This is a genomic window from Pseudomonas sp. R3-18-08, assembly GCF_003852065.1.
Lineage (GTDB): Bacteria > Pseudomonadota > Gammaproteobacteria > Pseudomonadales > Pseudomonadaceae > Aquipseudomonas.
Map to the genome: position 1 here is coordinate 1,594,147 of NZ_CP027729.1, position 112,789 is coordinate 1,706,935.

General features: G+C 60.3%; 106 protein-coding genes and 1 pseudogene (2 of these 107 running past the window's edge). 56 read left to right on the forward strand and 51 right to left on the reverse strand.

The genetic code is table 11. The features are described from left to right. Together C4J92_RS07275 and C4J92_RS07280 are read right to left on the reverse strand one after the other, a co-directional pair. Positions 1–281, reverse strand: the 5' portion of a protein-coding gene (locus C4J92_RS07275; protein ID WP_124403383.1) for a type II toxin-antitoxin system RelE/ParE family toxin. Its footprint begins 37 nt before the window's first position; the window shows 281 of its 318 coding nt (coding positions 1–281); its start codon is at positions 279–281; the stop codon falls past the left edge of the window. Further along, entirely contained in the window at positions 278–559 is a 282-nt protein-coding gene (locus C4J92_RS07280) for a type II toxin-antitoxin system ParD family antitoxin (protein ID WP_177412808.1), read from the reverse strand. The genes C4J92_RS07275 and C4J92_RS07280 overlap by 4 nt, the downstream gene beginning before the upstream one ends. Before the next feature lie 333 nt (positions 560–892). On the opposite strand from C4J92_RS07280, the gene C4J92_RS07285 reads away from it, so the two are divergent. Continuing rightward, positions 893–1,795, forward strand: a complete 903-nt coding sequence (locus tag C4J92_RS07285) for a LysR family transcriptional regulator (RefSeq protein WP_065886461.1) — start codon at positions 893–895, stop codon at positions 1,793–1,795. Here C4J92_RS07285 and C4J92_RS07290 read toward each other — a convergent pair. Together C4J92_RS07290 and C4J92_RS07295 are read right to left on the reverse strand one after the other, a co-directional pair. Continuing rightward, complete coding sequence (locus tag C4J92_RS07290) at positions 1,787–2,545, reverse strand: substrate-binding domain-containing protein (RefSeq protein ID WP_124403384.1); 759 nt, start codon at positions 2,543–2,545, stop codon at positions 1,787–1,789. The genes C4J92_RS07285 and C4J92_RS07290 overlap by 9 nt on opposite strands. Then, complete coding sequence (locus C4J92_RS07295) at positions 2,542–3,849, reverse strand: MFS transporter (RefSeq protein WP_124403385.1); 1,308 nt, start codon at positions 3,847–3,849, stop codon at positions 2,542–2,544. Before C4J92_RS07295 ends, C4J92_RS07290 begins: the two co-directional genes overlap by 4 nt. 455 nt (positions 3,850–4,304) lie before the next feature. Between C4J92_RS07295 and C4J92_RS07300 the strand changes: the two genes are divergently transcribed. Further along, positions 4,305–5,228, forward strand: coding sequence for a LysR substrate-binding domain-containing protein (locus C4J92_RS07300; protein WP_124361748.1), 924 nt, complete (start codon positions 4,305–4,307; stop codon positions 5,226–5,228). Between the two features lie 81 nt (positions 5,229–5,309). Here the strand turns inward: C4J92_RS07300 and C4J92_RS07305 are convergent, their stop codons facing one another. From C4J92_RS07305 to C4J92_RS07325, 5 genes are all read right to left on the reverse strand, one after another. Beyond that, a complete protein-coding gene (locus C4J92_RS07305; RefSeq protein WP_124403386.1) occupies positions 5,310–6,251 on the reverse strand; it encodes a LysR family transcriptional regulator in 942 nt (313 codons plus the stop codon). A 138-nt stretch (positions 6,252–6,389) separates the two neighbouring features. Continuing rightward, entirely contained in the window at positions 6,390–7,577 is a 1,188-nt protein-coding gene (locus C4J92_RS07310; protein WP_124403387.1) for a cyanate transporter, read from the reverse strand. Positions 7,578–7,667: 90 nt separating this feature from the next. Next, a complete protein-coding gene (locus tag C4J92_RS07315) occupies positions 7,668–9,074 on the reverse strand; it encodes a saccharopine dehydrogenase NADP-binding domain-containing protein (protein ID WP_124403388.1) in 1,407 nt (468 codons plus the stop codon). Between the two features lie 241 nt (positions 9,075–9,315). Continuing rightward, positions 9,316–9,930, reverse strand: coding sequence for an NAD(P)-dependent oxidoreductase (locus tag C4J92_RS07320; RefSeq protein WP_124403389.1), 615 nt, complete (start codon positions 9,928–9,930; stop codon positions 9,316–9,318). A gap of 34 nt (positions 9,931–9,964) precedes the next feature. Next, entirely contained in the window at positions 9,965–10,831 is an 867-nt protein-coding gene (locus tag C4J92_RS07325; protein ID WP_124403390.1) for an MBL fold metallo-hydrolase, read from the reverse strand. A 105-nt stretch (positions 10,832–10,936) separates the two neighbouring features. Here C4J92_RS07325 and C4J92_RS07330 point away from each other — a divergent pair, with 105 nt between their 5' ends. Together C4J92_RS07330 and C4J92_RS26940 are read left to right on the forward strand one after the other, a co-directional pair. Beyond that, entirely contained in the window at positions 10,937–11,842 is a 906-nt protein-coding gene (locus C4J92_RS07330) for a LysR family transcriptional regulator (protein ID WP_124370005.1), read from the forward strand. A 98-nt stretch (positions 11,843–11,940) separates the two neighbouring features. Beyond that, positions 11,941–12,117: a hypothetical protein gene (locus C4J92_RS26940; protein ID WP_164484515.1), complete on the forward strand. Its 177-nt coding sequence runs from the start codon at positions 11,941–11,943 to the stop codon at positions 12,115–12,117. Between the two features lie 28 nt (positions 12,118–12,145). On the opposite strand, the gene C4J92_RS07335 is transcribed toward C4J92_RS26940, so the two are convergent. Then, the gene (locus C4J92_RS07335) at positions 12,146–13,024 is read right to left on the reverse strand and encodes a helix-turn-helix domain-containing protein (protein ID WP_124361755.1); all 879 of its coding nucleotides are present in this window, start codon (positions 13,022–13,024) and stop codon (positions 12,146–12,148) included. A gap of 187 nt (positions 13,025–13,211) precedes the next feature. Between C4J92_RS07335 and pobA the strand changes: the two genes are divergently transcribed. From pobA to C4J92_RS07350, 3 genes are all read left to right on the forward strand, one after another. After that, entirely contained in the window at positions 13,212–14,396 is a 1,185-nt protein-coding gene (pobA, locus tag C4J92_RS07340) for a 4-hydroxybenzoate 3-monooxygenase (protein WP_177413197.1), read from the forward strand. Between the two features lie 66 nt (positions 14,397–14,462). Beyond that, entirely contained in the window at positions 14,463–15,977 is a 1,515-nt protein-coding gene (locus tag C4J92_RS07345) for an MDR family MFS transporter (protein ID WP_124403392.1), read from the forward strand. Positions 15,978–16,190: 213 nt separating this feature from the next. Next, the gene (locus C4J92_RS07350) at positions 16,191–17,492 is read left to right on the forward strand and encodes an IS4 family transposase (protein WP_124404373.1); all 1,302 of its coding nucleotides are present in this window, start codon (positions 16,191–16,193) and stop codon (positions 17,490–17,492) included. 667 nt (positions 17,493–18,159) lie between these two features. On the opposite strand, the gene C4J92_RS07360 is transcribed toward C4J92_RS07350, so the two are convergent. Next, positions 18,160–18,999: a cache domain-containing protein gene (locus C4J92_RS07360; protein ID WP_124403393.1), complete on the reverse strand. Its 840-nt coding sequence runs from the start codon at positions 18,997–18,999 to the stop codon at positions 18,160–18,162. 71 nt (positions 19,000–19,070) lie between these two features. Further along, positions 19,071–19,844 (reverse strand): transporter substrate-binding domain-containing protein, encoded by a 774-nt coding sequence (locus tag C4J92_RS07365; RefSeq protein WP_124403394.1) that lies wholly within the window; start codon positions 19,842–19,844, stop codon positions 19,071–19,073. A 207-nt stretch (positions 19,845–20,051) separates the two neighbouring features. On the opposite strand from C4J92_RS07365, the gene C4J92_RS07370 reads away from it, so the two are divergent. The 4 genes from C4J92_RS07370 to C4J92_RS07385 all read left to right on the forward strand — a co-directional run bounded on the left by C4J92_RS07370 (position 20,052) and on the right by C4J92_RS07385 (position 23,238). Next, positions 20,052–20,651: a class I SAM-dependent methyltransferase gene (locus C4J92_RS07370; RefSeq protein WP_124361761.1), complete on the forward strand. Its 600-nt coding sequence runs from the start codon at positions 20,052–20,054 to the stop codon at positions 20,649–20,651. A 122-nt stretch (positions 20,652–20,773) separates the two neighbouring features. Next, positions 20,774–21,907, forward strand: coding sequence for a ribonuclease D (gene rnd / locus C4J92_RS07375; protein ID WP_124403395.1), 1,134 nt, complete (start codon positions 20,774–20,776; stop codon positions 21,905–21,907). Continuing rightward, the gene (locus C4J92_RS07380; protein WP_124361763.1) at positions 21,904–22,197 is read left to right on the forward strand and encodes a YcgL domain-containing protein; all 294 of its coding nucleotides are present in this window, start codon (positions 21,904–21,906) and stop codon (positions 22,195–22,197) included. The genes rnd and C4J92_RS07380 overlap by 4 nt, the downstream gene beginning before the upstream one ends. 108 nt (positions 22,198–22,305) lie before the next feature. Beyond that, a complete protein-coding gene (locus C4J92_RS07385; RefSeq protein WP_124403396.1) occupies positions 22,306–23,238 on the forward strand; it encodes a D-2-hydroxyacid dehydrogenase in 933 nt (310 codons plus the stop codon). Between the two features lie 123 nt (positions 23,239–23,361). Here the strand turns inward: C4J92_RS07385 and C4J92_RS07390 are convergent, their stop codons facing one another. Then, positions 23,362–23,946 carry a nitroreductase family protein gene (locus C4J92_RS07390; RefSeq protein ID WP_124403397.1) on the reverse strand — a complete coding sequence of 195 codons (585 nt, stop codon included), beginning with the start codon at positions 23,944–23,946 and terminating at the stop codon, positions 23,362–23,364. A gap of 153 nt (positions 23,947–24,099) precedes the next feature. Here C4J92_RS07390 and C4J92_RS07395 point away from each other — a divergent pair, with 153 nt between their 5' ends. Together C4J92_RS07395 and C4J92_RS07400 are read left to right on the forward strand one after the other, a co-directional pair. Further along, on the forward strand, positions 24,100–24,549 hold the full coding sequence (locus tag C4J92_RS07395) for a YcgN family cysteine cluster protein (RefSeq protein ID WP_003172524.1): 450 nt from the start codon (positions 24,100–24,102) through the stop codon (positions 24,547–24,549). Between the two features lie 13 nt (positions 24,550–24,562). Further along, positions 24,563–25,783 (forward strand): hypothetical protein, encoded by a 1,221-nt coding sequence (locus C4J92_RS07400; protein WP_124403398.1) that lies wholly within the window; start codon positions 24,563–24,565, stop codon positions 25,781–25,783. A gap of 143 nt (positions 25,784–25,926) precedes the next feature. Here the strand turns inward: C4J92_RS07400 and C4J92_RS07405 are convergent, their stop codons facing one another. The 4 genes from C4J92_RS07405 to C4J92_RS07420 form a co-directional block, all read right to left on the reverse strand. Further along, entirely contained in the window at positions 25,927–26,277 is a 351-nt protein-coding gene (locus C4J92_RS07405; protein WP_124403399.1) for a DUF2892 domain-containing protein, read from the reverse strand. Between the two features lie 67 nt (positions 26,278–26,344). Next, positions 26,345–26,812, reverse strand: a complete 468-nt coding sequence (locus C4J92_RS07410) for an RNA methyltransferase (protein ID WP_053136646.1) — start codon at positions 26,810–26,812, stop codon at positions 26,345–26,347. A gap of 167 nt (positions 26,813–26,979) precedes the next feature. Further along, on the reverse strand, positions 26,980–27,354 hold the full coding sequence (locus C4J92_RS07415) for a YajD family HNH nuclease (RefSeq protein WP_003210675.1): 375 nt from the start codon (positions 27,352–27,354) through the stop codon (positions 26,980–26,982). 59 nt (positions 27,355–27,413) lie between these two features. After that, positions 27,414–28,100, reverse strand: coding sequence for a spermidine synthase (locus C4J92_RS07420; RefSeq protein WP_124403400.1), 687 nt, complete (start codon positions 28,098–28,100; stop codon positions 27,414–27,416). A gap of 78 nt (positions 28,101–28,178) precedes the next feature. On the opposite strand from C4J92_RS07420, the gene C4J92_RS07425 reads away from it, so the two are divergent. Further along, complete coding sequence (locus tag C4J92_RS07425) at positions 28,179–28,457, forward strand: hypothetical protein (protein ID WP_124403401.1); 279 nt, start codon at positions 28,179–28,181, stop codon at positions 28,455–28,457. Here the strand turns inward: C4J92_RS07425 and C4J92_RS07430 are convergent. Then, entirely contained in the window at positions 28,454–28,927 is a 474-nt protein-coding gene (locus tag C4J92_RS07430; RefSeq protein WP_124361771.1) for a cyclic nucleotide-binding domain-containing protein, read from the reverse strand. The genes C4J92_RS07425 and C4J92_RS07430 overlap by 4 nt on opposite strands. A gap of 68 nt (positions 28,928–28,995) precedes the next feature. After that, complete coding sequence (locus tag C4J92_RS07435; RefSeq protein WP_124403402.1) at positions 28,996–31,038, reverse strand: S9 family peptidase; 2,043 nt, start codon at positions 31,036–31,038, stop codon at positions 28,996–28,998. A gap of 24 nt (positions 31,039–31,062) precedes the next feature. Here C4J92_RS07435 and C4J92_RS07440 point away from each other — a divergent pair, with 24 nt between their 5' ends. The 3 genes from C4J92_RS07440 to C4J92_RS07450 are packed head-to-tail and all read left to right on the forward strand — an operon-like array spanning position 31,063 to position 32,950. Continuing rightward, on the forward strand, positions 31,063–31,590 hold the full coding sequence (locus tag C4J92_RS07440; protein WP_124361773.1) for an MFS transporter: 528 nt from the start codon (positions 31,063–31,065) through the stop codon (positions 31,588–31,590). Positions 31,591–31,620: 30 nt separating this feature from the next. Then, complete coding sequence (locus tag C4J92_RS07445) at positions 31,621–32,397, forward strand: class II glutamine amidotransferase (protein WP_124361774.1); 777 nt, start codon at positions 31,621–31,623, stop codon at positions 32,395–32,397. Between the two features lie 10 nt (positions 32,398–32,407). Next, on the forward strand, positions 32,408–32,950 hold the full coding sequence (locus C4J92_RS07450) for a DUF2937 family protein (protein ID WP_005786113.1): 543 nt from the start codon (positions 32,408–32,410) through the stop codon (positions 32,948–32,950). Positions 32,951–33,073: 123 nt separating this feature from the next. Here C4J92_RS07450 and C4J92_RS07455 read toward each other — a convergent pair whose 3' ends face one another. Next, positions 33,074–33,988, reverse strand: coding sequence for a LysR family transcriptional regulator (locus C4J92_RS07455; RefSeq protein WP_124403403.1), 915 nt, complete (start codon positions 33,986–33,988; stop codon positions 33,074–33,076). Between the two features lie 177 nt (positions 33,989–34,165). Between C4J92_RS07455 and C4J92_RS07460 the strand changes: the two genes are divergently transcribed. Genes C4J92_RS07460 through C4J92_RS07470 form a run of 3 tightly spaced genes read left to right on the forward strand, consistent with a single transcriptional unit; the run spans position 34,166 to position 36,512 of the window. Then, complete coding sequence (locus C4J92_RS07460; RefSeq protein ID WP_124403404.1) at positions 34,166–34,906, forward strand: 5-oxoprolinase subunit PxpA; 741 nt, start codon at positions 34,166–34,168, stop codon at positions 34,904–34,906. Then, positions 34,903–35,607 (forward strand): 5-oxoprolinase subunit PxpB, encoded by a 705-nt coding sequence (pxpB, locus tag C4J92_RS07465; RefSeq protein WP_124403405.1) that lies wholly within the window; start codon positions 34,903–34,905, stop codon positions 35,605–35,607. Before C4J92_RS07460 ends, pxpB begins: the two co-directional genes overlap by 4 nt. Next, complete coding sequence (locus C4J92_RS07470; RefSeq protein ID WP_124403406.1) at positions 35,604–36,512, forward strand: biotin-dependent carboxyltransferase family protein; 909 nt, start codon at positions 35,604–35,606, stop codon at positions 36,510–36,512. Before pxpB ends, C4J92_RS07470 begins: the two co-directional genes overlap by 4 nt. Positions 36,513–36,638: 126 nt before the next feature. Here the strand turns inward: C4J92_RS07470 and C4J92_RS07475 are convergent, their stop codons facing one another. From C4J92_RS07475 to C4J92_RS07485, 3 genes are all read right to left on the reverse strand, one after another. After that, the gene (locus tag C4J92_RS07475; RefSeq protein ID WP_032892863.1) at positions 36,639–37,817 is read right to left on the reverse strand and encodes a VWA domain-containing protein; all 1,179 of its coding nucleotides are present in this window, start codon (positions 37,815–37,817) and stop codon (positions 36,639–36,641) included. Then, positions 37,817–38,662, reverse strand: a complete 846-nt coding sequence (locus C4J92_RS07480) for a MoxR family ATPase (protein ID WP_003189627.1) — start codon at positions 38,660–38,662, stop codon at positions 37,817–37,819. The genes C4J92_RS07475 and C4J92_RS07480 overlap by 1 nt, the downstream gene beginning before the upstream one ends. 211 nt (positions 38,663–38,873) lie before the next feature. Beyond that, the gene (locus C4J92_RS07485) at positions 38,874–39,950 is read right to left on the reverse strand and encodes a DUF748 domain-containing protein (protein WP_124403407.1); all 1,077 of its coding nucleotides are present in this window, start codon (positions 39,948–39,950) and stop codon (positions 38,874–38,876) included. Positions 39,951–40,076: 126 nt separating this feature from the next. Here C4J92_RS07485 and cysK point away from each other — a divergent pair, with 126 nt between their 5' ends. Both cysK and C4J92_RS07495 read left to right on the forward strand, forming a co-directional pair. Next, positions 40,077–41,051 carry a cysteine synthase A gene (gene cysK, locus C4J92_RS07490; protein ID WP_124403408.1) on the forward strand — a complete coding sequence of 325 codons (975 nt, stop codon included), beginning with the start codon at positions 40,077–40,079 and terminating at the stop codon, positions 41,049–41,051. Between the two features lie 139 nt (positions 41,052–41,190). Then, on the forward strand, positions 41,191–42,126 hold the full coding sequence (locus tag C4J92_RS07495; RefSeq protein ID WP_124370023.1) for an aspartyl/asparaginyl beta-hydroxylase domain-containing protein: 936 nt from the start codon (positions 41,191–41,193) through the stop codon (positions 42,124–42,126). A 124-nt stretch (positions 42,127–42,250) separates the two neighbouring features. Here the strand turns inward: C4J92_RS07495 and acnA are convergent, their stop codons facing one another. Next, complete coding sequence (acnA, locus tag C4J92_RS07500; RefSeq protein WP_124403409.1) at positions 42,251–44,992, reverse strand: aconitate hydratase AcnA; 2,742 nt, start codon at positions 44,990–44,992, stop codon at positions 42,251–42,253. A gap of 191 nt (positions 44,993–45,183) precedes the next feature. Between acnA and rlmM the strand changes: the two genes are divergently transcribed. Further along, the gene (rlmM, locus tag C4J92_RS07505) at positions 45,184–46,260 is read left to right on the forward strand and encodes a 23S rRNA (cytidine(2498)-2'-O)-methyltransferase RlmM (RefSeq protein WP_124403410.1); all 1,077 of its coding nucleotides are present in this window, start codon (positions 45,184–45,186) and stop codon (positions 46,258–46,260) included. Positions 46,261–46,281: 21 nt separating this feature from the next. Continuing rightward, the gene (gene tusA, locus C4J92_RS07510) at positions 46,282–46,527 is read left to right on the forward strand and encodes a sulfurtransferase TusA (protein ID WP_124370025.1); all 246 of its coding nucleotides are present in this window, start codon (positions 46,282–46,284) and stop codon (positions 46,525–46,527) included. 107 nt (positions 46,528–46,634) lie between these two features. Here the strand turns inward: tusA and C4J92_RS07515 are convergent, their stop codons facing one another. Beyond that, the gene (locus C4J92_RS07515) at positions 46,635–47,858 is read right to left on the reverse strand and encodes an MATE family efflux transporter (RefSeq protein WP_124403411.1); all 1,224 of its coding nucleotides are present in this window, start codon (positions 47,856–47,858) and stop codon (positions 46,635–46,637) included. Between the two features lie 196 nt (positions 47,859–48,054). Here C4J92_RS07515 and pdxB point away from each other — a divergent pair, with 196 nt between their 5' ends. Beyond that, a complete protein-coding gene (pdxB, locus tag C4J92_RS07520) occupies positions 48,055–49,197 on the forward strand; it encodes a 4-phosphoerythronate dehydrogenase PdxB (RefSeq protein WP_124403412.1) in 1,143 nt (380 codons plus the stop codon). Positions 49,198–49,251: 54 nt separating this feature from the next. Here pdxB and C4J92_RS26945 read toward each other — a convergent pair whose 3' ends face one another. After that, positions 49,252–49,425, reverse strand: a complete 174-nt coding sequence (locus tag C4J92_RS26945) for a PA1571 family protein (protein ID WP_164485237.1) — start codon at positions 49,423–49,425, stop codon at positions 49,252–49,254. Positions 49,426–49,670: 245 nt separating this feature from the next. On the opposite strand from C4J92_RS26945, the gene C4J92_RS07525 reads away from it, so the two are divergent. Next, positions 49,671–51,437 (forward strand): ABC transporter transmembrane domain-containing protein, encoded by a 1,767-nt coding sequence (locus C4J92_RS07525; protein WP_124403413.1) that lies wholly within the window; start codon positions 49,671–49,673, stop codon positions 51,435–51,437. A gap of 63 nt (positions 51,438–51,500) precedes the next feature. Continuing rightward, positions 51,501–52,256: pseudogene (locus tag C4J92_RS07530) on the forward strand (Fic family protein); the annotation flags it as partial. Positions 52,257–52,334: 78 nt separating this feature from the next. Here C4J92_RS07530 and C4J92_RS07535 read toward each other — a convergent pair. Then, the gene (locus C4J92_RS07535; protein WP_124366264.1) at positions 52,335–54,263 is read right to left on the reverse strand and encodes a transglycosylase SLT domain-containing protein; all 1,929 of its coding nucleotides are present in this window, start codon (positions 54,261–54,263) and stop codon (positions 52,335–52,337) included. A 213-nt stretch (positions 54,264–54,476) separates the two neighbouring features. On the opposite strand from C4J92_RS07535, the gene C4J92_RS07540 reads away from it, so the two are divergent. Then, the gene (locus tag C4J92_RS07540; protein WP_124403415.1) at positions 54,477–56,396 is read left to right on the forward strand and encodes an ATP-binding cassette domain-containing protein; all 1,920 of its coding nucleotides are present in this window, start codon (positions 54,477–54,479) and stop codon (positions 56,394–56,396) included. A 180-nt stretch (positions 56,397–56,576) separates the two neighbouring features. Here the strand turns inward: C4J92_RS07540 and C4J92_RS07545 are convergent, their stop codons facing one another. Further along, complete coding sequence (locus C4J92_RS07545; protein ID WP_104502144.1) at positions 56,577–57,017, reverse strand: universal stress protein; 441 nt, start codon at positions 57,015–57,017, stop codon at positions 56,577–56,579. A gap of 105 nt (positions 57,018–57,122) precedes the next feature. Between C4J92_RS07545 and C4J92_RS07550 the strand changes: the two genes are divergently transcribed. From C4J92_RS07550 to C4J92_RS07580, 7 genes are all read left to right on the forward strand, one after another. Next, positions 57,123–57,560: a hypothetical protein gene (locus tag C4J92_RS07550; protein WP_124403416.1), complete on the forward strand. Its 438-nt coding sequence runs from the start codon at positions 57,123–57,125 to the stop codon at positions 57,558–57,560. Between the two features lie 572 nt (positions 57,561–58,132). Continuing rightward, entirely contained in the window at positions 58,133–60,280 is a 2,148-nt protein-coding gene (fadB, locus tag C4J92_RS07555; protein ID WP_124403417.1) for a fatty acid oxidation complex subunit alpha FadB, read from the forward strand. Between the two features lie 29 nt (positions 60,281–60,309). After that, positions 60,310–61,485 (forward strand): acetyl-CoA C-acyltransferase FadA, encoded by a 1,176-nt coding sequence (gene fadA / locus C4J92_RS07560; RefSeq protein ID WP_124361793.1) that lies wholly within the window; start codon positions 60,310–60,312, stop codon positions 61,483–61,485. Between the two features lie 95 nt (positions 61,486–61,580). Beyond that, positions 61,581–61,817 carry a DUF1653 domain-containing protein gene (locus C4J92_RS07565; protein ID WP_124361794.1) on the forward strand — a complete coding sequence of 79 codons (237 nt, stop codon included), beginning with the start codon at positions 61,581–61,583 and terminating at the stop codon, positions 61,815–61,817. A gap of 114 nt (positions 61,818–61,931) precedes the next feature. Next, on the forward strand, positions 61,932–64,553 hold the full coding sequence (topA, locus tag C4J92_RS07570; RefSeq protein WP_124366269.1) for a type I DNA topoisomerase: 2,622 nt from the start codon (positions 61,932–61,934) through the stop codon (positions 64,551–64,553). Between the two features lie 236 nt (positions 64,554–64,789). After that, on the forward strand, positions 64,790–65,311 hold the full coding sequence (locus tag C4J92_RS07575) for a DUF6586 family protein (protein WP_124403418.1): 522 nt from the start codon (positions 64,790–64,792) through the stop codon (positions 65,309–65,311). Positions 65,312–65,374: 63 nt separating this feature from the next. Then, complete coding sequence (locus C4J92_RS07580; protein WP_124361797.1) at positions 65,375–65,608, forward strand: hypothetical protein; 234 nt, start codon at positions 65,375–65,377, stop codon at positions 65,606–65,608. Positions 65,609–65,631: 23 nt separating this feature from the next. Here the strand turns inward: C4J92_RS07580 and sulA are convergent, their stop codons facing one another. After that, on the reverse strand, positions 65,632–66,105 hold the full coding sequence (sulA, locus tag C4J92_RS07585; RefSeq protein ID WP_124366271.1) for an SOS-induced cell division inhibitor SulA: 474 nt from the start codon (positions 66,103–66,105) through the stop codon (positions 65,632–65,634). A 10-nt stretch (positions 66,106–66,115) separates the two neighbouring features. Then, a complete protein-coding gene (gene lexA, locus C4J92_RS07590) occupies positions 66,116–66,724 on the reverse strand; it encodes a transcriptional repressor LexA (protein ID WP_124403419.1) in 609 nt (202 codons plus the stop codon). Positions 66,725–66,987: 263 nt separating this feature from the next. Between lexA and C4J92_RS07595 the strand changes: the two genes are divergently transcribed. The 3 genes from C4J92_RS07595 (at position 66,988) to C4J92_RS07605 (ending at position 72,273) form a co-directional block, all read left to right on the forward strand. After that, positions 66,988–67,695: a TetR/AcrR family transcriptional regulator gene (locus tag C4J92_RS07595; protein WP_124370034.1), complete on the forward strand. Its 708-nt coding sequence runs from the start codon at positions 66,988–66,990 to the stop codon at positions 67,693–67,695. A gap of 135 nt (positions 67,696–67,830) precedes the next feature. After that, a complete protein-coding gene (nagZ, locus tag C4J92_RS07600; RefSeq protein ID WP_124403420.1) occupies positions 67,831–68,841 on the forward strand; it encodes a beta-N-acetylhexosaminidase in 1,011 nt (336 codons plus the stop codon). A 126-nt stretch (positions 68,842–68,967) separates the two neighbouring features. Then, complete coding sequence (locus tag C4J92_RS07605; protein ID WP_124403421.1) at positions 68,968–72,273, forward strand: DEAD/DEAH box helicase; 3,306 nt, start codon at positions 68,968–68,970, stop codon at positions 72,271–72,273. A 112-nt stretch (positions 72,274–72,385) separates the two neighbouring features. Here C4J92_RS07605 and C4J92_RS07610 read toward each other — a convergent pair whose 3' ends face one another. The 3 genes from C4J92_RS07610 to mfd are packed head-to-tail and all read right to left on the reverse strand — an operon-like array spanning position 72,386 to position 79,113. Beyond that, positions 72,386–75,076 (reverse strand): DEAD/DEAH box helicase, encoded by a 2,691-nt coding sequence (locus tag C4J92_RS07610; RefSeq protein ID WP_124403422.1) that lies wholly within the window; start codon positions 75,074–75,076, stop codon positions 72,386–72,388. A gap of 9 nt (positions 75,077–75,085) precedes the next feature. Beyond that, on the reverse strand, positions 75,086–75,652 hold the full coding sequence (locus tag C4J92_RS07615; protein ID WP_124403423.1) for a CsiV family protein: 567 nt from the start codon (positions 75,650–75,652) through the stop codon (positions 75,086–75,088). Between the two features lie 11 nt (positions 75,653–75,663). Beyond that, the gene (gene mfd, locus C4J92_RS07620; protein WP_124403424.1) at positions 75,664–79,113 is read right to left on the reverse strand and encodes a transcription-repair coupling factor; all 3,450 of its coding nucleotides are present in this window, start codon (positions 79,111–79,113) and stop codon (positions 75,664–75,666) included. 340 nt (positions 79,114–79,453) lie between these two features. Here mfd and C4J92_RS07625 point away from each other — a divergent pair, with 340 nt between their 5' ends. Continuing rightward, a complete protein-coding gene (locus C4J92_RS07625) occupies positions 79,454–80,917 on the forward strand; it encodes a glyceraldehyde-3-phosphate dehydrogenase (protein ID WP_124403425.1) in 1,464 nt (487 codons plus the stop codon). Positions 80,918–81,379: 462 nt separating this feature from the next. After that, positions 81,380–82,774 (forward strand): Si-specific NAD(P)(+) transhydrogenase, encoded by a 1,395-nt coding sequence (gene sthA, locus C4J92_RS07630; RefSeq protein ID WP_003189670.1) that lies wholly within the window; start codon positions 81,380–81,382, stop codon positions 82,772–82,774. 42 nt (positions 82,775–82,816) lie between these two features. Here the strand turns inward: sthA and C4J92_RS07635 are convergent, their stop codons facing one another. Next, positions 82,817–83,539, reverse strand: a complete 723-nt coding sequence (locus C4J92_RS07635; protein WP_124361806.1) for a glycerophosphodiester phosphodiesterase family protein — start codon at positions 83,537–83,539, stop codon at positions 82,817–82,819. 44 nt (positions 83,540–83,583) lie between these two features. Then, positions 83,584–84,162, reverse strand: coding sequence for a PilZ domain-containing protein (locus C4J92_RS07640; RefSeq protein WP_124403426.1), 579 nt, complete (start codon positions 84,160–84,162; stop codon positions 83,584–83,586). A 94-nt stretch (positions 84,163–84,256) separates the two neighbouring features. On the opposite strand from C4J92_RS07640, the gene C4J92_RS07645 reads away from it, so the two are divergent. Genes C4J92_RS07645 through C4J92_RS07655 form a run of 3 tightly spaced genes read left to right on the forward strand, consistent with a single transcriptional unit; the run spans position 84,257 to position 87,503 of the window. Beyond that, complete coding sequence (locus C4J92_RS07645; protein ID WP_124403427.1) at positions 84,257–85,507, forward strand: lipoprotein-releasing ABC transporter permease subunit; 1,251 nt, start codon at positions 84,257–84,259, stop codon at positions 85,505–85,507. Between the two features lie 7 nt (positions 85,508–85,514). After that, a complete protein-coding gene (gene lolD, locus C4J92_RS07650; RefSeq protein ID WP_164484517.1) occupies positions 85,515–86,198 on the forward strand; it encodes a lipoprotein-releasing ABC transporter ATP-binding protein LolD in 684 nt (227 codons plus the stop codon). A gap of 60 nt (positions 86,199–86,258) precedes the next feature. Then, on the forward strand, positions 86,259–87,503 hold the full coding sequence (locus C4J92_RS07655; protein WP_124403428.1) for a lipoprotein-releasing ABC transporter permease subunit: 1,245 nt from the start codon (positions 86,259–86,261) through the stop codon (positions 87,501–87,503). Positions 87,504–87,550: 47 nt separating this feature from the next. Here C4J92_RS07655 and C4J92_RS07660 read toward each other — a convergent pair whose 3' ends face one another. Together C4J92_RS07660 and C4J92_RS07665 are read right to left on the reverse strand one after the other, a co-directional pair. Further along, on the reverse strand, positions 87,551–88,966 hold the full coding sequence (locus C4J92_RS07660) for a heavy metal sensor histidine kinase (protein WP_305955735.1): 1,416 nt from the start codon (positions 88,964–88,966) through the stop codon (positions 87,551–87,553). Further along, complete coding sequence (locus C4J92_RS07665; protein ID WP_124403429.1) at positions 88,963–89,643, reverse strand: heavy metal response regulator transcription factor; 681 nt, start codon at positions 89,641–89,643, stop codon at positions 88,963–88,965. Before C4J92_RS07665 ends, C4J92_RS07660 begins: the two co-directional genes overlap by 4 nt. A 269-nt stretch (positions 89,644–89,912) precedes the next feature. Here C4J92_RS07665 and C4J92_RS07670 point away from each other — a divergent pair, with 269 nt between their 5' ends. After that, positions 89,913–90,425, forward strand: coding sequence for a plastocyanin/azurin family copper-binding protein (locus tag C4J92_RS07670; RefSeq protein WP_124403430.1), 513 nt, complete (start codon positions 89,913–89,915; stop codon positions 90,423–90,425). Between the two features lie 66 nt (positions 90,426–90,491). Continuing rightward, on the forward strand, positions 90,492–91,322 hold the full coding sequence (gene queF, locus C4J92_RS07675) for an NADPH-dependent 7-cyano-7-deazaguanine reductase QueF (RefSeq protein WP_124403431.1): 831 nt from the start codon (positions 90,492–90,494) through the stop codon (positions 91,320–91,322). 138 nt (positions 91,323–91,460) lie between these two features. On the opposite strand, the gene C4J92_RS07680 is transcribed toward queF, so the two are convergent. Together C4J92_RS07680 and C4J92_RS07685 are read right to left on the reverse strand one after the other, a co-directional pair. Then, entirely contained in the window at positions 91,461–91,727 is a 267-nt protein-coding gene (locus C4J92_RS07680) for a DUF4404 family protein (protein ID WP_124361814.1), read from the reverse strand. Positions 91,728–91,837: 110 nt separating this feature from the next. After that, on the reverse strand, positions 91,838–92,446 hold the full coding sequence (locus C4J92_RS07685; RefSeq protein WP_124366287.1) for an HAD family phosphatase: 609 nt from the start codon (positions 92,444–92,446) through the stop codon (positions 91,838–91,840). A 196-nt stretch (positions 92,447–92,642) separates the two neighbouring features. On the opposite strand from C4J92_RS07685, the gene C4J92_RS07690 reads away from it, so the two are divergent. Then, positions 92,643–93,332 (forward strand): VacJ family lipoprotein, encoded by a 690-nt coding sequence (locus C4J92_RS07690; RefSeq protein WP_057722960.1) that lies wholly within the window; start codon positions 92,643–92,645, stop codon positions 93,330–93,332. A gap of 62 nt (positions 93,333–93,394) precedes the next feature. On the opposite strand, the gene C4J92_RS07695 is transcribed toward C4J92_RS07690, so the two are convergent. Continuing rightward, entirely contained in the window at positions 93,395–93,691 is a 297-nt protein-coding gene (locus C4J92_RS07695) for a PilZ domain-containing protein (RefSeq protein WP_124403432.1), read from the reverse strand. A 276-nt stretch (positions 93,692–93,967) separates the two neighbouring features. Here C4J92_RS07695 and rssB point away from each other — a divergent pair, with 276 nt between their 5' ends. Both rssB and rssC read left to right on the forward strand, forming a co-directional pair. Then, positions 93,968–95,149 carry a two-component system response regulator RssB gene (gene rssB / locus C4J92_RS07705; protein WP_124403434.1) on the forward strand — a complete coding sequence of 394 codons (1,182 nt, stop codon included), beginning with the start codon at positions 93,968–93,970 and terminating at the stop codon, positions 95,147–95,149. Then, complete coding sequence (gene rssC / locus C4J92_RS07710; RefSeq protein ID WP_003172602.1) at positions 95,149–95,631, forward strand: anti-sigma factor antagonist RssC; 483 nt, start codon at positions 95,149–95,151, stop codon at positions 95,629–95,631. The genes rssB and rssC overlap by 1 nt, the downstream gene beginning before the upstream one ends. A 201-nt stretch (positions 95,632–95,832) precedes the next feature. Here the strand turns inward: rssC and tal are convergent, their stop codons facing one another. Both tal and dusA read right to left on the reverse strand, forming a co-directional pair. Beyond that, positions 95,833–96,759, reverse strand: coding sequence for a transaldolase (tal, locus tag C4J92_RS07715; RefSeq protein ID WP_124403435.1), 927 nt, complete (start codon positions 96,757–96,759; stop codon positions 95,833–95,835). A gap of 285 nt (positions 96,760–97,044) precedes the next feature. Beyond that, complete coding sequence (dusA, locus tag C4J92_RS07720) at positions 97,045–98,040, reverse strand: tRNA dihydrouridine(20/20a) synthase DusA (protein WP_124403436.1); 996 nt, start codon at positions 98,038–98,040, stop codon at positions 97,045–97,047. Positions 98,041–98,230: 190 nt separating this feature from the next. Between dusA and C4J92_RS07725 the strand changes: the two genes are divergently transcribed. Both C4J92_RS07725 and C4J92_RS07730 read left to right on the forward strand, forming a co-directional pair. Next, positions 98,231–99,160, forward strand: a complete 930-nt coding sequence (locus C4J92_RS07725) for a hypothetical protein (RefSeq protein ID WP_124403437.1) — start codon at positions 98,231–98,233, stop codon at positions 99,158–99,160. A gap of 1 nt (position 99,161) precedes the next feature. Beyond that, the gene (locus C4J92_RS07730) at positions 99,162–99,656 is read left to right on the forward strand and encodes a hypothetical protein (RefSeq protein ID WP_164487519.1); all 495 of its coding nucleotides are present in this window, start codon (positions 99,162–99,164) and stop codon (positions 99,654–99,656) included. Positions 99,657–100,063: 407 nt separating this feature from the next. On the opposite strand, the gene C4J92_RS07735 is transcribed toward C4J92_RS07730, so the two are convergent. Beyond that, positions 100,064–100,531: a hypothetical protein gene (locus tag C4J92_RS07735; RefSeq protein WP_124403438.1), complete on the reverse strand. Its 468-nt coding sequence runs from the start codon at positions 100,529–100,531 to the stop codon at positions 100,064–100,066. Positions 100,532–100,534: 3 nt separating this feature from the next. Continuing rightward, entirely contained in the window at positions 100,535–100,828 is a 294-nt protein-coding gene (locus tag C4J92_RS07740) for a hypothetical protein (RefSeq protein WP_124403439.1), read from the reverse strand. A gap of 510 nt (positions 100,829–101,338) precedes the next feature. Between C4J92_RS07740 and C4J92_RS07745 the strand changes: the two genes are divergently transcribed. Both C4J92_RS07745 and C4J92_RS27155 read left to right on the forward strand, forming a co-directional pair. Continuing rightward, entirely contained in the window at positions 101,339–101,629 is a 291-nt protein-coding gene (locus C4J92_RS07745) for a DUF6124 family protein (protein WP_124403440.1), read from the forward strand. 146 nt (positions 101,630–101,775) lie between these two features. Further along, positions 101,776–101,994: a hypothetical protein gene (locus C4J92_RS27155; protein WP_124403441.1), complete on the forward strand. Its 219-nt coding sequence runs from the start codon at positions 101,776–101,778 to the stop codon at positions 101,992–101,994. Between the two features lie 91 nt (positions 101,995–102,085). On the opposite strand, the gene C4J92_RS07755 is transcribed toward C4J92_RS27155, so the two are convergent. Then, entirely contained in the window at positions 102,086–103,273 is a 1,188-nt protein-coding gene (locus C4J92_RS07755) for an MFS transporter (RefSeq protein WP_124403442.1), read from the reverse strand. 425 nt (positions 103,274–103,698) lie between these two features. Here C4J92_RS07755 and mqo point away from each other — a divergent pair, with 425 nt between their 5' ends. Continuing rightward, a complete protein-coding gene (gene mqo, locus C4J92_RS07760; RefSeq protein ID WP_124403443.1) occupies positions 103,699–105,345 on the forward strand; it encodes a malate dehydrogenase (quinone) in 1,647 nt (548 codons plus the stop codon). Between the two features lie 63 nt (positions 105,346–105,408). Here mqo and C4J92_RS07765 read toward each other — a convergent pair whose 3' ends face one another. Next, on the reverse strand, positions 105,409–106,245 hold the full coding sequence (locus C4J92_RS07765) for a LysR family transcriptional regulator (RefSeq protein ID WP_124403444.1): 837 nt from the start codon (positions 106,243–106,245) through the stop codon (positions 105,409–105,411). A gap of 97 nt (positions 106,246–106,342) precedes the next feature. Between C4J92_RS07765 and C4J92_RS07770 the strand changes: the two genes are divergently transcribed. Then, a complete protein-coding gene (locus C4J92_RS07770) occupies positions 106,343–107,242 on the forward strand; it encodes a DMT family transporter (protein WP_124403445.1) in 900 nt (299 codons plus the stop codon). Positions 107,243–107,374: 132 nt separating this feature from the next. Next, positions 107,375–107,704 carry a YXWGXW repeat-containing protein gene (locus C4J92_RS07775; protein WP_124403446.1) on the forward strand — a complete coding sequence of 110 codons (330 nt, stop codon included), beginning with the start codon at positions 107,375–107,377 and terminating at the stop codon, positions 107,702–107,704. 18 nt (positions 107,705–107,722) lie between these two features. On the opposite strand, the gene C4J92_RS07780 is transcribed toward C4J92_RS07775, so the two are convergent. The 4 genes from C4J92_RS07780 to C4J92_RS07795 all read right to left on the reverse strand — a co-directional run bounded on the left by C4J92_RS07780 (position 107,723) and on the right by C4J92_RS07795 (position 110,890). Next, positions 107,723–108,118, reverse strand: coding sequence for a PIN domain-containing protein (locus tag C4J92_RS07780; protein ID WP_124403447.1), 396 nt, complete (start codon positions 108,116–108,118; stop codon positions 107,723–107,725). After that, entirely contained in the window at positions 108,115–108,372 is a 258-nt protein-coding gene (locus C4J92_RS07785) for an AbrB/MazE/SpoVT family DNA-binding domain-containing protein (RefSeq protein ID WP_124361831.1), read from the reverse strand. The genes C4J92_RS07780 and C4J92_RS07785 overlap by 4 nt, the downstream gene beginning before the upstream one ends. A gap of 170 nt (positions 108,373–108,542) precedes the next feature. Further along, positions 108,543–109,916 carry a nucleotide 5'-monophosphate nucleosidase PpnN gene (gene ppnN / locus C4J92_RS07790; protein ID WP_124403448.1) on the reverse strand — a complete coding sequence of 458 codons (1,374 nt, stop codon included), beginning with the start codon at positions 109,914–109,916 and terminating at the stop codon, positions 108,543–108,545. A gap of 149 nt (positions 109,917–110,065) precedes the next feature. Further along, on the reverse strand, positions 110,066–110,890 hold the full coding sequence (locus C4J92_RS07795; protein WP_124403449.1) for an aspartyl/asparaginyl beta-hydroxylase domain-containing protein: 825 nt from the start codon (positions 110,888–110,890) through the stop codon (positions 110,066–110,068). Positions 110,891–111,163: 273 nt separating this feature from the next. Between C4J92_RS07795 and fabV the strand changes: the two genes are divergently transcribed. Then, positions 111,164–112,357 carry an enoyl-ACP reductase FabV gene (gene fabV, locus C4J92_RS07800; RefSeq protein WP_124403450.1) on the forward strand — a complete coding sequence of 398 codons (1,194 nt, stop codon included), beginning with the start codon at positions 111,164–111,166 and terminating at the stop codon, positions 112,355–112,357. 60 nt (positions 112,358–112,417) lie between these two features. Here the strand turns inward: fabV and C4J92_RS07805 are convergent, their stop codons facing one another. Next, positions 112,418–112,789 carry the 3' portion of an anthrax toxin-like adenylyl cyclase domain-containing protein gene (locus C4J92_RS07805; RefSeq protein ID WP_124403451.1) on the reverse strand. It continues 831 nt past the right edge of the window, so the window shows 372 of its 1,203 coding nt (coding positions 832–1,203); the start codon falls outside the window, past its right edge; the stop codon is at positions 112,418–112,420.

A 112,789-nucleotide genomic window follows, 5' to 3' on the forward strand; every position in this document is an offset into this window, starting at 1 on the left:
TGCCCGCCGTAAAATATCCCCACTATCGATACCGTTTCGCAGCCAGCCCTCACCCTGAAAGCAATGAGGGTGGTGCGACGATAATTGGTGACGCGCAAGCCTGTCAGCAGGTCATCACGACGCAAGCCACGCAAGGGGAACAGGGCGAGGCTTTCACAGTAGCTGACGAGATTGTCGATAAAACGCGCAGCCACAGGCGGGGAGCCGACAGCATTGATGTAGTCTTCAAGGGCATCGAGTTGCGCCAGGGCTTCAGGCGAAAAGACTACCGAATAGCTCACGCTTTCCCTGTGCCTTTGCGCTGACGTTTGACTGCCATGTGTTCGCGGACCTGTTCAGCGGATAGCCCGAGCTCAGGCTCAGCCTCGAGAGCGGTCGCTGCCGGAATGACTTCATCCCTCAGCCAGTCGTCCATGGCGCGGTCACGTGCCAGCAGCACGCGCAGTCCGTCGCGAATCACTTCACTTTCGCTGGCATATTCGCCGGCAGCCACCTTGGCCTTGACCAGGGCAGCCATTTCAAGGGGCAACGTGATGCTCATTTGCTGGGTTGAGCGCATTTGGATGTCCGCCAGAGGTGAGTAGGATTCAATCCTACTTGACCATTGGCGCGATGCAAGAAGCAGCTGATCGATGCCGATATCCGGCGTCTCGTCGTCCATCCAGAAGTGATAGGTTTCCATGTGGTGTTGCCTCTCCCGTTGTGTAGGTCAGGCCGCAAGTATTGACCCGTTTTGGCGATTGCGCGGTCTGGAGACGCTGATAAGCTGCTGATATGTATGACTTCATATGTGTAACAGAGTTATCTCGGCCAGCCCGCCCGGCACGCATGGCATCCCACCGGCTCCCATACGATAATGCCCGCCACCCCCGACCACTTTGGCCTGCCTCCCGTGATCATCAACTTCGACCTCAATGACCTCCAAGCCTTCCGCGCCGTGGTAGACAAGGGCAGTTTTCGCGGCGCTGCCGAGGCCATCCGAATCTCCCAGCCGGCCCTCAGCCGGCGTATCGAAAAGCTGGAATCCGCGCTCGACGTCAAACTGTTCGAGCGCACCACGCGGCGGGTCAGCCTGACCATGGTCGGGCGGGCGTTCCTGCCCCAGGTCGAACGCATGCTCGACGACCTCGACATCGCCTTGATGGGCATCAGTAACGTCGCGTCCACGCGCATGGGCAACGTCACCATCGCCTGCGTGCCGTCCACCGCGTATTACTTCATGCCTCACGTCATCTCCGAATTCCACAAGCTGTATCCGAAAATTCGCCTGCGGGTGCTGGATGCCAGTGCCGGTGAAGTGTGCAATGCGGTGGAGAGTGGCGAGGCGGATTTTGGCGTGAGTTTCAGCGGCAGCCTGGCTGATGAAGTGGAGTTTGAGTTGTTGCTGCAGGAGCGCTATGTGCTGGCCTGTCGTCGTGACCATCCGTTGGCCGCGCGTGAGAGCGTGACGTGGACCGAAGCCTATGAGCATGACTACATCACGGTGGACAAAACCTCGGGCAACCGCTTCCTGCTGGACCAGGCCCTGCGCGGCGTGCGTGTGAAAAAGCCGAGTATCTGCGAGACCCACCACGTGACTACCATGATCGGATTGGTGGAGGCGGGGTTGGGCGTGGCGATGGTGCCGTCGATTGCGATGCCGGCGTGCGAACACCCGATCCTGGTGAGCGTGCCGCTGGTGGAACCGCAGGTGATGCGCAATGTGGGCTTGATCAAGCGCCGCGGGCGGACATTGCCGCCGGCGGCGCTGGAGCTGGAGCGGCTGGTGCGGGAGATGCCGTTTCGGTCAGCGTGACACCGAGTCCAGGCCGGTGGATTGCACCACCGGTTGAGCTTCGGGCGACGCCATGAACTGCAGCAACGCCTTGGCCTCTTGCGGATGTTCGGCGTTTACCGGAATGCCCGCTGCAAAACGCGTAACGGACTGCACGTCCTCCGGGATCTTACCTACAAACGTCACGCCCTTGACCGGCAGCAACTCCGCCACCTGTTGCAAGCCTACTTCGTAGTCACCCTTGGCCACCTGTTCGCCCACCGGCGCGCGTTCGATCATGGTGCCCTTGGCGGGCATGCCGAGCTTTTTGAACAGCTCTTTCTCGACATACACACCGCTGGCGCTGTCCGAATACGCCACTGACTTGGCCTTGCTCAGCACGGCCTTGAGTTCGGCATCGGTGCCGATCGACGGTTTGACCGCGCCTTCCTTGACCACCAAGCCAATCCGCGAATCCGCCAGTTCCACGCGGGAGGCGGGGTCGACCTTGCCTTGTTTGATCAGCTCATCCAGGGCGTAGCCGACCATGATCACCACATCGGCGTGTTCGCCACGGGCCAGGCGGTTGGGAATCGCTTCCGGCGCCTTGCCCATGGACGGGCCGAGGATAGTGTCGAGGGTGTCACCGCTGTGCTTGGCATATTGCGGGCCGAGCAATTTATACGCGGCAGTGAAGCCACCGGAGGTCATCACCTTGAGTTCCTCAGCCTGGGCTGACAGCGCCAGGGCGCCGAGGACTACGGCCGTGAGGGTTTTGAACAGCGGCTTCATTGTGCGGCCCCCTGCATGACCTGGTCACGGGCATTGGCGCGGCGATACAGCGCCAGGGTAGAACATAGGGCACACAGCGCAGCGAATATCATCCAGTAAGCCGGCGACGCTTTATCTCCGGTGAGGTGAATGAACCAGGTGGAGATCGCGGGCGTGAAGCCACCGAACACCGCAGTTGCCAGGCTGTAGGCCAGGGAGAAGCCTGCGACGCGCACTTCTACCGGCATGATTTCAGTCAGCGCCGGGATCATCGCGCCGTTGTACATGCCGTAGAGGAAGGAGAACCACAACAGGGTCTCCAACATATGCGCAAAGCTTGGCGCGTTGACTACGTAGGACAACGCAGGATAAGCCGTAAGAACGGTCAGCACCGTCATGGCCACCAGCACCGGCTTGCGGCCGAAGCGGTCGCTCAGGGTGCCGCCGATCGGCAGCCAGACAAAGTTCGACACCGCTACCAGCAACGTCACCAGCAGCGCGTCGGAGGTGCTCAGTTGCAGCACGGTCTTGCCGAAGGTCGGTGCGTACACGGTGATCAGGTAGAACGCGGTAGTGGTCATGGCCACCATCAGCATGCCGCCAATCACCACGGTCCAGTTTTTCACCAGGGTGGCCATCACTTCACGCATGGTCGGGCGGTGCTTGCGGTTGGCGAACTCTTCGGTTTCCTGCAGGTTGCGCCGCAGCACGAAGATAAACGGAATGATCACGCAACCAACGGCGAACGGAATGCGCCAGCCCCAGTCGGCGACCACGGCCGGCTCCATCCATACGTTCAAGCCATAGCCCAGTGCGGCGGCGACCACAATCGAGATCTGCTGGCTGCCCGACTGCCAGCTGGTATAGAAGCCCTTGCGGCCCGGCGTGGCCATCTCGGACAGGTACACCGATACACCGCCCAATTCCGCACCGGCCGAGAAGCCCTGCAGCAAACGCCCCAGCAGCACCAGCAAGGGTGCCCACAGGCCAATGGTCTGATAACCGGGCACCAGCACGATCAACAGCGTGCCGCTGGCCATGATCGACAGGGTCACGATCAAGCCTTTGCGCCGACCCACGTCGTCGATATAGGCACCCAGGATGATCGCGCCCAACGGCCGCATCAGGAAGCCTGCACCGAACACGGCGAAGGTCATCATTAATGATGCAAATTCATTGGCGGCGGGGAAGAAGGCAGCGGCGATGTAGGTGGCATAGAAGCCGAACAGAAAGAAATCGAACTGTTCGAGAAAGTTGCCCGAAGTAACGCGCAGTACGGCGCCTGCTTTCGAGGAAGCAGCCGCAGGCCGGGAAGGGCTAGTCATGGTTTTGTGTCTCCAGCGTTCTTTTTAAAGTGCTTGTTTCGCTTAAGACTTGGGATAGTGGCTGACACATTTAGAAATGATAAGTGACAAATTTGGATAGATTGATGCGTCTTGGCTATCAATCGAAAGAGCCGCCGGAATTGTCGGTCCTGTTCTACGCTTGAAGCTGGGTTCAATGCTTACGAATGGGAGGTGGCTATGGGTGAGGAACACAAACAGCACAATGAGCCGGAGCGTGAACAGCCTCGGCAACGACCTGAGGAAGAAAAACCGCAAACCTGGAAGCATCCCGACGATGGGACTGAGCTTTCAGAGCGGGATCAGGAATTCCCTTTGAAACCTTGATGTCAGGGACGACGCGAGCCAACTGTGCAAACCCGATGCGTCGACCGACATAGACGCCGCCCCGTTGCCTTTCTAAACTGCGGCTTGTCTTGGGGAAGGGGCGGGCGCCGATGAATCGCAATGAATTACGCAAGGCCGATATCAACCTGATGGTGGTCTTCGAAGCGCTGATGCTCGAGCGCAACGTGACCCGGGTGGCGGAGAAGCTGTTTCTCGGCCAGCCGACCATCAGCTCGGCCCTCAATCGTCTGCGCACTTTGTTCAATGACCCGTTGTTCATTCGCGTCGGCCACCGCATGGAGCCCACCGCACGCGCCGAAGAAATCATCCAGCACTTGTCGCCGGCCCTGGATTCATTGTCGTCGGCCCTGAGCCTGACCCATGATTTCGACCCGTCCATCAGCACCATGACCTTTCGTATCGGCCTGTCCGATGACGTTGAATTCGGCCTGCTGCCGCCGTTGCTGCGGGCTCTGCGTCAGGAGGCGCCGCAGGTGGTGTTCGTGGTGCAGCATGTGGATTACTGGCGCATTCCCGACCTGCTGGCCTCCGGCGATATCACCGTCGGCATCACCCAGACCCGCGGCCTGCCGGCGAATGCCAAGCGTAAACTGTTGCGGCATATCCGGCCTTGCCTGTTGCGCGCCGATGCGTCCGACACACCGCTGACCCTCGACGAATATTGCGCACGGCCCCATGTGCTGGTGTCCCACACCGCCAACGTGGCCGGGTTTGCCGATGAATGGCTGGCGGAGATCGGCCGCAAGCGGCACGTGGTGCTGTCGGTGCCGCAATACAGCTCGCTACCGGCGCTGCTCGCCGGCACCGACATGATCGCCAGCCTGCCGGACTACACGGCCCAGGCCATGGCCGCTGGCGGGAACCTGTTCTGCGAGGCGTTTCCATTTGAAACGCCGACCCTGGACTTGTCGATGGTCTGGCTCAGCCACGTCGACACCGACCCGGCAGAACGCTGGATGCGCTCGCGGCTGGAGGCGTTCATGAGTGATCGAGGGCTCGGCGTCCAAGTCTGATTCACCGTTTCGCAAAGCAGCCGCAGGGAGTGACAAGCTGCCAGCGCCAAGCTGACAGCCACCCCGGCATCGCTTGCCGCTTTAACTTGCCGCTTGCAACTGCTCCTCACACACCTTCACCACTTGCTCGCGAAACCAGGTATTGGCGTTGTCCTGTTCGCTGGTTTCATTCCACTGCATATCCAGGGTGAAGCCCGGCAGACCATTCGGCGCTTCGCAAAACCCGTACGCCGCAGTCGACGCCAGCAGCTTTTGCACGCGGCGGGGCAGGGTCACGATGAAGTCGGTGCCGCTGATCATCTTCAACGCCGCGCTGTAGCTGTTGGCCCGCGCGATCACCTGGCGTTTGTGGGCCTGGCGCGCCAGCCAGCCGTCGATCATGTTGGTGTCGGACGTCCAGGGCGTGGGAAACACGTGGCGCCGCTCGACGAAGGCCTGCAGGCCGAATGCCGGTTCCCGGGGCGCCGCGCGTTTATCGAAGACGCATACCAGGTCATCTTCGAGCAGCATTTGGGTCTTGAAGTCTTTATGGGCACGGTGAAAATTCGGGCCGAAGCAGATCACCAGGTCGAGGCGGCCTTCGCGCAAGTCGTCGGCGGGAATCTCGGCTTCCAGCTTGCGCACGTTGACGATCACCGGCAGGTCGGCGCGGTCGAAGTTTTTCAGCAGGCGCGGCAGGATCAGCTGTTCGAAGTATTCCGGGGCGCACACATTGAAGGTCACGGCCTCGCGGGTCGGGTCGAAGGCCTGGCCACCGGCATGGCACAGGTTGATGCTTTCGAGGATTTTCTGCACATGGCCGTACATCGTGGTGGCCTTGTACGTCGGACGCATGCCCGCGCGGGTGTTGATAAACAGCTCGTCTTCGAAACTGGTGCGCAGTTTCTTCAGGCTGTAGCTCACGGTGGATTGGCTGACGAACAGCGTTTCGGACACGTCGGTAACGCTGCTCTGGTCGTAGACAGCGATAAACACCATCAAGTCCTGCATATCGAGCTTTCTGAGCAAGTTACTGTTTAGCATCGGTTCCGTCCGTAAAACCCTTTGTACCGAACTCAGTACAAGACTGCGCAAAATGTTAACGGAACGCTCGTACCAATAGAAAGCTCTGTAGGACTCTTCTATGTTTTGGGTGGGACAAAAAGTGTTTACAACACGACCTCAGCGGATATGTCGCGCGTAATGTGCGGGATTGAAGCGAGTGACCATCAGCAGCATCACCACCACCACGGCCGCCAATGACCACCAGGCCCATTCGAAGCTGCCCAATTGGTCGCGGATCATCCCGGCGATCAGCGGCGAGAGGCCGGCGATCAGGTAGCCGACGCCCTGCACGAACGCGGTCAGGCCACCGGCACGGCGCGGGTTGTCGAGGTGGTCGAGGGACAGGATCAGGCTCATCGGAAACAGGCCGCCGATCCCCAGGCCGAGCAGGCACGGCCACACCAGGCTCAGGTGCTGCGGGCTGAGGATCAGGCCGCAGAAGCCGATGATGATCAGCACCAGCAAGACCGCGACCACGCCGCGTTTATCCTGGCGGCGATTGGCGATGGCGGGGGTCGCCAGGCCGGAGACGACCTCCATGGCGGTCAGCAAACCCAGCAGCAAACCGGCCTGCTGTTCGCTCCAGCCTTGCTCGACGTAATACGGCGCCAGCCACGCCAGCACACAGGTGTAGCACGCCGTGCCAAGGCCGAAAAACAGCGCCAGCAGCCAGGCCCGGCGATTGCCGAAAAACGACGCCTGCGGGCCGCTGTCGACCTGAGGCAAGGGCGGCAACGCCGAGCGCTGGGCGTACCAGAACACCAGCCCCAACAGCGCCAGCCCCGCCCATATCGCAAGACCCATGCGCCAGCTGCCGGTGTGCACTTGCACAAAGGGCGCAAACGAGGCGGCCAGTGCCGCGCCGCCCATGATCGCGGTGACATACAGGCCCATGAACAACGAAACGTCAGCGTTGAAGCGCGACTTGATAAGCGCCGGCATCAACGCCTGGATCAGCGCGATCCCGATGCCTGCAGCAATGGCGCTGACAATCAGCTCCAGCGCTGAATCCAGCCACAGCCGCGACACTGTCGCCACGCCGATCACCAGCAGCGACACCACGATGCTGCGGTGTTCGCCAAAGCGCCTGGCCAGGCCCATGCCAAAGAACATCGCCAGGCCCATGCCCATCACCGGCAACATGGTCAGCAAGGCCGCGCTGCTGAAATTCAGCGGCACCTCAGCGCGAATCGACGACAACAAAGGCCCCACGGCCGCCATCGACGGGCGCAGGTTGAGGGCGACCAGCACCACACTGATCATCAGCCACACGGCGGTGGTGGGTTTTGCCTGAACGTTTTCCATCGGCCTGCCTTGAATGAACCAGGGCGCATCAGGCCATGGTGGGCGAGGGCAGGCAAATGAGAAAGTCGTTGGAGCTATTGAAAAAATGCTTTATGCCCCAGCGAATTGCGCAAATTGCCACGGGTATTGAATGTCGTCGCGTTTGTCCTGTGCGCTCGTATGGGTCGGCCGCCAGTCGGTTCGCTGCGCAACCACAAGCCCGAGGTAGGGGGCGGCCGTGTCGAGGATAAGCGTATGGTCCATATCCTCGGCCTCGACGATACCCCGGTCAGGATTGCGCACCGCCCAGACCATTCCTGCGAACACCCCTGCGGCGACCTGCAGGCTGGTGGCCGTATTGAACGGCACTAGAACCCGCGCCTGGTCAACCGACAGCATCGAGCCAAACCAATAGGCATTCAAGGCATGTCCCATGAGCAATACCCCGAGCGCATCGATCCCGCCGTCGGCAACTTCACTCCCCATCACCCGTTTGCTGCGCGGAGGCGCCCAGTCGTTACCGATCAACTCGTTGATCGACAACAGTGCGTCGTCGCAGCAGCGGTAGGCATAGTGCAGCGTGGGGCGATAAATCACCTCGTCGTGTTCGCGTAGCGTCAGGTAATCGGCCAATGAGCAGGTTTCATGGTGGGTAATCAGCAGGCCCAGGCAGCTGCCCGCCACGGGTGTCCAGGTTCTGACGGGCACGGTGGCGCTGGGGTGATCCAGATAGATCGCGTTTTTCGCCCCGGTACGATGGCGTCGTGCGTCTTTGCGCCAGTGTCGTTCATGGGTGCCCCACGCCAACTCTGCTGGCTGCCCGGCCTCGCTGATAAAACCGTCGACCGACCAGGTATTGATGAACTCTCCAGCTTGTCTGGGCTGGGTGGAGCGTTGCGTATCGTGCTCGGCGATATGCACCACCTTGACCCCCATCTGCATCGCCAGGCGCGCCCACTGCACTTGGCCGTCAGCGAGGGGCGCCGGGTGCTTCAACTCGTCAGCCAACCGCATCAGGCCGGCCTTGAGCAAGTGTGAAATCAAGCCCGGGTTGGCGCCATGGGCGACCACCGCCGTAGGCCCCTTGCCGAGCCTGTTGCGCAGCGTGAGCATTTGCTGGCGCAAGGCGTAGTTGGTGCGTTGGGCGCTGGACAGTGCCGGGTCGATATAACCGCCAGCCCAGGGTTCGATACAGGTGTCGAGGTACAGCGCGCCTGCATGGGCGGCGTAAGTCATCAGGGCGATGGAGCTGACGTCCACGGATAAATTGAGCAGGAAGTCGCCGCGGTCGACATATCGGTCAAGCAAGGCTTCGTAGTTGTCTTCGTCCAGGTGCGCTTGGATAAAGATGATGTTGTTGGCTTCAAACCATGAAGTTTGCTCAAGCACGGGCGCAATCACAGTGATGGTGCGCAGGATCAGCGTTTCTTGTTGTAGCAACAGCGGCAACGTGGCTTTGGCGATTGAGCCAAAGCCAATCACCACGAGATTGCCGGAAAATATCGATAACTTAGCCATGCAGCCTCCTTGTGCATCAACACGGTGCATGGCTTGAATATTACGGCGTTGTACCCAGGCGTCTACTGGCAGAATTAACAGGGTGGTTGAAGTGATCCACAGCTCAAAATGGTCTCCTGCATCCACAGCCGCTGATGGATTGGCTGCACACATGCGGGAGGTGGCTTGCCCTAATGCCACTGTAGGAGCGAGGCGCCCGCCTCGCTCCTACAGTGGACTACTTTTGCTTAATTGGCGGGTGTCAGTAGCCAACGGTGAAGCGTTTGCGCGAGTGTTTGGGGGCTTCCACTTCATCGAGCATGGCAATGGCGTAGTCGGCGAAACTGATCGAGCTTGTCCCATCGGTGTTGACCAGCAGCTCATCCTGGCCCAGGCGGAATTTACCGGTGCGCTCGGTTCCATCGAACAGGGCCGACGGCGACAGGAAGGTCCAATCCAACTCCTTTTCCTGACGCAGCGCTTCCAGGAACTCAGCCCCCGCACTGGCTTCAGTTTTGTATTCAGCCGGGAAGCCCGGGCTGTCGATCACCCGGCTGCCGTCCGGCAGCAGCAGCGAACCGGCGCCACCTACCACCAACAGGCGTTTGACCCCGGCCTTCTTGACCGGGCCGATCACGGCGCTGGCAGGCAAGGTGGCGAAGTGCGCCGCACTGATCACCACATCGCTGCCGCTCACGGCCTGTTGCAGGGCATCGGCGTCCAGGGCATCAACGCGTTTGGCCGTGACGCCAGGGCGTGCGGCCAGGGTGTCGGTATTGCGCGCGATGGCGGTGACGGTATGCCCACGGCGCAGCGCTTCTTCCAGCAGTTGGCTACCGGCACGGCCGGTGGCACCAATGATTGCGATCTTGCTCATGACGTTCTCCAGTCAGGTCAGGGTTTAAAACCAATTACCACTTCATTTCGCCCTTGGCGACTTTGGCGCTCAATTCCAGCGAGCTTTCGTCGGCGAGGGTCGGGTAGCGCTTTTTCATCGCCGCGATCAGGGCGGCGGAATCCTTGGCCTTGGCGGTTTCGCTGTCGAAGGCCTTGATGTAGCCGGCGGTGAACGTGACCGAGGCCGGTGATGGAGTGCCCAGGTAATGGCCCGGAATCACGGTGGTCGGCTTCAAGTCTGCAATACGTTGCAAGGTGGCCAGCCAATCCTTGTGGGACTGCGGGGTCTGGGTGTCAGCCATCCACAGGTGAATGTTTTGCGCGACCACCACGCCGCCGACCACGGCCTTGATCGACGGAATCCACACAAAACTGCGATCCGGCTGCGGGCCGTCCAGGCCGATGACTTCCAACTGCTGTCCCTCCAGCGTCAGGCTGTGGCCTTCGAGCACCTGTGGCACGACGGTCTTGGCCGGTTTGTCGGCGCCCATTTTCGGGCCCCAGAACGCCAGCTTGGCGGCGACGGTGGCGTTGATATGGTCGACCACCGGTTGGGGCGCAAGCACTTTCGCCTCGGGGAATGCGGCGGTGAGGGTGTCGAGGCCGAAGTAGTAGTCCGGGTCGCCGTGGCTGATGTAGATGGTGGTCAGGTGTTTGCCGCTGGCGCGGATGTTCTGCACCAGTTGCTCGGCCTGGCTCTTGCCGAATTGTGCGTCCACCAGGATCGCGTCCTTGGCACCGCTGACCAGCACCGAGCTGACCGGGAAAATCGCGGCTTCGCCGGGGTTGTACACCTCGAGTTTCAACTCTGCCGCCAGTGCGTGGGCGCTGAAGGCCAGGGCGGCTGTCGCCAGAGTTAAGCGTTTGAAGGTCGAGAACATCGGGCAGCTCCTGCCATCGGTAAGGGGTGCACAGAGCTTAGTTGCATAAAACATCACAAAAAATGCGATGCTGGGACATAGTTTGTTTCTGAAATCGGGCAAATCATGGATCGTCTTCAAGCAATGCGCGTGTTTGTCAGCGTGGTGGACCTGGGCAGTCAATCTGCCGCCGCCGATCATCTGGACCTGTCGCGCCCAGTGGTCTCGCGCTATCTGGCCGAACTGGAAGATTGGGTCGGCGCGCGCCTGCTGCACCGCACCACGCGCAAGCTCAGCCTCACGGCCGCCGGCAGTGAAACCCTGCCGCGTTGTCGGCAATTGCTGGAACTGTGCGCTGATATGCAGGCCGCCGTCAGCGAGCCCGATGAGACCCCGCGGGGCCTGCTGCGCCTGAGTGTCAGCACCTCGTTCGGCCAGGCGCAGTTGGGCGCGGCCATTGCCGAGTACGTCAAACGCTACCCGTTGGTGACGGTCGATCTGCAGATGCTGGATCGCACGGTGAACCTGGTGGATGAGCGCATCGACCTGGCGATTCGCACCAGCAACGACCTGGACCCGAACCTGATCGCCCGGCGCCTGACCGTGTGCCGCTCGGTGGTGTGCGCCACCCCGGCTTATCTGCAGGTGCATCCGGCGCCGCAGAAAGTCGAAGACCTGGCCCGGCACAACTGCCTGACCCACTCCTACTTCGGCAAGAACCTGTGGCATTTCGAGGAAAACGGCGAGCATGTGTCGGTGCCCGTACACGGCAATATCACCGCCAACGAGGCCAGTACGTTATTGCGTGTCACGCTGGCTGGGGCAGGGGTGGCGATGCTCCCCAGCTATCAGGCCGGCGACCTGATCCGCAGCGGTGAACTGGTGCGCTTGCTGCCGGGAGCCGAGCCACGGCAGATGAATATCTATGCGGTGTACGCCTCGCGCAAGCACATGCCCTCGGCGTTGCGCAGCCTGCTGGATTTTCTGGTGTTGCGGTTTCCCGAGGCGCCTGCTTGGGATGTCGGTCTCTGAGGCGACATAAACGGGCTGAATGGCCTGCAATCATGGCAACTTGCCCGGACTGACCTATGCTTTAAACAGCACCGTATAGATCTGTTCAGAGGTGTGTCATGAGTATTAAAACCAGAAAGTACCTGATGATTTTCAGCCTGTGCGCATTGGCTACCGCGCTGTACGGGACGGCCGCGTATCGCGTGGAACAGACGCGCATGCAGCCTACCTTTGCGATCAGTTGCCATCAGGATATGTGTGTGCCCCGCAGCGGCAGTTTCAGTGCCTTGCGTTGATGCCGGACACGCTGCAAGCCGCCGATGTTTAATGCTGTGGGCTATCGGCCTTCAGCTGCTCGCGAAACGCTTTCGGTGAGAATCCGACCCTGCGGCGGAACAAGCGTGAGAAGTTGGTCGGGTCGGAAAACCCCAGCACTTCCGACATTTCATTGATCGTCATGCTGGTGTACGTCAGCAGGCGCTTGGCCTCCAGCAATTGGCGGTCATGCATGATCTGCAAGGCTGGCTGCCCGCCCAACTCCCGACACGTCCCATTCAAGTGTGAGACCGAGATGCCCAACTTGTGGGCCAGGTCTTCAATCTTGGGGTGTTCGCGGTAATGCTGTTCGACCAACTGGGTGAAGCGTCGGAAATATTCACGGCTGCGTGGCACCCTGGGGTGGCGGCGCTGGATTGCCTGGCGGCTGACCCACACCAGCAGCACGCTGACCAGGGCGTGCATCATCATGTCGCGTGCCGGTTGATCGTCGGCGTATTCGTCCTGCAAACGGGTGAACAGGTTGTTGAGGTAATCACTGTCCTTGCCCGCCGGGTAGTTGCCCAGGGCGTGCAGGCCATCGACCGTGCTGCCCAGTTGCGCCTGCAAGTGGCTGACCAGGGGCGCCGACAGGGTCACCACGTAACCTTCGACATCTTCGGAAAAACGAAAACCGTGCACACACAGCGGCGGCAGTACCTGCAGGCTCGCTTCGTTGAGCGTGGTGCGCTGGCCTTCGATTTCCAGGTGTGCCTGGCCTTTGTGCACGTACAGCAGCTGGCAGAGATCCGCGTGCCGGTGGGGTTGGATTTCCCACTGGTATTCCCGACTGCGCCGGGAAATGGTTTCGCAGTGCAACAAATCGGGGGTCGGCCACTGTTGGCTTTCCCCGTAAAGCTTGAAGACCGGAATCGCGGTGTTGGTCATGGTTTCAATCCGATACTCAGGAAGTGGTCGGTAATCGCCCCGATTGGCAAAAAGCGCAGGCTTTGAAACAGTTTTCACCTTCTTATGCTGCTCGCTCAAGTGAAAAATGTCAGCCACACGTCCACTGACAACTCTTTCACTCGTTCGGTTCGGGTGAAGCCTACAGGCCATAAGAATAATGAAAACGCTGAAAACCCAAGTCGCCATTATTGGCGCCGGTCCTTCCGGACTGTTGCTCGGCCAGTTGCTGCACAATGCTGGCATCCAGACCCTGATCCTAGAGCGCCAAACCGCCGATTACGTGCAAGGCCGCATCCGCGCCGGGGTGCTGGAGCAAGGCATGGTCGACCTGCTGCGCGAGGCCGGTGTCGGCCGACGTATGGACGCCGAGGGCCTGGTGCATGACGGTTTCGCCGTGGCGCGCGATGGCCGACTCACGCACATCGACCTCAAGACCCTGACCGGCGGCCAGTCGGTGATGATCTACGGCCAGACCGAAGTCACCCGCGACCTCATGGCCGCCCGTGCAGCAGCCGGCGCCACGACATTGTATGAAGCCTCGAACGTACGCCCCCATGACCTGAAAACTGAACGCCCCTGGCTGACCTTCGAGCATCAGGGCCAGGCCTTTCGCCTGGAGTGCGATTACATCGCCGGTTGTGACGGCTTTCACGGCGTGGCCCGTCAGTCGATTCCGCCCGAGGCGCTGCAGGTGTTCGAGCGCGTCTATCCGTTCGGCTGGCTGGGCATGCTTGCCGATACGCCGCCGGTGCACCCGGAGCTGGTGTACGCCAAGCATCCCCGTGGCTTTGCGCTGTGCAGCATGCGTTCGCCGACCCGCAGCCGTTACTACTTGCAGGTGCCCGCGCAGGAGCCCTTGGCCGACTGGTCGGACCAGCGCTTCTGGGATGAGCTGAAAACCCGCCTGCCCGGCGACCTGGCTGAACGATTGGTCACCGGGCCGTCCCTTGAAAAAAGCATCGCACCGCTGCGCAGCTTTGTGGTGGAGCCGATGCAGTACGGGCGCCTGTTCCTGCTCGGCGATGCCGCGCACATCGTGCCGCCCACCGGCGCCAAGGGCTTGAACCTGGCGGCCAGTGATGTGAACACCTTGTTTCGGATCTTGCTCAAGGTCTATCGCGAAGGGCGCGTGGAGTTGCTCGAGCGGTACTCCGCCATCTGCCTGCGGCGGGTGTGGAAGGCCGAACGGTTTTCCTGGTGGATGACCTCGATGCTGCATCAATTTCCCGAGGCGGACGGCTTCAGCCAGCGCATTGCCGAGAGCGAGCTGGATTACTTCATTAACTCCGAGGCGGGGCGCAAGACCATCGCGGAAAATTACGTCGGGCTTCCTTACGAAGCTATCGAATAGCCTGCTATCGTATTCGGCATTCCCGCTGGCTGCCTTTGCCTGCGGGCCCTGCTCGAAGGTTCTGCCGTGACCCCTCTCAATCAGCCCGCTCCAACCGTTCCCGCCGTGCGCAGCATCCTCGCCGCGCTGATGCTGGCGATCTTTCTCGGTGCGCTGGACCAGACCATCGTCGCCGTGTCGATGCCGGCCATTTCCGCGCAATTTCATGACGTCAACCTGCTGGCCTGGGTGATCTCCGGCTACATGGTGGCGATGACGGTGGCGGTGCCGATCTACGGCAAACTCGGCGACCTGTATGGACGGCGGCCGATGATGTTGATCGGCATGGGGCTGTTCACCGGCGCCTCGCTGTTCTGTGGCTTGGCGCAAAGCATGGAGCAGTTGGTGTTGGCGCGGGTTCTCCAGGGCATCGGTGCCGGCGGGATGGTCTCGGTAAGCCAGGCGATCATCGGCGACATCATCCCACCCCGCGAGCGCGGGCGTTACCAGGGCTACTTCAGCAGCATGTATGCCGTGGCCAGCGTCGCCGGGCCGGTGTTGGGCGGTTATATGACCCAATACCTGTCCTGGCGTTGGGTGTTCCTGATCAACCTGCCGTTGGGCGCAGTCGCCTGGTACGTGGCCCATCGCACCCTGGTGGGGTTGCCGGTGCCACAACGCAAACCGATCATCGATTACTTCGGCACCGTGCTGATGATCATCGGCTTGACCGCTTTGTTGCTTGGTATCACGCAAATCGGCCAGGGCCATGCCTGGCGTGACGATCAAGTGCTCGGGCTGCTGGCCTGTGCGCTGTTGGCGTTGAGCGTGTTCGTATGGCATGAACGCCGCGCGCCGGAGCCGTTGTTGCCCATGCACCTGTTCGTCAACCGCAGCGCGGTGTTGTGCTGGTGCACGATTTTCATCACCAGCTTCCAGGCGATTTCCCTGACCGTGCTGATGCCGCTGCGTTACCAGACCGTGACCGGCGCCGGTGCCGACAGCGCGGCCCTGCACCTGCTGCCCCTGGCGATGGGGTTGCCGATGGGCGCCTATTTCGCCGGGCGCATGACGTCGGTGACGGGCCGCTATAAACCGATGATCCTCAGTGGCGCGGTGTTGAGTCCCCTGGCGATTTTCGGCATGGCCTACAGTGCGCCTGAGGCAGTCGGGCTGACGTCATTGTTCATGCTGTTGTGCGGGATTGCTGCGGGGATGCAGTTTCCGACTTCGTTGGTGGGGACGCAGAATTCGGTGGAGCAGCGTGATATTGGCGTGGCGACCAGTACGACCAACCTGTTCCGCTCCCTGGGTGGGGCGGTGGGGGTGGCGTGTATGTCGGCGTTGCTGTTGGCGTTGTTGCAGGATGGGAGTTTTGTTCATTTGGCCAGTGGTGCGTTGGTGGGCGAGGGGGGCTCTGGGAATGTGCTGCTTGATGGGCTTAACGCTGCGCCCGGGGCGGCGCGGGATGCGTTGCGAGGGGAGTTGGCGGTGACGTTTCGGCATTTGTTGATGGTGAGTGCGGGGGTGTCGTTGTTGGGGTTGGTGGCGGCAGTGGTGATGCCGGATCGGGTGTTGCGGGGGCTTGGGGATAAGCGCTGATGGCTTGGGGCGTGGCGGCCTCTGGGCCGACCAGGTCGTTGGGGGTGACTGAGTACATATCCGTTATTTAGGTAACGGCGGCTTATGGTTCCGCTCTTACAGCCAGCCCTTTCAAGGTCTTTGATAAAATCCCGCAAAACTCCGATCAGGGTGACGAAAGCGATGTGGGCAGAGGTTCTAGCGCGGTTTGAGAAAAAAGCACCGGCCAGTGTCATGACCAGAGTGATATTGGAGCAGGCTGTTCCTGCTGAATGGGTCGACCAGGTGTTCGAAGAGCACCGTCAGCGGCAGTACCCACGAGAGCTTTTGTTTTCAACCATCGTTGAACTGATGTCCCTTGTTTCATTGGGTTTGCGACCTTCGCTGCATGCCGCCGCGCGACAGATGGAAGATCTTCCTGTCAGCTTGGCGGCGCTGTATGACAAGGTCAGTCGTACAGAGCCTGCGCTACTGCGCGCCCTGGTCACCGGTAGCGCAGAGCGTTTGGCACCGACGATAAAAGAACTGGGGCACACAGCCATTTTGCCTGGTTGGCAACTACGGGTCGTTGACGGTAACCACCTGCCTTCCAGCGAAAAGCGTCTGGGCGCTTTGCGCCGTGAACGAGGCGCCGCCCGGCCTGGTTTTTCCGTTGTGGTTTACGACCCCGATCTGGACCAGGTCGTTGATCTTCAGCCTTGTGAAGATGCCTATGCCAGCGAACGCGTCAGCGTGCTGCCGTTGCTGGAAAAGGCCAGCGCGGGGCAACTGTGGATGGCTGATCGACTCTACTGCACGCTCCCGGTCATGCAGGCCTGCGAAGATACCGGGGCCTCGTTCATCATTCGCGAACAGAGCAAACATCCACGCCTGCTTAAGGAAAGCGACTGGCAGCTGCCTGTTGCGGTCGCGGCAGGCAGCGTGCGCGAGCAAATCATCGAAGTAAAAGGTGGACGACAGTGGCGGCGAGTCGAACTGAACCTGCAAAACCCCACCGAATCCGGCGACGCTACGCTGCTGTTCTGGAGCAACTTGCCCGACTCTATCAGTGCTGAGCAAATCGCCGATTTGTACCGCCGTCGCTGGAGCATCGAAGGGATGTTCCAGCGCCTGGAAGCGGTGTTGGACAGTGAAATCGAAACCTTGGGCAATCCTAAGGCAGCCCTGTTGGGATTTGCATCGGCCGTGTTGGCTTACAACGTTCTGGCCGTGCTCAAACGCAGCGTCGAACAAGCTCATCGCCAAACTCTGCCCGACGACTGGGAAGCATCGATTTTTCACCTGACGGTGCAGGTACGCAGCGGTTACGAGGGGATGCAAATAGCCTTGCCAGAATATTTATCCATCCCTATCCCCGCAGCGGGGCTGGCTCAATACCTGCTTGCCCTTGCTCGAAATATCCAGCCCAAAGCGGTCGTCAAGAGCAAACGGGGGCCGAAGGTGCCTAAACCCAAGGAATGGCTGGAAGGCAAAGCCGCGAATGCCCATGTGTCGACGGATCGGGTGCTCAAAGCCGCTAAAATCAAAAGACCTTGAAAGGGCTGGCTCTTACAGCGGGTCACTTTTGGAAGGACCCAAAAGTAACCAAAAGGTCCTCGCCCCACCACTCGGCACCTCGCTTAGGCTCGGTGTGCCCGAACGCAGGCTTGAATCCGTGGGCCGCCGCCATGCGCCATCCATGGCGCAGGGCGGCTAACCCGGCGTCCTGCCGGGTTACCCACGGATTCAAGCCTGCGTTCGGCCAGCGTGGTTAACGGGGCGACTGAGATCAAGATCCAAAGCAAGAGCAAGAGCCAGATCAAAAGATTGCTGACTTCGTCAGCGTCTAAGGAAGTAGAAGCGACACCGCGCACGCTTCAATAATCAGGTCGGCTTTAAGGCCGCCTCGCTTTGCTTTTGCTTTTGCTTTTGCTTTTGATCTTAAGCGCCCCGTTAAACCACGCTGGCCGGAATTCGATAGGGATTTGGGGGGTAAACCGGCAGGACGCCGGTTTAGCCGCCCCGCGCCATGGATGGCGCGTGGCGGCGGCCCCCCAAATCACTGTCGGATTACGGGCACACCGAGCCTGGGCGAGGTGCCGAGTGGTGGGGCAAGAGCCCTTTGGTTACTTTGGGGCTTTTCCAAAGTGACCCGCCGTAAGGGCGGAACCCTAAGCCGCCGTTACCTAAATAACGGATATGTACTCAGTCAACCCCACCCCCATCAGGGACTGTAATACCCCACCGCCACCATAAAATGCCCCGCCTTACGCACATAAGCATGCTTATTCTCAACCTTCCCCGTCACCGGATTCTTCCACCGATATTTGTACTCCCCCTGATCCTGCTCAGTCATCAGTTGAAGAATCGGCTCACCCACAGGCTTCCCATCCGGGTCCTTGACCTTGGCAAAATCCGTATTGATCAAGCGCAGGTTGGTGCCATGGGCCACATAGCGCCGCGTATCCAGGTCCACCACGAACACGTAGAGATCGTCCTGCAGGAAACCACCCTGCAATGAGTTGATCGCCTTGAGCGTCCCCGCTTCATCCTTCACCAGCGCGTTCACCGCTTTGTTGCGCAGCGCCCGTGCCTGTTCCGGCGTAGCCCGTGGCAGGTAATAGCCGACCGCCAGGATGCGCTCGCCCACTCGCTGGTAAAACACGTGCTTGTGCTCGACCTTGCCGTCATTCCAGTTCTGCCAGCGATAATCGGCCTGCTGGATACCCTGGCCTTCGGGCGCGCTGATAGCTTGCTTGAACGAAGCCTGCAGATCAGGCCCAAGTACCTCGGACACGTCTCGACCGATCAGGGCCGAAGAGGGGCCGCCACTGGCCAGCAGCACGCCTTTGGTATCGACCACGAATACGTAGCGGTCCTGGTCGATGAACTCACCTTGGCGGCTGAAAGCGGCCAATGCCTTGTCACCGTTGCTCTGGTAATACGCCAGGGCTTTTTCCAGCAGCGCCTTGGCCGCCTGGGCCTCCGCATCCTGGGCCGTGGCGGCGTGCACCTGGCTACAGCACAACAGCAATAGCCAGGTGAATCGCAGCAGTGTGTTCATTTACCGTCCCTCGATTTTATTGGAATGACAAGAGCGTAGACGGTCGGCGAGGGAATCGTGGCGCAAGCTGATCAAGGCGCCGCCAGCCACTGACTGACGATGCCGTCATACACCCCGGTCGCCACGCTCAGGTGCAACCATTGGTCGACGTAGCTTTTCCAGGCCACGTCATCGCGCGGCAGCAGGAAGGCTTTCTGGCTGTACTGCATCTGCCGCTCGGGGTTGACCGCGCACAGTCCCGGTTTTTGCTTTTGCTGGTACCGCGCTTCGCTGGCGTCGGTGATCATCACGTCGGCCTTGCCCGCCAGCAGTTCGTCAAAAATCGTCACGTTGTCGTGCAGGCGTATCTGCGCCTGGGCCAGGTGGGTGCGGGCAAACACTTCGTTGGTGCCACCCGCCGGCTCGATCACCCGCACCTGGGGCTGGTTGATCTGTTCGACGCTCTGGTAGCGCTGCACGTCGGCGCAGCGCACCAGCGGGATCTTGCCGTCGACGCCCAGCGGCTGGCTGAAGAAGGCTTTTTTCTGGCGCTCCAACGACACCGAAATACCGCCCACGGCAATGTCGCAGCGTTGCGCCAGAAAATCCGGCATCAGGGTTTTCCAGGTGGTGGGCACCCAGGTGATCGTCGCGTTGAGGCTCTTGGCCAGGGATTCAGCCATGGCGATATCAATGCCTTGATAGCGGCCATCGGCACGCAGCGAGGTGTAGGGCATGTAGTCGCCGGTGGTGCACACCGTCAGCGTGCCACGCTCGATGACTTCGTCGAGGCGTGACGGGCGGGTATCGGCCAGGGCGGTGGTTGCCATGCTCGCCAGTACACACAGGGCTAGAGGTGCTTTCATGCGGTCGAATCCTTGGGGCAGGTCGGGTGGTCATTATTGACAGCGCGGGGCAGGGGAACAAGCTGCGCCGGCGGTTTAGCCCAATGGCAATGGCGTCCCGAATCATCAACGGAAGGCCCGGAGGGCTTTCGACCTTTTTTTCACGTTGCAGTGGTTAAGCTGCGGACCAAGGTCGTTCTACTTCCGTTATAGCCACATGAGCCCGCGATGTCGTCACAGCCTCCATCCTCCATCGAGACCGAATTCACCGAGCGCCATGACCGTGAACATGCCAGGGTCTGCGGTGATACTCGTCCGCCCGGGCTGTTGCAGCGCCTGGCCGCATGGCGCGATGCGCGGTTGGTACGCCATGCGTTGAAGGTCGCCGGGGAGCCGGGGTTGATCCTGGACCTGGCCTGCGGCTCCGGGCGGTTCTGGCCGGTGCTGGGCGAGCATGTCAATCGGGTGATCCTGGCGTCGGACAATTCCCAGCAAATGCTCGACCATGCCCGCACCCACCATCCGGCGGCGCTGCTCAAACGCGTCAAGACATTCCCCGGTTCGGCGTTTTCCATCGGCCTCTCAGCGAATGCGGTGGATTGCATCTTCTGCCTGGAGTTGTTTCGCCATGTGCCCAGCACCGAGGTGCGCCTGGTGTTGCTGCGCGAATTTCACCGGGTCAGTCGCGATACCGTGATTGTGTCCGTGGACGCGCGTACGCCGGTTGAGGAGGAGTTCCGCCAGGCGGGCTTCAAGGTTTTGAATCATCGGGAGTTCCTGCCGGGCTCCAAGCTCTGGTGTGTCTACGTCCTGCGTAAGAGGGGATAACTCCCGCCTGTCGGATTATTCGTCATCTCCTGTCTGAGTTTTCATGGTTGCCTGTGCACTGCGGATGCTCGCAAGCCCCTTTCGCGATATATACTGCGCGCCATTCTTCAAGGGAGAGCCGTGTGGCCATCGATATTCACTGGATCTGCGACAACGATAGCCTCGGCCAGCATTGCGCCGAATGGCAGCAGTTGCCATTCGTCGCCCTCGACACCGAATTCATGCGGGTCGACACCTTCTATCCCATTGCCGGGCTGATCCAGATCGGTGATGGCGTGCGCGCTTACCTGATCGATCCGCTGACCATCGACAACTGGCAACCCTTGGCCGCCTTGCTGGAAGACCCAGGCGTGATCAAGGTGGTACACGCCTGCAGCGAAGACCTGGAAGTGCTGTTGCGCCTGACCGGCAGCCTGCCGGCGCCGTTGTTCGACACCCAATTGGCTGCGGCTTACCTGAACCTGGGTTTCTCCATGGGTTACTCGCGCCTGGTGCAAGCGGTGCTCGATATCGACCTGCCCAAGGGCGAGACGCGCTCGGACTGGCTGCAGCGGCCATTGTCCGACACCCAGGTGAGCTACGCCGCCGAAGACGCCGTGCACCTGGCCGAGGTGTATATCCGCCTGCGCCCGCGTCTGTCGGATGACAAGTACGCCTGGGTGCTGGAAGACGGTGCCGAACTGGTGGCCAACCTGCGTCGCGAAGTTGACCCGTACGAGGTGTACCGCGACGCCAAGCTGGCGTGGAAGCTGTCGCGCGCCCAACTCGCCGTACTGCGTGAACTGTGCGCCTGGCGCGAACAGCAGGCCCGTGCCCGTGACCTGCCGCGCAACCGCATCATCCGTGAACACTCGTTATGGCCCCTGGCCAAAACCCAGCCGGATAACCTCGCCGCCCTGGGCAAGATCGAAGACATGCACCCGCGCACCGTGCGTCAGGACGGCCAGTTCCTGCTCGACCTGATCAAGCGTGCGGGCAGCGTGCCCATGGACCAATGGCCGCCTGCCGTGCCTGAACCGCTGCCGGTCGACGCCGCGGCGCTGATCAAGCAACTGCGCGCCCTGGGCCAGGCTGAAGCTGAACGCCTGGACATGGCCCCGGAGCTGATGCTGCGCAAGAAAACCCTCGAAGCCCTGGTTAAAAGTGGCTACCCCGATGGGCCTTACCAATTGCCAGACTCGCTGCGTGGCTGGCGCCGCGAGTTGATGGGCCAGGCGCTGCTCGACAGCCTGGCCACTGCCGGAGAACAGCCTTGAAACGTATCTGCTCCATTTATCGCAGCTTGAAAAAAGACGGCATGTACCTTTACGTACTCAAAAGTGACGCTCTGGAGCGGGTGCCGGAGCCGTTGATGGTGGCCTTCGGCAAGCCGCATCACGCGTTCGACATGGTGTTGACACCGCAGCGCAAGCTGTCGCGCGAAGACATTGTCGTGGTCCTGGAAAACCTCGACAAGCAGGGCTACCACCTGCAAATGCCGCCGGCCGAGGACGAGTACATCGAACACTTGCCCGAAGAGCTGCTGCGACGCAACGACCCGATGTGATCGGTGGGTGCCCGGTGCCGGGCACATTCTTCAACGCAATCGTATTGAGTTGGCGCTGGCCGTAAGGATGCGGGCGGCCGTCTGCACTGTTTTTGAAAGGTTTGAACCATGCGTGTTCTGATTGCTGAACAGGATCACCCGCTCTACGCCCAATTGCTTCGCGAAGCCGCGCCCGACCTCGAGGTGCTGACCAGCGGCGACTCGGCCGAACTCTCGCGCCTGGCTGCCGATTGCCCGGTGTGGCTGGGCCAGCCGGACCTGCTGGCAACGCTGTTGCGCCAGGGGCATCACCCGCAATGGCTGCAATCGACCTGGGCCGGCATCACGCCGCTGCTGGCTGAAGGCCTGCCGCGTGATTATCGCCTGACCCGTGCGGTCGGTATCTTTGGCCAGGTCATGGCCGAATTCGTCCTCACTTACATGCTCGGCCACGAACGTGAAGTGCTGGCGCGGCTGGTCAGCCAGGTCGAGCGCAAGTGGGACAACCGCTTGGGCCAGAGCCTGGCGGGACGCAAGGTGCTGGTCGTCGGAACCGGCGATATTGGCCAGAGCGTGGCGCAGTTCCTGCTGCCGTTCGGCGTCAAGCTGTATGGCATCGCCAGCCAGGCCCGCGAGCAGGCGCCATTTATTGAAGTCGCCGGGCTCGATCAGTTGAGCCGGCTGGTGGGCGAGGTGGATTATGTGATCAACCTGCTGCCCAACACCCCCGAAACCCATGACCTGTACGACGCGGCCCTGTTCAAGCAATTCAAGCCGACCGGGCTGTTTATCAACGTCGGGCGCGGCGTGGCGGTAGTCGATTCCGATCTGGTCGAAGCCCTGAAAGAAGGGCACCTGGCCGGTGCGGTGATCGACGTGTGCCGCCAGGAACCGCTGCCGCAGCGCCACCCGTTCTGGACGGCGTGGGGCTTATTGTTGACCGGGCACAGCTCGGCGCCGACTTCGCCGTCGATGATGGTGGAGCTGTTCGTGCAGAACGTGCGTGCCTATCAAGCCAAGCAAGAGCTGCGCGGCGAGGTGAGTTTCGAGCGCGGTTACTGAACCACAGCAGTACAAATGTGGGAGGGGGCTTGCCCCCGATAGCGGTGGGCCGGTCAGTACATTAGCCGGCTGACACTCCGCCATCGGGGGCAAGCCCCCTCCCACATTAGGTTTGCGTACGATTCAGAGACTGAAATCACCCTCCGAAACAAGCTCGCTCAGCGGCTTGCGCGGGCTCGGCGCCTCACGCCCTTGCAGGTACTCCGGCAGGGTCGACTTATCCCCCAGCTTGCCGATGGCCACGGCGGCATGCAGTGCATACCCTTCTGGAATCTTCAGCTCTTTGCGGGTCAGCTCCTGATCGAAGCCGGCCATGCCGTGGGTGTGCCAGCCGCTCAGGCTGGCTTGCAGGGCCAGGTGACCCCAGGCGGCGCCCGTGTCGAAGGTGTGCCACAAGGCCGGGGTTTCTTCCTTGGCGCCGGGGGCGATGAAGTCGGTTTTCGAGGCGATGATCACCAGCGCCGATGCATGCTGCGCCCAGCCCTGGTTGAATTCATTGAGCAGGCCCAGGAAACGCTGCCAATCCGGCGTGTCACGACGGGCATAAAGAAAACGCCATGGCTGCGAGTTGTACGCCGAAGGGGCCCAGCGCGCCGCTTCGAAGAAGCTCAGCAGGGTTTCCTGGGGAATGCTCTCGCCGGTAAAGGCGCGCGGCGACCAGCGGTCGATGAATTGGGGGTGGATCGGGTAGTCGGCAACACGGGTCATGAGCAGTTCCTGATCGTCGATTCGGCGCTCAAAACTACTGCGCCGCTACTAGACTGACAAGTGTTGTTACACCGTCAGTCGACAGCGCTTGGCCCCAGGGGGCTTGGGCACTAGACTGGCGGCCTTTTCACCTACCGATACTGATGCAGAGCCATGGCCGCCAAAGTCGAACCTTTCTGGATACGCAAAACCCTCGAACACCTCGACCAGGAGGAATGGGAGTCGTTGTGCGACGGCTGTGGCCTGTGCTGTCTGCAAAAGCTTGAGGATGAAGACGACAACAGCGTCTATTACACGCGCATCGCCTGCAAACTGCTCGACCTGAAAACCTGCCAGTGCACCGACTATCCCAATCGTCGCGCGTCGGTGCCCGACTGCATCCAGCTCACACCCGGCCAGGCCGACCAGTTCAAATGGCTGCCACCCACCTGCGGCTATCGGCTGGTCAGCGAGCGCAAGGATTTGCCACTGTGGCACCACCTGGTCTGCGGCGACCGCGACGCCGTGCACCACGAACGCATTTCCCAGTCCGGGCGCATGCTCAGCGAAGGCAGCGTGCCAGAGGACGACTGGGAGGATTACCTGATCTTCCGCGCAGGTTGAACGAGGAATGTGTATGAGGGTGGGATTCAAGCTGGCGACCTCTGCGCTGTTGCTGGCGCTGAGCATGCCGGCGTGGTGCGCGAAGAAAGTCGACCTGGATTACCACGTCAAACTCATGCCCCAGAGCGATCAGGCCGAAGTGCGCGTGAGCCTGTCCCAGGGTTCCGCCGTGCGCAGTCTGGATTTTGACCTGGGCCAGGACGGCGACTACAGCGACTTCAAGGCCGATGGGCAATGGAAAGTCACCGGCCATCGTGGTCATTGGCAACCCGGCGCCGACAAGGCCGGCCTGACCTACCGCGTACGCCTCACCCACGCGCGCAAGCCGGGCAGCTATGAAACGCGGATGACGCCAGGCTGGGCGCTGTTTCGTGGCGATGACCTGGTGCCCGCCGCACGGCTGGACCAGCAGGACGGGGTGGAGTTGGTCGCGCGGCTGATGTTCGAGCTGCCGCCAGGCTGGAAAAGCGTCGAGACCGCCTGGCCGCGTATCGGCAAGAACCGGTTCCGCATCGACAACGTATCCCGCCTGTTCGACCGCCCCACCGGCTGGATGCTCGCCGGTAACCTGGGCAGCCGCCGCATGCGCCTGGGGGAAACCGAGGTCACCGTGACCTCGCCCAAGGGCCAGGGCATGCGGCGTATGGATGTGCTGACGCTGCTGACCTTCGTGTGGCCGCAGGTGGAAGCCGCGTTCCCGCGCCACCCGGCCAAATTGCTGGTGGTGGGCGCCAGCGATCCGATGCGCCGTGGCGCAGTTTCGGCGCGTGACTCGATCTACCTCAACAGCCGCACGCCGCTGGTCAGCGAAGACGGCAGCAGCCCGTTGATCCGCGAAGTGGTGCAGGCCATCGCCCGCTTCAATGACCACGACAGCAGTGACTGGATCAGCGAAGGCCTGGCCGGCTATTACGCCATTGAACTGGTACGCCGCGCCGGGGGCATCACCGATGAACGGTATCAAGCGATACAGGCGCGCCTGGCGAAAGAGGGCAAGGACGTGACGCGCCTGCGGGGCGAACATGTCAGCGGCGCGACGGTGTCACGTGCCGTGGTGGTGTTGCAGGAACTGGACCGAGAGATCCGCGTGAAAACCCATAACAAACGGTCGCTCGATGACCTGGCGCAGGCGGTAATGCGGGCCGGTAGCGTTACCACAAAAGAGTTTGTGCAACTGGCTGAGCGCATCATCGGCGAGTCATCGGTTGTACTGGATTCCAAATTACTACGCTGAGCCCAAGCCCTGTACATAGCAAAATGTGGGAGGGGGCTTGCCCCCGATAGCGGTGGTCCAGTCACTGTATGCGGTGACTGACACCCTGCTATCGGGAGCAAGCCCCCTCCCACATTTGAATCTCTATAGGCCGAAGACCTGGGTCACCCCACGGTTTTCGTGGCTTTGTCAGCCGCCACTTCAGCCTTGGTCTTCAAGTTCTGCAGCTCCGCGCCAGCGCGCTCGATCTTCGTGCGTACGCTGTTCATTTCCTGGCGGCCTTGCTCCAGCTTGTCCTTGAGCGAACTGTGCCCGGTGAAACCCCGAGCCAGCGCCACGCCACCAATCGCTACCTGGATCAGCCCGAAGAGCCCGCCACGGCGCAGGCCTTTGCCTACCATCATCACGCCACCGGCCACCGAGCCGATGCGCTCCCAGCCATGCACGTTCTGTGTACGCGGGGCTTCAGGCTGCTGATGTTCGATGAAAGGTCGCAGGGTTTTGCTGTCGCTCATGGTCTGTCTCCTACAAAGGCAAGTGTAAGTAGCTGACTGTTCTCGAGGGCTGGATGTTCCCGATATTTCAGTACTTGGGGCCCGAGCGGGTGTTGTTGCCCTTGGCCAGGCGGTCGTAGAGCACCACGTTGACGGTGGCGGCAAGGTTCATGCAGCCGGTGGTCGGGATGTAGACCACGTCTTCGCACCAGTCGCGAATGTCTTTATCCAGCGAACCGTCTTCCGGGCCGAAGATATACAGCGCGCGGTCGGGGTGGGTGTATTCGGGCAGCGGGCGGGCGCCTTCCACCAGTTCCACGGCGACCGGGATGCAGCCCAGGGGCAGGATCTTCTTCAGGTCATCGATGCCGATCAGCGGAATGTCGTGGTGAACCTTCTTGGTGTCGGTGATGAAGTCCCGCGCGCGCTCGTAACGCACGCCGGTATAGAACACCGAAGCCACACCGTAGCAGCCGGCGGCGCGCATCACCGAGCCGACGTTTTCAGGGGATTTGGGGTTGTACAGACCGATGCAGCTGTAGCGTTTATTGCCCACGGGGAAGGGTGCCTTGGAGAAAAACCGCGATTATACGGCTTTGGGGCATCGTGGTGCTGGGGCGATCGCTATCGGGAGCAAGCCCCCTCCCACATTTGACTGTATTCACAAATCATAATGTGGGAGGGGGCTTGCTCCCGATGAGGCCGGAACAGCCAACAAAATCCTCAGTCGTCCTTCTTCATCAACCCCGCCAACGCCGCAAACGGGTTGTGCGTGGCCTTGGCAATCGTCGGGCTGCTGGTGGAGCCTTCGCCGAAATACTGCTGGTCGGTATAGCGCGAATGCTCGTTGTCGTGGCAGTACAGGCAGAGCAATTCCCAGTTGGAGCCGTCCTGGGGGTTGTCGTCATGATTGTGGTTGCGGTGGTGCACGGTCAGTTCGCTCAGGCGCTTGCCGGCGAATTCTCGGGCGCAGCGGCCGCACACGTGGGGGTACATTTTCAGGGCTTTGTCGCGGTAGCCCATTTCCCGGTCGCGCTGGGCGTCGGCGAGGATGCGGTCCAGCTTGGCGGTGTGGGAGGGCGGATTGGTCGAGCTCATCATGGCTCCTGGCTATTGGGTGGTCACGGACAGGTTGATTCTAGCTAATCACAGCGCAATTAGCCCTTGAGCTTTTCCGCAATCCAGATGGTATGCCGCGTGCCCTTGTTGCCGTGGGCAAACACCTGCACTTCCTCGGCCTTGAAACCGGCCTTGCGCAGTTTGTCGCTGAACAGTTTGTCGGCGCTGGCCGACCACACGGCCAGCACGCCCTTGGGGCGCAGCGCTTTGGCGCAGGCGGCCAGGCCGCCGGCGGAATACAGCCAACTGTTGGCCTTCTGCGTGAGGCCTTCAGGGCCGTTATCGACGTCGAGCATGATCGCATCAAAGCCCTGGGGCTCAGCCTGCAACACTTTAGCCACGTCTTCCAGGCGGATCACCGTGCGTGAGTCAAGCAAGGGGCGGCCGGACTTTTCGCCCAGCGGCCCACGATTCCACTCCACCACGCCCGGGACCAATTCCGCCACCACCACTTCGGCGCTCTTGCCCAAGTGCTTGAGCGCCGAGGCGAGAGTGAATCCCATGCCCAGGCCGCCGATCAGCACCCGAGAGCCGGGGCGCCCCGCGACCTTGCGGCAGGGAATTTCCGCCAGGGCGTCTTCGGAACCGTGCATGCGCGTGTTCATCAACTGGCCACCGTCACCGCCCTGAATCTTGATGACAAAATCCTCGCCATATTCGAACAGGCACAAGGCACCGCCGTTGTCGGGGATCGGAGTGGTGTCCAGCAGAACGAAACGTTTCATGGAAATCTCATTGGGAAGGGCATTCTTGCGCGGTTGGGAGTAGCCTTACGACATTCCGGTCAGGCCATGGAGCCATCGATGAAGTGCAGCATTCTAACGGTCATTGTGCTTGGCGCGCTCGCATTGGGTGCGGCGCAGGCGCAGGAATCGCAAACCGTACCGGTCGCCCCCGCACCCACCCCCGGCGCGCCGGGCACGCCAACGCCCACGTTGTACCCGCAGGTCACGCCGCCCGTCGCGCCCAAGACCAACGGCTCGCCGCCCCTGGCACCCATCGTGCTGCCGGCGCCGCCCAAGGACCAGACCGTGCCGGGCCTGCAGCAGAACGACAGCAAGCCGAAGACGCCTGGCGGTTAAAACTGTTGCGCCAGTAATTGCCCGTCAGCCATGCGCAAACGCTTGGACAGGGCGATGGCAATCGCGCGGATGATCTTGGCCGCCACCCTGGGCGCTTCGTTGAGCATTTTCTCCAGAGCGTCCTTGCCCAGGTTCAGCAGCACACAGTCGGTGGCCGCCATGCAGCTGGCCGAGCGCCGTTCGCCGTCGAGCACCGCCATTTCGCCAAAGGCCCGGCCGCTGCGCAGGGTGGCGATGGTCAGGCGTTGGCCCGCGTGGTTGGTTTTCTGCACCGCCACCTGGCCGCTGTGGAGGATGCACATGAAGGTGCCGGCATCGCCCTCGAGGAAAATCACCTCATCCTGGGCAATGCTGCTGATATTGAAGTAGCCCGCGGCGATATGAAAATCTTCCGGTAGCAGCGGGTCGAACAGGCCGCAGTCCATCAGCATGTCGCGGATTTCTTGGTTGAGCAGGGTGGGTTCTGACATAACTGCGATCTTGGTCCATCAATTCGGTAGGCGGTCCTGTGTTCAGACAGGACCGCCTGGCTAAGTTCCTAAATCAGTTCCAGCGCCTTGAACACAAACGCGTATTCGAGCGCTACGTCACGTAATCCCTGGTAACGACCGCTCATGCCACCGTGACCGGCACCCAGCTCGGTCTTGAGCAGCAGCAGGTTGTCGTCGGTCTTGGTGTCGCGCAATTTGGCCACCCACTTGGCCGCTTCCCAGTACTGCACGCGGCTGTCGTTGTAACCGGCAATCACCAGCAGGTGCGGGTAGGCCTGGGCCCGCACGTTTTCGTAAGGCGCATACGCCTTGATGCGCGCATACACCTCGGGCTGCTGCGGGTTGCCCCATTCGTCGTACTCAGTGACGGTCAGCGGCAGGTCCGGGTCGAGCATGGTGTTGAGCACATCGACAAACGGCACTTCGGCGATCGCCGCCTGGAACAGTTCCGGGCGCTGGTTGAGCACGGCACCGATCAACAGGCCGCCGGCGCTGCCGCCGCTGATCGCCAGTTCCCTGGCGGTAGTCAGGCCTTGAGCGATGAGGTGTTCGGCGCAGGCGATGAAATCGCTGAACGTGTTCTGCTTGTGTTCCTGCTTGCCGTTGCGATACCAGACTTCACCCAGTTCGCCGCCGCCACGCACATGCGCGATGGCAAACGCCACGCCACGGTCGAGCAGGCTCAGGCGTGCGTGGGAGAACCACGGGTCGAGGCTTTGGCCGTAAGCGCCGTAGCCATACAGGTACAACGGCGTCGGCTTGCCGAGCTGGTCACGCTTGACCACCAGGCTGATCGGCACCTGGGTGCCGTCGGCGGACGTGGCCCACAGGCGCTGGCTGACGTAGTCGTCGGCATTGAATACGCCGAGTACCGGGGTTTGCTTGAGCACCTGTTGAGCGCCGCTGGCCAGTTCCAACTGGCGCACCTGGGCCGGGCGGTTCAGGGCTTCATAGCGCAGGTGGACCTTGTCGCTGATAAATTCCAGGCTGTCCTGTACGTAGAGGCTGTAAGCCGCGTCAGGCAGTTCCACGCGATAGGCCTGCACGCCCTCGGGGTGCACTTCGATCACCGGCAGGCCACCGATGCGCAGGCTCAAGGTCATGGCGCTGGCATTCAGGCTGACGCCGTCCAGCATCACCTCGTCGCTGTGGGGAATCAGGTTCTGCCAGTCGGCTTCGGTGGGCACCGTGCCGGTGTCGGCGGCGACGAACAGCGCGTAATTGATGCCGTCGCGGTTGCTGCGGATAAACCAGGTCCACTGGCCGTTCAGCTGGCCGTGGTCGACATCGTATTCATGGTCTTCTACCCGTGGCGCCAGGCAGGTGAAACCCAGGTGCGGCTGGTCTGCGTCCAGTGCCCAGATTTCGCTGGTGGTCTTGCTGCCCAGGGCCAGCAGCAACTGGCGCTCGGAGCTGGAACGGTAGCAATGCAGGAAGAAACGTCCGTCGGGCTCGTGGAACACTTCCTGCGCCGCCGTGCCGTCCAGGCGGTAGCGGTAGAGTTTGTGCGGGCGGTGGGTGTCGTCCAGTTCGCCAAAGAACAGCGTGAGGCTGTCGTTGGCCCAGGTCATGCTGCCGTCGCAGTTGTCGAACGCCAGTTCGCTGACTTTGTCGGTAGCCAATTCCTTCACGAACAGGGTGTAGATCTCTTCACCGCTGGTGTCGAGGCTGTAGGCCAGGCGCTGATGGTCGGGGCTGATACTGAACGCGCCGAGGGAGAAAAAACCGCCATTGGCCAGCACGTTCGGGTCCAGCAGCAGTTCTTCGCTGCGCTCATCCACCTGGTTGCTGTCATCGGCCGGGCGGCGGCAGCGGTAGTGACGCGCGTATTCGTCACCGGCGGTGGTGCGGGTGTAGTACAGATACGGGCCCCAGGGGGAGGGCAGGGACAAGTCGGTTTCCAGGATACGGCCCTTGATCTCTTCGAACAGGCTCTCGCGCAACGCCTGCTGGTCGGCGAGCTGCGCCTCTTGCCAGGCGTTTTCGGCCTTGAGGTAATCGAGGACGTCGCGGCTGTCACGCTCCTGCAGCCAGGCGTACGGGTCTGGGCCTGGGGCCTTGCGGGCAATCGGTGCGGTCGAAATAGGCATGGATAATTCTCTATCGGGCGGACGGTGGCCGGCATTGCAGCCGCGACACGCAAAAGCCGTTATCATAGCCGCCTCTTTGCCAGCCTTGCCATGGACACCATGACCGAGAACGACTATCTGACCGCTTGGGGCCTTTACGCCTTCGCCGCTTTGGGCTGCCTGTTAGTGTGGTGGCGCATGACCCGCTGGATGTGGCGCTGGCTGCGTGAGCCGTTGCAGTTACTGATGGCGGTGCTGTTGCTCAGCCCCACCATCGTCGACCCGATCAAGACCCAGTTCGCGCCGGCCGTGGCGATCACCGCCCTGGACCTGGTGCTCAAGGTCGGCAATAACGCCTGGCGCGCCATCTCCGATCTGTTCATGTACACCATGATCGTGTTCGGGCTGTACATCGTGTTCGTGCTGATCCGCTGGCCCATCGAGCGCGCCGCCAACGCCCGCCGCGAGCGCAAGGCCGCCACGGATGCCGCATTGGCCGCCGAGCCGGAAGAAGACGAACCGTTCCACCGCCCTGCGCCCGTCGGTGGCATGCGGGTCGAACCGCGCCTTTAACGTTGTCCGCCCTGCAGCGAGAGCCCTGGCATGTGTGAATTATTGGGCATGAGTGCCAACGTCCCCACCGATATCGTGTTCAGCTTCACCGGCCTGATGCAGCGGGGCGGGCGTACCGGCCCGCACCGCGACGGCTGGGGCATCGCCTTCTACGAAGGCCGGGGCCTGCGCCTGTTCCAGGACCCGGCCGCGAGCAGCGAGTCGGAAGTGGCGTTGCTGGTGCAGCGTTATCCCATCAAGAGCGAAGTGGTGATCGGCCATATCCGCCAGGCCAATGTGGGCAAGGTGAGCCTGGCCAATACCCACCCGTTCGTGCGCGAACTGTGGGGTCGCAACTGGTGTTTTGCGCACAATGGCCAACTGGCCGACTTCACCCCCCGCGCCACCTTTTACCGACCGGTCGGCGACACCGACAGCGAAGCGGCGTTCTGCGACCTGCTCAACCGCGTGCGCGAAGCCTTCCCGGAGCCGGTGGACATCGAGCACATGCTGCCGGACCTGATCGCCGCCTGTGCCGAATACCGCAGCAAAGGCGTGTTCAACTGCCTGCTCAGTGATGGCGACTGGCTGTTTTGCTACTGTTCGACCAAGCTGGCGCAGATCACCCGGCGCGCCCCGTTTGGCCCGGCCCGCTTGAAAGATGTCGACGTGATTGTCGATTTCCAGGCCGAAACCACTCCCAATGACGTGGTAACGGTGATTGCCACCGAGCCGCTGACCGACAACGAAAACTGGACCCGCTACGAACCGGGCCAATGGAGCCTGTGGCGACGCGGTGAATGCGTCAGCCAGGGCGTTACCGAATAAGGAATCGACCATGTTGCTCAGTTATCTGCGGTTGGTGCTGTTTGCCATTGGCTTGTTGGTCGGTGTGCAAGTGCCGGGCTTCATCAACGATTACGCCAAGCGCGTCGAAGCCCACCTGATCGAGGCCCAGACAGGCCTGCGCGGGTTCGAGTCCACCGCGCAGCAGTTCTTCAACGGTGACATGCAAGCTTTGGTGGCGCATTACCGTGCCAGTGACGATCCGGTGTTCCAGAGCGACGCGAGCAGCCTGGGCGCGATGCTCGACCGGCAGCTTGAGTTGGACAAGCAATTCCAGGCCATGCAAGGCCCTTGGTACATCCGCGCCCTGCAAGTGGCGGTGGCCGCCGATCCGGATATTCGCCTGGAAACCTGGAATGGCTACAGCTACCAGATATTGCTCACGCCCGAAGCCATGGGCTGGGGCCTGGGCGGGGCGATGCTGTTGTCGTTCGGTATCGAATGCCTGTATCGACTGATCGATTGGGTGGTGCTGGGCGGCCGACGCCTGCGCCAGAGCCGGCCGATCGAAGAGCGGGACCTGAAGGGCCTCTAAAGACTGATACAAATCCAATGTGGGAGGGGGCTTGCCCTCGATAGCAGGGTGTCAGCCAGCATATTTTTAGCTGACCCACCGCTATCGGGGGCAAGCCCCCTCCCACATTTTGATCCGGTTCATTCAGGGGCTAAGCACCATCCGCTCTTCGCCGACCTCTTCGGCGTAGCGAGCAACGACCTTCTGGCACAACCCCACAATCTCCTCCACCAATTCCACCCCGACCCGCCACGACACCACCACCTGCAGGTTTGGCAACTTCTGCGCCATCGGCAGCATCACCAATTCCCCGCGTGCCAGCTCTTCGCTGACCAGCACCGGCGGCAGTGCGCCAATGCCAAAGCCATCGCGCAGTAAACGGGTGATGGCCGACACCGAATTCACGCAATTCATACGCGGCGCAGCCACGCCATTGGCCTGCATCAGGCTCAGCACATCCTGGTGCGGATGGGAGTTTTTCGAGTAGGTGATGATGCGTTCCTGAGCCAGTTCGGCGAGGGACGCGTAATCGCGGTTGTAGATCGAATGGCTGGCGACGATCCAGGCCATGGGATGGCTGGCCAGTTCCAGGCTGCGTACGGTTTCAAGGCGTAGCAGGTCGGTTTGCAGGATCAGGTCGAGGAAGCCTTTTTGCAACTGATCGCTCAAGTTCAGCGCGGTATCGGCGACCAGCTCGATCTCCACCAGCGGGTAGAGGTTCATCAACTCGGCAACCAACGGGCTGAGCCAGGTGTGGATCACGGTGTCCATCGCGCCGATCCGAATCCGTCCGACCTTGCTGCTGGTGGTTTCCAGGGATTGCTTCAAGCCCTGCATGGTCACCATCATCTGCTCGGCATAATCGAGCACCTTCAAACCTTCCGGGGTCAGGCTCACGCCACGCGAATCGCGCAGGAACAGCTTGACCCCCAACTCGCTTTCGAGCACGGCAATGCGGCTGGAAATCGACGCCTGGGTGGTGAACAGCTTTTCGGCAGTCAGGCGGAAACTCTTGAGCTTGGCCACCCAGACGAAGGTTTCGAGGAACTTCAAATTCATGGGATCAACTTTTTCTTATGCTTGGATCGGTTTTTATTAGTTGGACGCCGCACCGGGCCAGCGCCAAAAATCGAGTCGTTCCACGATAAGCGTCGTTGGGGTTCAGGACAACATCGTTGCGAGATGTTGGTAAAAGATCCCACACTACAAAAAAACAAAGCCTACAGGAGCGACCCCGTGAGCCGCCTGCTATTGAACTGCGACATCGGCGAAAGCTTTGGCAACTGGACGATGGGTCTGGACGCTGAAGTCATGCCGTTCATCGACTGCGCCAACGTGGCCTGCGGCTTCCATGCCGGCGACCCGAGCATCATGCGCAAGACCGTCAGCCTGGCGCTAAAGCACGCCGTGCAGGTGGGCGCACACCCGGCCTATCAGGACCTGCAAGGCTTCGGCCGGCGCTCCATGAACTACACGCCCGAGGAAATCCAGGACCTGCTGCACTACCAGATCGGTGCGCTGGATGGGATCTGCCGGGCACAAGGGGGGCGCGTCAGTTACGTGAAACCCCACGGCGCGATGTACAACGACATGATGGCCAACCCCGCCCAGCTGCGCGCGGTGATCCAGGCCGTGGCCGCTTACGGCGACCTGCCGCTGATGTTGCTGGCCACGCGCGACAACAGCGCGGCCCAGGCCGTGGGCGATGAATACGGCGTGACCCTGTGGTTCGAAGCCTTTGCCGACCGTGCCTATGACAGCCAGGGCCATCTGGTTTCCCGCCAACTGCCGGGCGCGGTGCACCACGACACCGAGACCATCGTCAATCAGGCGGTGACTATTTCCCGCGGTGAGGCCCTGACCGCCAGCGATGGCAGCGCCTTGGTCTTGCAGGCCCGCACGTTGTGCGTACACGGTGATAACGCCAGCTCAGTAGCCGCCGTGCAGCGTATCCGCGAGGCGTTGAAACCAGCATGAAGCCACGGATTGAAGTGGTGGCCATCGACTGCCTGATGGTGCGGCTGTTCGATGTGATTGCCGAAGCCAACATGCCATGGATGCTCGCCGCCACCCAGCGCCTACGCGGCGCGTTCGACGGTGCCTTGGTCGACCTGGTGCCGTCCTACACCACCCTGATGGTGCATTACGACCTCGCCACGCTGGCCCCGGCCCAGGCGCGAGCGTTGATCGACCAGGCGCTGACCGACCTGCAGCCCCAGGCCCAGGGCGGCGGCCGCTGCCATGTGCTGCCGGTGTGGTACGACCTGAGCGTTGGCCCGGAACTGGCCTTGCTGGCGCAGCGCAGTGGACTTGCGGTGGCTGAAGTGATCCGTCGCCACAGCACTCACCTTTATCAAGTGTTCGCCCTCGGTTTCGCCCCCGGTTTTGCCTTTATGGGGCAGGTGGATGAAGTTCTCGCCACACCGCGCCTCAGCACCCCGCGCAAACGCGTGGCGGCCGGCAGCGTGGGCATTGCCGAGCGGCAAACCGCCGCCTATCCGGTGGTGTCCCCCGGCGGCTGGAACCTGATCGGGCGCACCCCGGCCAAACTGTTCGACCGCGAGCGCGATGGCTACAGCCTGATGCAGCCGGGCGACACGGTGCGCTTCGAGGCGGTCAGCCACGCGGAGTTCGTCAACCTGGGCGGCGATGACACGCCCTTGGAGGCACAGGCATGAGCCGCTTGTTGATCGAAGCCAGCACGCCGCTGTGCCTGTTGCAGGATGCCGGGCGTTTCGGCGTGCGCCACCTGGGCGTGACCCAGGGCGGCGCGCTGGATTGGGTGTCGATGTCGTGGGCCAATTGGCTGCTGGGCAATACGCTGGATGCGCCCGTGGTGGAAATCACCCTGGGCGGCTTTACCGTGCAAGCCGAGGACTATTGCCTGCTGGCCCTGGCCGGTGCCGACCTTGGCGCCTTTATCGACGAGCGCGCAATCAGCCCAGGGCGCAGTTTTATCCTGCAAAAAGGCCAGCGCTTGCGCTTTACCCAGCCGTTCAAGGGCGCGCGGGCTTACCTGGCGGCGCCGGGCGGGTTCGATGCGCCGCAGGTGCTGGGCAGCTGTGCAACGGTAGTGCGTGAGGAACTGGGCGGCGTCGATGGCTTGGGCAAGGCATTGGCCGAAGGCGGGCGCTTGGCCTATTCCGGCACGGGCGGGGCGATGAAGGTGCTGGCCAACCCGGATTTGCAATCCGGTGCCTCACTGGACGTAATCGTCGGCGCCCAAATAGGCCGGTTCAGCGGGCAGAGTTTATTCGACGCGTTCAACACTGAATGGGCGCTGGACAGCCGCGCCGACCGCATGGGCATGCGCTTGCTCGGCACGCCGCTGCACTATCAGGGGCCGTCGTTAATTTCTGAAGGGATTCCGTTGGGCGCGATCCAGGTGCCGCCGGATGGGCAGCCGATTGTGTTGCTCAATGATCGGCAGACCATTGGTGGTTATCCCCGGTTGGGTGCGCTGACGCCATTATCGCTGGCGCGGTTGGCGCAGTGTCTGCCGGGCGAGAAAGTACGCTTGGCACCCGTGGTGCAGGAAACCGCGCACCGGCAGCACATCGACTATTTGCGCCGATTCCAATAACACCGCAGTCCAAAATGTGGGAGGGGGCTTGCTCCCGATAGCGGTGGTCCAGTCACTGATGTATTGACTGACATACTGCTATCGGGGGCAAGCCCCCTCCCACATTGGATGTGTATTGGATTTGGGTTACTTGGAGAGAAAACGCATACCTTCTTCCAACCCGCGCAACGTCAGCGGGTACATCTGGTCCTCCACCAACTCGCGCACGATCCCCGTCGACGCCGTATAGCCCCAGGTATCCTTGGGATACGGGTTTATCCAGATCAGCTTCTTGTACTTGGCCATGAACCGCTGCATCCATACATACCCAGGCTCCTCGTTCCAGTGCTCGACGCTGCCGCCGGCCTGGGTGATTTCATAGGGCGCCATGGACGCATCGCCGATAAAGATCACTTTGTAGTCCGCGCCATACTTGTGCAGCAGGTCTTGGGTGGAGGTGCGCTCCGAGGTGCGGCGCTGGTTGTTCTTCCAGACCGACTCGTACACGAAGTTATGAAAGTAGAAGTACTCCAGGTGCTTGAACTCGGTCTTGCAGGCAGAGAACAGCTCTTCGCAGATCTTCACATGGGCGTCCATCGAGCCGCCGATATCGAACAGCAGCAACAGCTTGATGGTGTTGCGTCGTTCGGGGCGCATCTGGATATTCAACAGCCCGGCATCGCGCGCGGTGTGGTCGATGGTGCCATCGATGTCCAGCTCTTCCGCCGCGCCCTGGCGGGCAAACTTGCGCAGGCGGCGCAGGGCGATCTTGATGTTGCGCGTGCCGAGCTCCACCTGATCGTCGAGGTTTTTGTACTCGCGCTGGTCCCACACTTTCACCGCCTTGCCCTGACGCTTGCCCGCGTCACCCACGCGAATGCCTTCCGGGTTGTAGCCGCCGGAACCAAAGGGGCTGGTGCCGCCGGTGCCGATCCATTTGTTGCCGCCGGCGTGGCGTTCTTTCTGTTCTTCCAGGCGTTTCTTGAATTCTTCGATCAGCTTGTCGAGGCCGCCTAGGGACTGGATCTGCGCGCGCTCTTCATCGCTCAGCGAGCGCTCGAACTCCTTGCGCAGCCACTCTTCGGGGATCAGCGCCTGCAAGTGATCGTCGAGCTTTTCCAGGCCATTGAAGTAGGCGCCGAAAGCCCGGTCGAACTTGTCGAAATGCCGTTCATCCTTGACCAGGATCGCCCGCGCCAGGTAGTAGAACTCGTCCATGTCGGCGAAGGTCACGCGTTGTTTCAGCGCGTTGATCAGGTCGAGCAGCTCACGCACCGACACCGGCACCTTGGCGGCCCGCATTTCATTGAACAGGTTGAGCAGCATCAGCGATTACCGCGACGGCTCATGAACGCCAGACGCTCCAGCAATTGTACGTCCTGCTCGTTCTTCACCAAGGCGCCTGCCAGCGGCGGGATGGCCTTGGTCGGGTCGCGCTCGCGCAGCACGGCTTCGCCGATATTGTCGGCCATCAGCAGCTTGAGCCAGTCCACCAGCTCGGAGGTGGAAGGTTTTTTCTTCAAGCCGGGCACCTTGCGTACGTCGAAGAACACATCCAGCGCTTCGCTGACCAGGTCTTTCTTGATGTCCGGGTAGTGCACGTCGACGATTTTTTGCAGGGTGGTGCGGTCGGGGAAGGCGATGTAATGGAAGAAGCAGCGGCGCAGGAACGCGTCCGGCAGCTCTTTTTCGTTGTTGGAGGTAATGATGATGATCGGGCGTTTCTTGGCCTTGATGGTCTCGTCGATTTCGTAGACGTAGAACTCCATCTTGTCGAGTTCCTGCAACAGGTCGTTGGGGAACTCGATGTCGGCCTTGTCGATTTCGTCGATCAGCAGGATCACCCGCTCCTCGGATTCGAAGGCTTCCCAGAGCTTGCCCTTCTTCAGGTAGTTGCGCACGTCGTGCACCTTGTCCACACCCAGTTGCGAGTCGCGCAGGCGGCTGACCGCGTCGTACTCGTAGAGGCCCTGGTGGGCCTTGGTGGTGGACTTAATGTGCCAGGTGATCAATCTGGCGCCGAAGGACTCGGCCAGTTGCTCGGCGAGCATGGTCTTGCCGGTGCCCGGTTCGCCCTTGACCAGCAGCGGACGCTCCAGGGTGATGGCGGCGTTGACGGCCAGTTTCAGGTCATCGGTAGCCACATAGGCCTGGGTGCCTTCGAACTTCATCGGTCATTCCTCGAATTCATCAATGCCCGACTATACCGCGCAGCCCCGGCGACTGTGAACGCAGACGGGCTATTCAGTCTCTGAATGGCCGGTCACGTCAGTCCGGTCAACGCGGTCAATGTGGGAGGGGGCTTGCTCCCGATAGCAGTGGTTCAGTCACAGATGTATAGACTGACACACCGCCATCGGGAGCAAGCCCCCTCCCACAGTTCTAATCGGCGCTGGGCTTGGGTTGTTCATAACGCGCGTTGAACGCCTGGATGAAGCCGTTGCGCAGAATCGCGATCACCGCGGAAAACGCACTGACGTTTTGCTGATGCACGCTGCCGCTCAGCTCCACGCGGGTGGCGAACTGGTTTTTGCGCTGGTTCTTCAGCACCGTCTCGCTGGCGCCGACCACAGCCTCCCAGATCGAGCGGAAGATGTTCTTGTCTTTGTTTTCCACGTCCTGCTGCCAGTCGAACACCTCGACATCGCGCAGCAGCGGCTTGATATAGCCGCTCAGTTGGCCTTTTTCGGCCTGGGCTTCGATCACCACGTCGCCGGTGCCGGCCTTGAAGTCGAACTTGCCATAGGCCGAGGCGAAGTCATTCATTTGCTTGAGCTGCAGGTCGCGGGCGCGCAAGCGAAATTCGAACTCTTCGAAGTCGCTCAGCGGGTCAAAGGTCGCATTGGCTTCCAGAGGCGCCTGGCCTTGCAACAGCGCCTTGCCCTCGAAGCGCGCATCGCGCTTGCCTTTGACGTCCACCACGTTGGTCAGGTTGTAGAAACTGGCGTTGACCCCGGTGGCATTGAGGTTGACTTTGGGCGTGGAGCTGAAGTTATGAAATGAGATCTTGCCGTCTTCGATGCGCACTTCGTTAAGGGTGATCGGCAACAGCTTGCGCAGTTGTTCCTGCCAGTCGGTGCCTTTACCGGTCTGGGAGGCCTGCTTGTTGGCGCCACCGTCGACGAAATTGACCTCGGGGCGTACGAAATGCCCTTCGGCTACCACCGCATGGTCGTACCACAGCGAATGCCAGCTCACCGCGAACTCGATCAGCGGCGCCTTGATGAACGGCACCGGTACCTTACCGTCGACCTTGACGATCTGCAGACCGTTGATCCGGTAGGCGCCGCGCCATAAAGCCAGGTCCACATCGGCAATTTCGCCACGGTAGTCGCCCATATTGGCGAGCCTTTCATTCAGGTAATTGCGCACCAGGTAAGGCAGCGCGATGTGCACGGCAACCAGTACCAGCACCAGCCCGGCGAGGGTCCAGAGCGGCCAGCTGTAACGACGTTTCATGGGGCAGTCCTCCTTGCTCGTAGGTGATGGACTGTTGCAAGGGGCGCAACGTTCCTCCGACTGGACGCCTAGTGGCACGAGGCATACCCTTGGGACCTTTCTGGACATTGCCAAATAGGATCCGTCATGAGCCGCATCTTTGCAGACAACGCGCACTCCATCGGTAATACGCCCCTGGTGCAGATCAACCGCATCGCACCGCGCGGGGTCACCATCCTGGCCAAGATCGAGGGGCGCAACCCGGGCTACTCGGTGAAGTGCCGCATTGGCGCCAACATGATCTGGGACGCGGAAAGCAGTGGCAAACTCAAGCCGGGCATGACCATTGTCGAGCCCACCTCCGGCAATACCGGGATCGGCCTGGCGTTCGTGGCGGCGGCACGCGGCTACAAACTGTTGCTAACCATGCCCGCGTCCATGAGCATCGAGCGCCGTAAAGTGCTCAAGGCCCTCGGCGCCGAGCTGGTGCTGACCGAACCGGCCAAGGGTATGAAAGGCGCGATTGAAAAGGCCGCAGAAATTGTCGCCGGAGACCCTGGCACCTACTTTATGCCGGGCCAGTTTGAAAACCCGGCAAACCCTGCCATCCACGAGAAAACCACCGGCCCGGAAATCTGGAACGACACCGACGGCGCCGTCGATGTGCTGGTGGCGGGCGTGGGCACGGGCGGCACCCTCACCGGTGTGTCGCGCTATATCAAGCACACGGCGGGCAAGCCGATTCTGTCAGTGGCAGTGGAGCCGCTCGTGTCGCCGGTGATTACCCAGGCGCTGGCCGGCGAAGAGATCAAGCCCAGCCCGCACAAGATCCAGGGCATTGGCGCCGGTTTCGTGCCGAAAAACCTCGACCTGTCGATGGTCGACCGCGTGGAGCTGGTCACCGACGACGAATCCAAGGCCATGGCCCTGCGCTTGATGCAGGAAGAAGGCATTTTGTGCGGCATCTCCTGCGGTGCGGCCATGGCGGCAGCGGTGCGCCTGGCCGAGAAACCGGAAATGCAGGGCAAGACCATCGTGGTGATCCTGCCGGACTCCGGTGAGCGTTACCTGTCGAGCATGTTGTTCAGCGATCTGTTTACCGAGCAGGAAAACCAGGCTTGAGCGCCTGCACCACAGGGCGACGGCGTGTTGATTCAGGTCAGCCGGTTGGCCAAGGCCTTCTGCATAATGGCCCAAATGTTTATCATGGCCGGCTGTTACGTCTGCTGTTGGCCAGGCGCTTATTTCCAGGAGTTGCTGCATGACCTTTTCTTTGGCCGCCAAACTGTCGGTGCTGCTGCTGTTTATCGGCAGCACGCTGTACGTACACCTGCGCGGCAAGGCCCGTTTGCCGATGCTGCGCCAGTTCGTCAACCATTCGGCGCTGTTCGCCCCGTATAACGCCTTGATGTACCTGTTTTCTGCGGTACCGTCCAAGCCCTACCTGGACCGCAGCAAGTTCCCGGAACTGGACGTGCTCAAGGACAACTGGGAAGTGATCCGCGAAGAGGCCATGCACCTGTTCGACGAGGGCTACATCCGCGCCGCCGAAAAGAACAACGATGCCGGTTTCGGCTCGTTCTTCAAGAAAGGCTGGAAGCGCTTCTACCTCAAGTGGTACGACAAACCCCTGCCATCGGCCGAGGCCCTGTGCCCGAAAACCGTGGCGCTGGTCAGCAGTATCCCCAACGTCAAGGGCGCGATGTTTGCGCTGTTGCCGGGCGGCAGCCACCTGAACCCGCACCGCGACCCGTTCGCCGGCTCCCTGCGCTATCACCTGGGGCTGTCCACGCCGAACTCCGACGACTGCCGCATCTTTGTCGACGGCCAGGTCTATGCCTGGCGCGACGGTGAAGACGTGATGTTCGACGAAACCTATGTGCATTGGGTCAAGAACGAAACCGATCAAACCCGTGTGATCCTGTTCTGCGACATCGAACGCCCGTTGAGCAACCGCCTGATGACCCGCGTCAATCGTTGGGTCAGCAAACAGCTGGGGCGTGCCACCGCGCCGCAGAACCTCGACGACGAGCGCGTGGGTGGGATCAACCAGGCGTATGCCTGGAGCAAGACCTTCAGTGACAAGTTCAGCGGCCAGGTCAAGCAGTGGAAGCGCAAGCATCCCAAGGCCTACCGCATTGCGCGGCCGGTGTTGGCGGTGGTTGTGCTGGTATTGCTGTGGAAGTGGTTGTTCTGATCGGAGCGCGGTCAAGAATGTGGGAGGGGGCTTGCTCCCGATAGCGGTGTATCAGGTAAAGATGTTTAACCTGACACTCCGGCATCGGGAGCAAGCCCCTCCCACATTGGTTTTGCAGTGTTGCTTAAGAGGCGATCAACTGGCGCAGCACGTAATGCAAGATACCGCCTGCCTTGAAGTATTCCACTTCGTTAAGCGTATCGATCCGGCACAGCACCTCGATCTTCTCGCTGCGGCCATCTTCCCGGGTAATCACCAACGTCAGGTTCATCCGGGGTTCGATCTCGGCATTCGTCAGCCCGAGGATATCGATCTTTTCCTTGCCGGTGAGCTTGAGCGACTTGCGGTTCTGGTCTAGCTTGAACTGCAACGGCAGCACGCCCATGCCCACCAGGTTGGAGCGGTGGATTCGCTCGAAGCTTTCAGCGATCACTGCCTTGACGCCCAGCAGGTTGGTGCCCTTTGCCGCCCAGTCGCGGCTCGAGCCGGTGCCGTACTCTTGGCCGGCGATCACCACCAATGGCGTGCCCGATGCCTGGTATTTCATCGCGGCATCGTAGATCGCCATTCTCTCGCCGGTCGGGATATACAGCGTATTGCCACCTTCCTCGCCGCCGAGCATTTCGTTGCGGATCCGGATATTGGCAAAGGTGCCGCGCATCATCACTTCATGATTGCCTCGGCGTGAGCCGTAGGAGTTGAAGTCCCGTGGCTCCACGCCTTGCTCGCGCAGGTAGTGGCCGGCCGGGCTGTCGGTCTTGATGTTGCCGGCGGGGGAGATGTGGTCGGTGGTCACCGAATCACCGAGCAGGGCCAGCACGTTGGCGCCCTTGATGTCTTCGATCACCGGCAGCGGCCCGGCGATATCGTCGAAGAACGGCGGGTGCTGGATATAGGTGGAATCCTTCTGCCACACATAAGTCGCCGCCTGCGGCACCTCAATCGCTTGCCACTGTGCATCGCCGGCAAATACCTCGGCGTATTCCTTGTGGAACATGCCCGTGCTGACCTGGGCCACCGCGTCGGCGATTTCCTGGCTGCTGGGCCAGATGTCCTTGAGGTACACCGCATTGCCCTGCTGGTCATTACCCAGGGGCTCGCTGCTGATGTCGATACGCACCGTACCCGCCAACGCGTAGGCCACCACCAGGGGCGGCGAGGCCAGCCAGTTGGTTTTCACCAGTGGGTGCACGCGGCCTTCGAAGTTGCGGTTGCCGGACAACACCGAGGCAACGGTGAGGTCGGCTTGCTGGATGGCTTTTTCAATCGGCTCGGGCAGCGGCCCGGAGTTGCCGATGCAGGTTGTGCAGCCGTAGCCCACCAGGTCGAAACCGAGGGTGTCCAGGTAGTGGGTGAGGCCGGCCGCCTTGTAATAGTCGGTAACCACTTTCGAACCCGGCGCCAGGGAGGTCTTGACCCATGGCTTGCGCGTCAGGCCTTTTTCCACGGCCTTCTTCGCCACCAGCCCGGCCGCCATCATCACGCTGGGGTTGGAGGTGTTGGTGCAGGAGGTGATGGCCGCGATGACCACGGCACCGTTTTTCAGGCGATAGGTGTTGCCTTCGTATTCGTAATCGGCTTCGCCCACCAGGTCGGCATTGCCCACGGCGACGCCGCCACCGCCTTCGCTTTCCAGGCGGCCTTCTTCCTTGCTGGTGGGTTTGAATTGCAGGTCGAGGAAATCACTGAACGCCTGGCCGACATTGGGCAGGGCGACACGGTCCTGCGGGCGTTTCGGCCCGGCAAGGCTGGCTTCGACGCTGCCCATGTCCAGGGCCAGGGTGTCGGTGAAGATCGGCTCCTGGCCGGCGTTGCGCCACAGGCCCTGGGCCTTGGTGTAGGCCTCGACCAGCTTGACAGTTTCCGTCGGGCGACCGGACAGGCGCAGGTAGTCCAGCGTCACCTCATCGACCGGGAAAAAGCCGCAGGTAGCGCCGTATTCAGGCGCCATGTTGGCAATGGTGGCGCGGTCGGCCAGGGGCAGATCAGCCAGGCCGTCGCCATAGAATTCGACGAACTTACCGACCACGCCTTTTTTGCGCAGCATCTGGGTCACGGTCAGCACCAGGTCGGTGGCTGTGATGCCTTCTTTCAATTTGCCGGTGAGCTTGAAGCCGATCACTTCCGGGATCAGCATAGACACCGGCTGGCCGAGCATCGCCGCTTCCGCTTCGATCCCGCCCACGCCCCAGCCGAGCACGCCGAGGCCGTTGATCATGGTGGTGTGGGAATCGGTACCCACCAGGGTATCGGGGAAAGCGTAGGTGCGGCCGTCTTCATCCTTGGTCCACACGGTGCGGCCCAGATATTCCAGGTTGACCTGGTGGCAGATGCCGGTGCCCGGCGGCACCACGCTGAAGTTGTCAAAGGCGCTCTGGCCCCAGCGCAGGAAGGCGTAGCGTTCGCCGTTGCGCTGCATTTCGATGTCGACGTTTTGCTCAAAGGCGTCGGCGTTGCCGAATTTGTCGACCATCACCGAGTGGTCGATCACCAGGTCGACCGGCGACAGCGGGTTGATGCGCTGCGGGTCGCCCCCGGCCTTGGCCACGGCGGCGCGCATGGCGGCCAGGTCGACCACGGCGGGCACGCCGGTGAAGTCCTGCATCAGCACGCGGGCGGGGCGGTACTGGATCTCACGGTCGGACCGGCGTTCCTTGAGCCAGGCGGCGATGGCCTTGAGGTCGTTGCCGGTGACGGTCTTGGCGTCTTCCCAGCGCAGCAGGTTTTCCAGCAGCACTTTGAGCGACATCGGCAGCTTGTCCAGGTCACCCAGGCTCTTGGCGGCTTCGGGCAGGCTGAAGTAGTGGTAGGTCTTGCTGTCTATTTGCAGGGTCTTAAGGGTTCTCAGGCTATCAAGGGATGACATTACATGACTCCTTTTGATCCGCACGGCCACGGACCTGACGGGACGAACAGAGCGTTCAACTTAGCGCGATTTTCATTAGCAGGCTAATAACTGGACTCTATGCTTAAGTCCAAGGTTCCGAACTCGGCTATGATGCGCGCGTTTTCATGACAGGTATTGCGATAGAGCAATCCCGTTGCCAGGAGATTCAATTGAACGCCCTTTTTATGCACTGCCGCCCGGGTTTTGAAGGCGAGGTCTGTTCCGAGATCGCGGAACATGCCGCGCGCCTGAACGTTTCCGGCTACGCCAAGGCCAAGACCGGCAGCGCTTGCGCCGAATTTGTCTGCACTGAAGAAGACGGCGCGCAACGCCTGATGCACGGCCAGCGCTTCGCCGAGCTGATCTTCCCCAGGCAATGGGCGCGCGGGGTGTTCATCGACCTGCCGGAAACCGACCGCATCAGCGTGATCCTCGCCCACCTGCGTGAATTCCCGGTGTGCGGCAGTTTGTGGCTGGAGATGGTCGATACCAACGACGGCAAGGAACTGTCGAACTTCTGCAAGAAATTCGAGGTTCACCTGCGCAAAGCCTTGCTGAACGCCGGCAGGCTGGTGGACGACCCGAGCAAGCCGCGCCTGCTGCTGACGTTCAAGAGCGGCCGCGAAGTGTTCATGGGTCTCGCCGAATCGAACAATTCAGCGATGTGGCCGATGGGCATCCCGCGTTTGAAGTTCCCGCGTGAAGCCCCAAGCCGCTCGACCCTGAAACTGGAAGAGGCCTGGCACCACTTCATTCCTCGCGAGCAGTGGGACGAACGCCTGCATGGCGACATGACCGGTGTCGACCTCGGTGCGGCCCCCGGCGGCTGGACGTGGCAGCTGGTCAACCGGGGCATGCTGGTGACCGCCATTGACAACGGCCCCATGGCCGAAAGCCTGATGGACACCGGCCTGGTGCAGCACTTGATGGCCGATGGCTTTACCTTCGTGCCCAAGCAGCCGGTGGACTGGATGGTCTGCGATATTGTCGAGAAGCCGGCGCGCAACGCGGCATTGCTGGAAACCTGGATCGGCGAGGGGTATTGCCGCGAGGCGGTGGTCAACCTCAAGCTGCCGATGAAGCAGCGGTATGCCGAAGTGAAGCGTTTGCTGGAGCGCATCGAAGACGGCTTCAAGGCACGCGGCATTCGTGTGGAGATCGGCTGCAAGCAGCTGTACCACGACCGCGAAGAAGTCACCTGCCATCTACGCCGGCTGGTGGACGTCAAGAAATCGAGAAAGCACTGATCTCACTGTCAGGAGTGAACTATGAGCGTTGATTTACCCGTCGATGGCACCCTCGACGCCACCGGCCTCAATTGCCCGGAGCCGGTAATGATGCTGCACCAGCACATCCGCGACCTGCCTGCGGGCGGCCTGCTCAAGGTGATCGCGACTGACCCGTCGACCCGCCGCGATATTCCCAAATTCTGCGTGTTCCTCGACCATGAACTTGTCAGTCAACAGGAAGACGCCGGCACGTACCTTTACTGGATCCGCAAGAAAGCCGATTGACCGCCGAACCCTTGTAGGAGCGAGCTTGCTCGCGAAAAACCTGAGAGCGCCGCGTTAAACCAGAAGCGCTGCGTTATCGTTAGCGTTTTTCGCGAGCAAGCTCGCTCCTACAGGGCGCGCGTGAGCGCCTTGTCGGCGTGGATGCGCCGGCGTGCACTGCGCGCCAGGCGCACCAGCAACATGCCTGCCGCGCAGCTCAGGCCGACGATCAGGCCTTGCCACAAGCCGCTTGGGCCGCTGGGTTCGCCCAACCAGTCGGTCAGCCCCAGGGCGTAACCCACCGGCAAGCCCACGCCCCAGTAGGCGAACAGGGTCAGCAGCATGGTGACCCGGGTGTCCTGATAGCCGCGCAGCGCGCCGGCAGCGGTCACCTGGATCGAGTCGGAGAACTGGAACAACGCCGAGAACACGATCAGCATCGATGCCAGGTGGATGACCACCGGGTCGGGGGTGTAGATCGCCGCAATCTGCTCGCGAAATACCAGCATCAGGCTGCAGGACAGGCAGGCATAGGCCAATGCGGTGCCCATGCCAACGCCGGCGGCGAAGCGGGCTTCACGCGGTTCGCCACGGCCCAGGGCCTGGCCGACGCGCACGGTGACGGCCATGCTCAGGGAGTAGGGGATCATGAACACCAGGGAACTGACATTCAGCGCGATCTGATGGCCGGACACCACGGTAGCCCCCAGGCTGCCCAGCAGCAGGGCGATCACCGCGAAGATGCTCGACTCGGCAAAGATCGCCACGCCAATCGGCAGGCCGATCCCTAATACACGCTTGATCACCGCCCATTGTGGCCAGTCGAAGCGCTTGAACAATTCGCTGCTCTGATAGGCCGGGCCCCAGCGGGTCCACCCGGCCAGGCCGAGCATCATCACCCACATCGCAATCGCCGTGGCCCAGCCGCAGCCTACGCCGCCCATGGACGGCTCGATCAGGGCCGGCTCGACCTTCATCGCATGCAGCACCGGCTCGGCGCACAGCAACAGCAGCGCACCCGTGATGCCGACCACCACGGCCAGCCACAGAGACTGGCGCACCAATGGCCCGATTTCGCTGTACTTGCCTGCGCCATAGCGCTGCGCGACTTTCGGCGTGGTGGCCAGCAGGGTGCCGGTCATCAACAGGTAGACCGGGATCCAGATCGAGTTACCCAGGCCAACCGCCGCCAGATCCTGGGGGCTGACACGTCCGGCCATCACCGCATCGACAAAGCTCATCGCGGTGGTTGCCAGTTGGCCGATGATGATCGGCAAGGCCAGCGTCAGCAGGTCGCGCACTTCCCGGCTGATACGGGCGGGGCGGGTGAGGGTAGCGGTGGCAGTGTTCACGTACAGGTGTCCAATAAAAAGGCAGTCGCAAGGACGGCGGATTCTACGCTTTGACGCAACGGTCAGGAAAAAACCTGTGTTGGGGATTTGTAAACAATCGACTAAACACAACAGATCCCTGTGGGAGGGAGCAAGCCCCCTCCCACATCGGATCCTCACAAGGCTGTACACTGCTGATCCGCCAAAGGAGCCTGCCATGCTGATTGTTGCCGACGAAAATATTCCGCTGCTCGATGCATTTTTCCAGGGGGTTGGCGAGATTCGCCGCGTGCCCGGCCGTTCCATTGACCGCGCCACGGTCGAGCAGGCCGATGTGCTGCTGGTACGTTCGGTGACCAACGTCAACCGGGCCTTGCTCGAGGGCACCAAGGTGGGGTTTGTCGGCACCTGCACCATCGGCACCGATCATCTGGACCTCGATTACTTCAGGCAGGCCGGTATCCAGTGGTCCAGCGCACCCGGCTGTAATGCCCGGGGCGTGGTGGATTATGTGCTGGGCAGCTTGCAGACCCTGGCCGAAATCGAAGGCGCCGACCTCAGCCGGCGCACCTACGGCATCGTTGGCGCCGGCGAGGTCGGCGGGCGGCTGGTCCAGGTGCTCAAGGGCCTGGGCTGGAACGTGCTGGTGTGTGATCCGCCACGGCAGATCGCCGAAGACGGCGATTACGTGAGCCTGCAGCAGATCATCGAGCAATGCGATGTCATCAGCTTGCACACGCCGCTGACCAAGTCCGGCAATGGTTCCACCTGGCATCTGTTCGATCGCCAGCGCCTTGCGCAACTCAAGCCCGGCACCTGGCTGATCAACGCCAGCCGAGGCGCGGTGGTGGACAACGCCGCGCTGCGCGAGGTGTTGCTGGAGCGCGAAGACCTGCAAGCCGTGCTGGACGTGTGGGAAGGCGAGCCGCAAGTGGATGCCGACCTGGCTGACCTGTGCGTGCTGGCTACGCCGCATATCGCCGGCTACAGCCTCGACGGCAAGCAGCGCGGTACGGCGCAGATCTACCAGGCGTTCTGTGCGCACCTGGGCCAGGAACCGAGCATTCATTTGCGCAACCTGCTGCCGCAACCGTGGCTGGCCGAGGTGCACTTGAACGCGTCGACCGACCCGGCCTGGGCGCTGGCGACCTTGTGCCGCAGTGTGTACGACCCACGCCGGGACGATGCGGATTTGCGTCGCAGCCTGGTAGGAACAGTAGAAGAGCAGCGCAAGGCATTCGACCTGTTGCGCAAGCATTACCCGGAGCGTCGTGAGATTGACGGCTTGAAGGTGCGCATCGACGGTGAGTCGGCCGTGTTGTCGAACATCGTGACCGCACTGGGCGCGGTCTGCGTTTAAACACCCAATAAAAAACCCGGCCACCTGGGCCGGGTTTGCAAGAGCGTTGGCGCTTCAGCCTTGCTGTGCAGGCTTGACCAGGCGCTGTTCCAGTTCGCTGCAGGCTTGCTGGATCATTTCTTCGGTAATCTGCACTTCGCGGCCCTTGGCATCGATGTACGAGCAAGGCAGCTCCTGCGGTTGGCGGATCACTTCAATTTTGGCATCGCTGCTGTTTTGCAAGGTCATGGCCTGTCTCCTCATCAGGTTGTGTACCTACTTTAATTCCCCCGCGTGACCGAGCTATTACAACTCCTTACACGATCATCGGTTCGAACACCCAGTCCACCAGAAACCGGCACATATTTCCAGATCAGTCTTAGACCGATAGCCTCTAGCGGCTTGCATCGGCGGGCATAATTAACCTGACTCATTGCTATTTGCCCAAGTTCCCCCAATGTTGATCAATAGTCTCCTCATTGGTGAAGCCCTAAATGTTCTCTGTCCGTCAACGCCGTGCGATTCGCCTGGCCACCCGCTTCATTGCGCCCTACCGCTGGCAGGCGCTGGGTGCCCTGCTTGCGCTGATCGTTACCGCCGGCATCACCTTGTCCATGGGGCAAGGTATCCGCCTGCTGGTCGACCAGGGTTTCATGACCCAGTCACCGCACCTGCTCAATCAGTCCATCGCGCTGTTCATGGTGCTGGTGGTGGGCCTGGCGGTGGGCACGTTCACGCGCTTCTACCTGGTGTCGTGGATTGGCGAGCGGGTGGTGGCGGACATTCGCCGGCAGGTGTTCAACCACCTGATCTACCTGCATCCGGGCTTCTACGAAAACAACCGCAGCTCGGAAATTCAGTCACGCCTGACCACCGACACCACCCTGCTGCAATCGGTGATCGGCTCATCGCTGTCGCTGTTCCTGCGCAATGCCCTGATGGTCATCGGCGGTATCGTGCTGTTGTTCATCACCAACCCCAAGCTCACCAGCATTGTGGTGGTGGCGTTGCCGCTGGTGCTGGCGCCGATCCTGATCTTTGGCCGGCGCGTGCGCAGCCTGTCGCGCCAGAGCCAGGACCGCATCGCCGATGTCGGCAGCTATGTGTCCGAGACCCTGGGCCAGATCAAGACCGTGCAGGCCTATAACCATCAGGCGCAGGACGAGCAGCGTTTCGCCCTCACCGTGGAAGAGGCGTTCACCACCGCCCGCAAACGCATCCTGCAACGTTCCTGGCTGATTACCCTGGTGATCATGCTGGTGCTCGGTGCCGTGGGCGTGATGTTGTGGGTCGGCGGGATGGACGTGATCAGCGGGCGCATTTCCGGCGGCGAGCTGGCGGCGTTCGTGTTCTACAGCCTGATCGTCGGCAGCGCTGTCGGCACCTTGAGTGAAGTGCTTGGCGAGCTGCAGCGGGCCGCCGGTGCGGCGGAGCGGATTGGCGAACTGTTGCAATCGAGCAACGACATCCAGGCGCCGGCCAGCGGTGGCGTACGGCTGCCGGAACGGGTCAGCGGGCGCATGGAGCTGCAGGATCTGCGCTTTTCCTACCCGTCACGGCCAGACAGTTACGCCATCGACGGCCTGAACCTGAGCGTCAACCCTGGCGAAACCCTCGCCTTGGTGGGGCCTTCCGGCGCAGGCAAATCGACGCTCTTCGACTTGCTGCTGCGCTTCTACGACCCCCAGCACGGCCGCATACTGCTCGAAGGGCAGCCGCTGACCGCACTCGACCCGCAGGACCTGCGCCGCCACTTCGCGCTGGTGTCCCAGAGCCCGGCGCTGTTTTTTGGCAGCATCGAAGACAACATCCGCTACGGTAACCCGACGGCCACCCGCGAGCAGGTCGAAGCCGCAGCCCGCATCGCCCATGCCCATGACTTCATCCTGCAAATGCCCGAGGGCTACCAGACCCACCTCGGCGACGGTGGCCTGGGCCTCTCCGGGGGGCAGCGTCAACGCCTGGCCATCGCCCGCGCGTTGCTGGTAGACGCACCCATCCTGCTGCTGGACGAAGCCACCAGCGCCCTCGATGCCCAGAGCGAACACCTGATCCAGCAAGCCCTGCCGCAATTGATGCAGGGCCGCACCACCCTGGTGATTGCGCACCGCCTGGCCACGGTGAAGAACGCCGACCGGATCGCGGTGATGGACCAGGGCAAGCTGGTAGCCGTGGGCACACATCAGCAGTTGATTGCGAGCAATCCGCTGTATGCGCGGTTGGCGGCGTTGCAGTTCAGTGAGGGTGTGCAAGTGCAATGATGCTGCGGTATGGCTACGCCTTAGGGCATCATGTGGTTTTTCGCTAATGATCTGGATGAGGATATGAGCCGTTATCAACCTCCGTTGACGCTGACGACAAAGATGCTGGCTCTGGTGGCCAATATCAGTGAGCAAATCGGCCAGCTCTCAGTCGGTGACGATAGCCGCCAGACGCCTCAGTTGAGGCGCGGTAACAGGATTCGTACTATTCAGGCTTCGCTCGCCATCGAGAACAATACGCTCAGCATCGAGCAGGTCACTGCTGTCCTGGAGGGAAAGCGGGTATTGGGGTTGCCACGGGAAATCCAGGAAGTGCACAACGCGTTTGCAGCCTATGAAGCGATGCCGCAATGGACGCCAAGCGATCGTGCCGACCTGCTGAAAGCCCACGAACTGCTGATGTTTGGACTGATAGACGATGCCGGACGGCTTCGCCAGTCAGGCGTCGGCATTTATCGTGGCGAACAACTGGTGCATATGGCGCCGCCTGCGAGCCGCGTGGCTCACCTCATCGATGACTTGCTGCAGTGGCAGTCAGTTTCAGATTGGCACCCTTTGATCGCCAGTTGCGTATTCCATTATGAATTCGAGTTCATCCACCCATTTGCAGACGGTAATGGCCGCATGGGGCGGCTCTGGCAAACGTTGATACTCAGCCAGTGGCGCCCGGTGCTGGCTTACCTGCCAGTGGAAGCAGTCATCCGGGATCAGCAGGATGCCTACTATGCGGCGCTTTCGGCGGCGGATCAGCAGGCAGAAGCGACACCTTTTGTAGAGTTCATGTTGCAAGCCCTGAATCTGGCGTTGGCCGAGGCGGTGTAACCACTTCATAAAAAATGCCCGCATAACGCGGGCATTTTCTTGTCGCTTCAAACTTAGCGCTTGAAGCTCCCTCCCTTACTGATCATCAAAATACCGCTCATGCCAATCCACCAACGGCTGCGGTGAATTGAGCTTCTGCCCGTAGATCACCGAATAAGACAACACGTTCTGCACATACTGACGGGTCTCGTCGAACGGGATGCTTTCCACCCACACGTCGAAACTCAAGTGGTCCGCACCGCGTAGCCACTGACGCACTCGGCCGGGGCCGGCGTTGTAGGCGGCGGAAGCGAGCACGCGATTGCCGTTGAATTGGCTGTGCACCTGGCTCAGGTAGGCGGCGCCGAGCTGGATGTTTTTGTCCGGGTCCAGTACCTGGGCCGGGGAGGCCAGGGGAATGCTGAACTTGCGCGCGGTTTCCTTGGCCGTACCGGGCATCAGCTGCATCAGGCCGCTGGCGCCGACGCCGGAGCGGGCGTCGTCCATGAACGCGCTTTCCTGGCGGGTGATCGCGAACACCCAGCTTGAATGCAGGCCGCGCACCTTGGCTTCGCGCACCAGGGTGTCGCGGTGGGCCATCGGGAAGCGGATGTCCAGGTCGTCCCAGTATTGCGCCTGGCTGATCGTGCGGATCGCCGGAAAGTACCACTTCATGTCGTAGGCCAGCTTCGCCTGCGCGACCATCTCGTCACGGTTGAAGTGACGGCTGACGTGGTACCACTCGCGGCGGCCGTCGACGATCTGGCCACGGGCGTAGAACTCCAGGGCCCGGCGCACGCCTGGGGTATTGCGCACTTTATTGACCAGCGCCTGGCTCATCACCAGCGGCTTGTTGTTCAACTGGTAAGGGGTCTTGGAACGGTCCGCGGCGAGGAAGCCGTAGAAGTCGCGTTCCTTGGCCACGTTTTTATACAGCACCAACGCCTGCGGGTTTTTCGGTTCGGCCAATTCCAGGCTGCGTGCCTGCCAGTAGCGCCAGCGGTTGGTGGTGGCCAGATCCTGCGGCAGCTTGCGGGTCAACTGGTACGCATCTTCCCAGCGCGCCAGGCGCAACAGCAGGCGCAGGCGCCATTCGGAGACAGTGTTGTCGCGCAGCTCCGGGTCGTACTTGGTCATCACGTCCAACGCGCGAGGATCGTAGCGGCGTGCCAGGGTCAGGCCGATTTCCCGGGCAATCGAGACTTTTTCGTCACGGGAGAAGTGCATGCTGCTGGCGTAGCCGTCCAGCAGGGCCATGGCCTTGTCCGGGTCCTGGCGTGCGAGGCGACGCAGGCCCAGGCCTACGGCGTCAGACATGGCCTCGGTGGCCGGCAGAAAACGCGACGGGTCGCTGAGCATATCGGGCTTTTGCGCCACGTCGATCATCAGGCGGCCTTGTGCGCCGAGCGTTGGCAGGGTTTTCACCAGGCTGTTGGCCAGCGCGTAGTTGCGCGCTTCGGCGGCGAGCTTGGCGCGGTCCCAGATTTTTTGTTCGGTGAGCTGACCATCAGACGCCCACTGGCCAAAGGTCGCATCACAGGCCGCCGGTTGGGTTTTGCCGGTCATCCACAGCTTTTCGGCGGTCTTGTAGCCTTCGGCCTTGAGGTTGTGGGTCAGTTGGAACTGGCCGTGCAGGCAGTCCAGCTCGACGAAATTGAGCTTGGCATCGTAGTACTTTTCAAAGGTCTGCCAGTCACCCCGTTCGGCCAGCCAGCGCAACCAGCGCAGCTTCATCCAATTGGCCTGGGGCAGGTCGCCGTTTTTGGCGAGGAACTGTTCGATTTCCTGATTGCTCGCGGTTTTAAGACGCGCGGTCAGTTCGTCATAGGCCAGGTACGGCGTCAGCGGGTAGTCGGCCAGGGCCTGGCTGTATTGCATGTACGGGCCGCTGTCACCCTTGGCCAGGGCGCGCTTGGCTTCATCGTAATATTGACGTTGGGTGGTGAGGTCCACGGCCTGGGCAGATTGAACGGCGGTGGCGGAGAGAAGCAGGCAGGATAAAAAGTTGAAAAGGCGACTGCGCATGAGACGTCCGTGCAGAGAAATCACGACTAGCACCGGCACCGCCGACACTGATTGCCCCTAGCTTAGCCTTTTGCCAGCGGCCGGCGAAAGCTTTGCCGGCCGGTTGGTTCAAGTTCGCGGCAAATGTCCTGCTGAACGTGTCGGCAGAGAAAATGCTGGCCGCATCCCACCCTCAACTCAGGTAGAATGCGCGCCCAGTTTTTGGAGAAGTGTATGACCCTGCTCAAATTCAGCGATGTGTCCCTTGCTTTCGGCGCTATGCCGTTGTTGGACAAGGTGTCCTGGCAGATCGCCCGTGGTGAGCGGGTGTGCATCATCGGCCGCAACGGCACCGGCAAGTCCAGCATGATGAAGCTGGTAAAAGGCGACCAGAAGCCCGATGAAGGCTCTGTCTGGCGTGCCCCAGGCCTCAAGATCGGCGAATTGCCGCAGGAATTGCCGGTAGCCGACGAGCGGACAGTGTTCGACGTGGTTGCCGAAGGCCTGGACGGCGTTGGCGAATTGCTTGCGCAATACCATCACCTGGCGCAGAACTGCGTCACCGAAGCCGACCTGGACAAGCTGATGCACGTCCAGCAAGACCTCGAAGCCCGCGACGGCTGGCGCCTGCAGCAACTGGTGGACAGCACCCTGAGCCGCCTGCAATTGCCCGCCGACAAGACCCTCGCCCAATTGTCCGGTGGCTGGCGTCGGCGCGTGCTGCTGGCCCAGGCGTTGGTGTCCGAGCCGGATCTGCTGCTGCTCGACGAACCGACCAACCACCTGGACATCGGCGCTATCGCCTGGCTCGAAGAAGCCCTCAAGGATTTCCAGGGCGCCGTGCTGTTCATCACGCACGACCGGTCCTTCCTGCAGAACCTGGCCACGCGCATCCTGGAGCTGGACCGTGGCGGCCTGATCGACTGGAACGGCGACTACGCCAGCTTCCTGGTGCACAAGGAAGCTGCACTCTCGGCTGAAGAGACCGCCAACGCCCTGTTCGACAAGAAGCTGGCCCAGGAAGAAGTCTGGATCCGCCAGGGTATCAAGGCGCGCCGCACCCGTAACGAAGGCCGCGTGCGTGCGTTGAAAGCCCTGCGGGTTGAGCGCAGCGAACGGCGTGAACGCACCGGCAAGGCCAATATCCAGCTCGATACCGCCGACAAGTCGGGCAAGCAGGTGATGGTGCTGGAGAACGTCAGCTTCCATCACCCGGAAGGCCCGTTCCTGATCAAGGACTTCTCCATGGTCCTGGCGCGCGGTGACCGTATCGGCCTGCTGGGCGCCAACGGTACCGGCAAGACCACCTTGCTCAAGCTGATGCTCGGCGGTCTGCAGCCGACCAGCGGCACGGTGGAAGAGGGCACGCGCATCGACGTGGCCTACTTCGATCAGTTGCGCCACCAGTTGGACCTGGAAAAAACCGTGATCGACAACGTTGCCGAAGGCCGCGACTTTATCGACATCGACGGCCAGAGCCGCCACGTACTCAGCTATCTGGGCGACTTCCTGTTCAGCCCGCAACGTGCGCGTACACCGGTGAAAGCCTTGTCCGGTGGCGAGCGTGCGCGCCTGCTGCTGGCCAAGCTGTTCAGCAAACCGGCGAACCTGCTGGTGCTCGATGAACCGACCAACGACCTCGACGTGGAAACCCTCGAGCTGCTGGAAGAGGTCTTGCTGACCTTCAACGGCACCGTGCTGATGGTCAGCCACGACCGGGCATTCCTCGACAACGTGGTTACCAGTACCCTGGTCTTCGAAGGCGAGGGCAAGGTGCGCGAGTACGTCGGTGGTTATCAGGACTGGCTGCGCCAGGGTGGCTCGCCGCGCCTGCTGGGCGTAACCGAGAGCAAGTCCGGCAAGGCCGACTTGACCTCCGCAGTCGTCGCGCCCGTGGCCGCTGCTGCTCCGGCACCGGAAGCTGCACCCTCTGCGAAGAAAAAACTCAGCTACAAGCTGCAGCGCGAGCTGGAAGCGTTGCCGGGCGATATCGACGCCAAGGAACAACAGATCGCCGCGGTGGAAGCGGAAATGGCTGACGCGGGTTTCTACCAGCGTCCGGCGGCGGAAACCGCTGCGGTCATCGCTTCCCTGGAGACGTTGAACCAGGAGCTGGAAGTGCTGGTTGAGCGTTGGGCCGAGCTGGATGGCTGAGTGACCTTCGCACAATGAAAAAGCCCGGCGCTCTTATGAGCGCCGGGCTTTTTTATATGAAATGCGGTCAAAATGTGGGAGGGGGCTTGCCCCCGATAGCGGTGTATCAGTCACCAGATGTATCAACTGACAGACTGCTATCGGGGGCAAGCCCCCTCCCACATTGGGTTTCCAGCGTACTTAAGTATTTTTTACCAGCTTCACCGCCAATACATCGCACGGCGCGCCGTGCAGTACATCATTGGCAGTAGAACCCAGCAACAACGCCAAACCGTGACGACCATGGCTACCCACCACGATCAAGTCGCAAGCCTTTTCCTTGGCCAAGTGGTGGATTTCCTGGCGCGGTTGGCCGTATGTCAGGTGGCAGTCTTCTTTTTTCAGGTGCGGGTATTTGAGAATCAAACGATCCAGGCGCTCCTTGGCCTGGTCAAATTGTTGTTGCTGCAACTGGGAAAGGTCCATCGGCACGTCACCGCCAAAGGCCATGGCCATGGGCTCGACGATATGCACCAACGACAATATGGCGCCATTGGCCAATGCAGATTCCTGCGCGCGCTTGATCACTGGATCGCACTCTTCGGTCAGGTCGACCGCGACCAGAATATGTGTGTAGGGCATGGGGCGTTCCTCCAGGGGACTGCAATAAGTTCAGTATGGCTGCTTTCAAGCGGATGCGGTTGCGTCAGGTCAAATCCGCTCATCTAGAAATTCGGGAGTACACATATGACGGTCTGGATAGTGGTGTCAATCCTTGTGGTGGTCCTGAGCCCTCTGGCATGGCTGCGCCCGTCGCGCCATCAGAGCGGGCGCATGGCCCTGCGCATGGAGGCGCGCCGCATCGGGCTGGCCATGCAACTGGCGCCCCAGGAGTGGCCGCACTGGCTCAAACAAGAGCCGCCGAGCCCCTGCGCGCAGTATTGCCGACCACGACGCGGCAGCACGCCGGCCCTCTGGAGTTACTGGCAGTTGGAGCCGGGGGTGTGGGTCAATCAATGGCGCGAGGTCTGCGTGGATGAGAAGTTGTTGCCGTATTTTTCGACGCTGCCGGCCAATGTGTACAAGGTCGAGGCCGACAAGCAAATGATCGCCTTGTATTGGGGCGAGAAGGGCGAGGCGAGCGTGCTGAAGGATATTGATGCGCTGCTCAAGGCATTGGCCTGACATAACCCACTCATTGTAGGAGCGAGCTTGCTCGCGAAAAACCTGAGAGCGCCGCGTTAAAGCTGAGGTAGCTGCGTTATGGTTGGCGATTTTCGCGAGCAAGCTCGCTCCTACAGAAAAACCGGAACGCCGGGCAATAAAAAGCCCGACTCATCATCGGGCTGGAGTTGGCCAGGCAGGCCGGTAGATCTTCAAGTTGCCGTTAGCCTAGCCGCCAATCCGTTTCTGTACAGTGCTTTCCCATATGTTTCCTATTATTGATCTTGTGAATAGTTAAATATTGACGGGTTGCTATCTTGCGCTTCGGGTTCTGAAATGACTGGAAAGTCGCGTTTTTCCTAGCCTTTGGAGCGATTGACAATTGCTCGGAATTGGATGAAGGTGGCGTACCCAAATCAAACGGGCGTATGAATTGAGCGTTTGTCCTACAGGCGACTCTGACATAACCCCGACTATCGCACTGGCGGGTGTGCCTGGCGGATTGGCGTGAGCATTGATGCAGCTGTCAATGTCCAACCAGAGGCCAGCGTCCGGTGTGTACTGTTCAGCTTCCATATCGTGGAGATCAGTTGATGATTTACGAAGGTAAAGCCATCACGGTTAAGGCTCTTGAAAGTGGCATCGTCGAATTGAAATTCGACCTCAAGGGTGAGTCCGTCAACAAGTTCAACCGTCTAACCCTGAACGAACTGCGTCAGGCCGTAGACACCATCAAAGCAGATGCTTCGGTCAAGGGCGTGATCGTCTCCAGCGGCAAGGACGTATTCATCGTCGGCGCTGACATCACCGAATTCGTCGACAACTTCAAGCTGCCCGATGCCGAGCTGGTGGCTGGCAACCTCGAAGCCAACAAGATTTTCAGCGATTTCGAAGACCTCAACGTACCCACCGTTGCTGCGATCAACGGTATCGCCCTGGGCGGCGGCCTGGAAATGTGCCTGGCGGCAGACTTCCGTGTCATGTCCGCTACCGCCAAGATCGGTCTGCCTGAAGTCAAGCTGGGCATCTACCCGGGCTTTGGCGGCACCGTGCGCCTGCCGCGCCTGATCGGTGCCGACAACGCCATCGAATGGATCGCCGCCAGCAAGGAAAACCGTGCTGAAGACGCGCTGAAAGTCGGTGCTGTCGATGCCGTGGTTGCCCCGGACAAACTGGCCGAAGCCGCGCTGAACCTGCTCAAGGGCGCCATCAGCGGCGAATTCGACTACAAGGCCAAGCGTCAGCCGAAGCTGGAAAAGCTCAAGCTCAACGCCATCGAACAAATGATGTCGTTCGAAACCGCCAAAGGTTTCGTGGCAGGCCAAGCCGGCCCGAATTACCCGGCACCGGTCGAAGCGATCAAGACCATCCAGAAGGCCGCGAACTTCGGTCGCGACAAAGCCCTGGAAGTGGAAGCGGCAGGCTTCGTCAAATTGGCGAAAACCTCGGCTGCACAGAGCCTGATCGGCTTGTTCCTGAACGATCAGGAACTGAAGAAAAAGGCCAAGGCCTACGACGAAATCGCCAAGGACGTGAAACAGGCCGCCGTACTGGGCGCCGGTATCATGGGCGGCGGTATAGCTTACCAGTCGGCGTCCAAAGGCACGCCGATCCTGATGAAAGACATCAACGAACACGGTATCGAGCAGGGCTTGGCCGAAGCCGCCAAGCTGCTGGTAGGCCGCGTTGATAAGGGTCGTATGACCGCTGCGAAAATGGCTGAAGTGCTTAACGGCATTCGTCCTACGCTGTCCTACGGCGATTTCGGCCACGTCGACCTGGTCGTCGAAGCCGTTGTCGAGAACCCGAAGGTCAAGCAGGCCGTATTGGCTGAAGTCGAAGCCCACGTCAAAGACGACACCATTCTGGCTTCCAACACCTCGACCATTTCCATCAGCTTGCTGGCCAAGGCCCTCAAGCGTCCGGAAAACTTTGTCGGCATGCACTTCTTCAACCCGGTGCACATGATGCCGCTGGTGGAAGTGATCCGTGGCGAGAAGTCCAGCGAGCTGGCCATTGCCACCACCGTTGCCTACGCCAAGAAAATGGGCAAGAACCCGATCGTGGTCAATGACTGCCCGGGCTTTTTGGTCAACCGCGTACTGTTCCCGTACTTTGGCGGTTTCGCCAAACTGGTCAGCGCCGGTGTGGACTTCGTGCGCATCGACAAGGTCATGGAAAAATTCGGCTGGCCAATGGGCCCTGCGTACCTGATGGACGTGGTCGGCATCGACACCGGCCACCACGGTCGCGACGTCATGGCTGAAGGCTTCCCGGACCGCATGAAAGACGACCGCCGCTCGGCGATCGACGCACTCTACGAAGCCAAGCGCCTGGGCCAGAAGAACGGCAAAGGCTTCTACGCCTACGAGGCTGACAAGAAGGGCAAGCAGAAGAAAGTGGCCGACCCGTCGGTGCACGAAGTACTCGCACCCGTCATCTACGAGCAGCGTGAGGTGTCCGATGAGGACATCATCAACTGGATGATGATCGCCCTGTGCCTGGAAACCGTACGTTGCCTGGAAGACGGCATCGTCGAGACCGCCGCCGAAGCCGATATGGGCCTGGTGTACGGTATTGGTTTCCCTCCGTTCCGTGGTGGTGCGCTGCGTTACATCGACTCGATCGGTGTGGCCGAGTTCGTTGCCCTGGCTGACAAATACGCTGATCTGGGCCCGCTGTACCACCCGACCGCGAAGCTGCGTGAAATGGCCAAGAATGGCCAGAGCTTCTTCGGTTAAGCGCCCAATCGACTAGAGCGAGAATATTTATGAGCTTGAATCCAAGAGACGTCGTGATCGTCGACTTCGGTCGTACGCCGATGGGCCGCTCCAAGGGCGGCATGCACCGCAATACCCGCGCCGAAGACATGTCGGCGCACCTGATCAGCAAGCTGCTGGAACGCAACGTCAAGGTTGATCCAAACGAAGTCGAAGACGTGATCTGGGGCTGTGTGAACCAGACCCTGGAGCAGGGCTGGAACATCGCGCGCATGGCCTCCTTGATGACCCAGATCCCGCACACCGCGGCCGGCCAAACCGTCAGCCGCCTGTGCGGTTCGTCGATGAGCGCGCTGCACACGGCCGCCCAGGCAATCATGACCGGTAACGGTGATGTGTTCGTGGTCGGCGGCGTGGAGCACATGGGCCACGTCAGCATGATGCACGGCGTCGACCCTAACCCGCACATGTCGCTGTACGCGGCAAAAGCCTCGGGCATGATGGGCCTGACCGCAGAAATGCTCGGCAAGATGCACGGCATTACCCGCGAAGCCCAGGACGCGTTCGGCCTGCGCTCCCACCAACTCGCCCACAAGGCGACGGTGGAAGGCAAGTTCAAGGATGAAATCATCCCGATGAACGGCTACGACGAGAACGGTTTCCTGAAACTGTTCGATTACGACGAAACCATTCGTCCGGACACCACCCTGGAAAGCCTGGCGGCGCTCAAGCCTGCCTTCAATCCAAAGGGCGGCACCGTGACTGCCGGTACGTCGTCGCAAATCACCGACGGTGCTTCGTGCATGATCGTGATGTCGGCGCAGCGTGCCCAGGACCTGGGCATCCAGCCGCTGGCGGTGATCCGTTCGATGGCCGTGGCGGGTGTGGACCCGGCGATCATGGGCTATGGTCCAGTACCGGCCACACAAAAAGCCTTGAAGCGCGCGGGCCTGACCATCTCCGATATCGACTTCTTCGAGCTCAACGAAGCTTTCGCCGCACAGGCCCTGCCAGTGCTGAAAGATTTGAAAGTACTCGACAAGATGAATGAGAAGGTTAACCTGCACGGCGGCGCGATTGCCCTGGGCCACCCATTCGGTTGCTCCGGTGCCCGCATCTCCGGCACATTGCTGAACGTGATGAAGCAAAATGGCGGTAACCTTGGGGTTGCAACCATGTGCATTGGTCTCGGCCAAGGCATTACCACCGTCTTCGAACGCGTCTAAGCGTTGGGTTGACGGAAGCCGGGGCCCAGTGCCCCGGTTTTTGTTTTTTGGAATTTTTAATTTTTTTTCAATAAATTTTGTAAGAGGGCCAGAGCATGAAAGTCGAACCCGGGCTCTACCAGCATTACAAGGGGCCGCAGTACCGCGTTTTCAGCGTGGCGCAGCACTCCGAGACCGAAGAAGAAATGGTGTTCTACCAAGCGCTGTATGGCGATTACGGCTTTTGGGTACGCCCGTTGAGCATGTTCCTGGAGACCGTCGAGGTTGACGGCGAGCAGGTCCCGCGCTTTGCTTTGGTCCAGGCCGAACCCAGTCTTTTTAAAGGGCAATAACGACGGGTCGCGCAAAATGCTGCGCTTGACCTCACCTTGTTGCCACTATATATAGCGTTGCCGCGACAGGCGCCAACTGCCTTTCACTTCTCGAATTCAGGAATTTTCCGATCCATGGGCAAATCGCTGGTCATTGTGGAATCCCCGGCTAAGGCCAAGACCATCAACAAGTACTTGGGCAACGAGTACGTGGTGAAGTCGAGTATCGGCCATATCCGAGACCTGCCCACCAGCGGTTCGGCTAGCGCCAGCAAGGAGCCTGCCGCCAAGCGCGGCAAGGCGGCCGCGGGCGAAGGTCCGGTGCTCACGCCTAAAGAGAAAGCGCGCAAGCAGCTGGTCTCGCGCATGGGTGTGGACCCGGATCATGGCTGGAAGGCCAAGTACGAAATCCTTCCGGGCAAGGAAAAGGTCATCGAAGAGCTGCGCCGGCTCGCCAAAGATGCCGACACCATCTATCTCGCAACCGACTTGGACCGCGAAGGGGAAGCCATTGCCTGGCACCTGCGCGAAGCCATCGGCGGTGATGACAGCCGCTACAAGCGCGTGGTGTTTAACGAAATCACCAAGAAAGCCATTCAGGAAGCCTTCTCCAAGCCGGGCGAGCTGGACATCGACCGCGTCAACGCCCAGCAGGCGCGGCGCTTCCTCGACCGCGTCGTGGGCTACATGGTCTCGCCGCTGCTGTGGGCAAAAATCGCCCGTGGCCTGTCCGCCGGCCGTGTGCAGTCGGTGGCGGTGAAGCTGGTGGTGGAGCGTGAGCGCGAGATTCGTGCGTTCAACCCCGAAGAATATTGGGAAGTCCACGCTGACCTCGGCACTGCCAAGGGCAACAACGTGCGCTTTGAAGTGGCCCGCGAAAAAGGCGAAGCCTTCAAGCCGCTGAACGAAGCCCAGGCCATGGCCGCGCTGGAGAAGCTCAAGGCCTCCAGCTACAGCATCGTCAAGCGCGAAGACAAGCCGACCAGCAGCAAGCCGTCGGCACCGTTCATCACCTCCACCCTGCAGCAGGCCGCGAGCAACCGCCTGGGCTTCGGTGTGAAGAAAACCATGATGATGGCCCAGCGTCTGTACGAAGCCGGCTATATCACTTACATGCGTACCGACTCCACCAACCTGTCGCAAGACGCGGTGGCGATGGCGCGTACTTATATCGAAAGCGAGTTCGGCAAGAAGTACCTGCCGGAAAAGCCGAACGTCTACAGCAGCAAGGAAGGCGCCCAGGAGGCTCACGAAGCGATTCGTCCTTCCGACGCCAATACCGAGCCGAGCAAGCTGAGCGGCATGGAACGCGACGCCGAGCGCCTCTACGAACTGATCTGGCGCCAGTTCCTGGCCTGCCAGATGCTGCCGGCGCAATACCTGTCCACCACCGTCAGCGTGGGGGCGGGCGACTTTGAGCTGCGTGCCAAGGGCCGGATCCTCAAGTTCGACGGTTATACCCGTGTAATGCCGCAAATCGCCAAGCCTGGCGACGACGATGTGCTGCCGGACATGGCCCAGGGCGATACGTTGAAGCTGATCAAGCTTGACCCGTCCCAGCACTTCACCAAGCCGCCGGCGCGTTACTCGGAAGCCAGCCTGGTAAAAGAGATGGAGAAACGCGGCATCGGTCGTCCTTCGACCTATGCGGCGATCATCTCCACCATCCAGGACCGTGGCTACGTGGCGCTGCACAACCGCCGCTTCTATTCGGAAAAAATGGGTGACATCGTCACCGAACGTCTGTCCGAGAGTTTCTCCAACCTGATGGACTACGGCTTCACCGCCGGCATGGAAGAGAACCTCGATGACGTGGCCCAGGGCGAACGCGACTGGAAGAGCGTGCTGGACGAGTTCTACGGCGACTTCAAGAAAAAACTCGAAGTGGCCGAGAGCCCTGAGAGCGGCATGCGTGCCAACCAGCCGGTCATGACCGACATTCCGTGCCTCACCTGCGGCCGGCCGATGCAGATTCGTACAGCGTCCACCGGCGTGTTCCTGGGATGCTCGGGCTACAGCCTGCCGCCCAAAGAGCGCTGCAAGGCCACCGTCAACCTGGTGCCGGGCGATGAAATCGCGGCGGATGACGAGGGTGAATCCGAGTCGCTGGTGTTGCGTGGCAAGCACCGTTGCCCGATCTGCAGCACGGCGATGGACGCTTACCTGCTGGATGAAAAGCATAAGCTGCACATCTGCGGTAACAACCCGGATTGCAACGGTTACGAGATTGAAGAGGGCACCTACCGCATCAAAGGCTACGAAGGTCCGAGCCTGGAGTGCGACAAGTGCGGCAGCGAAATGCAGCTCAAGACCGGCCGTTTCGGCAAGTTCTTCGGTTGCACCAACCCAACCTGCAAGAACACCCGCAAACTGCTGAAGAGCGGTGACGCGGCGCCGCCGAAGATGGACCCGGTGAAGATGCCTGAACTCAAGTGCGAGAAGGTCAACGACACCTACATCCTGCGCGACGGGGCTTCGGGCCTGTTCCTGGCGGCCAGCCAGTTCCCGAAAAACCGCGAGACCCGTGCCCCGCTGGTGCTGGAAATCGTACCGCACAAGGATGAGATCGATCCGAAGTACCACTTCCTGTGTGAAGCGCCGAAGAAGGACCCGGATGGTCGCCCAGCCGTGATCCGCTATAGCCGCAAAACCAAGGAGCAGTACGTGCAGACCGAAGTCGACGGCAAGCCTACCGGCTGGAAAGCGTTCTATGACGGCGGCAAGTGGAAGGTCGAGGACAAGCGTCAGGGCGCTTGATAGTCCAATGTGGGAGGGGGGCTTGCTCCCGATAGCGGTGTATCAGTCAACATACCTATGACTGATGCATCGCCATCGGGAGCAAGCCCCCTCCCACATTTGGATCTGCCTAATGGCACTTGCAGTTAACGATAACGCGAGAAATCTGATACACAGTGGTGCTCTCAGGTTTTTCGCGAGCAAGCTCGCTCCTACACAGCCAGCATCACGCCTCATTCGTTGTGGAGATTGCCGTCATGGCCAACGAACTCTATACCCGTACCAACCAGAAAATTTACTTCGCGGGGTTATCCCTGGAAGCCCTTGGTCGTGCCGAGGCGGGCAAGGAGATGAATGCCATCGCGCTGGTCCAGGCGGGGCGTGAAGCCGCTCTGTTTCACCTGTACGGCGCTTTGCTGGGGTTATGCCATGAAATCGCCGGGTTCTACCGCTTGCCCCAGGCCGGTTCGCCCCGCGCGGAAATGATCATGGCCCGAGACGTGTTGGAAACCATGGCTATCCCGGAATTGGCCGAGCTGGTGGAAATGGCCCAGAGCCCGGACAGTTGGGTAGCACGCCTGCTCAAGGCGCATGCCGACATGTTCCAACCGCCCCGCGTTCCCCATGTACCCAAGGGTGATGTGACGCAGCCATTGATCGTGGCGGTTGCATTGGAGGCGGATGAGCCTCAGCCTTTGAGCCGGCAAGAGCTGGAAAGCTGGCGTCAGGAGCTTAAAAAGCTGGCGTTGCGCTTTCGCGAAGGTTTGAGCGAGTGCTGAGCGGGCACGCCTGCACGCGACAACACTGATATAATCCCGCGCTTTCGTGGAGAACAGACTTTTATGCCAACGTCCTTTCTGGAAATTGTTGAACTGCCTGACGGCCGAATCGAGCTGCGTCGGGCCGAGGACGAAGGTTCTCTGGTCATCCTGGACTTTTCCGAAGACGCAAAAGCCTTCCTGCAAGGCCAGCATGTGGAAGTGGCTAAAGCGATGTTGAGCGTTGGCGTGCAAATGGCCGGTCGCCTGGCTGAAGGCGAGCCGGAGAAGGAGGATGGCCCAAAGGTTCTGCACTGAGCCCTGGGTAACCCGCTCACTTCTTACCCCAGTCGAATATTCAAGCTCTGCGCATCGCCCGTGTGCGCGGCGCTGATCAGCTGCTGCTTGGCCGTTGCATTCAACGGGTTCAGCCAGCTCACCACCGTATGGCTACGGCCCAGGCGCAAGGCTTCGCAGGTCAATTGCTGGGCACTTTGCGTGCCCCGTGGCTGCAGCAACAGAATACGCTCACGGTTGAGGCCGGCATCCCGCAGCCAAGCCTGGGTCAGGCTGGCGGGCGGGGCGATCAGCGTCAACCAGCGCGCGTCCTGCTCCTCACTGAGTTCGCGCAGGATCGGCGCCAGCAGGCTCAAGCAGCTCCCGGCAGCCCCACGCAACGACAATTCACTGAATACCTCAGGTTCGCAGCTCCATGGAGCCTCGACCGTTTCCTTGAGGATGGGCGCAAGGGGTTGAGCCATGAAGGCCTCGAACAGCGACAGTTGTGTGTGTTGTGGGGTGTGCACGAGCTGCATGATGTCTCCTTTAGCGGCGAATGACGCCGACACTCAAGCCTTCGATCATCAGGTCCTGGTCTTTCAAGTTCACTTCAATCGGCGCGAACTCCGGGTTTTCGGCCAGGAGCCAGACCTTGCTGCCTTCACGCTTGAAGCGCTTGACGGTGACTTCATCGCCGATCCGCGCCACGACGATCTGGCCATTGCGGGCTTCGCGGGTGGTGTGAACGGCCAGCAGGTCGCCGTCGAAAATACCCACGTCCTTCATGCTCATGCCGTGCACCCGCAACAGGTAATCGGCGCGCGGATGGAAGAAGGTTGGGTTGATGTTGCAGGATTCCTCGACGTGCTGTTGCGCCAGGATCGGCGCACCGGCGGCCACTCGACCGATGATCGGCAGTGTCGATTCGTCGGCCTTGGCTTCGAAGCCAGGGATGCGAATACCGCGCGAAGCCCCAGGGGTCATCTCGATCGCGCCTTTGCGCGCGAGGGCCTTGAGGTGTTCTTCGGCAGCGTTGGGAGACTTGAAACCCAGCTCCAGCGCAATTTCGGCGCGTGTCGGTGGGTAACCGTTGTCATCAAGGCAGCGCTTGATAAAAGCCAGAATCTCAGCTTGGCGTGGCGTCAGTTTTAGCATGTTGATCGCTCTGTCTTTTTATACAGTGACTGGGATTATATACAGTGGACGGCGCTTGGCAATCATCCTTTTGTACGGCTCCGCTGGACGGTCATCCACCACTCTCGATACGAGGCAGAGATAGCGCTGCCTACAGACCGTGAAGGATGTGATTAAATAGCGACGAAATAGATGACTGCCCGGCCGGAAAACGGACCCGCAGGCTTGACAAGACATACCCTGAAACGTATGTTTCAAACAAGTGTTTGTCAGGCGGAGTAGCCATGGCCCAGTCGGAAACCGTTGAACGCATTCTCGATGCTGCCGAGCAATTGTTCGCGGAAAAAGGATTTGCTGAAACTTCATTGCGGCTGATCACCAGCAAGGCTGGGGTTAACCTCGCCGCCGTGAACTATCATTTCGGCTCAAAAAAAGCCCTGATCCAGGCGGTGTTCTCGCGCTTCCTGGGGCCGTTCTGTGCCAGTCTTGATCGCGAGCTGGAGCGTCGCCAGGCCAAGGCGGATAACAAGCCAAGCCTGGAAGAGCTTTTGGAGATCCTGGTCGAGCAAGCCCTGGTGGTTCAGCCGCGCAGCGGCAACGACCTGTCTATTTTCATGCGTCTATTGGGCCTGGCGTTCAGTCAGAGCCAGGGCCACCTGCGTCGTTACCTGGAAGACATGTACGGCAAAGTGTTTCGTCGCTATATGTTGTTGGTCAATGAAGCTGCCCCGCGTATCCCACCCATCGAGCTGTTCTGGCGCGTGCACTTCATGCTCGGCGCTGCGGCCTTCAGCATGTCCGGGATCAAGGCGCTGCGCGCGATTGCCGAGACCGATTTCGGCGTCAACACCTCCATCGAACAGGTGATGCGCCTGATGGTGCCATTCCTCGCCGCCGGCATGCGCGCTGAAACCGGTGTGACCGATCAGGCCATGGCCGTGGCTCAATTGCGCCCGCGCAGCAAATCCACACCCAGCCTCGCCAAGGTTTGACCGCTGCGGGTGTGCGCGGCCGCTTGCATCCGCTAAGCTAGCCGCCATGCCGATTTCAGCTATTTACGCGCAACCCGTCGTGCTTACCGTAACCGGTAGGGATGACGGGTTGTGCGCGTTATTTAAGGAAGGTTTATGACTGCTGCCCTGCAAGGTTCTTTGATGGTTGACGTTGCCGGTACCTGGCTGACGGCCGAGGATCGCCATCTGTTGCGCCAACCTGAAGTGGGCGGCTTGATCATCTTTGCGCGCAACATCGAACACCCACGCCAGGTCCGCGAATTGAGCGCAGCGATTCGTGCGGTGCGCCCGGACCTGCTGCTGGCGGTCGACCAGGAAGGCGGCCGCGTGCAGCGCCTGCGCCAAGGCTTTGTGCGCTTGCCGGCCATGCGCGCGCTGGCGGATAACCCCAACGCCGAGTACCTGGCCGAACAATGTGGCTGGATCATGGCCACCGAAGTACTCGCCGTGGGCCTGGACCTCAGCTTCGCTCCAGTGCTCGACCTGGATTACCAGCGCAGCGCCGTGGTCGGCACCCGCTCGTTCGAAGGCGACCCCGAGCGCGCCGCCGTACTCGCCGGTGCCTTTATCCGCGGCATGAACAGCGCGGGCATGGCCGCCACCGGCAAGCACTTTCCGGGTCACGGTTGGGCCGAGGCCGATTCCCACGTCGCGATTCCCAACGACGAGCGCAGCCTGGAACAGATTCGCGCCAATGACCTGGTGCCTTTCGCACGCCTGAGCAAGCAATTGGCCGCCGTGATGCCCGCGCATGTGATCTACCCGCAGGTGGACAGCCAGCCCGCCGGCTTCTCACGCCGCTGGTTGCAGGACATCCTGCGCGGTGAGCTGCAGTTCGACGGGGTGATTTTCAGTGATGACCTGTCCATGGCCGGTGCCCATGTGGTGGGTGATGCGGCCAGTCGGATCGAGGCGGCACTCACTGCTGGTTGTGACATGGGGCTGGTGTGCAATGACCGTGCGGCTGCCGAGCTTGCACTGACTGCAGCCCAGCGGATGAAGGTCACGTCGTCGGCTCGCATTGCGCGTATGCGTGGGCAGGCGGTTGCATCGACTGATTACAAACAGGATCCACGCTGGCTGACGGCCCTCACAGCGTTGCGAGACGCTCAACTGATTGAATAAACGTCGCCTGTGCTGTTAAAGAGGCTTGGTGTAGGAAGCGTCCGAATGTGGCTGTGGTTGTCTCTTACCGCAGTGTAGGAGTTGCCCTGCTTTAAAACCCGTTGCTGACCGCTAGAGTTCTGCTCCATGAATGACCTGATTGCACGTATCGTCGAGTTGGATTGGCAAGCGTACTTTGAACCTCGCTCGCTGGAGCGTGGGTTTGATTACGCTGGCGAAAATCGTCTTGAAATAAAAGAATTCGGGCATCACAGGCTGATCGCGCATTGCAGGGGGTCTGGGCGTAATGTCTACAGCCTGTCGATTACCCTGGAGAGTGCAGCATCCCGTCGACCGGGCATCATCTGTGTGTGTTCTTGCCCGGTGGCGATCAATTGCAAGCACGCGGCTGCGGTCTTGTTTACGTTGACTGCGCTGTACGAAGAGCTGAACGAGCCGAAGAAGCCGGTGGGTGACCGCCTGAGTCCGCAGCTCGAAAACTGGCTCGAAAGTATCCCCAAGCCCACCCCGCCGGGTGAGGCTCAGCCCAAGAACACCGGCACTTGTTTGCTGTACCAAATCACTCCTGATGTTTATTCCAGTGGCTGGTCATTGGAGGTGTATCGGGCGCGCGTGACGAAAAAAGGCGAGTACAGCGATATCAAGCCTCTGCACTCGATGGATGAGGTATTACGGCGTGCCCCTGGCTATATGCATGAGCTGGATACACGCATTGGTCGATTGCTGTTGTTGGGCCGATCTTATGGTAACTATGGCAGCAGTTTTCAGTTGGCCGGCGAGACGGGGGCCGAAATTCTCCAATTGGCGTTAAAAACCCAGCGCCTGTTTCTGGAGCTGGGCGCAGGACTGGCGCTCAACCCTGGCCCGGCCCGCGCTGCTCGCTTCGACTGGGCCGTGTTGCCCGACGGCAATTACATTCCCTGCTGGATCAGCGACGGACGTGAGTTGGACGATGTGTTGCCGCTCAAACCGCTTCACTATCTTGACCTCGACAACATGGAAATCGGGGTGCTCGAGCATGGGCTGGATGAGAACCTGGCCCTGCATCTTTGCGGCTTGCCGATGATTCCAGCTGATCAAGTCGCATTATTCAGTCATCGCATCAGCGCGGCGTCCAAGGCGATTCCTCCGCCACGCGAGCTGACCGAGCGCGTCGTGGATACGTTGGAGCCCCAAGGGTGTCTTACATTGGGAAGCGACGAATCCTACGTGTACAGCCAGGTCGACTATCGGCGGATGCCCGCCCTGGAACACCGCGCCGCCCTGGCTTTTCGTTACGACACAAGCCTGGTCAGCGGCAAGGGCACTGAGGACATCCTGTTTCTCAACGGCACCGAAACCCAACGCATCCAACGCAAGCCCGCAGCTGAAAAAGCCTTGCGCAAGACGCTCACGAAAATCGGCTTTAAAACGGTCAATCGCAAAAGCGGTGCACTGCCTGTCGGTGCAGGAGAGATGTTCGATCTACCCAACGATGAAGCCTGGCTGGCTTTTGTTGAAAGCCAGCTGTCGGTTCTGCGTGAAGCAGGGTGGGAAGTCGTCATTCACCCGGGGTTTTATTACAATGTGGAGGCTGTTGACGGCTGGTACGCGGACATTGAAGAGTCACCCGGTCACGAGTGGTTCAACCTTGAGCTGGGCATTGAGGTCAATGGCGAGCGGCACAGCCTGTTGCCCATCATGCTCGACTTGATGCGGCGTCAACCCAAACTGCTTGATGCCACCTACATGGCCGAACGTGATGATGATGAGCGCGTGTTGGTCAGTCTGGATGCCCGCACTCATATCAAAGTTGCGCTGCCCTACGGTCGTATCAAACCTCTGATGGCGACCCTCGGCGAACTCTACCTGCGCGCCCCCCAAGGTGATGCATTGCGGCTGAGCGCGCCCGATGCGGCTCGGCTCAGTCATCTGGACGCCATGCCCTTGGTGTGGCGCGGTGGCGAGCGATTGCGTGATTTCGCCCAGCGTCTCAAGGGCTCTACCCAGGCCCAGGTCTCTGCCCCCGAGGGCCTGAAAGCCGAACTTCGTGGCTATCAACTCGAAGGCCTGAACTGGATGCAAACGTTGCGCGAGCTGGAAGTCGGCGGGATTCTTGGGGATGACATGGGCCTGGGCAAAACCCTACAAACCCTTGCGCACCTGCTCGTGGAAAAACAGGCAGGGCGATTGCAAATGCCCGCGTTAGCCGTAATGCCTACCAGCCTGATCCCGAACTGGATCGACGAAGCCGCACGGTTCACGCCGCAGCTCAGAGTCCTGGCGCTGCACGGTGCACAGCGTCAGGCCGACTTCACGCGCTTGACCGATTACGACCTGGTACTCACCACCTACGCGCTGTTGCCGCGAGACCTTGAGGTCCTGCAGCCGCAGCGCTGGAGCGTGCTGATCCTCGACGAAGCGCAAAATATCAAGAATCCCAACAGCAAGGCGGCCCAGGCCGCTCGCCAACTGGATGCCGGCCAACGGCTGTGCCTGAGCGGGACGCCGTTGGAAAACCATTTGGGCGAACTCTGGTCGCTGTTTCACTTCCTGTTGCCGGGATGGCTGGGCGATAGTAAAACCTTCAATCGCGATTACCGCACGCCGATTGAAAAGCACGGCAATGCGCAACGCATGCAGCACCTGACGGCGAGGATCAAACCCTTCCTGTTGCGCCGCAAAAAAGAACAGGTGGCCACCGAGCTGCCGCCCAAGACCGAGATCGTGCACTGGGTGGACTTGAGCGACGCCCAGCGTGACGTGTATGAAACCGTGCGTGTGGCGATGGACAAGAAGGTTCGCGACGAGATCACCCGGCATGGTGTCGCCCGCAGCCAAATCATCATTCTCGAAGCGCTGCTCAAGTTGCGCCAGGTCTGCTGCGACTTGCGCCTGGTCAAGACTGCACCCGCCTCCAAACCGGCCCGGGCCGGTACTGGCAAACTCGGCAGTTTGATGGAGATGCTCGAAGAGTTGCTCAGCGAGGGACGGCGCGTCCTGCTCTTTTCGCAGTTCACCTCGATGCTGGCATTAATCGAAGAGGAACTGAAGCAGCGTCAGGTCGACTATTCAATCCTGACCGGTGAAACCCTGGACCGGCGCACACCGGTGAAGAATTTCCAGGACGGCAAGACGCCGTTGTTCCTGATCAGTCTGAAAGCGGGCGGGACCGGCTTGAACCTGACGGCCGCGGATACGGTGATTCATTACGACCCCTGGTGGAACCCGGCCGTGGAAAACCAGGCCACCGACCGGGCCTACCGGATCGGGCAGGATAAGCCGGTATTCGTCTACAAGATGATTGCCCGAGGTACGGTGGAAGAAAAGATTCAGGCGTTGCAATTGGAAAAGGCAGCGCTGGCCGACGGCGTGCTTGAAGGGGGCGCCAGTGCGGGCTGGAAGCTGGAGCAGCGGGATATCGAGGCGCTGTTTGCGCCGTTGCCTGGCTAACGACCGCGGCGCGCCCGTCGCGGGCAAGCCCACTCCCACATTTGACCGCTTTTCTTCAGGGTGAACGCGGTCAAGTGTGAAAGGGGGCTTGCCCCCGATGGCGATCCGACAGTCAGCGCTTCTCTTGCTTATTCGGCAGCGGTGCAAACAGCGCCTCGATATCCTCATTACCCAACTGCCAATCCCCGGTCGAACGCCCATCCAGCACACCCGCCGCCAGGTCGGATTTTTCTTTCTGCAAGTGCTGGATTTTCTCCTCTACCGTGCCTCGGGCAATCATCTTGTAGACGAACACCGGCTTCTCTTGCCCGATGCGGTAGGCGCGGTCGGTGGCCTGGTTTTCGGTTGCCGGGTTCCACCATGGGTCGTAGTGGATCACGGTGTCGGCTTCGGTCAGGTTCAGGCCGACGCCGCCGGCTTTCAGGCTGATCAGAAAAATCTGCAGCTTGCCGCTCTGGAATTCCTTCACCGGTGTGCGCCGATCACGGGTCTGGCCGGTCAGCAAGGCGTAGGCGATTTTGCGCTGCTTGAGTTCAGCCTCGATCAGACTCAACATTGAGGTGAACTGCGAGAACAGCAGGATCCGCCGGCCCTCGGCAAACAATTCCTCGAGCATCTGCATCAAGCTGTCGAGCTTGCCCGAGCTGCTGCCGCGGGCGGGCAGGGCGGCATCGTTGACCAGGCGCAAATCGCAGCACACTTGGCGCAGTTTGAGCAGTGCCTCAAGGATGATGATCTGGCTGCGCGCCACGCCCTTGCGGGTGATCTCGTCGCGGACCTTTTTATCCATGGCCAGGCGCATGGTTTCATAGACGTCGCGCTGCGCTTCGTTAAGGTCGACCCAGTGGATAATCTCGGTCTTGGGCGGCAGTTCCGTTGCCACCTGTTCCTTGGTGCGGCGCAGCAGGAACGGCTTGATCCGGCCGTTGAGGTGCTGCAAACGCACCTCACTGGCGCGTTTTTCAATGGGGACGCGGTAATCGCGGTTGAAGCTTTTCACATCGCCGAGCCAGCCCGGCAACAGGAAGTGGAACAACGACCATAACTCGCCCAGGTGGTTTTCCAGCGGCGTGCCGCTCAGGCACAGGCGCTGCCGCGCATTCAGCTCGCGAGCCGCTTGCGCCGCCTTGCTGGTGGGGTTCTTGATGTACTGGGCTTCATCGAGGATCAGCACATGCAAGGGCAGGGCGGCGAGGGTGTCGATGTCCTTGGGCAGCAGCGCGTAGGTGGTCAACAGCAGGTCATAGTCCTGCAGATTGGCGAAATGTTTCTTACGCCCTGCGCCGTACAGCGCCTGCACCCGCAGTTGCGGGGTGAAATGCGCGGCCTCATCCAGCCAGTTGGGGATCAGGCTGGTGGGCATGACCACCATGCACGGACGATTCAGCCGTCCTGCATTTTTTTCCGTAAGAATATGCGCCAGGGTTTGCAAGGTTTTACCCAGGCCCATGTCGTCCGCGAGAATCCCGCCCACTTCCAATTGGCGCAGCGACTGCATCCAGCTCAGGCCTTCCAGTTGATACGGACGCAGGGTCGCATTCAAGCCTTCAGGCGCCACGCAGGTGAAATCCTTGATATCCCGCAGGCGCTGGGCGAAGTTGCGGATTTTCTCGCCGCCTTCCCACTGCAGTGGCAGATCTTCCAACGGGTTCAAGCGGACCGCATCGGCCTTGGCCAGGCGCAATGTGGTGGTGCCGGGTTCCTGCAGGTAGAACTCGCCGAGGGTCGCCAGTACCGGCTTCAATCGCCCGTAGGGCAGCGCCACTTGCAGTGGACCGTGGCCGTTGGGCAAGCCGGGAATGTTCACTAGGATCAATTCATCATCGCGGCGCCGTGCGAGTTTTTCCGGGTTGAGGATTTCGGTGTGGGAGCGCATCAAATTCAGCAGGATTGGCAGCAGGCTCAGCCGTTCGCCGTTGACGATGATACCCAGCTCCAGATCGAACCAGTCCCGCTCGGGGGCTTCATCGACGCTGGCGTACCAGTCGTCCACCGGGCTGAGGTCGAAACCGAAGTCTTCGTCGATTTGCAGCTCCCAACCCTCGGCCCGCAGCGCAGGGGACGCGTTGAGGGTGAAATTCAACCAGGCGCTGTCATTGACCATCTCGAACAGCTCGCCGGCGCTTTCCGGCAGGGCCTTGCTCTGGCGCGTGGCGATCTTGAACCCAAGCAGGCGCAGGTGTTCGCGGTAGGGCTGTTCCAGCTCGGGATGGCGTTTGATGCGCAGGCTCTGGGTTTCCTGGCGCACGATGATATCGGCGTTCTTTTGCCCGCTGACATAGTTACCCAGATAGTTGAACGACAGCGCCGCACGATGCTGGATGTAACGCTGCATCTTGCCATTGCGCGGCTCGAACGCGCTGAACTCCACGCTGGCCAGCCACAGGCGCGGTACAGGGCGTACATCCTCCATGACCACCTGCGGCAGCACCACGCGGTTATCCAATACCGCCTGCAATTTTCCCAGCAGCTCGGCATCCTGAGCCGCCGCCGGGTAGGCCAGGGTTTCCTGCACCTTGAGCAGCACCGCAGCAATATGCTTGCAATTGGTGTGCACCGGGCAGGTGCAGCGGCTGTCCACCAGAATCAGCATGCCCTTGGCCGATTCGCGCAACGAAATGGTCTGCCGGTAGACGTTGCCGCCCGAACCTTCGCAACTGGCGGTGATGGTGCTGTCGCCGGATTCGACGATGCGCACTCGGTTCTCCAGCGCGTAACGCCGCCCGCGCTCCAGGCTTTGCTCTTTGAAGCGATTGGCCCACGAAGGGGCCAGGGGTTTGGTCAGCGACGCTGTCAGGGGCATGGCGCGGGATCAGTCCTGCATGTCGGGCGGTGGTGCGCTGGGGGGCTTGGCGGTCAGCGAAGTGATCTTGATCAGCAGCGCCAGGTGGCCGCCATCCAGGTAATTGAGCTGGTTGTTCTTGGTGCGCACGTCTTTCTGACTCAGGTGTTCGCTGGCGATCACGCTGCCGTTGCTGTCGAACTGGTTGATCCAGAAGTCGGCGTCGATATCAGTGAAGCGACCCAGTTGCAGGTTCAGCACGCCCTCGATAGGAAATTGGCCGAATTGCTCCTGGCCGTCGGTGATCGCGATCTTCACTGGCTGTTCGCCGAGGCTCTGTTCCCAGGCCTTGTGCGCAAGCACGGTGTAGTTGGAATCGGCGCGCAGTTTCTCGACGATATTGCCCAGGCGCGGCGGGCTCATTCGCTCGCCCAGGCGCTGCGCACCGCCATCCCAGTTTTCCGGCGCGGCGCGGCTGTTGATCACTGGCTCTGCATTCTGGCGCACCAGGATCATCTCCACCTGGTAGGGGCTGTCGGCAAAGGCCGAAGGCGCGAATACCAACAACAGCAGGCTCAGAATGCGGAACACGCGCATGGAGGCGTCCTTCAAGCAGATTTCGGAATGAGGCGCTCAAACAGCGCCTCCAGGGTATTGAAGCGTTCTTCGGCGCGTTCCATCGGCACCATGAACTTGAACAGCGTAGCCCCTTCGAACTTGTAGCGGTTGGGCTGGCCCTGGATCAGCTTGATCAGCACCAGCGGGTCCACCGGCGTTTGCGCTTCGAATTCGATACGCCCGCCTTGCGGCCCCGCGTCGACTTTCTTGATGCCCAACTGTTCGGCCTGCAATTTGAGCAGGGTCAGGCGCACCAGGTTCTTGGTCGGTTCCGGCAACAGGCCGAAGCGGTCGATCATTTCTACCTGCAGGTCCTTCAGGCCTTCTTCGTCGGTGGCCGAAGCGATGCGCTTGTACAGGATCAGCCGCGCGTGCACATCCGGCAGGTAGGCTTCGGGGATCAACGCCGGCAAGCGCAGGTTGATTTCCGGGCCACCGCCCAACGGTTGGTCGAGGTTCGGCTGTTCGCCCTTGCGAATGGCTTTCACCGCGCGCTCAAGCATTTCCATATAAAGGGTGAAGCCCACGGCCTGGATCTGCCCGCTCTGGCCGTCGCCGAGCAATTCGCCGGCGCCGCGAATTTCCAGGTCGTTGGTGGCCAGCACGAAGCCGGCGCCGAGGTCCTGGGTGTTGGCGATGGCTTCCAGGCGTTTTTCCGCGTCGGACGTGATCTGTTGGCGCGGTGGCGTCAACAGGTAGGCATAGGCCTGGTGGTGACTGCGCCCGACCCGGCCGCGCAGTTGATGCAGTTGGGCCAGGCCGAACTTGTCGGCGCGTTCGATGATAATGGTGTTGGCGCTGGGGACGTCGATACCGGTCTCGATGATGGTCGAGGCGATCAGCACGTTGAAGCGCTTGTGGTAGAAGTCGCTCATCACCTGCTCGAGTTCGCGCTCACGCATCTGCCCATGGCCGATGGCGATACGGGCTTCCGGCACCAGTTCGGCGAGGTCGGCGGCGCACTTTTCGATGGTCTTCACATCGTTGTGCAGGTAATACACCTGGCCACCGCGCAGCAATTCGCGCAGCAGCGCCTCCTTGACCGTGCTTTTGTTCTGCTCCATCACGAAGGTGCGTACCGACAGACGGCGTGCCGGTGGCGTGGCGATGATCGACAGGTCGCGCATGCCCGACACCGCCATGTTCAACGTACGCGGAATCGGCGTGGCGGTGAGGGTGAGGATGTCGACTTCGCTGCGCAGGGCCTTGAGCTGTTCTTTCTGGCGCACGCCGAAGCGGTGCTCTTCGTCGATGATGACCAGGCCCAGGTTTTTGATCTTCACATCGTCCGAGAGCAGTTTGTGCGTGCCGATCACGATGTCGATCTTGCCTTCGGCGAGGTCGGCGATGGCGGCATTCACTTCCTTGGCGGACTTGAAGCGGCTCATCACCTCCACGCTCACCGGCCAGTCGGCAAAGCGGTCGCGGAAGCTGTTGTAGTGCTGCTGGGCGAGCAGGGTAGTTGGCACCAGGATCGCCACCTGCTTGCCGCCATGCACCGCAATAAAGGCCGCGCGCATCGCCACTTCGGTCTTGCCGAAGCCGACGTCGCCACACACCAGGCGGTCCATCGGCTTGGGCGCGAGCATGTCGGCGCGCACGGCGTCGATGGTGGTTTGCTGGTCGGGAGTTTCTTCGAAGGCGAAGCCGGCGCTGAAGGTGGCGTAATCGGCTTTCGGGTCGGCGAACGCATAGCCTTCGCGGGCCGCACGGCGTGCGTAGATGTCGAGCAGTTCGGCGGCGACGTCGCGCACCTGTTCGGCGGCCTTGCGCTTGGCTTTCTGCCAGGTCTCCGAGCCCAGGCGGTGCAACGGCGCCAGGGCGTCATCGCTGCCGGTGTAGCGCGCGATCAAGTGCAGGCTGGCCACCGGCACGTAGAGCTTGGCGCCCTCGGCGTATTCCATGGTGAGGAATTCGGCGGCCTGGTTGTCGATTTCCAGGGTCTGCAAGCCGAGGTAGCGGCCCACACCGTGGTCGATGTGCACCACCGGCGCGCCTTCACGCAACTCGGTGAGGTTCTTGATCACCGCGTCATTGTTGGCGTCGGCGCGTTTTTCACGGCGACGACGCTGCATCACGCGCTGGCCGAACAACGGGCTTTCGGCGATCAGCGCCAGAGCCGGGTCGTCCAGCAACAAGCCTTCGTCCAGAGGCGCGATGGTGATCGCCAGGCGCTCTTTGCTTTTTACGAAATCCGGCCAGCTATCGACGGTCTTCGGGCGCAGCTTGAGGCGTTCGAGCAGCTCCAGCAGGACTTCGCGACGTCCGGCGGATTCGGCGGTAAACAGCACGCGGCCGGGGAAGTCGCCGAGGAAGTTGGACAGCGCTTCGAGCGGTTGCGTGGCTTTGGCCTGGATCGCCAGGTCCGGCAGCGTGCCGGCCGGGAAACGCTCGCGGCCGCCGCCGGCGTCCACATCCTGCTGGCTGGCGACCACGCGTGGCCAGTTTTTCAGGCGGGCGAAGCAGTCTTCCACCGGCAGGAACAGTTCGGCAGGCGGTAATAACGGCCGGGACGGGTCGACGCGGCGCTCTTCATAGCGGTTGCGCACATCGTTCCAGAAGTTTTCTGCGGCCTGCTCGATGCCCGGCAGCGAGAACACCTGGGTGTCCTGGGGCAGGTAGTCGAAGAGGGTGGAGGTTTCGTCGAAGAACAGCGGCAGGTAGTACTCGATACCGGCCGGTGTAATCCCGCTGCTCAGGTCCTGGAAGATCGGGCAGCGGCGGAAGTCCACGTCGAAGCGCTCGCGAAAGCGTGCCTTGAAGCGCGTGACCGCATCTTTTTGCAGCGGGAATTCCCGCGCCGGCAGCAGTTTGATCGACTCGACCTTGTCGATGGAACGCTGGTTTTCCGGGTCGAAGGTGCGCAGGGTCTCGATTTCGTCATCGAACAGGTCGATGCGATACGGCAGCTTGCTGCCCATCGGGAACAGGTCGATCAAAGCACCGCGTACGGTGAATTCGCCGTGTTCGTACACCGTGTCGACATAGCGGTAGCCGGTGGCCTCCAGGCGCGTGCGCATCTGCTCCACGTCGAGTTTCTGGCCGACATCCAGCACCAGGCTGCTGCCCAGCAGGAATTTGGTCGGCGCCAGGCGATGCAGGGCAGTGGTGATCGGCACCACCAGCACGCCGTGAGCCAGTTCCGGCAAACGGTACAGGCTGGCGATGCGCTGGGAAATGATGTCCTGGTGCGGCGAGAACAGGTCGTAGGGCAGGGTTTCCCAGTCGGGAAAATGCAGCACCGGCAAATCGGGGGCGAAGAAGCTCAGCTCCTGCTCCAACCGCTCGGCGCTTTGGCTGTCGGCGGTGAGCAGCAGGGTAAAGCGCTTGGCTGCGCTGGCAGCCTCGGCAATGGCCAGGCTCAGGGCGGCACCGGGCAGGTTGCCCCAGTGCTGTTTACCTGCCGCGGCAGGGAGTAGCGGTAGACGCAGAACGGGCACGGAAGGTTGAGCTCCAAGCGTTGCGACAAAGTCGGTAATTGTAGCGGCCAGAGGTGCCGCCTGTCAGTTGCTGACTGTGCCTATTACGGTTTGTTGGAAATGTAGTGGCTAAGACAAACAATCGTCGGTTTTGACTTAATATGTAGTGCCAAAATACGCGAATGTTTAGGAGGGTTACGGACAAGTCGAGCTACTCGGCAAACTAGTGGCCTTCTGGAACCCGCGTATTTCCTGGGCTGTAGCGGGGTGGTATTTTTTTGCAAGGGGTTTTTGTTGCCTGTCGCGCATTGCTCAACGGGCAGTCGGGCGACATAATGTAGCCCCTTTTTTCTGCCCCTACATGTGGAAGGTTCCCGTGACTCAGAAGCCCGACCAGTGTCTTGGTGAATGGATCGACCGTGAAGCACTCGCAGAAGCGATGATCCCGCTTATCGGCCAGCTGTACCGCAATAACAATGTGGTGAGCTCGATCTATGGCCGCAGCCTGATCAATCAGTCCGTCATCGCGATTCTCAAGGCTCACCGCTTTGCGCGTCACCGTTCCGCCGACGACAGCGAACTCTCCGTCCACGAAACATTCCCACTGCTCAAGGCCATGAGCGAGCTAAAGCTCGGCGCGGCGTCGGTGGACCTGGGCAAGTTGGCGTACAAATTCCGTAAAGAAGGCGCCGGCCGCAATGCCGAGCAGTTCGTGCGTGAAGAAATGGCCGACGTGGTCGGCCAGCAAAACGCCGCTGCCCGCAAAGGCACCGACGTTGTGCTGTACGGCTTCGGTCGTATCGGCCGTCTGCTGGCGCGCATCCTGATCGAAAAAACCGGCGGCGGCGACGGCCTGCGCCTGCGCGCCATCGTGGTGCGCAAAGGTGCCGAGAACGACCTGACCAAGCGCGCCAGCCTGTTGCGCCGCGATTCGGTACACGGTCCGTTCAACGGCACCATCGTCATCGACGAAGGAAACAACACCATCACCGCCAACGGTAACCTGATCCAGGTGATCTACGCGAAGAACCCGTCCGAGGTGGATTACACCCAGTACGGCATCAAGGACGCCCTGCTGGTGGACAACACCGGCGTATGGCGTGATGCCGAGGGCCTGGGCCAGCACCTGGCCTGCCCGGGTGTTGACCGTGTCGTGCTGACCGCGCCTGGCAAGGGCAAGCTGAAGAACATCGTGCACGGCATCAACCACACTGAAATCACCGCTGACGACAAGATCGTGTCCGCCGCTTCCTGCACCACCAACGCCATCGTGCCGGTGCTCAAGGCAGTGAACGACAAGTTCGGTATCGTCAACGGCCACGTCGAAACCGTTCACTCGTACACCAACGACCAGAACCTGATCGACAACTTCCACAAAGGCGACCGCCGTGGCCGCAGCGCCGCGCTGAACATGGTCATCACCGAGACCGGTGCTGCCACCGCTGCCGCCAAGGCCCTGCCTGAACTGGCCGGCAAGCTGACCGGTAACGCGATCCGTGTGCCGACGCCAAACGTGTCGATGGCCATTCTCAACCTGAACCTTGAGAAAGCCGCCACCCGTGAAGAGATGAACGAGTACCTGCGCTACATGGCGTTGCACTCCGATCTGCATAAGCAAATCGACTTCGTCAACTCCCAGGAAGTGGTGTCCACCGACTTCGTCGGCTCGCGCCACGCCGGTGTGGTGGACGCCGAAGCGACCATCAGCCAGGACAACCGCGTTGTGCTGTACGTGTGGTACGACAACGAGTTCGGCTACAGCTGCCAGGTGGTTCGCGTGATGGAAGACATGGCTGGGGTTAACCCGCCGGCGTTTCCGCGCTAAGCATCAGCGGTAAATGAAAAAGCTCCGACTGGTTCGGGGCTTTTTTATGCCTGTGGTTTTGTGGTGTGGTTGAGGGCCTCATCGGGGGCAAGCCCCCTCCCACAATTGATTTGTGAATACATTCAAATGTGGGAGGGGGCTTGCCCCCGATAGCAGTAGTTCAGCCACAACCTCAACACCTGACACCCTCTTTCATTCCAACCACTCGCCAAGCCGACAGCATCCGCCCTAAAAAAAATTTGCCGCATAATGCTCATCCCGAAATCGACGCTGATTAGCGGCCTGTTAGTATGGCAAGACTGGCCTATGACGCGACCAAGGGTTAATGTGCGCGGCGTTGAGCCTTATATAGACTGTGCCCCGGTTCACACACTTGAGCCAAATTGTCCTTCATGCCCGCTGGCCGCGGCATGATTTAGCCAGGCGTCCAACCGTACGCCTGGCCTGTTCTGAGGAGTACGCATGGCTGTCTACAACTACGACGTGGTGGTACTGGGTTCCGGCCCGGCTGGAGAAGGCGCGGCGATGAACGCTGCCAAAGCAGGGCGCAAGGTGGCGATGGTCGATAGCCGTCGCCAGGTCGGCGGTAACTGCACCCACCTGGGTACCATCCCGTCCAAGGCGTTGCGTCACTCCGTGCGCCAGATCATGCAGTTCAACACCAACCCGATGTTCCGGGCCATCGGCGAGCCGCGCTGGTTTTCGTTCCCGGACGTGTTGAAGAGCGCTGAAAAGGTCATCTCCAAGCAAGTCGCTTCGCGTACCGGCTACTACGCCCGTAATCGCGTCGATCTGTTCTTCGGCACCGGCAGCTTCGCCGACGAGCAAACCGTCGAAGTGGTCTGCGCCAACGGCGTGGTCGAGAAGCTGGTGGCCAAGCACATCATCATCGCCACCGGTTCGCGCCCGTATCGCCCGGCGGACATCGATTTTCACCACCCGCGTATCTACGATAGCGACACCATCCTCAGCCTGGGCCACACCCCGCGCAAACTGATCATCTACGGCGCCGGGGTGATCGGCTGCGAATACGCCTCGATCTTCAGCGGCCTGGGTGTGTTGGTGGAACTGGTAGACAACCGCGACCAGTTGCTGAGCTTCCTCGACTCGGAAATTTCCCAGGCGTTGAGCTACCACTTCAGCAACAACAACATCACCGTGCGCCACAACGAAGAGTACGAGCGCGTCGAAGGCCTGGACAACGGCGTAATCCTGCACCTCAAGTCCGGCAAGAAGATCAAGGCCGACGCCTTGCTCTGGTGCAACGGGCGTACCGGCAACACCGACAAGCTGGGCATGGAAAACATCGGGGTCAAGGTCAACAGCCGTGGCCAGATCGAGGTGGACGAAAACTACCGCACCTGCGTGCCGAACATCTACGGCGCCGGTGACGTGATCGGCTGGCCAAGCCTGGCCAGCGCCGCCCATGACCAGGGCCGTTCAGCCGCCGGCAGCATTGTCGACAACGGCAGCTGGCGCTACGTGAACGACGTGCCGACCGGGATCTACACCATTCCCGAGATCAGCTCGATCGGCAAGAACGAGCACGAACTGACCAAGGCCAAGGTGCCTTACGAAGTGGGCAAGGCGTTCTTCAAGAGCATGGCGCGTGCACAGATCGCCGGTGAGCCGCAAGGCATGCTGAAGATTCTGTTCCACCGCGAGACCCTGGAAGTGCTCGGCGTGCATTGCTTCGGCTATCAGGCGTCGGAGATCGTGCACATCGGCCAGGCAATCATGAACCAGCCCGGCGAGCAAAATACCCTGAAGTATTTTGTGAACACCACGTTCAACTACCCGACCATGGCTGAAGCCTATCGGGTAGCGGCCTACGACGGCCTCAACCGGCTTTTTTGAGCGGCTCCGGCCGGTGGCCTGAGCCGGCCGGGGAGACCGATTTCAGTAATTCCCGAGGGTGGCAGTGGCCAAACCGGGAAAGTCTGTAATCAGGCTATCTACGCCGAAGTCGGCGAGCCTGCGCATCAGCGCAGGTTCGTTGACTGTCCAAACGGATACGTGCAGGCCCTGGCGCTGGGCTTTTTCCAGCCGCTCGGGGGTGCACAACGTCCAGTTCAATGCCAGGAACTCACAACCGTAGTTCTGCGCGACCTTCAACGGGTCGAGCCAGGCGTATTCGGCCACCAGCCCGCGTGACAGGTCTGGGGTGAGGTCAACCGCCGCTTTCAACACTTCCCGTGAACTTGAAGTTACCGTGACCTTGTCCATCAGGCCAAAACGCACGGCCATCTCGCGGATCGCCAGCACGGTGGTCGCGGCACGAGTGCGCGAAGCGCTTTTGACTTCCAGTTGCCAGTGATCGAAGTCGCACTGTTCGAACAACTCTTCCAGGCGCGGGATCGGGCATGGGTTGACCCAGCCTGGGCCGCCTTTGCGTGCGTCCATCTTCACCAGGTCCGCCGCCGAATACTCGACGACTTTGCCGCGTCGGTCAGTGGTGCGCTTGAGGGTCGGGTCGTGGATGACCATCAGCTCGCCGTCCATGGACAGGTGCAGATCTAGTTCGCAGCGGCGCACGCCGTGTTTGAGGCATTCCTGAAAGCTGGTCAGGGTGTTTTCCGGTGCTTCGCCTTTGGCACCGCGATGGCCGTAAATCAGGGTCACAATTGCTCCTTTGCGCCAGACTCGCTGGCGACGTGAATACGCATTCAGAGTTCGTCGCTTTGTTCTCGCGCCAGGCGACGTTCCTGCGCCTGTTTCTGCAGGATGTAGCGCGCCAGCAGCTGGCGTTGGGCATCGGTCATGGATTCGAACTCCGTGCCTACGTCAAAGCGCTCGCCGTTGGGATCGCAACGGGTGACCCGCGCGCGCAGCAACAGGCCGAGGGCCTGCGGCATCAGCACCAGCTTGACCGCCAGGTGCGTGTCCGGGGCCAGCGCCACAGGGTGCTGGAAGTCGATGCCGCCTTCGGAAATGATCACCGGCTGCGGCGCGCCCACCTCACCGAGCAGGCCGCGAGCCATGACCTGGCTGAGCAGGTCCAGGCGTTTGTTCTGCACTTTGAGGAACGCCGCCAGGCTGCGGTCTTTTTCGTTGATCTGGCGCAGCAGGTGCTGGGCCTCGAATTCGCTGAGGTGCAGTTCACTGAGCAGATTGAACAGCGGCGAATCATCCAGCAACACTTCCTTGCTCGCCGCGTCGGGTGCCGACAGGGGTTTGATTTGGAGTGCGATCATGTCGTCGATACGGTAGTATTCGCGGCGCTCTTCTTCATCTAATGTCGACATGGCGAACCCCAGGTAACGGTAATGGTCTGAGTGTAAAGCTGCTGACCAGACCCCGCCACCGGGACGTCTTCTTTTCCTCCGAACAAGCCCCGACATGTTCAGACCTCTCTTCGTATTTATTGGCACGCGTTACACCCGTGCAAAGCGTCGCAATCATTTTGTGTCGTTCATTTCCCTGACCTCGATGATCGGTCTCGCCCTGGGCGTGGTCGTGATGATTGTGGTGCTGTCGGTGATGAACGGCTTCGATCATGAGATGCGCACCCGCGTGCTGGGCATGGTGCCCCACGCGACCATCGAGGGCGACGCGCCCATCAGTGACTGGCAAAGCCTGGCCGCCAAGGTCAAGCAGAACCCCAAGGTGCTGGCCGTTGCGCCGTTTACCCAGATGCAGGGTCTGCTGACCAATGACGGCAAGGTGCAGAAAATCCTGCTCAATGCCGTCGACCCGGCCCAGGAGCGCCATGTCTCGATCATCGATAAGTTCATGTTGCAGGGCAAACTCGACGATCTGGCGCCCGGCAGCTTCGGCATCGTCATCGGCGACAAGGCCGCTGCCAAGCTCGGTGTGGGCGTCGGCGACAAGCTGACCTTCGTCGCGCCGGAGGTCACCGTGACCCCGGCCGGCATGTTCCCGCGCATGAAGCGCTTTACCGTGGTCGGCACCTTCCACGTCGGCGCCGGCGAGATCGACGGCTACCTCGGCTTAACCAACCTCACTGACCTGGCGCGCCTGCATCGCTGGCAGCCGGACCAGGTGCAGGGCCTGCGCCTGAAGTTCAACGACCTGTTCGAGGCACCGCGCGGCGCCTGGGAAATCGCCCAGCATCTGGGCGAATCGCAGTATTACGCCCGCGACTGGACCCGCACCCACGGCAACCTGTACCAGGCCATCCGCATGGAAAAAGCCATGATTGGCCTGTTGTTGCTGCTGATCGTCGCCGTGGCCGCCTTCAACATCATCTCCACGCTGGTAATGGTGGTGAATGACAAGAAGGGTGACATCGCCATCCTGCGCACCCTCGGCGCCACGCCGGGGCAGATCATGGCGATCTTCATGGTGCAAGGCACGGTGATCGGCGTGGTCGGCACCCTGATCGGCACCGCCTTGGGGATTCTGGCCGCACTGAATGTCAGCGCCGCCATCGCCTTGCTTGAAAAAGTGCTCGGCCACAAGTTTCTCAACGCCGATGTCTACTTCATCGACTACCTGCCGTCCCAGGTTCAGGCCCAGGACGTGTTGATGGTGGGCGGCGCCGCGTTGGTCCTGAGTTTCCTTGCCACCCTGTATCCAGCCTGGCGCGCGGCACGTACCCAGCCAGCACAGGCATTACGTTATGAGTGAATCGGGCATGAGTGAAAAAGCAATCCTGAGCTGCCGCAACCTGGGCAAATCCTACGAGGAAGGCCCGGAATCCGTGGTGGTGCTGGCCAACCTGCAGCTTGAACTCCATCCGGGCGAGCGCGTGGCGATCGTCGGCAGTTCCGGTTCCGGCAAAAGTACCTTGCTCAACTTATTGGGCGGCCTCGATACGCCGTCCCAGGGCAGCGTGTGGCTGGCCGGTGAAGAGCTGTCCGCCTTGAATGAAAAGGCCCGCGGCCAACTGCGCAACCGTTCGCTGGGTTTCGTGTATCAATTCCACCACCTGTTGCCGGAATTCACCGCCCTGGAAAACGTGTGCATGCCGCTGTTGATCGGCAAGACCGCGATCCCGGAGGCGCGCCAGCGTGCCACGGCCTTGCTGGAGCGCGTCGGCCTCGGCCATCGCCTGGAGCACAAACCGGCCGAGCTGTCCGGCGGCGAGCGCCAGCGCGTGGCAATCGCCCGTGCCCTGGTGAACAACCCAGGGCTGGTGATGCTCGATGAGCCCACCGGTAACCTCGATTCCCACACGGCCCAGGGCATCAAGGACTTGATGCTGGAATTGAGCACCCAGATGCGCACCGCGTTCCTGGTGGTGACCCATGACATGAGCATGGCCCGCCAGATGGACCGAGTACTGCACTTGCAGGAAGGTCATCTGGTCGCTATCTGACCTGTTGCAAGCCCGTTTTTTTGAAACCGGGCTTTTTCATTTTTTCAACGGTGCCCGCGAATGTTCAGACCGTTATCGATTTTCATCGGCACGCGCTATACCCGCGCCAAGCGCCGCAACCGTTTTGTCTCGTTTATCTCGATGACCTCGATGATCGGCCTCGCCCTCGGCGTGTTGGCGATGATCGTGGTGCTTTCGGTGATGAACGGCTTCCAGCGCGAAATGAGCTCGCGCATCCTCGGCATGGTGCCCCACGCCACCATCGTGGGGGTGAACCCGATCGATGACTGGCGGCCGGTGGCTGCTGCTGCAATGAAGAACCCCCAGGTCACGGCAGCGGTACCGTTCACCCAGATGGACGGTATGTTCTCCTACAAGGGTGCGATGCAGCCGATTGAGATCAACGGCGTCGACCCGGCCCAGGAAGGCAAGGTGTCGATCGTGGCCCAGCATATCGTGCGCGGCAAACTGGAAGACTTGAAAGCCGGCGAGTTCGGCGTGGTGATTGGCGACATCACCGCGCGCCGCTTTCGCCTGAACGTGGGCGACAAACTGACCTTGATCGTCCCGGAAATCAGCACCGCGCCGGGAGGGATCACCCCGCGCATGCAGCGTTTGAACGTGGTGGGTATCTTCAAGGTGGGCGCCGAGCTGGACGGCTCCATGGCCTTGATCAACAAGGCCGACGCGGCCGAAATCCAGCATTGGCAACCCAACCAGGTGCAGAGCGTACGCCTGGCGGTGACGGACCTGTACGCGGCGCCCAAGGTCTCGGCCGATATCGCCGCCAGCCTCGGCGCGGCGTATAAGGCGGACGACTGGACCCACACCCAGGGCAGCCTGTTCAGCGCGATGAAAATGGAAAAGACCATGATCGGCCTGCTTTTGCTGATGATCGTCGCGGTGGCCGCGTTCAACATCATCGCCACCTTGATCATGGTGGTGAACGACAAGGGTGCGGACATCGCGATCCTGCGCACCATCGGCGCCACGCCCCGCCAGATCATGGCGATCTTCATGGTGCAGGGCACGGTGATCGGCGTCGTCGGCACCCTGATCGGCGGCGTGCTGGGGGTGATTGCGGCGCTGAACGTGAGCGAACTGGTGGGCTGGCTGGAGCGGGTGAGCGGGCAACATATCTTCAGCTCGGATGTGTACTTCGTCAGCAACCTGCCGTCCGAACTGCAAGGTGGGGATGTGTTGCTGATTTGCTCGGCGGGGTTTGTGTTGAGCTTTCTGGCGACCATTTACCCGGCGTATCGGGCGGCGAAGATCGAGCCGGCGCATGCGCTGAGATATTCGTAATATTTGAGACCGCTATCGGGGGGCAAGCCCCCTCCCACATTTTGACCTCATTCTTCCTGCAAATGAGGACCACTGTGGGAGGGGGCTTGCTCCCGATAGACCGGCCCAGCCTGCATCAATCCCCCCTGGGGTAACTCGATCACAAACCGTGTCCACCCCACCCCGGACTCACAAAAAATCCGCCCCCCATGCGCCCGCACTATCGACTGGGTAATCGCCAACCCCAGCCCCGCGTGTTCGCTGCTGCCTTCATGGCGCGCCGGGTCGGCCCGGTAGAACCGATCGAACAACCGCGGTAACAACTGCGCTGGAATGCCTTCCCCAGTGTTCTCAATCGTGAGTGTCACGCCGTCCACCATGCGTACCCGCACTTCGCCGCCCACTGGCGTAAATCGCAGCGCGTTATCGAGCAGGTTCGACAGCGCCCGACGCAACATACCGCGATCCCCCATCGTGTGGGCTGTACCTTCTCGCACCAGGCTGACGTGGGCGTCTTCGGCCAGCAACGCAAAAAACTCCAACAACGCCTCCACTTCATCGGCCAGCGCCAAAGGCTCGCGCTTGGGCACCAGCAAACCGTGATCGGCCTTGGCCAGGTACAACATGTCGTTCACCAGCTGCGCCATCCACTGCAGTTCTTCCAGGTTGCTGTGCAGCGCTTCGCGGTAGTCCTCCAAAGGGCGCGGCTGGGTCAGGATCACCTGGGTCTGGGTCAGCAGGTTCGACAGCGGTGTGCGCAACTCGTGGGCGATATCGGCGGAGAAGGCCGAGAGGCGCTGGAACGCGTCGTCCAGGCGGCCCAGCATGGCATTGAAGGTCTGGGCCAGCTCCGCCAGTTCTGCTGGCATTTGCTGTTGCGGCAAGCGTTGCGTCAGGGATTGCGCGGACACGCCGGCGGCGACTTCAGCCATGCGCCGCAATGGCCGCAACCCGCTGCGCGCCGCCCAGGCGCCGAGCAGGGCGGTGGCCAGGGCCGACAGGCCGACGGTCAGCCAGATCAAGCGCTGCATGCGTTGCAGGAAATGCTGGTGGTGGGTGATGTCGAGTATCAGGGTCAATTGCGCCGAGCCGGGTTGGCCAGGGCTCAAGGGCGCGTTATACACGCGATAGGCGGTGCCTGCATTTTGCACGCTATGCAGGCCAGGGGCCTCGGGCAACGCCACGCCCGGCGCATCGTCAAGCCAGCGCTGGCCGGCCGCCGTGATGCGCAAGGCGAGGTCGGGTTGATGGCTGAGGTCGGCACGCAGTTGGGGTTCGCGCTGGGCGAAGGCGTGCGGCGAGTCGACCCCCTGCAACGTGCTGCGCAGCGCCACGAGTTTGCTGTCCAATTGCTGCTGGTCCAGCTCGATGAAGTGCGCCTCGCTGGCATGGTTGAACAGCACGCCGGCCAGCAGCGAGACCACGGCGGTGCAGGCGGCAAACAGCAGCGCCAGGCGGCTGGCGAGGGACAAGCGCTTGATCAAATGAAGCGCTCCTCGAGTACATAGCCCATGCCGCGTACAGTGTGAATCAGCTTGTTGGGAAAGGCGTCGTCGACTTTCAGGCGCAGGCGGCGGATCGCCACTTCGATGATGTTAGTGTCGCTGTCGAAATTCATATCCCACACCTGCGAGGCGATCAGCGACTTGGGCAGCACTTCGCCCTGGCGGCGCAGCAGCAGCTCGAGCAGGGCGAACTCCTTGGCGGTGAGGTCGATACGCTGGCCGCTGCGCTCGACGCGGCGACGGATCAGGTCCAGGCGCAGGTCGGCCAGTTGCAGGCTGGTTTCCTGCGGTGCACTGCCGCCGCGCCGTAACAGGCTGCGTACGCGGGCGAGCAGTTCGGAAAAGGCGAAGGGCTTGACCAGGTAATCGTCGGCGCCCAGCTCCAGGCCGTGCACGCGATCCGCCACCGCGTCGCGCGCGGTCAGGAACAACACCGGAATGTCCAGGCCGGCACTGCGCACCGCTTGCAGGATTTGCCAGCCGTCGCGACCGGGTAGCATCACATCGAGGATCAATAAGTCATAGTCGCCAGTCAGCGCCTGGTGCTGCCCGCTGATACCGTCGGCCACCAGTTCGGTGGTGAACCCGGCTTCGGCCAGGCCCTGGCGCAGATAGTGGCCGGTTTTCGGTTGGTCTTCGACAATCAGCAGCTTCATTCAGGGCTCTTGGTAGTTGGGTACAGGGCTATGTAGGAGCGAGCTTGCTCGCGAAAAACGCCAACGATAACGTGGGCTGTCTGGCTTAACGTGTTGTGCTTAAGCCCTTCGCGAGCAAGCTCGCTCCTACAAAAAAACATCGGGCTTTATACCGTGGGTTTCAGGGTATGGGCGCAAGCTGACAAAGTTGTAATCTAGCAGTCAGTTGGCTGGCAGCGAGGCCATCTTAAAGTGCTGGCCAAGCGAGTCACCCATTTGGAGAGTCAAAGATGGCGTTGCGTATACCTGTGTCCCTGGCGGGCTGCCTGTTGGCGCTGAGTTTCGATGCCCTGGCCGATGGGGCCCACACCTATGCTTTCGGCCAGCCGGCCGCAGCGGACACTGCCACACGCACGGTTGAAGTGACCTTGCAGGACATTTCCTTTTCGCCCAAGTCCCTCGACGTCAAGGCCGGTGAGACGGTGCGCTTTGTGCTGGTCAATAAAGGCCGGTTGCTGCATGAGTTCAACCTCGGCGACGCGGCCATGCACGCCGAACACCAGAAGGAAATGTTACAGATGCAGGCCAGCGGCATGCTTACGGCCACCGGTATGGGAGAAATGGATCACAGTAAAATGGACCATGGCGCGATGAAGCACGATGATCCCAACAGTGTGCTGGTCGAGCCCGGCAAAACCGCCGAGCTGACCTGGAAGTTCTCCAAAGCCACTGACCTTGAGTTCGCCTGCAATCTTCCCGGGCATTACCAGGCGGGCATGGTCGGCAAACTGACCGTTGAGTAAGGCGTTCCTTAAGGGCGTGGGCAAAGGCTGGTAGACTTGTGCGGTTTATTTAGCCAGGTTTCCGCCATGCATCCCGCAGCCGAACATTCGCCGCTGGGCAAGTCCAGTGAATACATCTCCACTTACACCCCTTCGTTGCTGTTCCCGATCCCTCGCGCCGCCAAGTGGGCCGAGCTGGGCCTGAGCGCCGAGACCCTGCCTTACAAGGGCGTGGATTTCTGGAACTGCTTCGAACTGTCCTGGTTGCTGCCGTCCGGTAAACCGGTGGTGGCCATCGGTGAGTTCAGCATCCCGGCCGACTCGCCGAACATCATCGAGTCCAAGTCCTTCAAGCTGTACCTCAACTCGTTGAACCAGACCGCGTTTGCCGATACGCCGAGCCTGGAAGCCACCTTGCGCGCCGACCTCAGTGCCGCCGCCGGCAAACCGGTGAGCGTGCGCATTCGCAGCCTGGCCGAGATCGAGGCTGAGGGTGTGATGGCGTTGCCGGGTGTGTGCATCGATGATCTGGATATCAACGTCAGCAGTTACGAGCATCCGCGTCCGGAACTGTTGCGCTGTGACGATTCGCGGGTGGTGGAGGAGAGCGTGCACAGCCACCTGCTCAAATCCAACTGCCCAGTCACCAGCCAGCCCGATTGGGGCAGCGTAGTGGTGGAGTATCGTGGCGCGGCGCTGGATCACGCCAGCCTGCTGGAATACCTGGTGAGCTTTCGCCAGCACTCGGACTTCCATGAACAGTGCGTGGAACGCATCTTCCTGGACCTGCAGCGCTTGCTCAAACCGGAGAAGTTGACCGTGTATGCGCGGTATGTGCGGCGGGGTGGGTTGGATATCAACCCGTATCGCAGCACCGAAGAGGTGGCGTTCCAGAACGTACGCCTGGCGCGCCAGTAAGCCTGCACACCATACCCAATGTGGGAGGGGGCTTGCTCCCGATTGCAGAGTGTCAGACACAGGTGCTGTGACTAACACTCCGCTATCGGGAGCAAGCCCCCTCCCACATTTTGGATCGGTGCTTGGCTGGCGGGCAGCTTAGATGCCGATGTTGCCCAGCGTTATCACGATGTTGCGCAGGGTCCCGGCAATGCCCGGATGGTCCAGTTCAAAACCTTCCACTGCCCGGTTTACATCGTCAGCGATGCTGGGGGTCTGGGTGGCCGGCTCCAGTTGTAGCTGCACGTCGAATTTGGCAATCAGCTCTTCAAGGGCTTCACGTTTTTCAGCGGGCAACTCTGGATGATCTTCCAGCTGTTTGCGCACGATATCGGCCTGCTGTTGTAACTTCTCGCGATCAGGCATGACGTTCTTCCTTTTATCGATAGTCACTGGCATAGACCGCGGCACGCCGGGAAAGGTCTACGAACTGCTCTGTAGATTAATCCACTGCGGCCAACCGTGCATGATCCTTGTCAGGGCTTCTCGCCTTTGAGCCGGCGCAGGCGGATGTCGGCCAGGCAGGTGCCGAGTTCACCGAGGTGATCAATCACTGAGTGCACGCCTAATCCATAGAGCGCCACGGTGGCCTTGCCGCGCTTGTGCTCGCGTTCCTTGTCGCTCAGTGCTTGCCACTGCTGTGGCGCGACGCCGCATAGGGAGCCGCAGGAGGCCAGGCCGATGGTCCACAAGCCGGCATTCAGGCCTGATTGCAGCAGTCGCGGCTCGCCGCTGACCAGCACGCAACCGTCCAGACGTGTGATATTCAGCTCCATCAAGGCCTGCCAGCAGGCATGGGGCGCCGGCCAACGGATGGCGGAGGGCGAGGCGGCCTTGAGCCAGGCGGGCAGGGTGGCGGCCAATGGCGTAGTGATCGAGGGCGGCAATTCATCCAGCCAGGCGCAGGGCACGCCTTGTTCCTTCAGGCTGCGCAGAATTTTCAGGGCCCCGGGTGTGGTCTGGGAATCGGGGGAAGGGGAGTCGCTGCGCGCCTGGGAACCGAAATCCACCAGGCAGCCACTCAAACCAAACAACACGGCAGTCAACGCGGGGGCAGTGGTGACGGCTATCTCGGCATGCGGCATCTGAACGTCCCTGAAATAGTTACAACGCTATCGGGATGGCATGACAAGTGGATGACACAGGTGGGTATTTGTAGGAATTTTGTCCAAATCATGAAAGTCGTTTCCTTGCGAGTGCCTAAATCGACACTTCCGTCATATACTGACGGCCTTATTCAGGGCATAGCGCCCATGACAGACTATTCAAGGAGCAAAAGCTATGCGCTGGAGCCAGTACTTCGCTCAGCTATCGGTGTGTGCCACCGTCCTGTTGGCACCGTTCGCCGCCCAAGCAGCGACCGAAGACGATCCATGGGAAAGCGTCAACCGCCCGATCTTCACCTTCAACGACACCGTTGACACCTACGCGCTCAAGCCAATCGCCCAAGGCTATCAGTTCGTCACCCCGCAATTCGTGCAGGACGGCGTTCACAACTTCTTCCGCAACATCGGCGATGTCGGCAACCTGGCCAACAACGTCCTGCAGCTCAAGCCTCACAATGCTGGCGTCGACACGGCTCGCCTGTTGGTCAACACCACATTCGGCGTACTGGGCTTCATCGATGTCGGCACCAAAATGGGGCTGCAGCGCAGTGATGAAGACTTCGGCCAGACCCTCGGCTACTGGGGCGTCGGCAGCGGCCCTTACGTGATGATCCCGTTGCTGGGCCCAAGCACCTTGCGCGATGCGCCGTCCAAATACGTGGACAGCTACACCCAACCGTACCGTTACATGAACGATATCGGCTGGCGCAACAGCACCTTCGGCCTGAACGTGGTCGACACCCGTGCCAGCCTGCTCGACAGCGAAAAGCTGATCAGCGGCGACAAGTACACCTTTATCCGAAACGCCTACCTGCAGAACCGTGAGTTCAAGGTCAAGGACGGCAAGGTCGTCGACGACTTTTAAGCTGAGACGTTTTGAAATGAAAAAGGCGACCTTTGAACGGTCGCCTTTTTCGTGGGCGCATATCAGCGCATTTTCAGGATTCTGAGGCCCAGGTGCTGCTCATCGCCGGCAGCCTTGGTCCACACCACCTCTGTATCGGCCTCAAGGCCCTTGAGTGCGGCGTGCTCTGAATCGATGCGCACCGTCAGCCGGTCGCCCACGCTGAACTGGCGAGGGGCCTGCACCTGCATGCCGGAGCTGGACAGGTCCAGGCACACCCCTTCAATCTCCTGGCCGGCGTGGATCAAAGACACATCGGCATCCACACGCATGCGGATGAAGTCACGTTTTTCGGCGTAGTCGCGCTCGTGTTCGCTCACAGCGTCCATCCTTACTTTGCGTTGTGGTGGTGAGCGTTCTTATAACTCCGGGTGATTTGCGATGTAAAGACGCCCGGCGACCATCGGCATGAGCTTGAAACCCCTCACGGATGGGAGTACCGTCTGCGCCTTAGAAGGGCACCTCTGCTTTACCGTTGTGCATGGGCGAAATCCCAATGCTTTGTAGGACAGAGAGGCTAGAAAGCGAATCCAGTACGTGAGCACGGCCATTGCCGCGCCGCCTACGCCAACCTAATTCTGGCGCCGTTTGCCCACATGCAAAAAACCAGTGCCACGCTGCTGATAATCGATGACGACGAAGTAGTGCGCGCGAGTCTCGCGGCCTATTTGGAAGACAGTGGCTTCAGCGTCCTGCAGGCCGGCAACGGCCAACAGGGTCTCCAGGTATTCGAGCGCGACAAGCCCGACCTCGTGATCTGCGACTTGCGCATGCCCCAAATGGGCGGCCTCGAGCTGATTCGTCAGGTGACCGAGCGTGCTCCGCAGACGCCGGTGATTGTCGTGTCCGGTGCCGGGGTCATGAATGACGCCGTTGAAGCCCTGCGCCTGGGCGCCGCCGATTACCTGATCAAGCCCCTGGAAGACCTGGCCGTGCTGGAGCACTCGGTGCGCCGCGCCCTGGACCGTGCCCGGCTGTTGCTGGAAAACCAGCGCTACCGCGAAAAACTCGAGACCGCCAACCGCGAGCTCGAAGCCAGCCTGAACCTGCTCCAGGAAGACCAGAACGCCGGTCGCCAGGTGCAGATGAACATGCTGCCGGTCAGCCCGTGGACCATTGACGAATTCAAGTTTGCCCACCAGATCATCCCGTCGTTGTACCTGTCGGGTGATTTCGTCGACTATTTCCGAGTGGATGAGCGGCGTGTGGCGTTCTACCTGGCCGACGTGTCCGGCCACGGTGCGTCCTCAGCGTTCGTCACCGTGTTGTTGAAGTTCATGACGACGCGGTTGCTGTTCGAGTCCAAGCGCAACGGTACCTTGCCCGAGTTCACCCCCTCCGAGGTGCTGGGCCACATCAACCGGGGCCTGATCAGCTGTAAGCTGGGCAAGCACGTGACGATGGTCGGCGGCGTGATCGATGAAGAAACCGGTCTTTTGACCTACAGCATTGGCGGTCACCTGCCGATGCCGGTTCTATACACTCCTGACAGTGTGCGTTACCTGGAAGGGCGTGGCCTGCCGGTGGGCTTGTTCAATGAAGCCACCTACGAAGACCACATCCTGGAACTGCCGCCGACTTTCAGCCTGACGCTGATGTCCGACGGTATCCTGGACCTTCTTCCAGAGCCTACACTCAAAGAGAAAGAAGCCGCCTTGCCCCAAAAGGTCAAGTCGGCGAGCGGCAGCCTGGATGGTCTGCGGCAGGTTTTTGGATTGGCCACGCTAGGGGAGATGCCGGATGATATCGCCCTATTGGTGTTGAGCAGGAATCTTTGATGAGTACCGGAAGAATCCAATTCGCCGAGCAAGACGGGACCTTCGTCCTGAAGTTTGTCGGTGAAGTGCGCCTGACCTTGTGTTCGGCGCTGGATGCGACGATTGAGCGGATCTTCACAGCGCTGAACTTCTCGGCGATCGTGATCGATCTGACCGAAACCCGCAGCATCGATAGCACCACCCTGGGCCTGCTGGCCAAGTTGTCCATTCTGTCTCGGCAGAAGGTCGGCCTGTTACCGACCGTCGTCACCACCCACGAAGACATCACCCGGCTGTTGCAATCCATGGGCTTTGACCAGGTGTTCAACATCGTTGACCGCCCGATCCCCTGCCCGGAATGCCTGACCGACCTGCCTTCACAGGATCAGTCCGAGGAAGTCGTACGGGTCAAGGTGCTGGAAGCGCACAAGATCCTGATGGGCTTGAACGAGTCCAACCGCGAAGCCTTCCACGACCTCGTCAACGCTCTGGAACGCCACTGACGGCTTTCCTGTCGAAACACATTCCAATGTGGGAGGGGGCTTGCCCCCGATAGCGATGTGTCAGTTATAAATAAGCTGACTGACACTCTGCCATCGGGAGCAAGCCCCCTCCCACAGTTTGACCTGCGACAGGCTTGAAACCTGCGCCCACAAAAAAGGGCGGCACCCGCCAAGGTGCCGCCCTTTTTGCCGCCTGCGCTGTTACAGCTTGGCCGACAACAACGCCTCCAGCTTCTCTTGGTCACGAGCAAACTGACGAATCCCCTCCGCCAGCTTCTCAGTCGCCATGGCATCTTCGTTGGATTCCCAACGGAACTGCGCTTCAGTCATATGCACCCGCGCTTCACCGGCTTGCCCTGGCGCCAACTTGCGTTGCAGCTTGCCTTCATCGGCCGCCAGCTTCTCCAGCAAATCCGGGCTGATGGTCAGGCGATCACACCCGGCCAACTCCTCGATCTGGCTCAGGTTACGGAAGCTCGCACCCATCACTACAGTCTTGTAGCCATTGGCCTTGTAGTAGTTGTAGATGCGCGTCACCGACTGCACGCCCGGGTCATCGGAACCGGTGTAGTCGTTGCCGTTGGCTTTCTTGTACCAATCGTAGATACGGCCCACGAACGGCGAAATCAGGAACACACCTGCTTCAGCGCACGCCACGGCCTGGGCGAAGGAGAACAGCAGCGTCAGGTTGGTCTGGATGCCTTCTTTTTCCAGTTTTTCCGCTGCGCGGATACCTTCCCAGGTGGACGCGATCTTGATCAGTACACGGTCACGGCTAACGCCGGCCTTGTCGTACAGATCGATCAGACGGTGCGCACGCTTGAGTATCGCGTCTTCGTCAAACGACAAACGGGCGTCCACCTCAGTGGAAATACGGCCCGGTACGACTTTAAGGATCTCCTGGCCAACCGCCACTGCGAAACGGTCACTGGCCAGGCCCACGTCGCCGTTGCAGTCCTGCACACATTCATCCAGCAGCTTGGCATAGCCAGAGATCGACGAAGCCTTGAGCAGCAGGGAAGGGTTAGTGGTCGCGTCTTGCGGCTTGAGCTTGGCGAGAGTGGAGAAATCGCCGGTATCGGCTACGACGGTGGTGAATTGCTTGAGTTGTTCCAGCTTGGAAGTCATGGGCGTGCTCTGTCCTGTGGGTCTGATGACATTACCCGAGCGCTGGCAGGCGCTCAAGGGCGCAAATGCGTTAGGTCGTTTGCGAGGGCAACAACCTGAAAACAGCCGTATGAATGGCGGTCGTACTGCTCAATAGGAGGGCAAAACCGCCGCCAGGTTCAACCCAACTGCCCGATAGCGCCTTCATAGCCCTGGCACACACCGGACCCAATGTGGGAGGGGGCTTGCCCCCGATAGCAATATATCAGTCAACCCAAAACTATCTGGCCCCTGCAAGCCAACCAGTCACCGCCCTTCCAACAACTCCCCAGCCTGATCCAACAACGCCAACGGGTCCGCCGCCTTGTGAATATCCACCGACAACAACTGCCTGAACCTGCGCGCCCCAGGAAACCCGGTGCCCAACCCCAACACATGCCGGGTAATGTGATGCATCGCCCCACCGCCCGCCAAATGCTCCGCAATATAAGGCCGCAACTGCGCCAACGCCTCCGCCCGGCTGATCACCGGCGCTTCACTGCCAAACAACCGCTGATCCACCTCCGCCAACAGATACGGATTGTGATAAGCCTCCCGCCCCAGCATCACCCCATCAAACGTCTGCAAATGCTCCTGGCACTGCTCAAGCGTCTTGATCCCACCGTTGAGAATAATCTCAAGCTCCGGGAAGTCCTGCTTCAACTGCGCCGCCACGTCATAGCGCAACGGCGGAATATCGCGATTCTCCTTCGGCGACAACCCCTCCAGAATCGCAATCCGCGCATGCACGGTAAAACTGGTGCAACCGGCATCCTTCACCGTGCCGACAAAATCACACAGCTCGGCATAACTGTCCCGGCCATTGATGCCAATACGGTGCTTCACCGTCACCGGAATCGACACCGCATCGCGCATCGCCTTCACACAGTCCGCAACCAGGGCAGGGTGAGCCATCAGGATCGCGCCGATCATGTTGTTCTGCACACGATCGCTGGGGCAGCCAACGTTCAAGTTCACTTCATCGTAACCGGCGGCCTCGGCCATACGCGCGCACGCGGCCAGATCGACGGGAACACTGCCGCCTAATTGCAACGCCAACGGGTGCTCGGCTTCATTGTGACGCAGGAAGCGCTCGTGGTCGCCGTGGAGGATAGCGCCAGTGGTGACCATCTCGGTGTAGAGCAGGGTGTGCTTGGAGAGCAGGCGCAGGAAGAACCGGCAGTGGCGGTCGGTCCAATCCATCATGGGAGCGACGGAGAAGCGGCGGGAGAGGGAAATGGGTATGGTCGTGTTTGCGGGCATGAGGGAAATCTAAGTGGATGAGGCAGAGGGCTGGAGTTTAACAGGAACGGCGGGGGGCTAGCCTGGCTGGTTTGTCCAGCCGGATGAGTAAGCTTTCACGGGTGTTGTGATTGCATATTGAGATCACTTTGGAAAACAGGTACGGTCCTCGTTCTGTCCCATCCTAAATTGACATTTCAAGGATTTTTTTGTGAAAGGAATCAAGCCATTCTTGGTGCTGCGGTACATGCTCATCGAAAATAAGCAAGCTGCTCTTGTATCTAAGCCTCTTCCAAGCCCCAAAGGTGCAGCGGTAGTTTCGGCCCTTCAAGACGACGGCCGTGAATTTGTTAAAAATAAGGTGCGTTATAGTTTTGTTGGTTTTTCTTATGTCGACCCAGTAAGTACAGAGTTTCCTAAGGGAAGGTTTTTGGTGGGGAAAACTGCTAAACATAAAATAACCAAAGTAGGCGATAAAATTCCTGGGGACATCGTTCCTCATGATGCCGATGATTGGGTTCCTGTAATAACAATTGTTGATACTGTTGATCAGTACGTATTTGTGCAGCATGATTGGCGGTTTGGCACTGAGGAGCAGATAGTTAATGCCATTCATGCTGGTTTAAAAAATGCTATTTTGGATGAGTATAATTATTCGATATTTATTGAGCCTAAAACGGTGAAGGGGGAGTTTTGGAGTGTGGTTAATTCTCATGACAAGGTTTTTGAGATTGAGTTGGAACTTATCTCTCCTAATATCCTAGAGACTAATGTCAAAGCCCGTGATGCGCTCGCAGCGATGAAAAAGCTATTTGGTCAGGAAGAAGTTAAGATTACCCTGAGTAATGAATATGGGGACCTAAAGGCTCCAAAAACTCCGCTTGAGGACTATTTGGACTATATTGAGGAAGGTGAAGGGAAGTGGAGTGTTACTACTGAAAGCGAGAACGGCGGTAAAAAAATTCATAAAAGCATATCTGCTATAGTGAAAGTTGATCTGGACGTTCCCTCGGATGAAGTAGTGATGCATGAGGGTCAGTTAGAGCTTGAGACTGGTCTTCCTGCTCCCGGGCGTACAGGAAATGATGTTCGGATGGTATCTGAGGTTTATTCAGCTATAGGCAGCTTGTTGAGGCGCTAATATGCTTCGTTTGTTATTCGTTTTTTTAACCTCCTTTAGCCTTTCTTATCTGTTGTTGTGGGGAACTGATGGAGAGGCTAGCCCAGTATTTGGTAGTATCAACTCGGTGCTGTTTGTTTTAGGGGCGATGTTTGGGGCTTTATCTTTTGCATTTTTTAATTATGTTGAAGGCGTTATGAAGGATATTCCGAAAAAATTAAAGTTTCAGAACTTGGAGCTGTACTCGCTTGTTGTTAGTTTGTTGACTGACCTAAAAAGGGAGGTTATTAGTAATGTGCTTTTGGTTGTTGTGTTATTGTTGACGGCATTTTTTGCTGGTGCAGTTGCGGAGATGGATTTTTTACACAGATTGAATTTTTCATCATATTCGACATGGGGGATACAGTCTGTTCGTGGTGCTTGTTTTTTGAGTATTATTGTCGTGGTGTGTGTTCAGTTGGGCGGGTTTGTAACAGCAAATAGTTTGCGGGAAGAGGTTTCCATGTATGGTGAATAGTGTTGTTGGCGCGGTTTGGAGCATCTGCCTAAACGGGCAGATTTATTTCGTCGCCCTCTTGTTTCTGAAGGCCGAATTTTACCAAGAAAGAAGCAGAGGCTTCGAGTTCGATAGCCCAAACCTTGAGTGGGAATGAATCGGGCCAAATAAATCCGTACTCTTAACTTTTATCCAACCCCGATGTCTTTATCGCCGAAGAACTGTCTTGGTCGAGTTCTTTTACCCCAGTTCGATCTGGGAGGTTAGCGTTTTAGTGTATTCGATATGGCCGCGAAGAAGATCGATTGCCATGTAACTCGTAGTTAGGTCGTTGGTTCTGTCTAGATCAACGAAAGTGTGGGGTTGCAGTCCAGGCGATTCAGGGATCTTTTATGTCGTGGTGTTTGTCAGTGGTGGAAAAAAAGGTCTCAGTTTGAGTAAAGTGCTTTCACAACAGTGTACGGAAGTATGTTGTCGGGGTTCGCGGCGTATAAGGGCGGTAGAAGCCTTAAGTCGTCGGTAAATATTGTATAGTTTTGCGCAAGTTTTATGAGGGAGTTGTCTGTGATGCCGTAGATAATAAAATTGTCAGTAGTGCAATCTTCGTTGATGTTTGTATCGGCTTGAAGGAAGATTGAGAACATGGTTCTAGCAGTTTCAAAAGCTAGATCTCCGACATAATCTTTTAGATCAATCAGGTCCGATACTTCGGTGGCAATATAAGGGGTAATGCATATGTCTGTATATTCTTCCATGACAGAAATCACATTATTGTAATCGTCAATATCAAATTTGTTTAGTCGAGTCGAGTTTCTTATATGTCTTCCCTCCTCAATGCTACCTATAATGAGAAGCAAAAGGAGGTTGGTGTCGATGATTAATTGCTTGTTTGCCAAGGACTATTGCTCCTTATAGTTTTTGAAACCTCTGAATTTCCCTGTTTGTGCATCTACTAAAAATACTTTGTATTCTCTTCTTTTTCCGAGTAGCCCAGCCAGTGTAGATATTGCGGATGCTTCATTTGCGCCTGCGATTTTTGTTGGGGTTTTGTCAATCTCGTAGCTGTAGGTTACTTCGTACAATTTTTCGTCATCGGATATTATGGCGCCTTCAAGTATGGGGTTTTTCGCGCCTTTTACTAGACTTGTTATGTTTTCAAGCGCTACGTCGGCAGCTTTGTTAAAGGAGATCATTGAAATTTACCAAGTGGATTGTAAGTGACTGTCGGCTTCAAAACCCGACTTTATGACTTTTCGCATGCTTTGTCATCCTAAGCTTTATCTGTAATGCCTACACGATATGTATCTGAAGTTTAGGCCGGAGTAGATTAGGATGATTCTAGGAGTTTTCCCACATCTTTCTCAGCTTGCCGCTCAGACTTCCCCTCGCTAACCTCCCCAAACCGCTGGAAACCCAGCAGCCAGACGTGGAAGTCCGTACCAAGCTAAGACGCAATCGTCACAAACACGTACCGGCGTTTTTTTACGTCTGTATCATGTGTTTCGGCGGCTGTGCGCGGTATATCGGGGTCCGGTATATCGGGGTCAGACCACGATATACCTAAGAACCTTCCCACACTTTTTTCAGCTTGCCCGTCAGACCACCCATCGCTACGCTCCTCAAGTCGCTGCCAACCCAGCGACCGGAGGTGGAAGTCCGTATTGCTAAGGCGTTTTAACTCCCGAAAATTTGGAGCTTCGCCCATGCACAACAACATTCGCAGTTCTTCAATTGATCAAAGTAAATTACCCACCGAACGCCTAAACAGCGATCTATTTCTCATCAACCCAACCATCGACCCCGAAACCCTCCTGGCCAACGCCGCCGAAAACCTCGCCTCCGCCAACGAAATGGCCGCCGCCCTGGCGTTCGATCTCGACGACTCCCAACGCGCCATCGCCCTGGGCATCCAGCAGTTAATCGAGTTGAGCGCATTGCTCGTAGACCGAGCCCAAGAACAAGTTGCGCCTGTAATCAAACCAGTCAAAGCCTGACAACCAACCCTGCCGCCTTACCCCAAGGCGGCAACCTGAACCCATGCTGTCCCGCAGCAAAGTTTCATAATTCCCTGCGCCGTTGAGGTCTACGATTCCCTGCAAGAGAGGACCCCAGCGCCTCTAGCCCACAGGGAACTGAGACTATGATTTCGAACCTCGTCAAAGTCGTGATGATCACCGGCACGTTGTTATTGAGCGCTTGTTCATCTTCGCCGGCCGTGAGCAGTGACCCGTGCTTTTCAGGTGGGTGCCAGGCATTTGGTGACCACAGCCCCAGCAAAGCCGCCAAGATGAATTTTGGTGGCAGTGGGCTGGGTAGCAGTTATGGGGAGTATGGCTCGGGGTTGTTGCATGATGATTGATGGGGTGGTGGGGCAGTCACTGGTGTGGTGACTGGCCCATTGCTATCGGGGGCAAGCCCCCTCCCACAGTTGATTTTTGGTGGATCGGAAATCAGTGGCCGCCTTTCATACGCCGGGCAATCAGGTAGATGCCCAATCCGATCAGGGCCGTCACCGCGCCGATGTAGCCGGTGCTGGTCCAGCCAAACCCCGCCGTAATCGCCATGCCGCCAAACCACGGCCCCAGTGCGTTGGCCAGGTTGAAGGCGGCGTGGTTGGACGCCGCCGCTAAACTCGGGGCTTCGTGGGCGATGTCCATCAGGCGGATTTGCAACGGCGCCGCCAGGGCGATCATGGTGCCGACGAGGCCGATGCCCAGCAGTACGCTCCACAGCGAACTGGCGGCGAAGGTGAAGAAGATCAGTACGGCCATCGACCACACCAGAATCCAGCCCACCGCGCGAAATTGCATGCGATCAAACAGTTTGCCGCCGGCGATATTTCCGATGATGCCGCCCATGCCAAACGCGGCGAGGCCGAAGGGGATCCATTGCGGTGAAACCTTGGTCACTTCCAGCATGGTTGGCGCCAGGTAGCTGAACACGCAGAACATCCCGGCAAACCCGATCGCGCCGATGGACAGCGCCATCCACACTTGGGGTTTGGTGAAGGCGCGCAGTTCCTTGCGCGGGTCACTGCGTTCCTCGTCGTGGCGGTGGGGCACAAATTGCCAGACCAGTGCGATGGTGCACAGCGCGATCACGCTGACCAGGGCGAACGCCGAGCGCCAGCCCAGGTGTTGGCCGAGGAAGGTGGCGATGGGGTTGCCGAGCAGCATGGCCAGGGTCAGACCCATCATCACTCGGGCCACGGCGCCGGCGCGTTTGTCGCTGGGCACCATGCTGGAGGCGACCACGGCGGCGATGCCGAAGTAGGCGCCGTGGGGCAGGCCGCTGATAAAACGGAAGGCTACCAGCGAGCCGAAGGTGGGGGTGAAGGCGGTGGCGAGGTTGCCCAGGGCGTAGAGGCCCATCAGCAATAACAGCATGTGTTTGCGCAGCAGCTTGGCGCCGAGGATGGCCAGCAGCGGGGCGCCGACCATCACGCCCAGGGCGTAGGCGCTGATGGCGTGGCCGACCTGCGGCTCGCTCAAGCCCAGGTTCTGGGCGATGTCGGGCATCAGGCCCATGATGGCGAATTCGCCGGTGCCGATTGCGAAAGCGCCCACGGCCATGGCCGCTTCCATTTTGGCGGCACTGCGCGCGGGCAGGACGTGCCCGGGTGTTGGGTGGGTAGACATGAATTGCTCTGTTTGGATGAGGTGTACGAAAGACAATCGCCGATGCTACGCATGGGACGGTGAGGGTGTCTAGAACAGCCAGGCGCATGAGAGTTCCGGGCCTGTGACCCCAGGTCGCGGCTGGCCGCCTTGACACCTGCGCGAGAAAACCCGCGATTTAAAGGTGTCAATTGGCCAAACGGCGCATAAACGCGGTTTGGCGTGATATTCTGCGCGCCGTCTTGGTCTAGTCTTTCCTTGGTGCGTACACCCGTATACGTCCCAGCGGTTGGCTGTCGCCCAGGTAGCTGAAGCCAATAATGATAAGAAGTCAGCGCAGAAGGGACAAAAACAGTGAGGTCGCTACGTCGGCCTTGTGTGCCCACCCTACGGCCTGCAGAGTCAGGGGCGGTAGGGCGGATGGCGTTTTATCATAGGTGCTACTGATGTTTAAGAAAGTAAACACTGCCCTGCTGGGGCTGGCTTTGTCGATGGGGATCACGTCCGTTCACGCGGAAGAGGCAAAGAAAGTCGATGTGCTGCTGATCGGCGGCGGCATCATGAGTGCGACCCTGGGTGTCTGGCTTAACGAGCTGGAGCCGGGTTGGTCGATGGAAATGGTCGAGCGCCTCGATGGCGTGGCCGAAGAAAGCTCCAACGGCTGGAACAACGCCGGTACCGGTCACTCGGCTCTGGCTGAGCTGAACTACACCCCGGAAGACAAGAACGGCAATGTTGAGATCCCGAAAGCGGTCGAGATCAACGAAGCGTTCCAGATTTCCCGTCAGTTCTGGTCCTGGCAGGTCCAGCAGGGCGTGTTGAAGAACCCGCGTTCGTTCATCAACTCCACTCCGCACATGAGCTTTGTGTGGGGCGATGACAACATCAAGTTCCTGAAAAAACGCTACGAAGCGCTGAAGGCGAGCCCGCTGTTCGCCGGCATGCAGTACTCCGAAGACCCGGCCCAGATCGCCAAATGGGTTCCGCTGATGATGGAAGGGCGTGACCCGAACCAGAAAATCGCGGCCACCTGGACCCCAATCGGCACCGACGTGAACTTCGGCGAGATCACCCGCCAGTTCGTTGCCCACCTGCAGACCACCCCTAAGTTCGACCTGAAACTGTCGAGCGAAGTGCAGGACATCACCCGTAACGAAGACGGTTCGTGGCGTGTGAGCTACAAAAACCTCAAAGATGGCACCAAGACTGAAACCGACGCCAAGTTCGTGTTCATCGGCGCCGGCGGCGGTGCCCTGCACCTGCTGCAAAAATCCGGTATTCCGGAAGCCAAGGAATACGCCGGCTTCCCGGTAGGTGGTTCGTTCCTGGTCACCGATAACCCGACCATCGCCGAGCAGCACCTGGCCAAGGCCTACGGCAAGGCATCGGTCGGTTCGCCGCCAATGTCGGTTCCGCACCTGGACACCCGCGTGCTGGATGGCAAGCGCGTGATCCTGTTTGGCCCATTCGCGACCTTCTCCACCAAGTTCCTGAAAGAAGGCTCGTACCTGGACCTGCTGACCAGCACCACCACCCACAACATCTGGCCAATGACCAAAGTCGGTATTCGTGAATACCCGCTGGTCGAGTATCTCGCCGGCCAACTGATGCTGTCGGATGACGACCGCTTCAAGGCGCTGCAAGAGTACTTCCCGAACGCCAAGCAGTCCGACTGGCGCCTGTGGCAAGCCGGCCAGCGTGTGCAGATCATCAAGCGTGACGAAGAGCAGGGCGGCGTCCTGAAACTCGGCACCGAAGTGGTCAGCTCTGCCGACAACTCTATCGCCGGCCTGTTGGGTGCATCGCCAGGCGCGTCCACCGCGGCTCCGATCATGCTGACCGTGCTGCAAAAGGTGTTCAAGGACAAGGTTGCAAGCCCTGCCTGGCAGGAAAAACTGCACCAGATCGTGCCAAGCTACGGCACCAAACTGAACGACAGCCCTGAAGCGGTTGCCAAGGAATGGGCCTACACCGCCGGTGTGCTGCAACTGACACCACCGCCAGCCATTCCGCAACTGGCGGCTCCAAAGGCCACCGAGGCTGCCAAGCCCGCGGCTGAGCCAGGCAAGCCGGCGTCTGATCTGGCGCTGTAAGCAACGCTCAAGTAAAAGCCCGCTGAACCGGTGACGGTCAGCGGGCTTTTTTGTGCGCGGCGTTCAGACCCTGAAGTGCCTGACTTGCTCGTATAGATGCAGGGCCAGCGCGTTAGCGGTGTCGCACAGCAGATACAGATGCTGTGCGGGGAGGGCCGGCAGTTGCGTGATTTGCCTCAGCCCTTCGCCCATGCGGCTCTCCTCCATCAGGCCCACGGCCACGCCGCTGCGCACGCAAGCTTCTACCGCTGATGAGTTGGGGCTTTCCAGCAGTACGCGATGGTAAATCCCGTGATCTTTCAGCGCCTGTAACGCCGCCGCGCGGTACGGGCAACCGGCGATAGGCACGGTGATCGGCAGCGGCGCGTTGGGTGGGTAACTGAACTGCTCGGCGGCGACCCACAGCGGTTGCACGGGGCCCAAGCGCTCACCCTGTGCCAGTGGGTGTGCACTGACGGTGATGACCAAGTCCAACTGGTTTGCCGTGAACAGATTCAACAGTTCGCCACTGGTGCGCGCTTCGATTTCCAGTTCCAGCAGTGGGTTGTCGGCGATCAGTCCTGGCAGGAATTTGTGCATAAAGGCAGGTGCGTAGGTGTCAGGCACGCCCAGGCGGATCTTGCCCTGCATGCGCTGGGGCATCAGCGAGATCAGCAGGCGGTCGTGGCTTTTGAGGAATTCGGTGGTTTCGCCCAACAGTTTCCTGCCGTACAGCGTCAGATCCACGCCCTGGTTACTGCGGCTGAACAAGCGTTGGCCGACCTGGTCCTCCAGCTTCTGAATCTGCGTCGTCACGGTGGACGCGCTGCGGTGCACATGCTCGGCCGCCTCGTTGAAGCGGCCAAAGCGTGCTACGGCGTGAAAGGTGCGCAATAGATCGATATTCAGTTGTTTGGCCATGGTTCTACTAATACGGATTGGTAATACAGGTTATTCAAATATACAGAAGAGTCCTCCTTCCCTAGCCTTGAAGTCAACTACACAGGCTGGAGGCTGCATGAAGCGATCAACCCTGGGATTGCTGCTCTTGCAAGGGGCGTTTGTTCTGTCATGGAGTTCGGGCTATATCGGCGCGAAGTTGGGCACACAAGGCAGCGGTGCGTTCAACCTGCTGTTCTGGCGATTTTTGTTGGTATCGCTGTGCCTGGGCCTGTTCTTGAACGTCAGGTTGCTGAAGGTGACCTGGGCGCAGATTCGCCATTACGCCATCATCGGCTGCCTGTCGCAGTTTCTGTACCTGAGTTGCCTCTATGTGGCGATCCAGAACGGTTTGCCACCGGGCATTGCGGCGATCATCGCGGCGTTGCAGCCGTTGATGACCGCCGCATTGTCGACAGGCAGTGCAACTGAGCGCAGCGGCGGCTGGCAATGGGTGGGGCTCATGGTCAGCTTTGCCGGCGTAGCGATCGTGATCGCCGGGCAGTACAGCAACAGTGGCAAAGAGGTTGGCCTGGCCATGTACGGGCTACCGTTGGTCTCGGCGCTGGGGCTGACGCTGGCGACCTTGTACGAGCGCCGTTCGCAGCAGAGCAAACAGGTCGACTTGCTCACGCCGCTGTTTATCCAGTCGCTGCTGACGTTGATCGGCTTCACCGGCGCGGTGCTTTATACCGATACCTTGAGCATGCCCCATGACGCCGACGTACTGGTTTCGATTGTGTGGCTGACGGTGTTTTCCACCTTTGCCGCCTACTTGAGCCTCTGGCGGCTGCTGCGCGTGATGACGGCTACTCGGGTTGCGGCGTTGGTCTATCTGGAGCCTCCAGTCACCCTGGTATGGGCGGCGCTGATGTTCGGCGACGAAATCCATGTTTCGACCTATGTCGGCATTGCCGTAGTGATTGCCGGGTTACTGTTGTTGCGCCTGAAGCGACCGACCGTCGCCTGCACGACCTGAGGCCTTGAGGGTTCAGCAATCTGACAGACATCTCCTGTTAAAAAATAACTCAAGCCCAGGCAGGAGCCCGGCTGGAACACAGGGGATTTCTTTCTGATGCAAGTACAGGGCGTTAACGCCCGAGGGTTTTGTATGTTGCTACGTTATGCGGCAATGGCGGCGGTAGTCGTCGCGGCATCCGGGTGTGTGCAAGAGCGCGTCGTGCATGAACGCCGGCCGGTACAACGTGAGTATGTGGAAGTCGTGGCGCCGCAACCGCCGCCGGTGCAGGTGATCGAAGTCGAGCCGCCGGTGCGCGAAGGTTATATCTGGTCACGCGGTTACTGGCGCTGGGAAGGCGGGCGCTATGTAGCGGTGCACGGCCATTGGGAGCCGGTACGCGTGGGCTATCGCTATGTGCACCCGCACTGGGTGCAGCGTAATGACGGGTATCACTGGCAGGTCGGTGGCTGGGTCCGCTGAACCCCGAAACGAGCCAACTCAACCAATGCGCTTCATACCCGTCGCCTTGACCGCATTCAGGTCGAAGGTGGCGGTGTATTTACAACCCGCCGCGTGGGCGCAGCGTTCGATCAGGCAGTCGGCGAAGTCTGCTTTGTTCGCAACGAACTTGCGCAGTGCCTGCCAGACGACATCGGCGTGCTCGACAGTGAGCTCGCGCGTATGCAACAGGGTTTCCAGCACCATCACCACATCGCTTTTTGCCGATTGGTAGCAGGCCTGCAGCACCCACACCAACTCCACAAGGGTCACCAGGCTGACAAAGCCCGGTGACGCGGCGCTCAATGATTCAATCAGTCGCGATGCCTTGGCGGATTGAACGGGCTCATCCTGGGTGACATAGCGCACCAGCACGTTGGTATCCAGGCCGATCATCGCGCATTTGCTCCCTGTGCCGCGATGGCCCGGTTCATGTCCTCGATGGACACGGCAGTGGCAGGCTTGCGAATCAGCCCCTTGAGGTCGGTGACGGTTTTACTCGCGGCGATCATGGAAAACTTGCCGTCTTCCATTTCGACGAACTCCACCCGGTCGCCTGTTTCCAGGCCGAGGGCCGTCCTGACCTGGACAGGGATGGTGATTTGCCCTTTTGAAGTAAGTGTGGCGGTTGCCATAGTGAAGACCTCCATCGTGATGCTCCTTACCTTAGGGTAAGGAGTGATCGAGGACAATATCCGTTGGTCCATAGGGTGCTCGCAGAAGTGGGTGAGTCGGTACTAAAACCCTAGTCCGAACTCTCGATCCCCACACCTGTGATCACGCGCCAAACCGATACAAACTATGACGGCTCGCCGCTGGCTCACTGCACCATGCGATAACACGGCACATACGCTGCTCCGCCCGGCAATTTCATCCGGTGCTGGGCGACGAAGGCCTTTAGCAGTTCATCCAGCGGTTTCATGATCGCCGGGTCGCCGTGGATTTCGTACGGGCCCTTTTCTTCGATCAAACGAATGCCTTTGTCCTTCACGTTACCCGCCACGATCCCCGAGAACGCGCGACGCAGGTTGGCCGCCAGTTCATGGGGCGGCAGCGCGTGGGTCAGTTGCAGGCTGGCCATGTTTTCGTGGGTCGGGTCGAAGGGGCGCTGGAAGCCTTCGTCGATCTTCAACAGCCAGTTGAAGTGGAATGCGTCGTTGCGCTCGCGACGGAACTGTTTGACCGCCTTGAGCCCTGCGGTCATCTGGCGCGCGACTTCGGCCGGGTCGTCGATGATGATCTGGTAATGCTTCTGCGCCGCTTCGCCGAGGGTCGCGCCGACGAACGCATGCAGTTGTTCCAGGTAAGGCGCCGCATGTTTGGGCCCGGTCAGCACGACCGGGAACGGCAGGTCGCGGTTGTCCGGGTGCATCAGGATGCCCAGCAGGTAGAGAAATTCCTCGGCCGTACCGGCGCCGCCAGGAAAGATGATGATGCCGTGGCCGACACGCACGAAGGCTTCGAGGCGTTTCTCGATGTCCGGCAGGATGACCAGCTCGTTGACGATCGGGTTGGGCGCTTCGGCGGCGATGATGCCTGGCTCGGTCAGGCCCAGGTAGCGGCCGCCGGTGATGCGCTGTTTGGCGTGGGAAATAGTCGCGCCTTTCATCGGACCTTTCATCACGCCGGGGCCGCAGCCGGTGCACACGTCGAGGCTGCGCAGGCCCAGTTCGTGGCCGACCTTCTTGGTGTATTTGTATTCTTCGGTGTTGATGGAGTGGCCGCCCCAGCACACGACGATCTTGGGTTCGACACCCGCGCGCAGCGTACGGGCGTTGCGCAGCAGGTGGAACACGTAGTCGGTGATGCCTTGGGAGTTGCTCAGGTCGATGCGCTGGCTGTCCAGCTCGTTCTCGGTGTAGACGATGTCACGCAGGGCGCTGAACAGCATTTCGCGGGTGCTGGCGATCATTTCGCCATCGACGAAGGCATCGGCCGGCGCGTTGAGCAGCTCCAGGCGCACGCCGCGATCCTGCTGGTGGATACGCACTTCGAAGTCTTTGTAGGCGTCGAGGATGGTTTTGGCGTTGTCGATATGCGCGCCGGTGTTGAGGATCGCCAGGGCGCACTGGCGGAACAGGGCGTAGATGCTGCCGCTGCCGGCTTCACTCAGTTGCTGGACTTCACGTTGGGACAGGGTTTCGAGGCTGCCCTTGGGGCTGACGGAGGCATTGATCACTTGACGTTGGGGCATTCTGGTTCCTTGAAAGCACAGCCATCGCGTCTACAAAAGGCGCAATGGCTTGAGAATGATGCGCGCCGTATACGGTCGCACGAGACGGTTATTTACCTCACGCGCAAGGCCGAGTGCAAATACCGTCCAGCACCATCATGCCGCAGAACTTACTGGATCAGCTTCCAGTTTTTGTAGAAAACCCGACGCAGGGTGAACACCAGGCCGGCAAACCCCGAGATCACGGCGTTCAACACGGAGGGCACCGGGGTCGGTCGCACAATATCGATGAACAGGCAGTAACGTTTCGCATCGTTCTTGTTAAAGGATGCATGCATCAGCGTGTCATCGAAGATGAACAGCGGGTCGTCGTGCCAATAGTGCTTGTGCTTGCCCACCTGGATATACACACCCTCGTGATGCGGCGCCGGCGCCATGTTGTAGAGCACGCGGAACATCATGCGCAACGGGCCGAAATGGAAGGACGTCGAGCGGTTCTCGTTGAACACCGACACGCCGATGGTTTTCACGAATGGCAGTTTCTTGCGCAGTTGCGGGATGTCCAGGGCGGTTTCGATCGGACGACCGTACCACTGGAAAAACAACATGCCGCGTTTCTTCTCGGCCATGCGTGCGTCCAGGTAACTGATGATTTCTTCCTTGCGGGCCATGGCGTCGTTGATGACCTGTTGCAGGTCTTCGCGCCAGGCGAGCGGCAGATCGCCCAGGGTGTAGACATGACGGTTGCGGCGGCTCAGCAGGTCGAACAGGGTGTTGAACGGCGCCAGGATCCAGGTGTTGCGGCCGTTGCCGATGAAATATTTCTTGAAGGTAGCGCGGTCATACAGGCCATTACGCAGGAAGTCATACACACCGCAAACCACCACCAGCAGCAAAAACGCCAGGCTGGTGCGCGGAAAACAGGCGATAAACAGTAAAACGCCGAGCACCCAGGCGAGGGATATCAGCTTTTTACCCACGGCATTTTTGCTCATGAAACGCGGCTCCAGGCCTGAAACATAATGAAACAATTTCGTCATGATAGAGCTTTATGGCGCGCGCAGGCGTTTTAAATAGTTCGAAAATTGTGAAGTCGCTGCACAATTTGTAACCGGCCCCAGAGGCAAGCGGGTTTGGGTGGATTGAATTTTGAGAACGGAAGATTTGCGACTATCGTGACGCTTCGGTTTTTCAGACGTCATAGACCGGTACGATTGAAGTTGAATGGCCACCATTGGCCTTCGGCACCTTGGAAGAGGCAGAATTTTATGATCATCAAACCGCGGGTTCGTGGCTTTATCTGTGTGACCGCTCACCCTGTTGGCTGTGAAGCGAACGTCAAGGAACAGATTGACTACGTGACTCAACACGGCGCCATCGAAGGCGGCCCTAAAAAGGTGCTGGTCCTCGGCGCTTCCACCGGCTACGGCCTGGCCGCGCGCATCAGTGCCGCGTTTGGCTGCGGTGCCGACACCCTGGGCGTGTTTTTTGAAAAAGAAGGCGAAGAAGGCAAGCTGAGCTCCGCTGGCTGGTACAACAGCGCGGCGTTCGAGAAGTTTGCCGTGGAAAAAGGCCTGTACGCCAAGAGCATCAACGGCGACGCGTTTTCCGATGAGATCAAGCGCCTGACCATCGACACCATCAAGAAAGACCTGGGCAAGATCGACCTGGTGGTCTACAGCCTGGCCGCGCCACGCCGTACCGGCCCGCAAGGCGTGGTGCACACTTCCACCCTCAAGCCGATCGGCAAGGCCGTGACCCTGCGCGGTATCAACACCGACAAGGGCGTCGTGGTCGACACCACCCTCGAGCCTGCCACCCAGGAAGAAATCGACGGCACCGTCAAAGTGATGGGCGGTGAAGACTGGCAGCTGTGGATCGACGCCCTGCGTGACGCCGATGTACTGGCTGAAGGCGCCAAGACCACCGCGTTCACCTACCTCGGTGAGAAGCTGACCCAGGACATCTACTGGAACGGTTCCATCGGCGAAGCCAAGAAAGACCTCGACAAGAAAGTCCTGACCCTGCGCGACAACCTCGCTGCGCTCAAGGGCGATGCCCGCGTGTCGGTACTCAAGGCCGTGGTCACCCAGGCCAGCTCGGCGATCCCGATCATGCCGCTGTACCTGTCGCTGCTGTTCAAGGTGATGAAGGAGCAGGGCACCCACGAAGGCTGCATCGAGCAGGTCTACGGCCTGTTCAAGGACAGCCTGTACGGCAAAGAGCCCAAGCTTGATGCTGACGGCCGCCTGCGCGCCGACCTGGCCGAACTGGAGCCGAAGGTCCAGGACGCCGTGGCCGCGCTGTGGAATCAGGTAACTGACGACAACGTTAACGAAATCAGCGATTTTGCCGGTTACAAGGCTGAGTTCCTGCGTTTGTTCGGTTTTGAAGTCGACGGCGTGGACTACGACGCGGACGTGAACCCGACCGTCAAGATCAACGGTCTGGTCCAGGCATAAGCGCTATCACTGTGGCGGCTTGATAATCGACTTATCAAGCCGCTTTTTGCTGCTCAGCTGTCAGGCTTGCCTGGAACCAGACAGGCGCTGTTTTGCCAGGGTGAAGTCTGACCGCCTCACATTCACCACCTCCTTCTCCCATAGCGGATTGAGCGGCACGTGATAACCGCTGTCCTTGGCGGTCTTTATCAGCTCAGCCATTTCCCTGCTGTCATGGATGATACTGATCTCATCGAATCTACCTAGCTTTGCCGGCAGGAAGAAAGTCGCCGGGTAGTTTGCTGCCACGTCCGTTGCAGGGCTGCCTGAGTCTGCATTGTGATGGACCACCCGCTCCGCGTCGCCAACCAGCTTTCGATTGATGATTCCGATCATTTCCTCTATTCGCGGCGTGATATTGCCGAGATCGGGGTTTTCCTTGCGGTAGAAATG

What these genes read in the sequence shown, in the direction of transcription:
- ppnN (WP_124403448.1), bottom strand. Translation starts at nt 109,916, where the DNA reads ATGCCCCAACGTCAAGTGATCAATGCCTCCGTCAGCCCCAAGGGCAGC.
- C4J92_RS26940 (WP_164484515.1), top strand. Translation starts at nt 11,941, where the DNA reads ATGAGTATTAAAACCAGAAAGTACCTGATGATTTTCAGCCTGTGCGCA.
- C4J92_RS07685 (WP_124366287.1), bottom strand. Translation starts at nt 92,446, where the DNA reads ATGCCGCATGCCGAGATAGCCGTCACCACTGCCCCCGCGTTGACTGCC.
- C4J92_RS07475 (WP_032892863.1), bottom strand. Translation starts at nt 37,817, where the DNA reads ATGCTGCTCAACCTGTTCAATGAAATGCGGGCCGCCAAGGTGCCGGTG.
- C4J92_RS07450 (WP_005786113.1), top strand. Translation starts at nt 32,408, where the DNA reads ATGTTGCTCAGTTATCTGCGGTTGGTGCTGTTTGCCATTGGCTTGTTG.
- rssC (WP_003172602.1), top strand. Translation starts at nt 95,149, where the DNA reads ATGAGTACCGGAAGAATCCAATTCGCCGAGCAAGACGGGACCTTCGTC.
- mqo (WP_124403443.1), top strand. Translation starts at nt 103,699, where the DNA reads ATGTTTAAGAAAGTAAACACTGCCCTGCTGGGGCTGGCTTTGTCGATG.
- rssB (WP_124403434.1), top strand. Translation starts at nt 93,968, where the DNA reads ATGCAAAAAACCAGTGCCACGCTGCTGATAATCGATGACGACGAAGTA.
- C4J92_RS07565 (WP_124361794.1), top strand. Translation starts at nt 61,581, where the DNA reads ATGAAAGTCGAACCCGGGCTCTACCAGCATTACAAGGGGCCGCAGTAC.
- fabV (WP_124403450.1), top strand. Translation starts at nt 111,164, where the DNA reads ATGATCATCAAACCGCGGGTTCGTGGCTTTATCTGTGTGACCGCTCAC.
- C4J92_RS07385 (WP_124403396.1), top strand. Translation starts at nt 22,306, where the DNA reads ATGCGTGTTCTGATTGCTGAACAGGATCACCCGCTCTACGCCCAATTG.
- C4J92_RS07405 (WP_124403399.1), bottom strand. Translation starts at nt 26,277, where the DNA reads ATGAGCGACAGCAAAACCCTGCGACCTTTCATCGAACATCAGCAGCCT.
- C4J92_RS07615 (WP_124403423.1), bottom strand. Translation starts at nt 75,652, where the DNA reads ATGCGCGTGTTCCGCATTCTGAGCCTGCTGTTGTTGGTATTCGCGCCT.
- C4J92_RS07420 (WP_124403400.1), bottom strand. Translation starts at nt 28,100, where the DNA reads ATGAAACGTTTCGTTCTGCTGGACACCACTCCGATCCCCGACAACGGC.
- C4J92_RS07390 (WP_124403397.1), bottom strand. Translation starts at nt 23,946, where the DNA reads ATGACCCGTGTTGCCGACTACCCGATCCACCCCCAATTCATCGACCGC.
- sthA (WP_003189670.1), top strand. Translation starts at nt 81,380, where the DNA reads ATGGCTGTCTACAACTACGACGTGGTGGTACTGGGTTCCGGCCCGGCT.
- C4J92_RS07425 (WP_124403401.1), top strand. Translation starts at nt 28,179, where the DNA reads ATGAAGTGCAGCATTCTAACGGTCATTGTGCTTGGCGCGCTCGCATTG.
- C4J92_RS07400 (WP_124403398.1), top strand. Translation starts at nt 24,563, where the DNA reads ATGAGGGTGGGATTCAAGCTGGCGACCTCTGCGCTGTTGCTGGCGCTG.
- C4J92_RS07295 (WP_124403385.1), bottom strand. Translation starts at nt 3,849, where the DNA reads ATGACTAGCCCTTCCCGGCCTGCGGCTGCTTCCTCGAAAGCAGGCGCC.
- C4J92_RS07730 (WP_164487519.1), top strand. Translation starts at nt 99,162, where the DNA reads ATGCTTCGTTTGTTATTCGTTTTTTTAACCTCCTTTAGCCTTTCTTAT.
- C4J92_RS07480 (WP_003189627.1), bottom strand. Translation starts at nt 38,662, where the DNA reads ATGAAGTTCGAAGGCACCCAGGCCTATGTGGCTACCGATGACCTGAAA.
- C4J92_RS07690 (WP_057722960.1), top strand. Translation starts at nt 92,643, where the DNA reads ATGCGCTGGAGCCAGTACTTCGCTCAGCTATCGGTGTGTGCCACCGTC.
- C4J92_RS07305 (WP_124403386.1), bottom strand. Translation starts at nt 6,251, where the DNA reads ATGCTAAACAGTAACTTGCTCAGAAAGCTCGATATGCAGGACTTGATG.
- C4J92_RS07625 (WP_124403425.1), top strand. Translation starts at nt 79,454, where the DNA reads ATGTGGAAGGTTCCCGTGACTCAGAAGCCCGACCAGTGTCTTGGTGAA.
- lolD (WP_164484517.1), top strand. Translation starts at nt 85,515, where the DNA reads ATGAGTGAAAAAGCAATCCTGAGCTGCCGCAACCTGGGCAAATCCTAC.
- C4J92_RS07280 (WP_177412808.1), bottom strand. Translation starts at nt 559, where the DNA reads ATGCGCTCAACCCAGCAAATGAGCATCACGTTGCCCCTTGAAATGGCT.
- C4J92_RS07545 (WP_104502144.1), bottom strand. Translation starts at nt 57,017, where the DNA reads ATGCCCTACACACATATTCTGGTCGCGGTCGACCTGACCGAAGAGTGC.
- C4J92_RS07320 (WP_124403389.1), bottom strand. Translation starts at nt 9,930, where the DNA reads ATGAGCAAGATCGCAATCATTGGTGCCACCGGCCGTGCCGGTAGCCAA.
- C4J92_RS07655 (WP_124403428.1), top strand. Translation starts at nt 86,259, where the DNA reads ATGTTCAGACCGTTATCGATTTTCATCGGCACGCGCTATACCCGCGCC.
- sulA (WP_124366271.1), bottom strand. Translation starts at nt 66,105, where the DNA reads ATGCAGCTCGTGCACACCCCACAACACACACAACTGTCGCTGTTCGAG.
- fadB (WP_124403417.1), top strand. Translation starts at nt 58,133, where the DNA reads ATGATTTACGAAGGTAAAGCCATCACGGTTAAGGCTCTTGAAAGTGGC.
- C4J92_RS07435 (WP_124403402.1), bottom strand. Translation starts at nt 31,038, where the DNA reads ATGCCTATTTCGACCGCACCGATTGCCCGCAAGGCCCCAGGCCCAGAC.
- C4J92_RS07550 (WP_124403416.1), top strand. Translation starts at nt 57,123, where the DNA reads ATGACGGTCTGGATAGTGGTGTCAATCCTTGTGGTGGTCCTGAGCCCT.
- C4J92_RS07300 (WP_124361748.1), top strand. Translation starts at nt 4,305, where the DNA reads ATGAATCGCAATGAATTACGCAAGGCCGATATCAACCTGATGGTGGTC.
- C4J92_RS07645 (WP_124403427.1), top strand. Translation starts at nt 84,257, where the DNA reads ATGTTCAGACCTCTCTTCGTATTTATTGGCACGCGTTACACCCGTGCA.
- C4J92_RS07470 (WP_124403406.1), top strand. Translation starts at nt 35,604, where the DNA reads ATGAGCCGCTTGTTGATCGAAGCCAGCACGCCGCTGTGCCTGTTGCAG.
- C4J92_RS07360 (WP_124403393.1), bottom strand. Translation starts at nt 18,999, where the DNA reads ATGAACACACTGCTGCGATTCACCTGGCTATTGCTGTTGTGCTGTAGC.
- C4J92_RS27155 (WP_124403441.1), top strand. Translation starts at nt 101,776, where the DNA reads ATGATTTCGAACCTCGTCAAAGTCGTGATGATCACCGGCACGTTGTTA.
- pxpB (WP_124403405.1), top strand. Translation starts at nt 34,903, where the DNA reads ATGAAGCCACGGATTGAAGTGGTGGCCATCGACTGCCTGATGGTGCGG.
- C4J92_RS07290 (WP_124403384.1), bottom strand. Translation starts at nt 2,545, where the DNA reads ATGAAGCCGCTGTTCAAAACCCTCACGGCCGTAGTCCTCGGCGCCCTG.
- C4J92_RS07325 (WP_124403390.1), bottom strand. Translation starts at nt 10,831, where the DNA reads ATGTTCTCGACCTTCAAACGCTTAACTCTGGCGACAGCCGCCCTGGCC.
- C4J92_RS07370 (WP_124361761.1), top strand. Translation starts at nt 20,052, where the DNA reads ATGTCGTCACAGCCTCCATCCTCCATCGAGACCGAATTCACCGAGCGC.
- C4J92_RS07310 (WP_124403387.1), bottom strand. Translation starts at nt 7,577, where the DNA reads ATGGAAAACGTTCAGGCAAAACCCACCACCGCCGTGTGGCTGATGATC.
- C4J92_RS07605 (WP_124403421.1), top strand. Translation starts at nt 68,968, where the DNA reads ATGAATGACCTGATTGCACGTATCGTCGAGTTGGATTGGCAAGCGTAC.
- topA (WP_124366269.1), top strand. Translation starts at nt 61,932, where the DNA reads ATGGGCAAATCGCTGGTCATTGTGGAATCCCCGGCTAAGGCCAAGACC.
- C4J92_RS07330 (WP_124370005.1), top strand. Translation starts at nt 10,937, where the DNA reads ATGGATCGTCTTCAAGCAATGCGCGTGTTTGTCAGCGTGGTGGACCTG.
- tusA (WP_124370025.1), top strand. Translation starts at nt 46,282, where the DNA reads ATGAGCGTTGATTTACCCGTCGATGGCACCCTCGACGCCACCGGCCTC.
- C4J92_RS07575 (WP_124403418.1), top strand. Translation starts at nt 64,790, where the DNA reads ATGGCCAACGAACTCTATACCCGTACCAACCAGAAAATTTACTTCGCG.
- C4J92_RS07540 (WP_124403415.1), top strand. Translation starts at nt 54,477, where the DNA reads ATGACCCTGCTCAAATTCAGCGATGTGTCCCTTGCTTTCGGCGCTATG.
- fadA (WP_124361793.1), top strand. Translation starts at nt 60,310, where the DNA reads ATGAGCTTGAATCCAAGAGACGTCGTGATCGTCGACTTCGGTCGTACG.
- C4J92_RS07680 (WP_124361814.1), bottom strand. Translation starts at nt 91,727, where the DNA reads ATGCCTGATCGCGAGAAGTTACAACAGCAGGCCGATATCGTGCGCAAA.
- queF (WP_124403431.1), top strand. Translation starts at nt 90,492, where the DNA reads ATGCATCCCGCAGCCGAACATTCGCCGCTGGGCAAGTCCAGTGAATAC.
- C4J92_RS07595 (WP_124370034.1), top strand. Translation starts at nt 66,988, where the DNA reads ATGGCCCAGTCGGAAACCGTTGAACGCATTCTCGATGCTGCCGAGCAA.
- cysK (WP_124403408.1), top strand. Translation starts at nt 40,077, where the DNA reads ATGAGCCGCATCTTTGCAGACAACGCGCACTCCATCGGTAATACGCCC.
- C4J92_RS07350 (WP_124404373.1), top strand. Translation starts at nt 16,191, where the DNA reads ATGACCAGAGTGATATTGGAGCAGGCTGTTCCTGCTGAATGGGTCGAC.
- C4J92_RS07780 (WP_124403447.1), bottom strand. Translation starts at nt 108,118, where the DNA reads ATGATCGGCCTGGATACCAACGTGCTGGTGCGCTATGTCACCCAGGAT.
- C4J92_RS07785 (WP_124361831.1), bottom strand. Translation starts at nt 108,372, where the DNA reads ATGGAGGTCTTCACTATGGCAACCGCCACACTTACTTCAAAAGGGCAA.
- C4J92_RS07765 (WP_124403444.1), bottom strand. Translation starts at nt 106,245, where the DNA reads ATGGCCAAACAACTGAATATCGATCTATTGCGCACCTTTCACGCCGTA.
- C4J92_RS26945 (WP_164485237.1), bottom strand. Translation starts at nt 49,425, where the DNA reads ATGACCTTGCAAAACAGCAGCGATGCCAAAATTGAAGTGATCCGCCAA.
- C4J92_RS07775 (WP_124403446.1), top strand. Translation starts at nt 107,375, where the DNA reads ATGTTGCTACGTTATGCGGCAATGGCGGCGGTAGTCGTCGCGGCATCC.
- C4J92_RS07610 (WP_124403422.1), bottom strand. Translation starts at nt 75,076, where the DNA reads ATGCCCCTGACAGCGTCGCTGACCAAACCCCTGGCCCCTTCGTGGGCC.
- pdxB (WP_124403412.1), top strand. Translation starts at nt 48,055, where the DNA reads ATGCTGATTGTTGCCGACGAAAATATTCCGCTGCTCGATGCATTTTTC.
- C4J92_RS07755 (WP_124403442.1), bottom strand. Translation starts at nt 103,273, where the DNA reads ATGTCTACCCACCCAACACCCGGGCACGTCCTGCCCGCGCGCAGTGCC.
- C4J92_RS07395 (WP_003172524.1), top strand. Translation starts at nt 24,100, where the DNA reads ATGGCCGCCAAAGTCGAACCTTTCTGGATACGCAAAACCCTCGAACAC.
- tal (WP_124403435.1), bottom strand. Translation starts at nt 96,759, where the DNA reads ATGACTTCCAAGCTGGAACAACTCAAGCAATTCACCACCGTCGTAGCC.
- C4J92_RS07455 (WP_124403403.1), bottom strand. Translation starts at nt 33,988, where the DNA reads ATGAATTTGAAGTTCCTCGAAACCTTCGTCTGGGTGGCCAAGCTCAAG.
- nagZ (WP_124403420.1), top strand. Translation starts at nt 67,831, where the DNA reads ATGACTGCTGCCCTGCAAGGTTCTTTGATGGTTGACGTTGCCGGTACC.
- C4J92_RS07665 (WP_124403429.1), bottom strand. Translation starts at nt 89,643, where the DNA reads ATGAAGCTGCTGATTGTCGAAGACCAACCGAAAACCGGCCACTATCTG.
- dusA (WP_124403436.1), bottom strand. Translation starts at nt 98,040, where the DNA reads ATGCCCGCAAACACGACCATACCCATTTCCCTCTCCCGCCGCTTCTCC.
- C4J92_RS07770 (WP_124403445.1), top strand. Translation starts at nt 106,343, where the DNA reads ATGAAGCGATCAACCCTGGGATTGCTGCTCTTGCAAGGGGCGTTTGTT.
- C4J92_RS07365 (WP_124403394.1), bottom strand. Translation starts at nt 19,844, where the DNA reads ATGAAAGCACCTCTAGCCCTGTGTGTACTGGCGAGCATGGCAACCACC.
- C4J92_RS07740 (WP_124403439.1), bottom strand. Translation starts at nt 100,828, where the DNA reads ATGATCTCCTTTAACAAAGCTGCCGACGTAGCGCTTGAAAACATAACA.
- C4J92_RS07495 (WP_124370023.1), top strand. Translation starts at nt 41,191, where the DNA reads ATGACCTTTTCTTTGGCCGCCAAACTGTCGGTGCTGCTGCTGTTTATC.
- C4J92_RS07670 (WP_124403430.1), top strand. Translation starts at nt 89,913, where the DNA reads ATGGCGTTGCGTATACCTGTGTCCCTGGCGGGCTGCCTGTTGGCGCTG.
- C4J92_RS07745 (WP_124403440.1), top strand. Translation starts at nt 101,339, where the DNA reads ATGCACAACAACATTCGCAGTTCTTCAATTGATCAAAGTAAATTACCC.
- C4J92_RS07315 (WP_124403388.1), bottom strand. Translation starts at nt 9,074, where the DNA reads ATGGCTAAGTTATCGATATTTTCCGGCAATCTCGTGGTGATTGGCTTT.
- C4J92_RS07640 (WP_124403426.1), bottom strand. Translation starts at nt 84,162, where the DNA reads ATGTCGACATTAGATGAAGAAGAGCGCCGCGAATACTACCGTATCGAC.
- C4J92_RS07485 (WP_124403407.1), bottom strand. Translation starts at nt 39,950, where the DNA reads ATGAAACGTCGTTACAGCTGGCCGCTCTGGACCCTCGCCGGGCTGGTG.
- C4J92_RS07445 (WP_124361774.1), top strand. Translation starts at nt 31,621, where the DNA reads ATGTGTGAATTATTGGGCATGAGTGCCAACGTCCCCACCGATATCGTG.
- acnA (WP_124403409.1), bottom strand. Translation starts at nt 44,992, where the DNA reads ATGTCATCCCTTGATAGCCTGAGAACCCTTAAGACCCTGCAAATAGAC.
- C4J92_RS07525 (WP_124403413.1), top strand. Translation starts at nt 49,671, where the DNA reads ATGTTCTCTGTCCGTCAACGCCGTGCGATTCGCCTGGCCACCCGCTTC.
- C4J92_RS07430 (WP_124361771.1), bottom strand. Translation starts at nt 28,927, where the DNA reads ATGTCAGAACCCACCCTGCTCAACCAAGAAATCCGCGACATGCTGATG.
- C4J92_RS07580 (WP_124361797.1), top strand. Translation starts at nt 65,375, where the DNA reads ATGCCAACGTCCTTTCTGGAAATTGTTGAACTGCCTGACGGCCGAATC.
- C4J92_RS07535 (WP_124366264.1), bottom strand. Translation starts at nt 54,263, where the DNA reads ATGCGCAGTCGCCTTTTCAACTTTTTATCCTGCCTGCTTCTCTCCGCC.
- lexA (WP_124403419.1), bottom strand. Translation starts at nt 66,724, where the DNA reads ATGCTAAAACTGACGCCACGCCAAGCTGAGATTCTGGCTTTTATCAAG.
- C4J92_RS07335 (WP_124361755.1), bottom strand. Translation starts at nt 13,024, where the DNA reads ATGACCAACACCGCGATTCCGGTCTTCAAGCTTTACGGGGAAAGCCAA.
- C4J92_RS07795 (WP_124403449.1), bottom strand. Translation starts at nt 110,890, where the DNA reads ATGAGCAAAAATGCCGTGGGTAAAAAGCTGATATCCCTCGCCTGGGTG.
- C4J92_RS07415 (WP_003210675.1), bottom strand. Translation starts at nt 27,354, where the DNA reads ATGAGCTCGACCAATCCGCCCTCCCACACCGCCAAGCTGGACCGCATC.